This window comes from Cocleimonas sp. KMM 6892, assembly GCF_035798195.1.
In the GTDB taxonomy this organism is placed as follows: Bacteria; Pseudomonadota; Gammaproteobacteria; order Thiotrichales; family Thiotrichaceae; genus Cocleimonas; species Cocleimonas flava.
Map to the genome: position 1 here is coordinate 1,095,323 of NZ_JAPFBV010000001.1, position 115,343 is coordinate 1,210,665.

Consider the following 115,343-nt stretch of genomic DNA (forward strand, 5'->3'; position numbering starts at 1 on the left):
GTTATACCATGTTCAGCATGATCAATAAGAGCGTGCAGTAGGTCAGGCCTTATTGGGGTTTGTTCCGGTCTTGAATCGTTTCCGTTCGTATTATCGTCATTGCTCATACGATTGCTTCCATATCTCTTCATTTCTTAATGTAAACACCATATCAGTCTATAACAAAATTGATAGTTAAATGCTGTGTTTTTAGGGTTTTTCACGGTTTTTTTATTCCTTTTTGCCATGCCTATTTTCACTCATAAATTTTCACATCCATTTCGCATTTATTTCACAGAGTTAGCAATAAAATGGCTCGAAGTAAAAAATAGTTATACAAATAGACTCAAATGCTATACATTATGTATAACTATTGTATAGTAAATTAATTTGGTGTGATCACATGAGTAAAGAAAAACAGTCAATTTCAATTATCGGTTCAGGGGTAACAGGATTATCTGCGGCTTGGCTTTTGAGAGATAAATATGATGTCACACTGTTTGAAAAAAATGATTACCTCGGTGGTCACACTCATACTCACGATGTAGTCGAAAATAATAAAGAGCTGGCTATAGATTCTGGCTTTATCGTCTACAACGAAAAAAATTACCCTAATCTGGTTGGTCTTTTTGAAGAGCTTGAGGTTGAGACGCAGGCTACCGATATGTCTTTTGCGTTCTCTATGAATCAGGGAGAGCTTGAATACGCAGGTTCTGGGTTGAAAGGGATGTTTGCTCAGCGCGGCAATCTAATAAGCATCAAGCACTGGCGTTTAATCCAGGAGATAGTTCGGTTCAATAAAACGGCTCATGCAGAGTTACCTGTGTTAGAAAAAGATAAATCCAGCGAACACTCGCTTGGTCACTTTCTCAAGCAGCACAATTTTTCCAAAGACTTGCAACAAAATTACCTGCTACCGATGGGTGCTGCGATTTGGTCTTGTCCTGTCGAGATAATGAATAGCTTCCCGGCTTACAGCTTTTTGAGGTTTTTTGCGAATCACGGCCTGATTGATTTGCAAAATAGACCACAATGGAGAAGTGTGGTGGGTGGGAGTCGAGAATATATACGAAAAATGATGCCTACTTTAAATGATCAGATTTCGATTAAAGGCGGCGTTCAATCTGTCAGACGCGACAGCAATAATGAAAAGGGTGCTGTTGAAGTCATTAGTGGTGATGAACGTTTTTATTTTGATCAAGTGATCTTTGCCTGCCATGCAGACGAAACGCTTAAACTGATTGATCAGCCAAGTGACACTGAACAGGAAATTCTGGGTTGCTTTAATTATCAGGAAAATATCACCTACTTACACACTGACGAAAACCTGATGCCTAAGCGCAAAAATGCCTGGTGTTCGTGGAATTATTTAGCTCAATCTGGCGCTAAATTAGCGGATGGCTCAGATGAAAGTAAGGTCACAGCAACTTACTGGATGAATAATTTACAGAAGGTTGAAGCAGAAAAAAATTATCTGGTAACACTCAATCCATACCAGCAATTAGATGAAAGCAAAGTCATTAAGAAAATGACCTATCACCATCCTGTTTTTGACCGTGATGCTATTTATGCTCAGTCTCGTTTGAATGAATTGCAAGGCGAAAATAATAGTTGGTTCTGTGGCAGTTACACCGGATATGGATTCCATGAAGATGCATTATCTTCATCTGTAAACGTCTGTGAACAGCTAGGTGTTATTGCACCGTGGAATAAGGTAATAACAGGATCAAACGCTGAGCAAAAAGTTGAACCACAAACAAGTTTGGGGAGTGCTCAATGAGCTCAGCCTTATCATTATATGAATGCGATGTAATGCACCGCAGGCATTTTCCTCAAAACTATCGTTTTAATTATAAAGTATTTAGTTTTCTGATCGATATTGATGAAGTTAAGCAAAGTAAGGTAAATCCACTGTTTTCATTTAATCGCTTTAATTTATATAGCGTTTATACCAAAGATCATGGCGCTAGAGATGGTTCAGGATGGAGAGCATGGATTGATACGGTTCTGGATGAGCGCAATTTGAGCAAGGCAAAACATCAGGTGAAATTACTGTGTTTCCCTAGAATTTTAGGTTATGCATTTAATCCATTAAGTTTGTGGTACTGCTTCGGTGAAGATGGTCAGCTATATGCAGTTGTTTGCGAAGTCAGCAATACTTTCGGAGAGCATCATCACTACGTTCTACATAACGATAATCAACCCTATAAAGGCAGAGTTAAAGCCCACAAGAAAAAGCATTTTCACGTGTCGCCATTTATCAGTATGGATGCTGAATATAGATTCACCATTGGTACGCCTAAAGACGAATTAATGATAGTGATAAACGAGTATCAGGATAACGAATTGATGTTAACCGCTACTCAAATGGGCGAACAGCAAGAGATAACCACCCCCCACCTTTTAGGCCAATTTTTTCGCTTGCCTCTGATGACATTCAAAATCATGTGGCTGATCCATTGGCAGGCTCTAAAAATATGGATGAGAGGCGGTGTTTATCATAAAAAGCCAGAAGCACCCAAAGAAGACTTTAGTTAGTTTGTTGAATGATTATTAAACGTAATAGTTGTTACATCCTGAGATATTCGAGGAATAAATATGAATAATGAAATGACGTTAACTCGTGTTTTACCGCCAAGTTTTGATCATTTGCCGGCATTTAAGCGCTGGTTAATGAAATCTTTAGCAAAAATACATCATGGAACATTGTTCGTGCACATTGATGGGCATTGCTATGCCTGTGGAAATGATGATTCCATAACGGCTACCTTACGAATCCATCAGCCTTTAAAAATGGCATGGCGATGCCTGGCAAAAGGAGACTTGGGTTTTGCAGAAAGTTTCCTCGAGGGAGACTGGAGCAGCGATGACGTCACGCAATTACTTAAACTGTTTCTAAAAAATAGAAACAAGTTAGGCAATGCTTATGGTGGAAAAAGCATGCTTCGTGCTACCGCTAATATTTATCACAAGTTGCGTAAAAATAGCATAAAGGGGAGCCGAAAGAATATTCAGTATCATTATGATCTGGGTAATGATTTCTACAAGTTGTGGCTCGATGAAGGCATGACTTATTCATCGGCGCTATTTGAATCAGAAGAGACTTACAACGTTGCGCGTGAAGACCAGTCCTTGCTGGAAGCCCAAAATAATAAATACGACAGAATTCTAAATGAAATAGATGCAAAAAAAGGCCAATCGATATTAGAAGTCGGTTGTGGCTGGGGCGGGTTTGCAGAAAAAGCGTTGGAAAAAGGCTGTCATTTACACGGTGTAACACTCTCTGAAGAGCAGTTGGAATTTGCAAAGCAACGTTTGTCTCATTTTGGTGATAACGCCCAATTAGAAATTAAAGACTATCGCGAGATAGATCAGCAATATGATCATATTGTCTCAATAGAGATGTTTGAAGCAGTGGGTGAGCAATACTGGCAAACTTACTTTGAGATGTTGAAGCGTAGCTTGAAGCCGGGTGGTAAAGCGGTATTACAGATCATCACCATCAAAGATCAGTATTACGATTTGTACCAGCGACGTGCGGATTTTATTCAGCGTTATATTTTCCCGGGTGGCATGTTGCCATCTGAAAGTATTTTGTCTGATTTAGTCTCTAAAAATGATTTAAAAGTGGATAACCGTATCAGTTTTGGTCACGACTATGGTGAAACACTGGCTCGCTGGGAGCAGAGCTTCCTGAACGTGATTCCAGAAATGGAAGCCTTAGGTTATGACAAGCGCTTTCAACGTATGTGGTTGTATTACTTAGGTTACTGTCAGGCAGGCTTCGAAGAAGAACGTATCGATGTAATTCAGTTGACGTTGACACATTCGGGATAACATTGTGAGCGGTAAACTCAAATCATATTTGGTTTTTTTATATGGATTACCGGGATTGCCTTTGGCGATGCTAGGGCTTCCCTTATTCGTATACTTGCCAAGTTATTATAGTCAGAACTTGGGTTTATCTTTAACTGCCGTAGGCTTGGCGTTACTGTTAGCGCGTTCTTTGGATGTGATTACTGATCCAATAATTGGGTTGCTGAATGATCGTTATCCTGAGTTTCGATCCGTTTCATGGCGAAGAAAGAGTTTTATCATTGCTGGCATCCCATTGTTGCTGGTTGGGTTGAATTATTTACTTCGACCAGAAGAAACAGCTACGGCCTTTTATTTATTCTTTTGGTCATTCGTCACCTATTTAGGCTGGACTTTAATAAACATTCCCTGGTTAGCCGTAGGTGCTGAAATTAGCGATGATTATCATGAGAAAAGTGCGCTGGCATCCAGTCGGGAGATTTTTGCAGTAATAGGCACTGTTGCGGTCATTAGTTTACCCGTGTTGATGTCGATCGAAACAGATATAAAGTCTGTGTTGTCGATGCTTGCAAATTACCTGACCTTTTTAGTACCGCTGACATTGCTGCCTCTGTTATGGGTGTTATCGCCAAAATTACTGTCTGGCTCAAAACCTGATAAGCAAAGACCAAACAACAAGAAGCTTTTCAGTAAAGAGACGTTTGAACTTTTAAAACATCCTGCAATTAAAAGGTTATTACCTGCTTATTTCATCAATAGCATCGCTAACGCTTTACCTGCAACCTTATTTATTCTTTTTGTCAGCTATGTTCTACAAACGCCAGAGATGATCGGAATACTGTTAGTCAGTTATTTTATATCGGCAATAGTAGGGATTCCTTTCTGGTTATATTTAGCACGCAAAACAGACAAGCATATTAGTTGGTGTACAGCGCTCTACGGTTCTATAGCGAGTTTTATCTGGGTACCTTTCCTGAATACTGGTGACTTTCTGAGTTTTCTGTTTATCTGTGTGGCGAGTGGTTTTTGTTTGGGCGCTGATGTTGTTATGCCAGCATCTATTCAGGCGGATATCTCTCAGGATATTTCTGCTAACAAAGCTAACAAAGCTACTCAGCAGTCAGATGACATTTCTAACGTTAAAGAAGGTCAAAATTCAACCGCATTGTTGTTTGGTATCTGGGGCTTGTTGACAAAGCTATCACTCGCGTTAGCCATTGGAATAGCTTTCCCCTTATTAGACATGGTCGGTCTTAAACTGGATGGTTCAACTACTGAAGGTTCTAGTCAGATAGCGGTTGTGACTTTAGTGGTTTTGTATGCGCTGATTCCTATTCTTTTTAAGATATGGGTCCTCTTTCAAATGTGGCATTTCCCATTTAACCGAAGTTATTTCACAACGTCACGATTGGAAAAGCTGTCATTAGAAATGTCTCCACGACAGCCAGCAACACTATTTTCAACACCATTAATAGAAGCAACAACAAAATCACAATCACATACAGAAGAACCGATCAAGGCAGTAAAGAATGTATCAACTCAAGAAGCACATGAAAAAGTAGGTAATCACGATGATAAATATAACTCAAAGATTAATTCTCACACTATTTCTTTTGTTACCAATAATGAGCGGATGCAGTAGCGCGATGAAAATTGAAGACTATAAACAGAACAAACCCAGCTTTACTTTGTTTGAGTACTTTCAGGGTAAAACACGTGGCTGGGGAATGTTTCAGGATCGAAGCGGCAATCTTAAACGACAGTTTGTTGTTGATATCAATGGTTATACAAATGACCAGGGTCAGTTGGTTTTAGAAGAAGACTTTGTCTGGAATGATGGTGAAAAATCCAGACGCGTCTGGACAATCAGTAAAGGTAGCGACAATCAATATATCGGTAAAGCTGACGATGTTATTGGCGAGGCCAAGGGAGTTAGTGCAGGTAATGCCCTACATTGGAAGTATGACTTGAGCCTGCCAGTCGATGGTAAAACATATAAAGTGAGTTTTGATGATTGGATGTTCTTACAACCAGACGGCGTTCTGCTCAATAGGGCAAAAATGAGTAAATTTGGTTTCAGGCTGGGTGAAGTTTTTATCAGCTTCAAAAAGTAGACAACACTGAATCTAGGAATTAATTATGCGCTTATTTAAAACGATATTTCCCTTTATTGTGATGATCATGGTAATGGTATTAAGCACGATTTTTTCCTCAGCATTTGCTTATACCAAACAGTGGCCACTGCACAGCAAGGGTGAAGTGCGTTATTTAAAAATGATAAAGGTTTATGATATTAGTCTTTACAGCCCTAATGCAGTAAAAGCGGAAACGATACTTAACACGAATGTATCAAAATGTTTAAAACTGGATTACGCCGTAGATTTATCGGTGGACAAATTTAGGTTGGCAACATTTAAAGTATTAAGTCGCCAGCACAACGCCGAATACCTTGAGAAAATTAAAGCCCCTTTAGATGCTTTTCAACAAGCTTATAAACCCGTAAAGAAAGGTGATAGTTATAGTCTTTGCTATAACGGTAGAAATCAGCTGATGCGGCTGGATTTAAATGATAAGAACCTAATCGAGATTAAATCTGCAGAATTGGCGAAAGCATATCTGGGTATCTGGTTGTCAAAAAACAAACCAATATCCAATCCTCTGTATCGATCTTTTTTCCCTGTTAGTGGCTAAGGCTGGTTATGAAAAACATCCTGATATTACTATTTATGATTATGTCATCCACAAGTGTTTCAGCCGCTGAAAAAGCAACTGACAAGGTAAGATTGGCCTTGAACAAATACGCGTGGGAAAAACGTCAGCTAATCGTTTTTGCTCCGAGCTATGAGCATCGTCAATATCAACTTTTTAGAAAGCTAGAAGCAGAATTTAGAGATGAGTTTGAAGAACGTAAATTGCACAGTTGGCATGTGATTGGGAACGATCCTGTAAAGTTAGACAACACAGTGCATGCTGGCATAACAAATGGTATATCAAGCCAAGATTTCAGAAAGACTTACAACGTCAGTAAAAATGAATTTCGCGTACTGTTGATTGGTTATGATCAAGGTGAAAAGCTTAGGCAGGAAAAAGTAAACATCGATTATCTATTTTCTGAGATTGACCAGATGCCGATGCGCATTCAAGAAATGCAGTAGTGGTCTTGTATATTAAGAAAAAATAACAATTATGAAAAAGTGCCCCAAAGTAGGGGGGTGTATTCTAGAAAATTCGCAATAAGGCTATATTAAAGCCTAATCAACAAGGATGAAAATGAGTAAATTAAGTCCATTTATGCAAAGCTTTGATCAGCTTCCCAGCACACTTCCCGTGTTTCCACTGGCAAATGCAGTTGTTATGCCGGGTGGCCATTTGCCCTTGAATATTTTTGAGCCGCGTTACATAAACATGCTGCAAGATGCGATGGAGAATCACCGATTGATTGGCATGATTCAGCCGCGTGATGAAAGCGCCAAACCTGAACTCTATAATATCGGGTGTGCGGCGAGGATTGCCCGTTATGAAGAAACCAACGATGGTCGGTTAGAAATTTCTCTGACGGGACTGTGCCGTTTTGAAATAAAAGATGAAATAGTAACAACCCGTGGTTATCGTCTGATCGTTCCAGACTGGTCTAAATTTGCAATGGATTATGACGATCAATCTGAGCCTGATGCTACTACGCAAAAATCATTTATTAGTGCGTTAAAATCTTATTTCAATCAAACCGATATGAAATTAGATTGGGAAGTTATGGAGAAATTAGATTCTGAAAATTTACTGAATGCTCTTTTCTATTTTCTTAATTTATCGGATGAAGACAAGCAGATGTTGATTGAAATCGATACCATCGAACAAAGAATAAAAGCGTTAACTGCGATACTGGAGAGTACTAGCAAGATATCTGAAGTTCGTCATTAATCGTCTAATCTGCTCAGTCGTTACTTCCAGCCCATCAACCATTCTTCATTGTTTTTTAAACGTTGCCACTGGATTTCGTAGAGGTTCTTGTTAATGACGGCTTCTAATTTACAGCCAATGATTTTCTCTTCTTCATCTTTTATTAATTCAGAAACAATGAAGTGACGCTCTTTGTTTACAGGCGCTGTTGCAGTCCATTTTGATAGTAGCAGCTTTTTTGGGTTTATCTGATTCATGATTAAACCCCTTTGTTTGTTGTTTTGTTGATAACGTCATTAGTAGTTTCGTGAGTGGTTTCGTTAGTAGTTTTACAGGCAACTTCAGAAGCAGGTGTAAGCGGCTTTTTACCTGTTAGTGGTAAGCGATACCTGGCAAACACGGTGTAAATGCTTTCCAGAATTGGTAACAGTAAAGGTGTATGCTCGATGACAGGAACGATTCTGCGATAATAAGGCAGTTGTTTCCACACAGTCATAAAGCCTCGGACACCGGATAACATATTCTGGTTTTCGTCTTGCACATGGATTCTTGCCATGGCTTGTTGGTAACTGATGCCGGAGTCTTCTAGCGCTTTTTTATCTTTTGTGATGTCCACCCAGCGTATTGCTTTAGCGGTGTCTAGTTTTTGCATAGTCTTGACTTCAAACTTGCATAAAGGGCAGTCACCATCGTGATACATGGTGACTTTAGATTTCATTGCTTGAGCATCACTTGTGTTTTCAGCGACTGGATTACTGTTTTCCATAAAACCTCATCGAAGCAACACATAAATCTGCATCAAAATTCTTACCTATGGCTACTAATCCAAGGCGCTTAATTTTGCTGGCCTGAAATTTTTTGCTCGTTTTATACTGAGTCATCATGCTGAATGGTATTTTTACAATGCCCCAATCAGGCGAGACTTTGAAGCTTGCCCGATACGATTGCCAAGGCATCCAAAGTCCACTGGTACGATAATGCAGGTTATAGACTTCATTATTTCCTGCGACTACGAGTTCCAAGCCCCGGAAATTACTGGCGTCAAACTCTTTGCCATCATTCAAATCCAGCGCCATTTGCACGAAACCGCCATTATTTTCGGTGGATACTTCACCCTGCATTCGTAGACATTTTTTATCCTGATATGACTCTGGAGATAAGCTGCCTTTTGAAATACCTCCCATCACTCTGTCTGTTACTAGTCGCCAGTCTGCACCTATATTAGAGCGGGTGTTTCCGGTGCTACGGTCGTCAATGATCAGCTCTTGGGCGGATGCATTCATAAAGCAAAAAAGGTAAGTTAAAGTAGTGGCTAGAAGTAGTTTCATCTTGTGGCAAGACTGTGGTCAACATAAATGAGTTTATCTACTGGAAAGTCTAGATTTTTAGCTTTCGCGATAAGCTTTTTTTGTATATTAGGCGCAAGTTTCGGTGTTCGAGATAGAATCCAGAAATAACTCCGATCATTTCCTGCAATCATCACGTATTGATAGTTTTGCTTGTCTAGCTCGATAATATTGTAACCACCATAAAATGGTCCAAAGAAGGAAACCTTCAAACTTCCGGTATCACTTGACCCTGTGAATTTGGCTTTGCCTTCAGCGTCTTGCCATTTCTTCTTTTTGATATTGTAACCACGATTAAGTACACGCAAATTGCCATCTTCACGAAGACTATATTCAGCGCTTATATTGTTTAGACCACGTTCGAATGAATGATCCAGGCGTGCAATTTCGTACCATTTTCCTAAATAGCGATTTACTTCAAAGCCAGAGACTGGTTCGATTCCATCCGGAATGCTTGCTGAGCAGCCACTCAAGAATAAAGTGATAATCATAAAGTATAGTTTTTTCATGTGTTGTCCTGAGTCTCTTTTTCTATTTTCGTTAGTGTCGCCAGAATGCCCTGATCTACATTGTTTTGAATGGAAATATCCCAATCAAATTGATCACACAGCCTTTTTACGATGGCAAGCCCTATGCCTTCACCCGCTTGATGTAGACCTCTGCCTCTTACATGGCGTTCAAATAATTTAGGCAATAATTCATCTGGTATCCCGATTCCGGTATCAGAAACCATGACCTGATTACCTGCCACGGTAACTTCAATGGCACCTTTTTCTGTGTATTTGATGGCATTGCCAAGAATATTACCGATGATTATTTCTAGTGCTTTTCTATGTGTATTGACGCTGAGTTCGTTTTGAATGTTGATTGATAGATCGATTTTGGAAGAATCAATCAGTGAGCTCAGTTTGATTACTTCATTTTCGATGATTTCAGTGACATTGGTTTTGCTGCCGTCAAGCTCTGGCTTTTGTTCTCTAGCCATAAGGAAAAAGGCCGAAGTTAGGTCATTCACATCGCTACAAGCACGACGAATCATTTTGACACGAGCGATGCCTTTGCTGCTGATTCCGGACTCGGTTTCAAGAAATTGTGCTGCACCATCAATAATAGTCATTGGTGTGCGTAACTCATGGCTGACATCTGCGGTAAACTGGCGTTCTCTCTCGACAAATACGTCAATTCGTTTAGCGTATTCATCTAGCGCTTCGGCCAGCTCTTTTGTTTCACCGCTTAAATTTTTTGTTGAGACTTTTAATGCAAAGCTATCGGTGCCTGATGTTCCGGAATTTCTGAGGTTACGGGCGATGTTCAGTACGGGGGAGGCTGCTCGCCACGTTAGCTTGTAGGCTATCCAGCTGCTGGAATAAATAAGAATGAGTAAAATACTCATCGGGATTAAGCCAAAAACACCCACCAGACGATCTATGTTAGCGCCTTCAAAAATCAAATATAGTCGGTTGTTATCAAAATCTCGTATATATACAGGTACGGGTTTATCACGACCAGATATGATCACTTTAGGATAAAGGCCTGCTGCAAGACCGCTGATTTCATCAGGGGTTTCTGCTGTAGATTCAGGGGTTGTGAGATAGCCAATAAGGTTTCTGGTTCTTGGTAAAGGAAAGCTTTTATCTTTCTGGTAATGGCTGATAAAAGCATCAGCTTCTAATTCCATTGCTTGCTTCACCAGACTTTTCTCTAATATCCAGGTAATGGTAATGATGCTCACCAGTACAGCGAAAATGATAAAAAGCGTTTGTAGTATCCACCGTTTGGAAAAAATTCTATTTAGGTCAAAGCGGTTAGCTAAATTAAGCTGCCTGGTCATCATAAAGACGATACCCCACGCTATGAATGGTATGTAATAACTTGTTCTCGAAGGGTTTGTCTATCGCCTGTCTGATGGCTGATAAATGAGTTCTCAATGCATCGCTTTCTGTTGGGTCATCTCCCCAGATATGTGTTTCCATTTCCCTGCGCGAAACAACGCGGTGGGTATTTTCCATTAACAAACGTAGAATTTTGAGCCTAATGGAGTTTAGCTTAATGGCTTGACCTTCTCTAACAACTTCCAGAGTTTCGTAATTGAACGCAAGGTTAGAAACGTTGATGACTGTTTGATTGTCATTATTAGAACGTCTCCACAGCGCTTGTACTCTTGCATATACTTCTAATAGATCGAACGGTTTTACTAAGTAGTCATCTGCACCTACATCAAAACCGATTAGTTTTTCATCCAGAGAGTCCCGAGCGGTTAACATTAAAATAGGCGTAGTGGAATGAAGATCTTTGCGTAGCTTCTGACATAAGTTGATCCCATCGATGCCGGGAAGCGCTAAATCAAGCAAAATGACATCGTATTCATTTACGGTAACGAGGTGTAAACCGGTTAAACCATCACTTGCGTAATCGGCAATATGACCTTTGTCGGTAAAGAAATCGACGAGCAAAGAGGCAATGTCAGTATTATCTTCGACTACCAGAATGCGCCCATGAAAATCATTTAAGCTACTCATAAATCCTCGTTAAACTAAAAAACTAAAAAACTAAAAAACTAAAAAACTAAAAAACTAAAAAGATCAGATAGATATGATCTTTTCAGTTTTTTATAAATTAACCTCGCAATAATTAATTGAGGTCAGCAAGTAAAATAACACCGAAGTCCGCAGATCCCGGAACAGGGTCTACGGCAAAAGCAGTCCTTATTTGCCCGTCAGCCAAGCTTAGTGTGCCAGTATCAATCGCTACTGTTTTGGTGGTCGCCAATGTGATTCTCACTTGGTAATCACCAGCTACAACTTCGAGATAATCTGAGTTATCTTTGAAGTCAAAATTACTGATTGTGGGTGATATCGAATTGATGTCAGCGTCTGGCGCGGTTATGTAGATATCCACTAAACCAGCACTTGGTGCTGCATGTATTAGACGAACTTTCACATTTCCAGCATCGGGAGGCTGGTTGTCATCTAATAAAACGATGGGTTCGATATTGTTCAAAGAGTTTACTGCTGCAATGGTGTAATCCATTTGTGAATCAAATGTAAGATCAGCATTAATCACGCTTGCAGAATTAGCAGCGGCAGCCACATCTATATTGTAAGAGTCACCGAGTATTTCAAGGTAATCAGAGCCTACCCCAAAAGGAACATCACTCAGCACCTCAGAACCATCTACTGAAATATCGACTGGTGGCGCATCTGCCGAAGCATGTACCACGCGTAATCTTGCTCTCGCATCATCCACATTTACAAAAGGTGTAGAGTCTTGATCAGTCAGGATAGTGAGTCCGATTGGCGACAAGCCACCACTAGATTCTGCGGCAATCGCTATGTATTCAATGCCTGATGCTAATGAGATAGTTCCTGAGTCATATATAACAGTACTGTCATCTGCTAATGTAATTCGTACTCTATAATCACCGGCTGGAACTTCTAGCTCACCTGAATTCGCTTTAAAAGCTACACCCTGAAGCGTCGGTGAGAGGCTCGAGAAATCATCGGTGGGTGCAGACAAGTAAACGTCGACTGGGGGAGCTGATGGTGCGCCATGAACAGCAGTTATCGCGGCATAACCGTTTGTTGGGCTTTCAATATCATCTGCAATAACAATAGGCTCAATATTGGCTGCAGTATTCACTGCAAGTACCGTATATTTCATATCTGTTTGTAGCTCGAGTGTTTCATCTATTACTGCTGTAGTCGTGTCTGCTACAAGTATCTTTACGTTATTGCTTCCGGCATCTAAGGATAAGAATCCGCTGGTTTGTCGATACGTAACATTTTCCAACGCGGTATCACCTTCAATGCTTACATCAACTGCTGGCGCATCTGGTGATAAATGTACTGCTCTTAATTGTGGATCGTGTGTATTACTACTCGATCCGCCGCAACCTATGAGTAATAACGAACTGACTAAAATAAATAATAATGTTGTTATACGTTTCATTTGTGTTCTCCCGAAATTAAGTGTGAATAAGATGATTCACGATCGGTAGCTTCACATCGGGGATGTGAAATGAGTGCGAATTAAATGTGAAATTTGTGCAAAACTATTAATATTGTATCATTATTGTATAAGATTATATAAAGTAACTCTACTTTTTAACCCGATTTCTTATCATCTATGTATAGGTTTTTTGTTGTTAATTAAGGAAACAGTGAAAATGTATCGAGTTCGTTTACAAGAAAAACTTCGTATTTGTAGTCAGGTTGACCCTGTTACAAATTGTTGGGAATGGTTAGGACAAGTTTCCAACAGTGGGCATGGACGCATTACCGTCAGGGATAATCCGCAGTCTATAAACAAAAAACTAACGGCAGAAACCGCCAGTTATACTGCTTTTATCGGTGATATCCCTGACGGGATGTTTGTCGGTCAAAATTGTGGCAATAGACTTTGCATCAATCCAGATCATCTATGTATTAAAAAAATACCTACCAGGTGAATCGTTTCATCAATAATTAGAAAATTGTCTATGAAGCGTGTACCCGTTTTCGTTAGAATGATTGGGATGCGCCTGTAGCTCACTTGGATAGAGTGCAACCCTCCGAAGGTTGAGGCAGCTGGTTCGAATCCAGCCAGGCGCGCCATTTTTTACTCTTTTTTCATTCGAATCAAAGAGCTACTGTTTCCGTAACAAGTGCGATAGCAGTAATTATTACTACCATCACCTACTAAAATGGTACAAATTAATCTGAATATATCTGTGTATAAATAATTAAAGGACTAGACGATTATGAGTAATTGGCAACAACGCTACGACGATAAATTGCTTTCTGCAAAAGATGCGGCAGCCACTATCAAATCGGGCGACCACATTTGGCTGCCGGTTGGTGCGGGAGAGCCTGATGTGTTTTTAAAAGCCTTAATAGATCGTAAGCTCAGTCTTAAGGATGTTGTTACTCACCAGATATTACCTGCAAAGCCCGGTTATTTTGATAAAGAGTCCTCAGCACATATTCGTCATGATTCTCTTTTTGTTAGCGGCGCATCTCGAGAAGCGGTACATCAAGGGTGGGCTGATTTTACTCCTAGTCATTTTCATGAAATTCCTCGACTCATCCGTGATTACTGGCCTGTAGATGTGGTTAGTGTGGTTGTCTCCCCTATGGATGAGCATGGTTATTTTAGTCTAGGTTTAGGTGTCGATTACACGTGGGAAGCGATTAAGAAAGCCAAGTCTGTGATCGTCGAAGTCAACCAGGGAGCACCGCGTTGTTATGGTAACTGCCAGCTTCATATCTCTCAGGTGACTCATGTGGTTGAATGTTCAAATCCTATTCCAGAACTGGCTTGCGCGCCGTTATCTGAACTGGATATCACCATTGGCGGCTACGTGGCAGAGATGATTGACGATGGATCTACCTTGCAAATTGGATTTGGCGGTGTACCGAATGCGGTTTGTGAGGCGCTCAAAGGCAAGAAAGATCTGGGTATTCATACAGAGATGGTTACAGAAGGAATACTCGAACTTGCTGAATGTGGCGCGGTAAACAATTCTAAAAAAACGTGGAATCCAGGCAAACTCATTGGCACCTTCGCCTGGGGTTCAAAACGTCTTTATGAATTTATGAATAACAATCCGATGATAGAAATGCACCCCGTTGATTATACCAATAACCCCTACAACATTGGTCGGCACGACAATATGGTCGCTATAAATTCCACGATTGAAATTGATTTGTTCGGTCAGTGTTGTTCGGAATCCATGGGCCCTAAACAATGGAGTGGCACAGGTGGCCAAGTAGATTTCTTTAGAGGGGCCAATATCTCAAAGGGCGGTAAAGGTTTTGTTACGATGCCGTCTACCGCAAAAAATGGCACCATCTCTCGTATAGTGCCTATGTTAAAAGAGGGCGCGGTAGTGACCACCAGTAAGAACGATGTGGATCATGTGGTTACTGAATATGGCGTCGCAAAATTACGCGGCAAGTGTCTGCGTGAACGTGCCTTGTCATTAATTTCGATCGCACATCCTGATTTTCGTGATGAACTTCGTGAATATGCGCAACAGATGCATATCATTTAATTGAGTGAGGTTTTTGCCAGTAGAACCAATAACAGAGTGATATTGGTTCTATTTTCGAGAACTAAGAGAATTTTTTCTTACTTTTAGCAGTTGGGGATCATTTGTTTCATGATCCACATCAACTATTGCTATGATTAAAAAATCAATCGCACAAAAAAGTAGAGTATATTAGTGCAGTTGAATATAATCCTGCACCTATTGAATACTGGATGGAAGTTGGAGAGAGTATGGCAAGTCAAGCACCTAAGGTGGATAATGTATCTAAGATAATGTTTTTACTTAGTGCACTAGCGATTTTGGCGGTAGTTTACGTTTTAATTTCAAGCTTAATAAATACCTATCAAAGAAATTCACTGAAAGGTGAAGTTGATAATACCCAGTTAGTTCTCAACGCTGAAAATAACATCAAGCCGGTTGGTTTCGCTGCAGAAGCGGGTGCTGTTGTTGCAAACGCTGCAGGACGTCCACCTAAAGAAATTTATGATGCTGTATGTACCGCGTGTCATGCGACAGGTGTTTTAGATGCGCCTAAGTTAGGTGATAAGGCAGCTTGGGAAGCACGTGCGGTTAATGGTCTTGCAGGTTTACTGAAATCAGCGACTGAAGGTAAAGGTTCAATGCCAGCTAAAGGTGGTGATCCATCGATTACAGATTCTGAGCTAGAAGCGGTTATTCTTTATATCACTAAAGAATCAGGCTTAGACCTTGGCGGAGCAGAAGAAGCACCTAAAGCGGCAGCAACAGAAGAAACACCAAAAGCAGAAGAAACATCCAACAAAGAGCCTGAAGCAAATAAAGAAGTAGAAGCGGCAACTACAGAAGCACCTAAAGTAGAAGAAGCTCCTGTTGCAGCAGCAACTACAGAGGCACCTAAAGCGGAAGAGACTGCAGCAGTTGCAGAAGTTGCGCCAGCTAAAGAAGAAGCGCCAGCTAAAGAAGAAGCGCCAGCTAAAGAAGTAGCACCAGCAAAAGTTGAAGTTCCTGCTGTTCCAGTTACACCTGTTGCAGCAGCTGTACCAGCTCAACAAGCTGTAGCTGCTAAGGACAATGAAGTGGGTAAGAAAATTTACGATACAGCTTGTTTTGCTTGTCACGCTTCAGGCGTTGCAGGTTCTCCGATTATGGGTGATAAAGCATTATGGGCACCAAGAATCGCTCAGGGCATGGACGTTTTATACCAAACCGCAATAGCAGGTAAAGGCGCAATGCCACCTAAGGGCGGTAATATGTCTCTTGAAGATTCAGCAGTAAAAGCTGCGGTTGATTACATGGTTAGTCAGTCACAGTAATTTATCGTCACGGTAAATAATGAAAAAGGCGCCTATACGGTGCCTTTTTTGTGCCTGCTATAATCACGTAGATAAATTAAAAACTATCTGTTGAAATTAGTTTATTTAACCCAATTATTTCTTGAATAGATCAAAATAAAGGTTACCCAGAAAAAAGCCCTCAAAGTAGGGGGTGACCTTAAACTTAACACTAATAAATCTGGACTGAAAATGGAACAATATCGAGGAACAACCATACTATCCGTGCGCCGCAACGGAAAAGTAGTGATTGGTGGAGATGGCCAAGTCTCTTTAGGTAATACCATTATGAAAGGTAATGCACGTAAAGTGCGCCGTATTTATAACGACAAAGTCATCGCAGGCTTCGCAGGCGGAACAGCAGACGCATTTACTCTATTCGAAAAGTTCGAAGCTAAACTGCACGAGCACAATGGCAACCTAACGCGTGCCGCAATCGAGCTCGCAAAAGACTGGCGTACCGATAGAGGTATGCGTCAATTAGAAGCATTACTCGCAGTGGCAGACAAAGAAACATCACTGATTATTACCGGTAATGGCGATGTCATCGATCCAGAAGATAACTTAATTGCGATAGGTTCAGGCGGACCATTCGCGCAATCAGCAGCGCGTGCGTTACTAGATAATACAGAATTATCAGCGCGTGAGATTGTGGAGAAAGGGTTAGGTATTGCAGGTGATATTTGTATCTACACCAACCAGAACCGCACAATCGAAGAATTATAATTTAGAGCATTCATCTTTCGCCCTAGCTCGGCGTTAACATCGTGCTCGAATGGTCACGTATTTAACATACGCTCACATTCTCCGCCCGATGTTGCCTTGATCTAGAACGAAATCTAAACACTCTAAAATATAATTACAGTATTTTATAAAAAACCTCCTAAAAGTAGGGGGGTGTGTTTTAAATAGGCACATAATCAAAAATAGAAAATAGCAGCAAAAAACGAGAATTATTATGTCAATGACACCTAGAGAAATTGTTCAAGAATTAGATAAGCACGTTGTAGGGCAGCATGATGCCAAGCGTGCCGTTGCGATAGCTTTGCGTAATCGCTGGCGTAGACAACAGCTTGATGCGGATTTACGCCAAGAAGTAACGCCGAAAAATATTCTTATGATCGGCCCAACGGGTGTGGGTAAAACAGAGATTGCCCGTCGTTTGGCGAAATTGGCGAATGCACCTTTTATCAAGGTTGAAGCGACTAAGTTCACCGAAGTGGGTTATGTCGGTAAAGAAGTTGATTCGATCATTCGTGACCTTGCTGATGTAGCGATTAAAGTGACGCGCGAGCAGGAAGTGGAGAAGGTTAAGAACCGCGCGGAAGATGCAGCAGAAGATCGCGTGTTAGACATTCTAATACCAAGACCTAAAGCAGAAGAAGATGCTAACTGGTTCGGTATGGACAGCGATGGCAACGAGACCGATAAGAAGCCTGTAGAAGATAGTTCGACACGCCAGAAATTCCGTAAGAAATTACGCGAAGGCGATCTAGACGATAAAGAAATTGAAATTGAAGTTTCTGCCAGCCCATTAGGTGTGGAAATCATGACGCCTCCCGGAATGGAAGACATGGCGAGTCAGTTGCAAGGCATGTTCCAGAACATGGGCAGTACCAAGACTAAGAAACGTAAGCTTAAAATTAAAGATGCGCTGAAAGAGTTGGCAGAAGAAGAAGCGCATAAGCTGGTTAATACCGAAGATCTAAAGCTTAAAGCACTCGAGAATGTGGAGCAAAACGGCATCGTATTCCTCGATGAAATCGATAAAGTGATTCAAAAAGGTGAGCAGGGTGGTGCGGGTGTTTCTCGCGAAGGTGTGCAACGAGATCTTCTACCTCTTATTGAAGGTAGCACGGTAACAACTAAGCACGGTATCATCAAAACAGATCACATTTTGTTTATTGCTTCAGGCGCTTTCCACATGGCTAAGCCTTCTGATTTGATTCCTGAGCTTCAAGGTCGTTTACCGATTCGTGTAGAGCTTGGTGCATTAACAGCGGATGACTTTAAGCGTATTTTGACTGAACCAAACGCATCACTGACTGAGCAATACCAGGGCCTTCTTCAAACAGAAGGTGTAAAAGTAGAGTTTACTGATGATGGTATTCAACGAATAGCGGAAACTGCGTTTCAGGTCAATGCACAAACAGAAAACATTGGTGCGAGACGTTTACATACGATTGTAGAAAGATTGCTTGAAGAAGTATTATTCTGCGCACCGGATTGCACGGAAACCGTGATAGTTGATGCGAAAATGGTTGATGATGTACTGGGCGAACTAATAGAAGATGAAGATCTAAGCAGATACATTCTTTAATTTCTTTATTTATTAGTAACATTAGTAATAAGAAAATTCGTGACGTAAAGAAATAGATGCTTTTATCTAATCGATACTGATTAGGATAAACTAGCAATGATTAGAATTTAGATCATTAACATATTGAAACAGGATTTAGAATGACACCAACAAATATAGCACTACACCAGAAGTCTCGAGTTCTGGAACTTACATGGCCTGATGGCGTGGTTCAAAATCTACCTTGTGAATACTTGCGCGTTTACTCTCCATCGGCGGAAGTTCGTGGTCATGGTCCCGGTCAGGAAGTTTTACAGCTGGGCAAAGAAAACGTCAATATCAAAGAGATCGAACCCATTGGTCACTATGCTGTAAAACTGGGTTTCGACGACAATCACGACAGTGGCCTCTATGACTGGGGACTATTGCGCGAACTTGGCGACAATTACGAAGAATATTGGGCAGATTATCTTGCCCGATGTGAAGAAGCGAAATATGTACGCAAAGAACCCGGCCAGATAATCTAATAACCTAACGCTATTATGAAATTTATCGACGATTTAAAGTATAACGAAGACGGATTAATCCCTGCAGTTGCCCAGCAATTTGATACTCATGAAGTATTGATGATGGCCTGGATGAATAAAGCGTCGATTGAAGAAACTCTGGAAACGGGACGCGTCTGCTATTGGTCTCGTTCCCGTCAGGCATTTTGGCGTAAGGGCGAAAGCTCTGGGCAAGTGCAAATGCTCAAAGAGTTCAGGGTCGATTGTGATGCAGATACACTGTTAATGCTGGTCGACCAAACGGGACCTGCTTGTCATACGGGCAGGCGTTCGTGTTTTTATCAAGTCGTTAAAGATGGCGAATTGATAACCGATTCCGAACCACTCATTGATCCCGAAGAACTCTACAAAAAATAAAATATGATGAGATGGTTTCTTCTTAAAATCATCCGTGGCTATCAGATATTTCTAAGCCCTGTATTGGGCAGCAGTTGTCGTTTCGAACCCACCTGTTCCAGTTATACTCATCAAGCCATCGATAAGCATGGTGCCATCAAAGGCACCTGGTTGGGACTCAAACGTATTGGTAAATGCCATCCGTGGAATGAAGGTGGCTATGATCCGGTTCCCGATAAGAAACAATCAATACCAAAGCCACCCCCCCACTTATAGGGCGTTTTTTAGGAAAGTGTTATTGTGACTAAAATGGTCACGCATTCTAATTCTCGCGTTTCTCAAATATCTCTTCGGCGAATTGCGCAAATTTACCACGAACCGATCTTTCTAGTTCAATCGCATACATAGACACTTCTTCGTGTTTGTTGGTGGTTTGTTTGAGTAGTGTCGTTAAACCATTGTTGTAGCGATTCAGGTAGATATTATCTATCTGGCGGTTTGAGCCAATAATGATCGCTTTACAGCTTTGATCGAGTCGCGATAAAACCAGTTGAGTCGTATTGTTCGAGCTATTCTGCCATTCATCCAGTATCACAATGGCATTGCTTAATGTACGTCCACGCGCTTCGCCGGGCCAGAGCTTTTCTATGTTGTATTTGTTCACCAAATACTCGACCTTCATTTCAAGTGCTTCTTGTTGAAGAACACTTTCGCGGCGCTTCAACTGGGTCTTCGCAATAAATTCCAGCGTGTCATACAAGGCCATATTGTAAACGCGAAACTTTTCATCGTTGCCAGATAGGAAGCCAACCTCTGCGCCTTTGTCGACACTTTCGATGGAGTTTCGAACATAAACGATTTTTTCATAATGCCCCAGATCGATTAATCGCATGGCAGCAGCAAATGCCAGCAAGGTTTTACCACTTCCTGCCTTGGCATCCACGACGGTGATGTCGAAATAGTCACTGAGCATCGCCTTCAACAGAAACATTTGCTTCATGTTCATCGGCTTAATGCTCAGCCCATTGAAGTCTTCTTTTTCATTGACGATGTCTATTTTTCCGCCTTTACTGACGATGCCGTATTGGCGATTGCCGTCTTTAGAAGCGAATTCGTAATTAAAATTATCGTTCTGGTAATTATCATCGTAATCGGTGATGTCGCTATTCTGCATGCCATTGAATAAGCTTGAATCGACTTCGATGGATTTGAAAAAATGGAAGGGAGGAAGGTCAGATCTGTCTTCGTACAAGGTCTGAACTTTTATACCGCTGAATAAGCCGAACATGCGGGCATAAATATCCAGAGAGAGAAACACAATCTTGTGTCCTCTGTAATAGCTTTGCGCGGCTTCTGCGACTTCGACGATACGTTTATCGTTAGATTCTGCGATGTGTGCAGCATCCAGATCTGATTCGTATTTGTTTTTTGAGAAAAGGTGGATGGAGGCAGAATGATTAAACCGGAGTTTTACCACTCTACATTCTTTTTTCTGATCTATTTTATCGACTTTGCAAGCGGCCAACATGCGTGCGAAGCTTCTTGCCTGATAGCTCAGTTCTCCTGAGCCTTTTTTAAATTCTTCTAATTCAACTAAGACTGTTTCTGGTATTACAACGATATTATTGTTGTCTTGTGATAGTTGTTTGATGCCCTGAGGATTATGCAAAATGATGTTGGTATCGATTACATAGATCTTATCTGCCATATATTAACGCTCCTAAGTAATTGTTTTTAGTAAAGTTTGTAACTGCTAAATAGTAAGGAATAAACGTTCTACTAATGAGTATAGTAAGAACCCAGCAAAGTGTGGGGATGTTATTTAAATTTTTAATTAATAAATAAATCATTGTTGCTTTGATTGTTGCAAAGCAAGGGCTGGCTTACAACGAAGCTGTGTGAAGTCATCAAACTTTAATATTGCATTCATCTTTTCTTAACACGCCAGGTTTATTCTTTGTTGCGATGTTTATTAAAAGAATTCTAAAGGCATAACAAAGTGATTGATTTAGAGAAGAAGTTATTAGAAGTGAACCCATCTCTGGCAGATAAGCCGGGCTCAAATTTGTTTTTTAAAACAATCAGGCATTTGTTTCGAGAAAAGGAGATTAATCGATTTATTGCCGAAAACCAGCATTTAGTGGGCTTTGCTTTTTTGGATAAAGTGCTGCAACACTTTAATTTTACCTATCAGGCTACTGCTAAATCTTACGACAATATTCCTGCAGAAGGCAGAGTCATTATCGTTGCCAACCATCCCATTGGTTCGCTAGATGGACTGGCATTGCTGAAAATGGTTCGATCTGTACGACACGATGTAAAAGTGGTCGCCAATGAATTGCTATCGCAGATCAAGCCCCTAGAATCCTTATTACTTCCTGTTGAAGTCATGTCTGGCAAGGCTGCTTTTAGAGTGCAATTAAAAAGCATGATTCAAGTGCTGGAAAATGAACAGGCATTGATTATTTTTCCTGCCGGTGAAGTATCCCGAGTGAAGCCAAATGGCGTAAGAGATGGCAAGTGGAAAACGGGATTTTTGAAGCTGGCTCGGCGTACTGGCTCGCCGGTATTGCCGGTGTTTGTTAACGCAAAAAATTCGGCTTTATTTTACAGTATGTCTACGATTTATAAGCCTTTGGGCACAGCCATGCTAGTCCATGAAATGTTCAATAAGGAAAACAAACAATTAAACATTCATGTGGGCAAGCCGATTCCTGTTTCAGAATTTATCAGTTCTGATCTGCCCGACAAGCGTATTGCCAAGTTAGTTAAAAAGCAGTTATATCGATTGTCTGGTAAAAACAAACTGCCGCTGTTTAACACGATACAGACTATTGTTCATCCTGCCAGAAGAAAGGCGCTAAAGACTGCGCTTTATCAAGCACCATTATTGGGAGAAACGGATGATGGTAAGAAAATATTTCTTTACGATTACGCCGCAGATTCGCCTGTTATTCACGAAATTGGCAGACTTCGCGAATTGAGTTTTCGTTCTGTCGAAGAAGGTACGGGGAATTCAATAGACATCGATAAGTACGACAGTTATTACCGCCATCTGGTGCTATGGGATGACAACGACTTAGAAATCGTCGGTGCATACCGTATTGGTGAATGCGCAAAAATCATCAAAGATAAAGGCGTTGCGGGGCTCTACTCGAGCGCCTTGTTTAGATTTGAAGAAGCATTTACGGATCATCTGCCAGAAGCAATCGAATTAGGCCGTAGTTTTGTGCAGCCGCGTTACTGGGGTAAGAGAAGCCTTGATTACTTATGGTTCGGAATAGGTGCTTATTTACGCCATAACCCGAACATCAAATACCTGTTCGGTCCTCTTAGCTTGTCTCAAGCTTATTCACGACAGCCTACGGAACTAATCTTGTCTTTTTATAATCTACAGTTCTCCGCTAAACAAAAAATGGCGTCTGCAATGAAACCGTTTGAATTGACGCCTCAGGTTTTAGCAATTGCGGATGAGGATTTTGCTGGTGAATACAAAACCAGTTTCAAACGTTTGAATAAAAAACTCAAACACTATGGAGTCAAAGTCCCAACCTTATACAAACAATACTCAGAAATATGCAAGCCAGGAGGGTGCCAGTTCATTGCTTTTAACATTGATGCAGAGTTCAACTACTGCATAGATAGCTTGATTCTGGTAGATCTTGAGCAAATGAAAGAAAAAAGAAAGAAACGCTATTTAGGAGATATATCCAATGAAAACAAAAATATTGAAGAAAAGAAAACCGCTTAAACGCATCAAAAAAATTAAATACCGTTTTTGGAATGAGTTGCGCGAAGCTCAATCAAAATAGTTCGTGAAGTCTAACAATGAAGAAAGGTGTGATAGACGCCTACTGTGATTATTTCTATCGATATTGATAACACTTATTGATTCAGAATGATTCAGGCGTTATCTTCATGATATGACAAAATCTAGTGATATTGAGCAAAGGAAATACCCCGAAATGATTGCCGCGGTAGACCTTGGCTCAAACAGTTTTCACCTAATTGTAGCGCGCGTTGATGAACATGGTAATTTTTCCATGGTTGATCAAATGAAAGAAATGGTGCGCTTACGCGGTGGTCTCGACGAATACAATAATATGGACAGAGCAGTCGCGCAAAACGCACTGGAATGTCTGCAACGTTTTGGTGATCGTGTTCGGCATTTAAAATCATCAGCGGTCAAAGCAGCGGGTACCAATACACTGCGCACCATGAATAACTCCACAGAGTTTCTGCGCAAGGCAAACAAAGCGCTCGGCCATCGTATTGATATTATTCCGGGGCGTGAAGAAGCTCGTCTGGTTTATCTGGGCGTATCGCATACCTTATCCGATGATGAAGGCAAGCAGCTGGTCGTTGATATTGGTGGTGGTAGTACCGAGTTTATTGTCGGCAAAAAATTTGAGCCTAAACGTCTAGAGAGCCTTAATTTCGGTTCGGTTAGTGTCACTAAACGATTTTTCCCCAATGGTGATTTGAGTCCAGCTAATTGGCAGACGGCAAATACCGTTTTACGCCTTGAGATAATGCCGATTCAACGCGAGTATTCTCAACAAAACTGGAAGCGTGCAATAGGTTCTTCGGGAACAATCAAGGCTACGCTGGCTATTATTCAGGAACTTGAATTGGGCCGGTTTGTGATAACGCTAGATGGTTTATACGAAATTCGGGATAGATTAATCGCTATTGGCAATACCGACGATATAAATTTACCGGGGTTAAATCAAAACCGCGCGCCTGTTTATGCGGGTGGACTTGCTGTGATCATCGCAGTGTTTGAGGCATTGAGCATAGAAGAAATGACCGTGTCTGAAGGGGCCCTGCGTGAAGGTTTGCTCTACGATATGCTGGGGCGAATAAATCACGAAGATGTCCGTGATCGTTCTGTAAAAGACCTGATGAGTCGTTTTAATATCGATATAGAGCACGCAGAACAAGTAAAGAAAACAGCATTGCATTGCTTTTCTCAGGTTAGAAAAGACTGGAATTTGAATAAAAAGCGTAGCAATACACTGGCCTGGGCGGCAGATTTGCACGAATTGGGCATGAGCATTACCCACGATAAACATCAATTACAAGGTGCGCACATTCTGGATCATGCTGATATACCCGGTTTTAACCAGAGACGTCAGCATTGGTTGGCGGTCATGGTGCAAACGCATCGTAAAAAAATAGAAAGCGAAATATTCGACACCTTGCTAGAAGATGACCGTCAAACGATCATCTATCTCTGTGTGCTATTACGTATTTCAGTATTATTGCACCGTTCCAGACAGGATAAAGAAATCCTGCCAACTGTTACTGCGGCAAAAAACAGTATGCATATCACCTGCTCTAAGTCGCTTAAAGATCAGGCATTGTTAGAAGCAGACTTGACTCAAGAAAAAGTGTGGTTAGAAAAAATAGGCTTTAATTTAACCTTTTAGCGGTTATTATTCTGCCTAAAAGACGCTTTGGTCATTAAGATCATCATTTCGTCTACTAAAATTACCATTTCATGGTTTTTTACTGAATACTTATGCACTGATTGTCTACACAGTAATACAGACAACATAACCGGGGCAATTCATGAAAAAGATCGCAATCATTATCGCGGACCTAGATTTAGGTGGCGGACAACGTGTGGCAATTAATCTTGCTAATGCTTTAGCGAAAGAAAATGAGGTTAGTATCGTTATTTTTCAGGATGACGATATACACTACGATGCGCCCGGAAAGTTGATTCATCTGGATTGCCCACAAAAAGACAACATTATTGGTAAAGCATTCAATGTTTTGAAACGTGCCTATCGTTTAAGAAAGCTGATTAAAAAAGAAAAGTTTGATCATGTTTATGGCTTTATGGAAACCGCTAATTTCCCGACAGCCTTAGTCTTTAATGACGCTGCACTGTCCGTGCATTGTAACCCTCGTGAACTCAGCTTTTTCGAATCTACACTAGTGAAGCTTACTTATCCTCGGGTTAAGAATATTATCGCGGTCTCTGAAGATGTTGCCTCAATACTCAAAACAGATTATTCATTGAGTAATGTTTCTCGTATTTATAATCCGGTTGATGTGGAAGACATTGTTGCGCAGGTCGAAAAACCTTATGAGCATCCTAAGCCTTATATCGTTGCACTAGGCAGATTCCACGAAGTAAAACGTTACGACTTGCTAATCAATTCATACGCTAACAGCAAGATGAAGGAGGACTGTGACCTGATTATTGTGGGTGATGGCGATCTTCGAGAGGATCTGGAGCGTCAGGTAAATTCATTACAAATCCATCATAAAGTGCATTTTGTAGGAACCCAAAGCAATCCTTTTCCCTATCTCGCTGGTGCTAAATTCCTGACATTAACCAGTCGTACCGAAGCATTTCCGATGGTTCTTATTGAAGCTTTGGCACTTAAAACGCCTGTGGTTGCGACTGATTGCCCGACAGGTCCGAGAGAGATCGTTCGTCATGGTGAGAATGGGCTACTGGTCGAAAATGAAAATACCGAGGCTTTTACCCTAGCCATAGACGACTTGTTTTATAACGAGCTTATGCTGCAAAAGTTTAGAAATAATGCAATAGATTCGATTCAACACCTTTCTGGTGGCGTTATCGCGAAAGAGTGGTTATCACTTTAAGCAAGTCTCTAATACTAGGGCTGAAATATTAGGACTAAAATATTCGACTGGGAATAAGATATTCAATCTTCTTCTGTTCTATCGGTTGTGCTACATTCATTTTAAAAATGGAGCATTTCATGAAAAATAAAAGACACCTCCCCACTTACAGGGCTTTTTTTGCATTGGCTTTAACATGCCTGTTTTCAGTGACCTCTGTGTTTGCCAGTGATCTTGAGAAAGAAAAGCGCTGGGCAGAACAAATCAGTGATTCTTTGTTTGATGGCGAAGCGATAGAGTTGAACGATGGTAGTAATGACTTCTTAGCTATCGATACGCGTGCAGACGAACCAAGTGATGTGGCTGTAATCGTGATCCATGGTATTGGTATTCATCCAGATTGGGAAACCGTCGTAAAGCCACTGCGTGTTGAGTTAGCAGAAAAGGGTTGGAATACGCTCTCACTGCAGATGCCAGTTCTTGCAAATGATGCAGACAGTGAAGACTACGAACCCTTGATGAAAGAAGTACCCGCCAGAATTGATGCAGGGATTCGGTATCTGGCTAAGGAAGGCGCAAAGAAAGTAGTGATCGTTGCGCATAGTCTGGGCGCACGCATGGCTAACTACTACTTATCGCATAAAAAAGTCTATAAAGAAGCGCATACAGAAACGCCGATAATTGCCTACATCGGTATTGGAATGAATACAGATAATGAGCAGTTTCTAAAAAACATTAAAATTCCGGTTTTAGATTTATACGGGGAAAAAGATCTGGAAGGTGTGTTGAGTTCAACAGAGACTAGAAAACAGGCAGCCTCACAAAACAAAGGATACAAACAGCAGAAAATTGCAGGCGCAAATCACTTCTTTGAGGGTCACGATGATGATTTGGTGAATGCCGTGGTTACAGAGTTACAAAAATATTAGTGTCAGAGTTCTGTTTGAACAATAAAACGATACAAAAAAGCCGACGATAACGTCGGCTTTTTAATGTTCGATTGCGATTACTGTAGCTAGTTAGATGTATAAACAGATATCTGACTCGCCAGCAAAATCAAAGAAAGTTGCTGCACCTACATAGTCCAGACCATCCATAAAATCTTTTTCTGCATCAAAGCCGAAGAGATCAACCGTCATCTGACACGCGAGAAATCTAACTTCTGCTTCCTGACATAACTCACGCAATTCCGAGATTGAAGCCACACCATTATTGGAAATCGTCTTCTTCATTAAGGTCGTCGCAATGGCTTCGTAGCCAGGTAGGTTCGACTGAATAATATTAGGAATATTCCAGTTAATATCCTTGAACCATTTTGGTCCTACTGGCATTTTCATCGGCATACCAGGATTTCCAAGTGGGCTAACTTGTAGATCACTGATGTCTTTCTTTAAAAGTTGTAGGCCATAAAATGTACAAAAAACTTCTACTTCATAACCTAAAGCAGCCGCTGTTGATGCCAGAATAAAAGGAGGGTAAGCCCAGTCCAGTGTGCCTTTAGTGGCGATAATAGCTAGTTTTTTCTGCTCCATTTTTCTACCTCTGAAATTATATGTTTATATCGTAATTTGCCCGAGTATAACAGAAAACAATAATATTCTGAAATACTATAATACATTGTGTGTATAGAATGTATTAATTGCAATATAGCGTCGATTACATAAATATAACGGACAATTTTTATTGCTAGATGCATAATCAATCGGCAAGTAATTTTAACAGGCATATAGACAAATGAGAGTTTCGCGTTTTTATCAGGAAGGTGACATAAAAGTGGGTGAAGAATTGGCGTTAACTCAGGCCAATCATCGTCATGCCGTGCAAGTGTTACGCTTAAAAGAAGGAGATGATCTGATTCTCTTTAATGGACAATCCGGAGAATATGCGGCAAAAGTTAGTGCGACAGATAAACGAAATTCACAAGTGATTGTGGAAGAATACGATCCTGTAAATCGCGAATCATCACTTTCTATTACCTTAATATTGGCGAATATCAAGCCTGATAAAATGGATTTTGCGATTCAAAAAGCCGTTGAACTGGGTGTTTCTACGATTCAACCGATGTATACAAAACGCAGTGTCATAAAACTCAAAAGCAATCGTCTCGAAAAAAAGATGCAACATTGGCAAGGCGTTATCATTGCCGCTTGCGAGCAATCAGGGCGAACTGCTATCCCTGCAATAAAAGAACCCTGTGATTTTGAAGAAATTTTCTCCGCTTATGATGGGACTACTCAAATTTCTATGTTGCCTGGTTCGGAAAATAAAATACAACAAATGAAACTCGATGAAAGTCATAACGGAGTGTCGTTAATTATCGGGCCAGAAGGTGGCTTTAGCGATGAAGAAGAGCAATTGATGCAGTCAAAAAAAGTTCAATCTGTGAATTTTGGCAAACGAATATTACGTGCGGAAACTGCCGCAGTAGCTGGTATAACTGCATGTCAGATGGCCTGGGGTGATTTGTAATTAATATTGCCGGTCGCTGTGCTTATGTCTGTTTGTAGTGTTTTTCGTCAACAAATCAACAATTGTAGAAGCGTGTTGTGCTTAATTATGCTTTTATCAACACTTGGGAGAGTGTGCGTTCGAGAGAGTTACTTTATTTTTATAGATATGAAGTGCTTTCAAGTTGAAGTATGGAAATGATTTAATCAATAAACCTATGGAGACGACTATGATTACGCGACTAATTGCAGGTACTGTATCGACTTTCATCGCTTTGTGTTTGATAGCTACAACGAATGTGGCTATTGCAGCAGACAAAACAAGTGCTGATATTGGTAAAAAGGAATTCTTGAATAACTGTGCTGTATGTCATGGTATAACGGGTAAAGGCGATGGTTCTTTTGTTGAATTATTAAAAAAGGCGCCATCTGATCTAACCCTAATCAGCAAACGCAATGGCGGCGTTTATCCCTTAATTAAAGTGTATAACCTAATATCAGGAGTCGACAGAATTGCTTCCCATGGAACGCTGGAAATGCCGATTTGGGGTGAACGATATAATCAAGAGATCGTTAAGGAAGTTGGGCCAATGAATACTGGACCAAGTCCATCAGTTCGTGAGCGAATTCTTGAATTGGTTTTCTATATCGGAACTCTTCAGCAAAACCCTTGAAGTTTGACATCCGAAACGACAGGAACACCATTGATAAATGATATGTGTGTTAGCGGTGTCACTGGAACTTTATCTCCGGGCAGTAGAATACCGACCAAATTTAACGGGTCCGCCGAAGAAATCGTAATCGATTGATCTACTTTGTTATTTTTGCGGGATTTTCGCAGTACATTGAGTGCTTCTGGTAAAGCAAACTGCTCACCGCTGACACCGTTTACAAAACGTCCTCCGCGTATTTCACCGCGCGCTTCCATGCGCCAGTAAACGCGCAATAAATCGCGCCATTGCGGTAGGTTATTTTCGCGTTCTAATACCTTGCGGAAGATAACGCCGTAACGATGCAGTAGCGTCCATGCGATGAATTCTATTTCATCCTGATTCAGTGAGGTTTGAGTTGTTTCTGTGTTGTTGATTTGTCTGATTAAACTCCAGCGACCGGCATTATCGAAAGGTGAAACTTTGGCGGTGCTTCTTCCGCGTCGTGCGTGAAATTTGGGACGTTTGGCTGAAGGCGTAATCAATGCACGTAAGCCTACGTAGGCATCTGATGTAACTAATCCCCAATTCACTAACTCGCCCAATGCATCTTCGACTTGAGTGCGCAAAATACCTGTGTGCTGAACAATGTCGAAGAAGAATAACGCACCATGATTGCGTAACGCTTCAGCTACTTTTTCTGCATAGGGGCTGAGTTTGTATTTGTCGGGTTTTCCTGCGAGTTGCTTCCATTGGGGAAGATGGCTTCGTTGCAATAATGCAATGGGAGTATTCCTCACAGGCGATTTTTTCTTGGTAAGTTTTTTACTTGAAGAGGCGACATTCAAGCGTAGCCAGTTAATTCTTCCAGAAATACAGAGACTATCTAGCATATCGATACTGAAATTTTTGATGCGCGCTGGCAATACGCCTTCTTGCCACGCAACCGCAGAAAGCGAAATACCTTCCAGTTGTTCGAGTACGTGGGCAAGGGATTCAGTGCCTTCGCCTTTATCCACCAAACCCTGCCAGTCAAATAAGAAGGACATATAGTTGGCGAGTGAAACGGGCTCAATTTCACGGCGTAGTCGAGAAATAGTATAGCGATGGATGCGTGCGAGCAGTCTACGCTCACACCATTCAACTTCGCTATTTTGTCGGGTGAAATGACCTTGAATAACAAAGCCTTCCTGTTCAAGCGCCAGTAAAACCTGATTGGTTTTATTTACATCGATTCCTAATGGTTGACCTAATTGCTCGGCAGTGACAGGACCGAGCCCTTCCAGCCTACTGCGTAAAATTTCTAGTAAAGGGTTCTCTGTAGAATAAGTGCCTGTAAGTGGGGGGGTGACATTTTGTTTGTTATTAGTAGATTCGAGGCTAGTTATTTCACGGTTTGATTCATGAATAACCGCCAGAAAGTCGTGTAACCGTTCAGCAGCAACCCATAAAATATCTGCATTACTATCGGAGTAATTTATCTTAATTTTATGCGCACGATGATCGTTGGCTAGCTCATCAAACATGTGTTGCCAGCCACAATTGCTAATCACATCGACAGCGCTATTCGATAATACCTTGCCTTGCTCAGTTTCGAGAATAAAACCCAATACCATCAGCGCATCGTGTAATTCATCGGCGGTGCGAACAATCGGCCAGGCTTCTTCACGAACTTTATCTATCGCTGCATTATCTAATTTGCGTAATGAGGCGGCATCCTCCGTGCTCATAAATGGCTGAGATTTAATCGCCATGGTGCGGCGTTCTTCAGCCTCACCATCGTCGAGGAATGCGTAGGGCTTAGCGGTAATCACTTCTTGTGAAAGCGGCGATGGAGAGGTTAAATCACAGCAGGTGATATTGATTTTGCCCGTTTCGATTTTCTGCAAGACTTCGATCAAACCATCTATATCCATGGTTTCGTTTAGGCAGTCTTTAATTGTTTGTTCTACCAAAGGATGATCAGGAATTTCGCGTTCACCAGCGATATTTTCCAGACAGGCAATCTGATCGGGAAACACCACGGCCATTAAATCTTCGGCATCAGAGCGCTGAAAGTAAGGGGGTGACCTTCGGCCAAAACGATTGCGTAAAACGGCTAATGAAATCGTCGCATTCCAGCGCCAGCGAGTCGGGAATACAGGCGCATCTAACATCGCCTGGATTAACACTTCACGCACCGTTTTTGAATTTAAATATCGTGCAACTTCCTCCATGGGGAAGCTATGGGTGGATGACAATGACAGCACAATACTGTCTTCCAGCGCGGCTGCTTGTAATTCGAAATTAAATTTACGGCAGAAGCGTTTTCGTAAAGCCAGACCCCATGCTTTATTGATGCGTGATCCAAAGGTGGAGTGAATCACGAAATGCATATCCCCCACTTCATCAAAGAAGCGTTCGAAAAGCACATTGCTTTGTGTAGGCAGTAATCCCAACGCCGCTTTGGCAGCTGCCAGATAAGCAACCAATTGTTCGGCAGCACTTCGTGATAAGTGATATTCAGCCCGCAAAAAAGCGATTGCGCATTCTTCGCTTTCGTCGAGTAATTCATCGACCGTTTCACGCAAGGCGGATACGGTTCCTGATAATTCATCGGTACGACCCAATGCATCACCCACCCAGAAAGGAATGTTAGGTGGTTGGCCATCTGCATCTTCGACAAACACTTTGCCAATTTCTGATTTTAAAATTCGATAAGAGCGATTACCCAATTGGAAAATATCTCCGGGCAGGCTTTCAAAGGCAAAATCTTCACCTACGCTTCCGATGCGATAACCTTCGGGTTGCAATACCACATCGCAATCGAATTGATCGGGAATTGCGCCGCCATTGGTCAGCGAAATAATACGCGCACTTTTACGCGGTCGAGCACGACGGTTGATGCCATCATAATGTATGTAGGCACCGCGTCTTCCGCGTCGCGTAGAAAAACCATCCGCTAGCATCTTTATAATGTCATCGAAGGTTTTTTGCGTAAGCTCGGCGTAGGGTAGTGCTTTTTTAAATGTCTGATAGAGTTCATCGACGTTCCATTCGCGCGCACTAACTTCAGCAACGATTTGTTGTGATAGAACATCCAGCGGTTGTTTGGGAATAATAACACGATCCAAATCATCCTGATTTGCGGCATGTAATAATGCGGTGGTTTCAACCAGCTCATCACGACTTAATGGAAATATACGACCCTTAGGCGTTGCGCCAATGGCATGACCTGAACGTCCAACGCGTTGTAAAAATGCGGCAATCGACCGAGGTGAGCCGAGTTGCACAACCAGATCAATATCACCAATATCGATACCTAATTCTAACGAGGCTGTGGCGACTAAGCATTTAAGATTACCTGCTTTCAGCCGTTGCTCAGCTTCGAGTCGTTTTTCTTTTGCCATACTGCCATGGTGCGCCATGACGTTTTCTTCGCCTATTCGATCAGCCATGCTTTTGGCAACGCGTTCGGCTAAGCGTCGGGTATTTACAAAGATCAGCACCGATTTATGCGTATTGGAAAAGTATTCAAGGCGCGCGTAAATCTCTTCCCAGACTTCATTCGACATCACCGCACTCAAGGGTGAGGCGGGCATTTCAATCGCAAGGTCGCGCTCGCGAGAATGACCTGTGTCGATAATCGCGCATTCCTCATCGCGATCACCGACTAGAAACTTAGCCATGGTTTCGATGGGTTTTTGTGTGGCGGATAAACCGATGCGTTGCAGATGAGATTCTGGATTGTGTTCCTTGGTGAGCGCTTCCAGTCTTTCTAATGAGAGCGTTAGGTGGGAACCACGTTTACTCCCTGCGATGGCGTGAATTTCGTCGATGATGACGGTTTGCACGGTGCTTAACATTTTTCTGCCAGACTCAGAAGTCAGCAGAATGTAGATCGATTCAGGCGTGGTGACGAGGATATGCGGCGGTGTGCGAATCGCTTTGGCGCGCTCTGCTTGAGGTGTGTCACCGGTTCTCACCCAGGCGCGGGCATCGACATCGTGTAAACCTAATTCTAATAGTGAATCACGGACGCCTTGCAACGGTTGTTGTAAGTTGATTTGAATATCATTGGAAAGGGCTTTTAATGGTGAGATATAAAGTACGCGGGTTTCATCTTCCAGCCCGCGTTCGAGCCCTTCTTTTATTAACTGGTCAATCGCTGATAAAAATGCGGCGAGCGTTTTACCCGAACCTGTTGGCGCTGCGAGTAATGTGTGTTTTCCCTGATTTATTGCAGACCACGATTGCTCCTGAACATCCGTTGCTGCTTTAAAGTTAGAATTAAACCAGCGGGTGATGGCCGGATGGAAACTAGGAGAACTCATTATATGATAATACGCTTTTTGTTCGCTTTTCTCCAGTCTGTAATTATTTTGCCCTTTTAACAGCTATTTAGCTGATCTATGTTCTGAAAAAACTCGCTAAAAGTGGGGGGGTGTATTGTAGAATAAAGAAATGAGCGAAACGCGACGTAAATGGCTGTATCAAGTATTAGAAAAAAGTCATAACAGTACTTTTGGGTATGTCATCAATATCAGTTTGATGGTGTTGATTTTTTTGAATGTGGTCAGCATTGTTGCGGCTTCTGAGCAGAGTATTCATGATAAGTACGCCGTGTTTTTTCGCTGGATGGATTTGTTTGCATTGGTGGTTTTCACCATTGAATATTTTATGCGTATCTGGGTATCTATCGAAAGAGAATCGAAAGATGAACGTCGCCCGATAATGACTCGTCTACGCTATATGATTACCCCAATGGCATTGGTGGATTTATTGGCGATATTACCGTCTTATTTACTTTTCCTCGGTCACGATTTTCTTATTTTAAGGGCATTGCGATTAATCAGAGTGTTTAAGTTGACGCGTTATTCGCGGTCGATGGAATTGCTCACCACTGTTTTTAAACAAGAAGCCGAGACGATTCTTTCGGCAATATTCGTGTTGATGATTCTTATTGTGATTTCAGCATCGGGTATCCATATTGTTGAAGGAAAAATTCAACCAGAAGAATTCGGAAGTATTCCAAGGGCTTTGTGGTGGGCAACGGTTACATTGACGACGGTAGGTTATGGTGATGTCGTTCCGGTAACCGGAATAGGGCGTGCGCTTGGTATATTAATAGTGATTACGGGTGTTGGTATGGCTGCGTTACCTGCAGGTATATTGGCTGCTGGTTTTACATCGGAAGTGACGCGCAGGCGAGAGCATTTTAAAACCGCGCTGATGGTTTGGGTAGAAGATGGCACTTTTAGTAAACATGAAAATTCCGAATTTATTGAGTTGAGATTGAATCTCGGCATATCTAGAACAGATGCAGCCATCATGCTACGCGAAGCCAGAGCAATAAATAAACGGAATAAAGTTAAAAAAAATAACACCAGTGTCAACGTCTGCCCCAATTGCGGATTTGATCACAATGAACATGCTGCTGAAGCAGCTAAAGAAAATGCGATTAGCAAAGATAGAGAATAATTAAATGAAAAGAGCGGAACAATTACAAGACTTGTCGAGAGAGCATCATGGATCATTGGTGATGGCTAAACGCATTGCTGAGGTTGCTGAGTCTGGAGATGAAGCAGCCATTGCGGAGGCGATCGAAAAGGTTAAAGATTACTACGAAAATGAGCTAGAAGTGCATTTTCAGCACGAAGAGCGAACCATTTTCGCCCCGATCTTTAAAGAGTATAGAGAGCATATTGGCATCGCTACACAGCTATTAAAAGAGCATGGTGCAATGCGAATGTTAATGCCAAAACTTCATGTGGCCAGTGCAAGAGAAGATCTGGCGGAGTTTGCAAGTATGCTAAAAAATCACACACGTATTGAAGAAAGAGAGTTGTTCCCGATTGTGGAATCAATCTTTAGTGATGAGCAGCTGGATGCGATCCTGAATTTTGTGCCTTTAGATTAATCATAAAAAAACCTCCCCAAAGTGGGGAGGTGGCTATCTGTTTTTTTATACTGTTTACACGAATGGAATCGTTTAGTGAATTAAGCCTTTTTCATGTAAGAGGCGCGAAGTACGATACGAGTACCATTAATGCGCCCTTCGATTTGTGAGGTGTCATCAGTAAGCGATATGCCTTTTACCAAGGTGCCGCGTTTTGCGGTGAAGTTTGCGCCTTGAATCACTAAATCTTTAACCAATGTGACAGAGTCACCATTATTTAATGCTGTTCCGTTAACATCCAAGGTTGGTTCATCATTATCTGCGCCTGGACCAACACCTGCCATTGCCCACTTTTTTGTCTCGTCTTCTAAATACATCATATCTAAAAGGTCTTGCGGCCAACCTTCACTTTTCAGGCTATTAAGCAGTCTCCATGCCATCACTTGAACGGCTGGTATCTGACTCCACATGCTGTCATTCAAACAACGCCAGTGGTTTGCATCCATGCTGGATGGGTCTTCAATTTGGGATTTACAGGTTTCGCAAATTAAGATGCTGGTATCAACTGTCGGGTTGGTTTCCGGTGGTACTACAAAAACACTCAGATCATTTTCTGCCGAGCATAGTTCGCATTTGCTTTCACTTCGGTCTTTTAGGGATTGTTCTAGGCTCATCTCTCTCTTCTCGCAATAGTAATCTGTTTTTGGGTGATGCTAAAAAAAACGGGATTATGCCACAGATGAAGAATCAGATGTTTAGGATTTTGGGCGCCAGATAATGGATTCGAGAGACCAGCCTTGTAAAACATCTGCAGGTGGAATTTTGCCTGTAACCGGGTTATCCCACTTGCCATTAAAGACATAGAGAATATTTGGTGTATTCGGAGCGTAGCACAGTACTTTTCCAGACATATCAGAATAGCCTGCCTGGCATTGCTCATTTTGACCGTAGGTATACACTTTATTGTAGAGTGTCCCAAGATGATGACCTAGGCTGTTCTGGATAATGTTGTCTTCAATAATCACTGAGTAAATGTTTTTGTGTGCCGCATCAGGGATGATATTCAATATGGTTTTTACGCCTTCTGAAATGCGTATTGCCGGAAATGGATTACCATCCTGAAAATTGACCTCTTCAACAACACTGTAATCGCTAAATGCCAAGGTCATCTGGTGCATATTGAATGATGTAGTGGCATTGATGGGACCAATACCATCTGCAGATAAGATTATGGTTTTATCTTCCACAGCTGCTGTGGTGTCTTGTTTGGCATCATCATTATCACAAGCTGTTAAGCCTAAAGATAAAATAAGGGTGAATAAGAACACTGATAACGTATTTTTAGATACGTTTAGTACTGCATTTTCCATAATAAATTTTTATCCATATATAGTTGCCTAACTATTGAGCATTCTCTCATAAAGCAATTACGAGAACAATCAGGCGAGAGTGTATATGGGGGACTTGATTGAGGATAAGTTCGATAATTTTGAACTTTCTTCGATGTCTGCTAACTAAAGGGTTTGATGTTATTTACACAATTGTTATTTTTTATATATTTCTATTGTTAGAAATGCATAAAAAATAAGCGAAAGAAAGTTTAAATTAAGCTTTATTAGCAAATCATCTTTTGCTAATATGCGCCGAAATTGGCACTTATCCCCCCTTTTGGAGTGTCAGAACGAGGAAGAAATTAAGATGTTTACTAATAAACCCCTTAGCGTTTATGGATTAACGCTAGCTGTGCTATTGAGTTTTGTATTCTCAATGTCAGCAAATGCAAGCCCACGGAATAAGAACAGCGTTATCACTAAAACGAAAACTGCTGAAGAAACCAGGCAGTTACAACTAGCATATAAAGCGTTGATTGCAGAGTTTGATAAAAAAGCAGCTTCTGTCAAAGCGAAATATTCATCAGAAAAGAACAGTGGTAAAGCCAAGTTAGTTAAAGCGTCTTTAACGGCGGCTAACTACTCTGATTATGATAAAAGCCTACATGTGACTGCTACTGCATACACTTCTCATGCTGATCAAACAGATAGCACCCCTAATATTGCTGCATGGGGAGATAGATTGAAGCCCGGTATGAAAGCAATTGCGGTATCTCGTGATCTTTTAAAAGTACACGGATTAAAGCATAAGCAAAAAGTGAGAATCAAAGGCCTGGAAGGCGAATACGTTGTGCTAGATAAAATGAACAAGCGCTGGCGCAAGAAAATCGATATTTATATGGGTATGAACAAACGTAAGGCATTTAAATGGGGTCGTCGAAAAGTAGAAATACTTTGGAACCAAATCTAATTTATACCCTCTAACGTTTAAAGAACATCCCCTTTGGCCTGCAACTTAGCAGGCTTTTTTTATGCCTGTTTTTAAGACAATGATTATTATCGTTTTTAGATTACTGGTATTTGCCCATAATTCTCAAGTTAATGGAATAGATTGTTGGCAATTATGAGTAAAATATTTAGCCCAAGAATCGCAACTAACGGTGATAAATCCATCATGCCTACAAGTGGAACAACTTTACGAATAGGTCTTAAAATAGGGTTAGTCAGGCTATTAATTAATGGTACCAATGGGTTGCCTTGAGCGTTTCCTACCCAGCTCAATACCGCCTGGATAATAAGAGCAATGATGTAAATCCATATTATGGTTTTTACCAATTCTCCCAAGGCAAACAGTAAGGTTTCAGGGAACATAATTGCACCCTTACTAATCAGAAACAGTAAACTTAGCTTTATCCAGGTTAACGCGTAAGCCAAAACAACCGCAGATGTGTCGACACTTCCGAATGACGGAATGAAACGTCTGAGTGGCACTAACACAGGGTTTGTTATTTTTACCAAAAACTGTGAGAAAGGGTTATGAAAGCTCGCGCGCGCAAAGCCCAGCAGTAGACGAATCACCACCGCACCGATATATAAAGAAAAAACGGTTTCTATTAAAAAGATAACGATTTGAGAGACGACTGAAAGTCCTAATATTGATAAACCTAACACTGATAACTTCTCCAGTTATTATTGGGTGATAATGTAAAAAAGGGAAAAAAGGCCCCAAAGTAGGGGGGTGGCTTTTTATATTTTACTTAATTCTTTCGAGCGAATTGCAGCTGCAACCAATGCTTCTTCAAAGATGCTAGGTAAGCCGCCATCTACAAGCTTTTTTAACGCTGCCTCGGTGGTTCCACCTTTTGATGTGACTCTTTGACGTAACACAGATGCATCATCGCTACTTTCTAAAGCTAGTTTAGCCGCCCCAAACGCAGTTTGTAAGACCAGTAAGCGGGCGTCTTCAGCGCTTAATCCCATTTTTTGCGCGGCTTCCTGCATTGATTCCATAACCAGGAAAAAATATGCCGGACCGCTACCAGATACAGCAGTAACCGTATCCATTAAACCTTCATTACCTAACCAAAGTGTACTTCCGACTGAGCGCATAATGCTTTCAGCCAGATTCTTTTGCTCTTCTGAAACTTGTTCATTTGCAAAAAGCCCTGTCATTCCAGACTGCACCAGCGAAGGTGTATTTGGCATACAGCGAACAACCGCGGGAGAATAACCTCCTAACCACTTTTCAAGATTTTCTAAATTAATGCCTGCCGCGATAGAAATAACCAAGGGATTTTGAGCCTCAAAGACTTCTGCGAGTGGTTCGCACACCATCTGCATAATCTGAGGTTTAACCGCAAGAACAACAACATCCGCACCATCAATAGCTTCGGCGTTATTTACATAAGAGTTTATAGCTGCCCAGTTTGCAGTAATCCCCGTCAATTGTTCTTCATTAGGGTCTGAAATACGAATGTTATGCTTACTGCCGTCTTGAACTAAACCTGCTATTAGATTGCGAGACATGTTTCCCGCACCAATAAAAGTAATCGTTTTTCCCATGCTATTAAGTAATCCCTGTGTGAATGTATTTTAGTATTCGCGTTGACCAAAAATGGCTGTGCCTATTCTAACCATGGTCGAGCCACCTGCAATAGCGGCTTCTATATCATTACTCATACCCATTGAAAGTGTATCAAGCTCTATCCCTAGTTCAAGGCTTAGTGCCTCTTTTATGGCACTGACTTTAGCAAATACGTCGAGTTGTTTGTCGAAGTCATCTTCAGGAGCGGGAATAACCATCAAGCCTCTAAGAGTCAAATGAGGCAGTTTGATAATTTCTTTCGCTACATTTGTTACTTCATCTATTGAAAGACCAGATTTACTCTCTTCTCCGCTGATATTCAATTGAATGCAAACAGAGAGTGGGTCTAGGTTTTCTGGGCGTTGATCATTCAGTCTTTGCGCTATCTTCAGGCGATCAATAGTGTGAACCCAGTCTGCAATTTCAGCGATTTTTTTGGTCTTATTGGATTGTAACGGACCTATAAAGTGCCATTCGATATCTAAGTCAGATAACTCCTGATATTTATCCCAGAGTTCTTGTACGTAATTCTCGCCGAATGCTCTTTGGCCGCATTCATAAGCTTCTCGTATTTTGGTGCTGTCGTGCTTTTTACTTACGGCGAGTAGTTTGACTGAATTTTCTGCACGATTATATTGCAGTGAATACTTTTTCAGTTTTGCACCGATTGTCTGGAGATTGTCACTTATTTGAGTCATATATGATAAATTTATGGCGTAAATGTCAGTAGTAATAGTTTTTGGCACTGGGGATAGTGCCCTAACTAGCATCTAAATAACAATGGAAACGATGTTATTAGAATAAAAGAATTTAAATACTGACTCCAATAATTAATAACAATAAATAAAAGTAGTCATTTATGGATATTACACAGTTACTCGCTTTCTCGGTAAAAAACAAAGCATCAGATTTACATATTTCAGCAGGGGAGCCACCGATTATTCGTGTCGATGGCGATATGCGTCGAGTCAACATGCCTGAGCTAGAGCACAAAGAAGTGCATAGTATGGTGTACGACATCATGAATGATAAACAGCGTAAAGCTTACGAGGAAAATTGGGAAACTGACTTCTCGTTTGAAATTCCCGGTGTGGCTCGTTTTCGTGTAAACGCATTTAATCAGAATCGTGGTGCAGCAGCGGTATTTCGTACCATCCCTAGTAAAGTACTTTCGCTAGAAGACCTAGATGCTCCGGCAATCTTCAAGAAGATTTCTGATAAGCCTCGTGGATTGGTATTGGTTACAGGACCAACAGGTTCTGGTAAATCGACTACGCTGGCAGCAATGATTGACTACAAGAATGAAACCGATCACGGTCACATTCTAACGATCGAAGACCCAATAGAATTTGTTCACAACAGTAAAAAGAGTTTGGTAAACCAGCGTGAAGTTCACCGTGATACACAAAGTTTTGATGCATCACTTAGATCTGCACTTCGTGAAGATCCAGATACTATTCTGGTTGGTGAGATGCGTGACCTTGAAACGATTCGTTTGGCGCTAACAGCGGCAGAAACAGGTCACTTGGTATTCGGAACACTACATACAACCAGTGCGCCTAAAACCATTGACCGTATTGTTGATGTTTTCCCAGCTGCAGAAAAAGACATGGTGAGATCAATGATTTCTTCATCGTTACAGGCAATCATCTCACAAACACTACTAAAACGTGTTCAGGGTGGTCGAGTAGCGGCACATGAAATATTGATTGGTACTAACGCAATTCGCAGCATGATTAAAGAAAACAAGCTGGCACAGATGCGTTCTGCCCTTCAAACAGGTGCGGCAGACGGTATGCAGACACTGGATCAAAGTCTACAGAAGTTAATGACCTTGGGTCATATCTCTCGTGATGTTGCTATGAAGAAGGCAGATAATCCACAAGCGATTATGGAACGAAGCTAATTTATTAGCCAAGCGGATAAAAGTCTGCATAAGAATGGCTTGTTGATACAAAAGCAATCACATTAAGAATAATAACGATTATAAAAGTGAAGAATAAAAATGGATAAAGAAAGCGCGATAAGTTACGTCCACCAGTTGTTAGATTCGACTCTGGATAAGAATGCATCTGACTTGTTTATTACTTCGATGGCTGCCCCATCAATTAAAGTTGATGGTCAAATGAAGCCTCTGTCGAACCAGAAGCTGAATGCAGAGCAGGCAGGTTTTATTGTTCGTTCGATTTTAAATGATAAGCAATTGAAAGAATTCGAAGAGCACATGGAGTGTAACTTCGCGATTAGCTTGCCAGGTAAAGCCCGTTTTCGTGTGAATACATTTACACAACGTGGTGCGCCAGGCATGGTTTTACGACATATCCCTGATTATATTCCTTCGTTTAAAGAGTTAGTGCTACCCCCTGTTTTGAAAGACATTGCGATGACAAAACGTGGTTTGGTTATCATGGTGGGTGCGACAGGTTCTGGTAAATCTACCAGCCTGGCTTCGATGATCGACTATAGAAATAAAAACTCAATGGGTCACATTGTTACGATTGAAGACCCGATTGAATTCACTCACGAGCATCATCAGTGCTTAGTGACTCAACGTGAAGTGGGTGTTGATACAGATAGCTATGAAATAGCGATGAAAAACACCTTAAGACAAGCGCCAGACGTTATTCTGCTAGGTGAGGTAAGAGATAGAGAAACCATGGAGTATGCGATCGCTTACGCAGAAACGGGACATCTATGTTTGACCACATTGCATGCAAACAGTACCAACCAGGCACTTGATAGAATTATCAACTTCTTCCCGGAAGAACGTCGTGATCAATTGCTTATGGATTTGTCATTAAACCTCAAAGGTGTGGTATCACAACGTTTGGTAAGAAAAATTAAAGACAATGGTCGTTTACCTGCTGTAGAAGTGATGTTGAATACACCGATGATGGCCGACTTGATTTATAAAGGTGATATTCCAGCGATTAAAGAATTAATTGCTAAGTCTAACCAGTTGGGTATGTGTACTTTCGATCAGGCGCTATTCCGCTTAATTGATGCCGGTATGATTACGGTTAAAGAAGGGTTACGCAATGCCGATTCGGTGAATGATTTACGTCTTCAGTTGAAGTTGAATAGCCGTCAGGCGAAGAAAGGTGATTTCTTTAAAGGTACTGAGTCACTTGCGATGGAAACATTGGACGAGTACACACCTAAGCTGTAATAAACCTTAGGGCTTAAGACAGTAGCGTTACTAGAATCGTTAATAAAAAAATAACTAATAAAAAATTACATTGATTGATCTTTCAAGGCTGAAAACATTATGAAACTAATCCCCTATCTAGAGCTCATGGTCAAAAGAGAGGCTTCTGACTTGTACTTAACTACAGGTGCCTTTGCTTCTATCAAAGTCATGGGAAGCCTTGAGAGCATCTCAAAAAATAAATTGATGCCTGGCGTTATCGCCGCATTTGCCAAAGAGTTGTTATCCGATAAAGAATGGGCCGTTTTTCATCGAACCAAAGAGATGAATAAAGGTGTTTCGGTCAGAGACCTAGGTCGCTTCCGAGTCAATGTCTACTTTCAGCGTGGCGAAGTATCGATGGTTATTCGTTATGTAAGATCAGATATTCTGGCTCCTGAAGCCTTGGGATTACCGGAAGTTTTAAAAGATTTGGTGATGAAAAAAGAAGGTTTATTCTTATTCGTAGGTTCTACGGGTGCGGGTAAATCAACATCGATGTCATCACTGATTCAATACAGAAATCAACGTGCTTCGGGGCATATTCTAACCATTGAAGATCCTATCGAATTTACTTACCGTCACGATAAATCCATTATCGGACAGCGCGAAGTAGGGTTTGATACGCACTCTTACGAGAACGCCATGCGAGAAGCCATGCGTGAAGCACCTGATGTCATTATGGTAGGTGAGATTAGAAGTACTGCAACCGTAGAAGCAGCGATGGGTTTTGCCGATACTGGTCACCTCGTTATCAGTACACTGCATGCAACAAACTCGATTCAGGCACTGGAACGTTTGATTTACTTGCTGCCTGCTGATCAAAAAGACCGTGTGTTAATGGATCTATCTTTGAACCTGAATGCGATCATTGCGCAGCGTCTTATTCCAAGTCTGGATGGTCGATATGCGCTTGCTACTGAAGTGTTGGTGAATTCACCGTTTTCAGCAGAAGTTATTCGAAAAGGACGTATGCAAGAGCTTAAAGATATCATCGAGAAAGGTGGCGCGGATGGTATGCACACCTTCGACCAGTCACTTGCTGAGTTATTTAAAGCGGGTAAAATATCTCGTGAAAATGCACTTGAACATGCGAGTTCTAAAAACAACCTTGAATGGATGCTTAGCTTTGACGGTAAAGCCGAAGAGCAGAATGAGCGTTCCATCAATAGTAAACCTGTATTATCTGGGGCCTTACCAGAGATTTCTTAAACCATTCTTTACTGAGCCTTCTTTGGATTCACTCTCAAGAAGGCTCTTTTCTCTTTGCTCTTAAAAAATACCACTTACTCAACAAACACCACTTACTCAACAAACACCATTAAAGAAACTTTTATTGAGAAATAAAGGTTTACTATCTATAGTAATAGCTCGCTTAATTTCTTTTATACAAAGTACGAGGAGCCTTACTTGAATATCAATGACTTGCTTTTTGATAAAAATAATACAGATGCCATTTCGGAATTTGCCAATAATTTTGGTGTCAATGAATCTGAAGCCAAAGACGCAATCTCATCTTTAGCAGACTCTCTTTCCCGCGGTCTCGGAGCAAATACACAAGAGGTTAAAGGCCTTGATAGCTTGATGGAGGCTTTAGAGAAAGGAAACCATTCCCGTTACCTGGATGACCCTTCTTTATTGGGTAAGAAAGAAACGACTCAAGAAGGAAACGACATCCTCGGTCATATTTTTGGCGATAAAGATGTTAGCCGTCATGTGGCGAAACGTTCATCGAAAGAAACAGGACTAGGAAGTAGTTTATTGAAGAAGATGTTGCCTGTTGTAGCAACAATGGTAATGGCTTCTTTAGGCAAGAAGATGCTTGGTGGTAGTAAAACTGCGCCATCTAGACAGGAATCTTCAGGCTTTCTGACTAATTTACTCGATGCCGATAAAGACGGTTCTATGATAGATGATGTTTTAGGTATGGCGTTTAAAGCATTTATGGCACGTTAAAAAGTACCTGATTCTGCATAAATTCTATATACATTTTCGAATAACAAAAACGTAATAACATTCAGAAGTGTGGAGGTGGCTATTTTCTAGCTGATAATTGCTTTGAAAATAACGAAAGCCACCCCCCCTACTTTGGGGCGGTTTTTTTAGTAATGCCTTGTGTAACGACAAATGGCTGGACGATTTAATCGTTAAATAAAGCTATTGACGATGTCATTAACGAAATGCCAACCTTTATCTGTTGGTTTATATTTTTCATTGTCGTATTCGATCAATTCTTTTTGTATTAATGTATTTAATTTCTCTTCAACATTAGAAAAAGAAAGCAGTGTTCTGGTCTCAAACAGCTCTTTAGTGAAGCCTTCTTTTAATCGCGCAGCATTCAACATAAATTCAAAATCAAGATCTTCTATGGCCAGTTTTTTCTCGCTGGAACGAGCTTTGCCATTAATACCTTCATCCATATATTTTTCTGGATGACGATATTTTGTGTGACGTTTAATCTCACCATCAGGCATGCTGATTTTTCCATGAGCACCAGCGCCAATCCCCAAGTAATCCCCAAACTGCCAATAATTTAGATTGTGTCGACACTGTTTGCCTTCTTTGGCATAAGCGGATACTTCATACTGATAATAACCAGCATCCGCTAGAAGTTTTTGACCTCGTTGTTGCATCTCCCAGAGTATTTCATCGTTTGGAGTAACCGGTGGAGAGTGATGAAATAGGGTGTTTTCTTCGATGGTTAATTGGTACCACGAGATATGAGTGGGGTTGGCATCTATTGATTGTTGAAGGTCGGCAATGGCTTGATCTATTGTTTGTTCAGGTAAGCCATACATAATATCCAGATTAAAATTATCGAAGCCTGCCTGTTTCGCAATGTGAGTCGATTTTTGTGCTTCATTTGCACCGTGAATTCTTCCTAACGCTTTCAGGTGCTTGTTATTAAAACTCTGGATGCCAATGGAAAGACGGTTGATTCCTGCTTGTCGATAAGCACTAAAACGCTCTTGTTCAAAAGTACCAGGATTAGCTTCCATGGTAATTTCTGTATTCGGGCGAATAGTCAGTCTTTCTCTTAAGCTGGATAAGAGTTGATCCATAGCCTTAGCTGAATACAGGCTAGGGGTTCCGCCGCCGATAAAAATCGATTCAATTGATCTGCCCCATATTTGAGGTAGTTCTGATTCCAAGTCGTTGATCAGTGCATCCGAGTATTGTGCTTCAGGGATTTCTCCCTTGGCTTGATGTGAGTTGAAATCACAATATGGACATTTTTTTACACACCAGGGGATGTGAACATAGAGGCTTAACGGAATAGGTGTCATTTAGGTTTTGATGCTATTTTATTTTTTACTGTCATTCTTGCTCTCAATATTGCTCTCAATATTACTAAGAGTAACAAAGTCTTTCACACTCAAGCTTTCAGCCCTTAAAGAAGGGTCTATGCCAGCAGCTTCAATTTGCTCGGTAGTCAGCATTTTCTTCAAATTATTGCGTAGAGTTTTGCGTCGCATTGAAAAGGCTTGTGCTACTAATCGGGACAAATGTTCCTCGTCATTAGCATGATGAGGAGGCCTGTCCCACGGTGTTAATTTTAAAATAGCAGAGTCAACTTTAGGCGGCGGTGAAAATGATTCCGGCCCGACAAAAAACAAGTATTCACAATTGCAAAAATATTGGACCATTACAGAAAGTCGACCGAAGGTTTTTGAGCCAGGATCCGCTGTTATCCGATTAACCACTTCATTTTGTAACATAAAGTGCATATCAGATATTTGATGTCTGTATTCAAGCAAATGAAAGATGAGTGGCGTGGAAATATTGTAAGGGAGATTACCTACTACTCTTAACTTCGTGTCACTGCTTTCATCTTGAAGTAAGGTTCTAAAATCGAACTTCAAAGCATCGACACCATGAATATTGAGTTTAGGATTATTCTTTTGCTGGAGTCGAGCAATAACATCTCTGTCTATTTCCACAACGTTAAGCGAATCTATTTTATCTAGAAGTGGAAATGTTAATGCGCCAAGACCTGGGCCGATTTCAACAATTTTTTCATTGGGTTTAGGGTTAATTTCATAGATCAACTTTTCAATCACAGAGTGATCGTTCAGAAAATGTTGTCCGAAGCGTTTTTTTGTTTTGTAGTCCTGCATGTATTTACTCCGGAAAAAATTAAGCCCCCAAAAAGGGGGCTAATTATAACCTGTTCTATCGCTTTGTTACTGTTTCTTTGCAAGAGATTAGTTAATGATTTTTAATTCAACGCGACGATTATTTGCACGTCCACTTTCAGTTTTATTGTCAGCAACAGGCTCTTTTTCACCATAGCCGCTTGCGGTTAGTTTGTTTGCATCAACGCCTTGTTTGATTAATTCAATCATCACTGAATTTGCTCTGCGTTTTGATAAGCGTTTGTTCACTAAAGCAAGTCCTTGATTGTCAGTGTAGCCAGCAACCTCAATATTTAAATTAGGGTTTTGTTTAATCGTGGCAGCTGCAGCTTTGATTATTGGGAGCGAGTTTGGTGTTAAATTTGCCGAACCAGTGGCAAAGTTAACACCTTTTAGTGTGATATTTTCGGTCGGAGTACAGCCAAATCCATTAACTTCTGAGCCAGCATCTGATGCTGGACAAAGGTCATTTGCATCGGCTATACCATCTTTGTCAGTGTCGACAATATTTGGACAGCCCTCTATATTTACTTCCTGTCCCGAAGGTGTTGCTGGGCACTTATCTTTGCTATCAATGACACTATCATTGTCAGAATCAGCCGTTGCAGCTTTTAGCTTTGCACTTAAATCGTCCTCTTTAGAGCTTAGGTTTTTATAAGCACTTTTCAGTGCATCTAATTCGCTGGTGGTTGCCATTAAAGTGGCTATTTTTTGGCTTTGCTCAGATGAGTTATTTTCCAAAGTCGAGATTTTTTCTAATAAAGACGTTTTTGCGTCTTCAGATTCTTTTAGCTTAGCTTGTAATTTATCTAATTCGAGTTTACGAGAATTCGCCGTTTGTTGAGCTGCAGAGAGTTCATCAAGTTTCTGCTTGAGTGCGGTATTTTCATCGTTCTTGGTTTTATAAGCACTTTTTAGCGCGTCAAGTTCAACTGCTGATTTTCCAAAAGCGGTTAGTTTTCTGGTTTGAGAACTAATGCTAGCAGTCGCTGTTGAGAGTTGAGATTTCAGTGTCTTATGGGAATTATCAAGCGCTGATAAGCGTTTTTTAAGTAATGCATTTTCCTCGTTGAGTTTTGAGTAGGTGCTTTTTAGTGCTTCTAGTTCTGCCGTAGATTTTCCTAAAGCAGTTAATTTACTCGTTTGTGTGCTGATATTAGCTGTGGCTGTTTCTAGTTTTGCTTGTAGTGATTTATGTGAGTTATCAAGTTCAGATAATTGTTTCTTAAGCGCAACGTTTTCGTCATTACGTTCTTTGTATGCGCTTTGTAATGCGGTCAGCTCATTGGATGCTTGAGTCAGCGCAGTAATTTTCCTTGTTTGCTCGCTTGCGTTTTTGTTGGCTAAATCAAGCTGGCTTTTAAAGCTAATACTGGCATCTTTTGCTGCACTCAGCTCTTTTTGTAACTTATCAATAGTTTCTTTGGCTTGAGTTGATTTTAATGTGATGGCTGTTTTTTCAGTATCGAAAAGTGTTTGAATGTTGGATTTTTCTTTATCAAGTTCGGCTAACTGTTGCTTAAGTAGCGTGTTTTCGTCGTTTCGCTCTTTGTATGTGTTTTTTAAAGCAGTTAGCTCGGCTGCTGATTGACTTAAAATATTGAGTTTCTGTAAGGTGCTGGCAGCTTCACTTTGTGTTTGCACTAACTGAGAACTCAATGACTTGTTAAAGCCATCAAGTTTCGAAAGGCTATCTTTGAGCTGCATGTTTTCTTCATTGCGTTCTTTAAAAGTGCTTTTTAATGCTGTGAGTTCGACATCTGTTTGACCTAATGCGGTTAATTTTCTCGCCTGATTACTTGCCTCGCTTTCTAATGACGCAAACTTAGACTGTAATGTTTTATATTCATCGTCTAATTCTGCCAGTTTCATTTTTAGTGTGGCTACCTCTTCGCTCCTATCTTTGTAAGCACTTTTAAGAGCCGTTAATTCCACATCGGATTGTCCAAGTGCGGTTAATTTTCTTGCCTGATTGCTAGATTCGGTTTCTAAAGAGGCAAACTGCGACTGTAGAGATTTGTAATCATTATCTAGTTTTTCTAACTCAGTTTTTAACGTGGTTGTTTCATCATCCTTTACTTTAAAATCACTTTTTAAAGTATTCAGTTCTGCATCACTTTGTTTTAAAGAAGTGATCATGAGAGCTTGAGACCCTGCCTGTTCTTCAGCAGTTGATAAGCGAGCTTGTAAATCTTTATTAGCAACTTCAAGGTTGCTTATTGTCTTGTTTAACTCTTCTAGTGCTTGTTTTTCTTTGTTTGCTTCAGTATCTGATTTGGCTTGTATGGCCTTGAAATCAGATATCTGTTTTTCTAGCTCGTTTACCTTTTCTTTTAGTGCGATGTTTTCATTACTACCGGCACTAATTATTTTTTGACTATCAGAGAATTGGTTTTGTGTATCTGCAATAACTTGATTCAATTCTGCAATTTTCTGTTTCGATGCCGATGATGCTGCATCATATTTTTGTTGTAAGTTTTGGAGTTTTTCGTCACTTGCGCATTTGTGCTGCGACTCTGGGGCTGATGTTTGAGTTTTGGCTTGAATAGGCGGAGCAGTATTGAAAAAAGGGCTTGGAGGTGGCAGTAAGCCAAGGGGTTCATTCTGAGTAGGGTATGGTATTACTTCTGGTATCGGCACAGGTTGTGGAAAACCGATATTGCTTCCTAAGTTTTCCATTGGGTAGATTGCATGAGGCATGTTTATTGGTGCAACAGGAACTGGTACGCAGTCTCCCCAGGCTATAAGGCCATGATTGTTTCCCCAGATGGGAGAGGGCATTTCAAAATTTTGTGGATAACCTTCTGCGTTACTTTGTTGAATTGTTAAGCCTAAAAAGCTGCTTATTAACAATGTTTTGATAGTTACGTGCATTAAATGCCTCCAAAATTATATAAATTATTCTCTGCCGCCTAGAGCAAAATCGCGACGTGCCGCGGCTATTGTGATTGTGAAACCAGCTATAACATCTATAAATGACATTATGGTTAAAAATAGAAATGTAGAGTCCCCTTTGTCGCCAATAGACCAGGGAAATACCATCCAGGATACAAGAAATCCTACAAATACAATGGTAGATAAAGTGTGATCTACGATTGAGATACTGGATGTCCGAGTTGATTTAAATATCTCGATATACAGTGTGATAAGACCAGTCAACGTTACTACATCACTCCAGGTAGGCTTCCAAACTGACCCTGATGGCAAACCAACATGGAATAACACATGATTTAATCTGTCAGGGAAGTAGCCTATTTGATGTAGCCCCCAGAATGCTATTAGTAAAAAAGCAAAAAGTGGAAAAATTTTAAAAATAAACATGCTAGTACCCTTCCTATAAAGGATTGTAATTTCAAGCGTGAAATTGTTCACAATCAAATATATACGAGATCTAAAGTTGATTCTCTTATTTCTCAAAAACTAGTCTACATTCAAGCCATATAACTACGTGTCATCAGTATACCTAAAGTTCAGATTGCATTCTCAAATTGGATTAATAAATAAGCTTGTTTGATCTTGCTTGTAAAAATACTGGCATCAATTCACTGATGAAAGGTACTAATCGCCTATTTGCTCTGACAGGTGGAATTCTTTCACATTACAACTCATTAGATAATTCTCACATGCTAAATGCGTATTGGACGTAAGCGGTAGATAGCCATCGACCCAATGTATGAAGCGATGATTATTTACACCTATTAACTTTGTATAGAGAGAAAAGTAATGAGAAATAAAACTACAACATACAAATGGGCATATTTACCGTTTGTTTTTAGTTCAGCAGCTATATTAGCAACTCAAGCTACAGCAGGACCTGTAGCAGGAAGTCAGCAATATCAAGATGCTAAACAAGTAAATAGAGCCAACCACGAATATGTTGGTGGTAACACACAGATTGGATTTGGTATTACAGATGAAGGTGATACTGACGTTGAATTCAATCAGGTACTTTCTGAAAGCGATAATCACAGCACAAGCGCTGGTTTATGGGCTGGATACGACTTGCAAGGCGACGAAAAAGGCCTGCTAGGTCGTGGTGCACAAATTAATCACAACTGGGTATCACGTGATGCATCAGGTCGTGCTACACGAGTTAATAAAGTATTCGCTGCTTATGATCGTAATGAAGATGATCATGAAAAAGCAACAGTTGGTTACGGCCAGGAAAATGAGCATTTATTCTGGGAAGGTCACGTAAGTAAAGGGCTTTCAGGCAGACAAAATACTCGAAGCAATGGCGTTTCTGATCGTGCATACGCATGGGGCGCTGGTGGTAGTGTTGGTAAATTCATTCCAGAAGCTAACTTGCGTGTTCGTGCTGGTTTAGATCATGAATGGAGCGACAAAGTTGGTGTTGGTGAGAAAGATGCAAGAAATACAACGCTTTCTGCTGGTATAGAAAAATTCTTCCAGGGAACAGGACATAGCGTATCTTTAGATGTAGCTGGTTCTAAGCAATCTGGTGGTTACCTAGATGGTGGAACAGATGATACTGATGTAACGGGTAGACTTGGTTATAAGTATGACTTTGGTGGTGCAAGTATTTATCAGCCTGATAGACGTTACCGTCGTGTTCGTGTAGAAGTTCCTGGAAAAGCGACTCCTCCACGTTATGTACAGAAGCAACAATTTAAGCGTGTTCCTACGTATAAGACTGTTCCTGTATATGGTAAGAAAACAGTTAAGAAGCCTTACAAGCAATTAGTAAAGAGCACTATGGAGCTTGAAGGTCAGACTTTCTTTAAATTGAATAGCTCTAAGCTTATTCCTTCTGCTCAAACTCGTTTGAAGCAAATTGCAGCTCAAATTCGTAAGTCAGGATATAAAGGTTCTATCAGAATTACAGGTAATACATGTGGTCTAGGTGATCCAGTATATGACCAAATCCTATCTGAGAAGCGTGCGAAAGCGGTTAAAAACTTCTTAATCAAGAACGGATTTAACCCTGATCATTTAGTTGCACGTGGTTTAGGTAAAGGACATCCAAAGTACCCACGTACTCCTGATCAAGACTTCAAAAACCGTCGTGTTGATATCGAGTATGTTTCTGAGAAGCAAATTTACAAAACAGGTTACAGAACAGAGACACAAAATGTTCAAACAGGTACACGTCAAGTAGCTACAGGCTTCAAGAATGTTCCTGCTGGTTCTAAGAATGTAATGATTGATAATGGTAAAGCGGGAAGTCCTCGTGTAGTTTGGAGAACAGAAGCAATACCTACATCTCCTGCATGGATCAAGCGTGCACTGCATAACAACATTAAGCATGATAGAAATATCAATACTTATGAGACAACTGAAGGCAGCACGCTAGGTAATAGTAACAATGGTCCAGTAGCTGTAGATGACTCAACTAAAGTATCTTGTAATGGCGGTCCGGTAACTATTAATGCACTAGGTAACGACAGTGATGCTGATAATGATGCATTGTCTGTAATTGGATTTACCCAGCCTGCAAATGGTACAGTTACTCAAGTGTCTAATGGTGTATTTGAATACACACCAAATGCTGGCACATGTGGAATAGATGATGAGTTTACTTACACGATTTCTGATGGAAATGGTGGTACGGATACTGCAACTGTAACGGTTTCTGTAGATGCAGAAGTAGATGATACTGTTAAAGCAGTAAATGATTCGGCTACCACTGACCAAGGTCAAGCGGTAACAATTGATGTGCTTGATAATGATGATGCGGATGCTTCAATTACACGTATCGTTACTGGTCCTTCTAACGGAACTGCAACTATCGTTAATGACCAAATCGTTTACACGCCTAATGCAGACTTCACAGGAACTGATACATTAACGTATGAAGTTGAAGATCCAAACGGCAACCTAGCGACAGCAACAGTAACTATTACTGTTAATGGTCCAGTTGACGATTCTGTTAATGCTGCAAATGACACCAAAAATACGGGTAAAGATGTACCTGTTACGATTGATGTGTTGTCGAACGATGATGCAGATGCAACTATCGTACCCGGCTCATTAAGCACACCTACAAATGGCGGCACAGTAAGTATTGTTGATGGTAAAGTTTTATATACACCAGCAGCGGGTTATGTCGGTACCGATACCTTTACTTACCAGGTGACAGATGCAGCCGGAAATGTTGATACTGCAACAGTAACGGTAACAATCACTGAAACGGATACTTCTGTTAATGCTGTAAACGATGCAAGAACAACTGATAAAGATACACCTATCAAGATTAATGTTCTCTCTAATGATGATGCTGATGCTGTTTTATTACCAGGTTCACTAAGCACGCCTGAAAATGGTGGCACTGTAAGTATCGTTGGTGGTCAGGTTCTATACACACCAGCAGCAGGTTATGTAGGTACAGATACCTTTACTTATCAGGTAAGAGATGCAGCCGGAAATGTTGATACAGCAACAGTAACGGTAACAATTACTGAAACAGATACTTCTGTAAATGCTGAAGATGACTCTGAAACGACTAATAAAGACGAGCCTGTCAAAATCAATGTTCTATCTAATGATGACTCAGATGCAACTATCGTACCTGGATCATTAAGCACACCAGAAAATGGTGGCACTGTAAGTATCGTTGGTGGTCAGGTTCTATACACACCAGCAGCAGGATATGTAGGTACAGATACCTTTACTTATCAGGTAAGAGATGCGGCAGGTAATGTTGCTACAGCAACGGTAACAGTTACAATCAAAGAGACTGATACTTCTGTAAAAGCAGATGATGACTCAGATGTGACTAACAAAAATACACCTGTAACTATCGATGTATTAAATAATGATGATACAGATGCAACTATTAAGCGTATCGTGAGCGGTCCTTCAAATGGAACAGCTGAAATTGTAGGTGGTCAAATTAAGTATACACCAGAGACTGGTTTCGTTGGAACAGATTCATTTACTTATGAAGTTAAAGATGCAGCTGGTAACACTGCTATTGCTACAGTAACTGTGACTGTTTTAGAGACTGATAAATCAGTTGATGCTAAGAATGATGTTAGAACAACAGATTTAAATACTCCTCTGACTATTGATGTTCTAAGTAACGATGATGATGATGCTGAATTAGTTCCTGGGTCGCTTAGTACGCCAACTAAAGGTGGAACCGTTAGTATCGTAGGTGATGAAATTAAGTACACCCCAGCAACAGGATTCATTGGTGTTGAAACGTTTACTTACCAAGTGAAAGATGCGGCTGGAAATACAGATATCGCGACAGTAACAGTCACAGTAGAGGGACCAGCGAATACGGCTCCGATTGCGAAAGATGATTCAGCTACAGCAGCTTGTAGTGCCATTAATATAGATGTGCTAAATAATGACACAGACGCTGACGCAGATGATGTTTTGAGTATTATTGGAGTAGATGGTGTAAGTATTGGAGCTATGGCTTCAATCGTAGGTGGAATGATCGTTTATACGCCTAACCCAGATACTTGTGGCAAAGGTGGTTCAGATAGCTTTACTTACACAATTTCTGATGGTGCAGGTCATACTGCTTCTGCTACGGTTGACATTAGTCTTAAAGGTGTGACAGGTGGAACTATTAATGCTGAGCCTGATGATGTTATGACGAATCAAGATACCTCTGTAGATATACATCCTCTACGTAATGATACTGGTTCGGGTATTAAAATCATCGCAGTTGATGCTCCTAAGAACGGAACAGTTACTTTTACTGGTAGTAAGGTAACTTACACTCCAAACCCAGGATACACAGGTTCGGATAGCTTCTGGTACGACATCGTTAATACGACAGGTCCTAATAAAGGTGAAGGCACTGCTGCATTGATCTATGTAGATGTTGTCGAAGGATGTGCTACTGGTTACAAGTGTAATTAAACCGAGTTAGTAGGATGTAAATTGATCAAGGATGATCGGAAAAGCCACAGTTTTTACTGTGGCTTTTTTTTGTTTATAGACTTCATAAAAAACTTAGTTTGAAATCTTCAAGGATATTAACGTTGGAATTCTTAGCTATGTTAAGCTTCTTAAAATTTATAAATCCCCTTTAATCATGTCCAAGAATAAAACGAGTAATACGCCAGTAAAAGCATCCAGAAAGCGACGATGGTTTCGTTTTCTAATTGAAATACTTTTAATCGTAGGGATAGTTGTCGGAATTCGAGCCTGGCAACAAAAAGACTTGGTGGGCGGAATTGCCCCAAGCTTTCAAAGTGTCATGATTGATGGCAAAACAGTGAATCTTGAAGACTATACGGGAAAGCCTTTATTGCTTCATTTCTGGGCGAGCTGGTGCCCTTTTTGTGAGTTTGAAGAAAGCAGTATTACCGATATTCAACAAGATTGGTCGGTATTGAGTGTTGCTTACCAATCCGGTGATAAAGACGAAGTCGTTAAGCACATGCAAGAAAAAGGCATAGAAAGCTGGCCAACAATCATCGATGCTGACAGTAGGTTGGCAGATCTATTTGGCGTTAAAGGTGTACCAACAAGTTACATTATCGATGGAAATGGAAATATACGATTTACAGAAGTTGGTTTAACGAGTGGATGGGGTTTAAGAGCAAGAATGTGGTGGGCTGATAAATTTAAAATTAAGAACGCTGATTAATAAAAAATGTGCCCATAAGTAGGGGGGTGTATAAACCCTTAATCTGCGTCTAATTTGCTAGAGATTTTCTTACTTCTTAGCTGGTTGTGGCCTTGAAAACACCCAGTTGCTATCTGTTGATTCTTTAGCATCAAATTTATAGCCATCCGAACCAAAGTCCTTGATATCTTCAGGATGCTCAATGCGATTTCTTAAAATGAAATCTGCCATCATTCCACGAGCCTTTTTAGCAAAAATAGCGATTACTCGCGTTTTTCCATCTTTAGTTTCTTTAAAATTAACAGATAGAATTTTGCCATCTAAAATCTTAGGCTTTACTGATTTAAAGTATTCGTTAGAAGCCAGATTGATAAGGACTTTTTCGGTTTGTCCTTCCAGGCTTTCATTTAACTGCTGAGTTATTTTATCGCCCCAGAATTGGTACAGATTATCACCACGTGGGTTTTTTAGCCTGGTCTTCATTTCTAGGCGGTAAGGTTGAATAAGGTCCATAGGACGAAGTGCGCCATATAGACCTGATAAAATTCTAAGATGATTTTGTGCGTAGGCTAAATCATCGTCGTTATAGCTCTCTTTTTGAATACCCGAATACACGTCGCCTTTGAAAGCAAATAGAGCTGCTTTGGCATTTTGTGTATTAAAGTCACGATTCCAGTCTTGAAATCGTTGAACATTCAAATTTGATATATTCTCGCTCACATCCATAAGCTCACTGACATCTTCAGAACTGAGCTTTTTAGCTTCATTGATCAGTAGTTGTGAATCAGCGAGTTGGTCAGGAAGAGTGTGAATATCCGAGGGTGTCGGGGTTTCAAAATCTTGTCCTTTGGATGGAGAGAGAGTAATTATCATAAAATTTATTCAGCCATTAATCTCTCATACTTGAGCATTAACTGGTCTTCGGTTTCTTCGTTGTTTGGATCTTTTGGAATACAATCAACTGGACAAACTTCAACACATTGTGGTTCATCGTAATGTCCCACGCACTCTGTACATTTGTCCTTATCTATTTCGTATATTTCTTCACCCATATAAATCGCTTCATTAGGGCATTCTGGTTCGCATACATCGCAGTTGATGCATTCATCAGTAATTAATAATGACATCTGAAATCCTTATTTCTTAGCTAGTCGTATATTTGGTGTGATTTTAACAGTACACCATTAAAAAAACAGTAACCTTTATCAATATATGCTTATATAAGGATGATAATGGGAAAAGCAAATAGAGAGTCTACACTATTTGTTTTTTAAGGCTTCATTCACTAGCGGGTGAACAAAGTTAGAAACATCACCACCAAGTGACGCAACCTCTTTTACAAGAGAAGAAGAGATAAATGAATATTCATCTGCGGGCATCATAAATATTGATTCAATATCAGGTGCCAGATTTCTATTCATGCTGGCAAGCTGGAATTCGTATTCGAAATCTGAGATCGCGCGTAAGCCTCGGATTAATACCATGGCATTTTCTTTTTTTGCAAAATCAACGAGTAACTCTTTGAATCCTTTTACTCTGACATTTGGGCAATCTGCTAATGCTTTCTCTGCCATATCTATGCGTTCTTCTAGAGAGAACTTAGGATTCTTTTTGGAGTTGGTTGCTATCGCCACAATAACATCGTCAAACATTTTTCCAGCACGTTGAACGAGATCAATATGACCATTAGTAATAGGGTCAAAAGTCCCAGGATAAATTGCTGTTTTATTGTCTCTATTAGTCATATCAATCTCTAACTTCAAATGTTTGTTTAACTCTATCTATTAGAGCGCCATTACTGCATCAGCTTCAATTTCAACACCTTTAGGCAGCGCTGATATTTGTAAAGCGGCACGCGCAGGATAAGGTTGTGACATAAACTCAGCCATGACTTCATTCACAGTTGCAAAGTTACTCAGGTCCGTTAAGAAAATATTAATTTTCACAATATCGTTAATTGTTCCACCTGCAGCTTCTGTTATAGCAGCCAGGTTTCTGAAGACTTGGCGTGCGTTTTCAGCGAAATCGCCTTCAACAACTTCCATTGTTTCAGGTACTAAAGGAATCTGCCCTGAAATATAAACCGTATTGTCAACTTTAACAGCTTGAGAATAAGTGCCTATAGCTTGAGGTGCATTTGTCGTTGAAATTATTTCCTTGCTCATTTTAAATCCTAATAATGTATTAACTGGTTTTTTCGAAAACTCTGGCAACATCAAGTACATGATGTAGGTTATTTATAGCTTCTGCAATTTTTCTAAGGTGAGTTGCATCGCTAACTTGTATTAAAAAATACATGTCTTTTATATCACGATCACCGCTGATATTTATATCTTCTATATTAACCTGCATTTTCTCTAACAGGTCAGTAATGTGTGAAAGTACGCCAACCCGATTTCTTACCTGCACATTTAATGCAGCAAGAAAATGGCTTTCCTGGCTAGTATCATCAACCCAGGCGATACTGAAAATATCTTTTTGATTGAGGCGTGAGTTACGTGATAAAGCGGGACAATTTGCACGGTGTACTTCTAAGCCACTTTGCTCATCAAGCCTTGCGACGATCATATCATTCGGGATAGGGTAGCAGCAGGGCTGTAAGTGTACAGCAAGCCCTTCGGTTCCTTTGATGAGTAATAGCTGGTCTTTGTTTTCTTCTTCGCTGAGTGGAATCAATCGATCATCATTAAGTAAACGTCTAGCCACTAACTTCGCCGATTGGCTTCCTTTTGCTACGCTGATATATAAGGCGTCAGTGTTTTTAAGGTCGAGAGCCTTGAGTGTTAAATCAAAGTTTTCTTTAGGTATGGACTTTAATGTGTGGTTATAAGGTTGTAATGCTTTATCAAGGATCTGTTTGCCTAAAGATAAGAACTCATGTGTTTTACGTTTATTTATCCAGCCGCGAATAGACGAGCGGGCTTTTGCCGTAATCACATAATTTAACCAGGACGAATGAGGCGTAGCTTCTTCATCGGTAAGAATTAAAACCGTAGCGCCATTGGGTAATGCCGTATTGAGTCTCGCAGGTTCACCATCGATAACTGCAGAAACACATTTGTCACCAACTTCAGTATGAATTGAGTAAGCAAAATCAATGGGGGTTGCACCTTTGGGTAAAACTTTTACTTCCCCTCTGGGAGTTGATACATATATCTCGCTCAAGAATAAATCAGCTTTCATGTCCTCCAGAAATTCTGCGGCATTCCCAGTAACTTTCTGTATTTCTTCGACTTGCTGTAACCATCGATTGAGATACATTTGTGACTTATCGGAAGACTTTAGTAATTCTGGATAGCGTTTAGGTGCCACGATACCGTATTGTGCAATCTGGTACATTTCATGGCTTTGTATTTGTACAAAAATCAGCTGTCTTTGAGGCGTTAACAGAGCAGTTTGCAACGCTTGGAAACCATAGCCTTTAGGGGTTGCAATGAAATCTTTAAAAGAGCCCAGTTTAGGGTGAAATAGCTGATGTAGAATGCCTAATGTCAGATAGCATTCGTTGGTTGTATCAACTAAAACTCTAACTTCAAGCGCTTCTTTGCTATTGATGATGCGCTTTCTACCATTACTTCTTTCGATGCGTTTGTAAACTTTGTAGATGTTTTTATTCCAGCGGAATACTTGAGCTTTAAGGTTGTTTTCAGATAAGGCTTGGGAAATGTTAGAAACAATTTCCTGATGTTTTTCTTCGTTATCCGCATTAAATTTTTCTAATGCTTGTGCCAATAGTTTGGCGCGCCAGGGGTGTAAGTGTTTGAAGGCATTGATTTGTAGATCTTTGCGCATGGTGTTCATTCCCATGCGTCGGGCTAGTGGTACATGAATGTCTAAGGTTTCTTTGGCGATTCGTCGGCGCGATGCGGGGCTTCTTACGCCCAGTGTTTTAACATTGTGTAATCGGTCGGCAAGTTTAATCAAAACGACTCGATAATCTTGAGTCATAGCAGCCATCATCTTCTGAAAGCTAGCAGCTGCGGCTTCTTGTTTGGTGTTAAATTCACCACCTGCAAGTTTTGTAACGCCGTCAACCAGGTCGGCAACTACTTTGCCAAATTGCTTCGTTATATCTTCTTTGGAAAAATCGGTGTCTTCAATAACATCATGTAGCAACGCGGCACAGACAGTGTCGGCGTCCATGTGAAATTCTGCCAGTGTGTGAGCAACTTCGAGGGGGTGGAAAATATAAAATTCGCCGGACTTTCTAACAACGCCTTCATGTGCTTCTGCGGCTAAAAGAAAAGCGCTGTAGACTCTACTGATGTCTTCAGCGCTCATGTAGCGCGAAACTACCTCCGTAAGATCGGATGCCTTAATGAGAGGTGGTTTGGCTTCCTCGGACATAATCTAGTGCTCTTTACTCAGCTTTTAAAAACTAAGGTGCAAGGAAGCTGAATAAAAAACTTATTAACCAATACTAATTTCAACAGGTTCTTGAGACTGGTCTTGATCTAATGTCATTTCATGAGGAGCTTCTAATTCAGCAGCGCTTTCTACGCTCACGTTTTCTGCGATCTCACGTAATGCAATAACTACAGGCTTGTCGTTATCTTCTTCAACAAGTGGTTGAGCGCCATCGGCAATATCTCTTGCGCGCTTAGAGGCTTTTAATACTAATTCGTAGTTTGTGTCTACAAACTCTAAACAATCTTCTACTGTTACACGGGCCATGATTACACCTTTAAAAAATTCATTAAAATATAACCTCCAGTATAAACGCCAAACTATAAAAAGATAAGAGTTAGTTAGCGATTATCCGACTAATAGAGCGCTAATAATGGATTAATTTTATGTTATTCTGCTTTTTTTCTATCCTGAGACCTAAAAGTGGCAAAAGTGAAGAGTGACAAGACTTTTTTTCATGGGAAATCTGAGAGTACAGGTGTCCTTTTAATTAATCTTGGGACACCGCAAGAACCGACAAAATCCTCCGTCAGAAGTTTTTTGAAACAGTTTTTGTCCGATGGTCGTGTGATCGAAATACCAAAGTTAGTGTGGCTTCCTATTCTGTACGGATTTATTTTGCCGCGACGCCCGGAAGCCAGCGCAAGAAATTATAAAAAAGTCTGGATGGATGAAGGTTCTCCTCTGATGCATTACAGCTTACGTCAACAAAAGCTATTGCAAAAAGAAATGGAATCCCGATTTAGTGGTCCGGTGCATATCGAATTAGCCATGCGCTATGGCGATCCAGATATACAGGCAGGCATTGATAAACTCCAGGAAAAAGGCGTAAGACGAGTACTTATTTTGCCTTTATATCCACAGTATTCAGCCACCACAACCGCCACCAGTTTTGATGAGATTTTCAAAGTCTTCAGTGCTAGACGATGGATACCAGAACTACGTTTTGTAGCGCAATATCATGATCATCCCTCGTATATCAACGCTTTGGCAGAAAGCGTGAAGGATTTTTGGAAAACGAATAAGCGAAGCGAAGTATTGCTCATGTCTTTCCATGGTTTACCGAAGAGAAATTTAGAATTGGGAGACCCTTACTTTTGCCATTGTCACAAGACGGGGCGGTTACTGGCAGAAAAACTGGGCTTGAAAGAAAGTGATTGGAAACTTACCTTTCAGTCTCGATTTGGCAAGGCAGAGTGGCTAAAACCTTATACTGATAAAACCCTTAGTGAAATGCCTGCCGAAGGGATTAAATCAGTTGATGTTGTTTGCCCGGGTTTTCCTTCTGACTGCATCGAAACACTGGAAGAAATTAACATGGAAAACCGCGGATATTTCATGGAGGCCGGAGGTCAGGATTATCAATATATTCCTGCATTAAATGATAACCCGGAGCATGTAAAAGCGTTGGCAGATATCGTTCAGCAGCATACTCAAGGCTGGGCTGAAACAGAAAGTGACTGGCAGGCTTCAAGCGCGGAAAAACAAAGTGAAATTTCCAAGAAGCAGGCGCAAAAACATGGGGCGAAACTATGAGTAACGCGGTCTCCACAGATCAAAAAATCGGTTTGATTTTGATTGGGGATGAACTGCTTAACGGTTCTCGTCAAGACAAGCACATGGCCCATGTAATAGAGATATTAAAAGCCAGAGGAATGTCTTTAAGCTGGGTCAGAATGATTGGGGATACTCGCGAAGAAATCGTGGCTAATTTGAACCAGACCAAAGCCCTCAATGATGTGGTTTTCAGTTTTGGCGGCATTGGTGCCACACCAGATGACCAAACCCGAGCGGCAGCCTCTGAAGCGTTTAATCAAAAGTTTATTCGTCACCCTGAGGCAAAAGCACTTATTGAAGATAAATTCGGCGAAAGTGCGTATCCGAGTCGGATATTAATGGCAGATTTGCCCGAACACGCCACAATGATTCCTAATCCGGTTAATCAAGTGCCAGGTTTTAAAATTGAGCATCACCATTTTGTGCCCGGTTTTCCTGATATGGCTTGGCCAATGGTTGAATGGGTGCTTGATACTTATTACGCCCACTTAAAAAATGATACGCCTAATGTCGAATGGCGCTGGGATATTCTGGGTACGCCTGAGAGTGTTTTGTTACCGATGATGAATGAATTATTAAAGGAGTTCGAAGCGGTTAATTTATCAAGCTTGCCGAGCACAGTGAGAAGAGGTGATTTAATTGATTTTGGATTGAAAGGCCCAGAAGAAGATGTCACCAAAGCGGCCAAATGGCTGGAAGAAAAATTACAAGCAATGGATGTTGCTTATAAATTTAGAGAGGCCAAGTAGTTTGTTTTTTGTTGTAGTGATTAGTGTTGAATGTCGAATAAATTTATTGAAGACTATGCTGAACCCCTCTTATGCGGCCTTTATCAATAAAGCGATTAATAAGTTAGTCCTTAACCAAATAGCGCCAAACAAGAAAGAAAAAAAGGCCTGTAAGTGGGGGGGTGTCATTGCCTTAAATAAAAGCACTGATTTTTCAGGTGCATACTCATGAGTCAGCAATGCGGGATTAAATTTACCGCTTCACTGATGCACCCTAAATACTGGCTTACATGGATGGGTCTCGGTGTTTTTTACTTGATCTCATATATGCCTGCGTCTGTGCGGCACATGGTCGGTCGCAGAATTGGAAGCTTCATGTATAGAAGTCCACGTCGAAGAAATACGGTGATTTCAAATCTTGAGATTGCCTTCCCTGAATTAAGCTCAGAAGCATTAGAGGATTTAGCCCAGAAAAATATGGAATGGTATGGCTGTGGTTTAATTGATTACAGCTTAATTATCTTCACCAGTCGCAAGCGCTTAAGCAAGTTTATCGAGATTGAAGGGAAGGAACACATTGAGCAAGCCGTTCAAAATCAACAAAATGTCATCATCTTACTTGCCCACAGTGTGATGCTGGAGTTTGCGCCAACGGCCATCGGCGCAGAATATGACATCTTCGGCTCCTACAAAACTTCTAAAAATCCGGTGATGGATTGGATCATCGCGAAAAGTCGTTGCCGCCATGCCAGCTTGGTCGTATCCAGAGATGAGGGTTTGCGAAAACTGGTGAAATCAATGTCGCCCGGAAGGTTGATGGTGTTTCTGCCAGATGAAGATTTGGGTCTGGATAATTCAGTGTTTGTGCCTTTTTTCAGCAGACAGAAATCAACACTAACAACAACCGCGCGTTTGGCAAAAATGGGAAAGGCTGTAGCACTAACTACATTTGCTTACTATGATAAAGATAAAAGAAAATATATTGCCAAAATTTCTAAGCCATTAGAGAATTACCCCTCTAAAGATGCCGCTGCTGATGCACAAAACATGAATCAAGCACTTGAAGCTATCATTAGACAACACCCAGAGCAGTATATGTGGTCCATGAAATGGTATAAAACACGCCCAGAGGGCGAGGCAAAAGTGTATTAAATGGCAATTTTATTTCCCGTTCTATTCCCTATATTCGTATTAATTCTTGTTGGTTACCTGTATGCCAAATTTCGTCATGTCGACATGGAATTTGCCAACCGTACCAATATGGAAATCTTCATACCTGCGCTCTTGATCGAGGCCCTATCCCGTAAAAGTTTTAACTTGATAGATTATCAATTGCTTGCCATTGCAGGGTTGCTAGTGGTGTTGCTTTCAGGCGTATTGGCTTACGCCTTTGCCAAAGCGTTTAAACTATCGGTTCCTATGTTTGTCCCTTCCATGATGTTTAATAACTGTGGAAATATGGGATTGCCATTGGCTATCTTAGCATTTGGAGAAGAGGCTTTAAGTGCTGCGGTGGTGTTGTTTCTAGTGTCTAATCTACTGCATTTTACTTTAGGTACTTATATCGTTGGCGGTAAAATATCCTGGTGGAACCTACTCAAAATGCCGGTAAACATCGCCACTATTATCGGTTTGGTGATTAGTTTCACGCATTGGGAGATGCCCGAGGTTATCCATATTCCAATTCAAATGTTGTCGCAAGTTGCGATTCCATTGATGCTGGTGTCATTAGGCGTGCGCATGACGACGGTCGATTTAAGTGCATGGCGCTTAGGAATGATAGGGGCAATTTTGTGCCCACTATTTAGTATTGTAGTTGCCTTTGGTTTATTGCTCTTTATGCCGATAGAACCTGCACAGCGTGTACAACTGTTGATATTCGCGACTCTGCCTCCTGCTGTTTTGAATTATATGTTTGCCGAAAAATACAATCAGCAACCAACTGAAGTGGCATCTATGGTCGTTGTTGGCAATGCTCTGTCGCTGTTCACATTGGCATTGATGCTACTGTATCTCGAGTAAAGTTTATCCGTTTAGCTTGTTGCCAATCCTTGGTTTAGGATTGATAATCAACTCATTAAAAATTAGTCAGTGAAATTGTCATGAGTAAGTTCTGGAGTAAACGCACACACGAGCTCAGCCCTTATACGGCCGGAGAACAGCCGCAAGATCAGCAGTATACAAAACTCAATACTAATGAGAATCCCTACCCACCATCTCCATTAGCGATTGAAGCAATGCGGGCGGCCTCTGGTGAGGCGATGCGTTTGTATCCCGATCCGAATTCATTCGAGCTAAAGAAAGCTATTTCTGAATACTATTCTGTCTGGACAGATCAGGTCTTTGTAGGGAATAGTTCAGATGAAGTGTTGGCGCATGCCTTTGTTGCCTTACTCAAGCACTCTAAACCGCTACTGTTTCCTGATATCAGCTATAGCTTTTATCCTTCTTACTGCAAATTATTTGATATCAATTATAAGCAGGTTCCACTTGCAGATGATTTTACGATTGATCTGAATGATTACAGTGAGGCCACGGCAGATGAAGTGGGATCAATCATCTTTCCGAACCCCAATGCACCCACAGGTATAGCATTAACGCTGGTTGAAATTGAAAAAATTCTTAAAGCCAACCCGGAATCGCCGGTTGTGATTGATGAAGCCTATGTTGATTTTGGCGCGCGTACCGCCATTTCCTTAGTCAACGATTACCCTAATCTATTAGTGACTCAAACATTTTCCAAGTCTCGTTCATTGGCGGGTTTACGTGTTGGTTTTGCGATTGGCTCGGTCGAAATGATCGAAGCGCTGGAAAGGGTGAAAAATTCATTTAACGCTTACCCATTAGATAGAGCAGCGATTGCCGGTGCAGCAGCTTCAATAAGAGACAGAGCATATTTTCAAGAGAGCTGTTCCAGAATTATAAAGACGCGTGAAAGAGTATCTGATGAATTATCAGACTTAGGTTTTACCGTGCTGCCGTCTAAAGCGAATTTTGTGTTTGCCAAGCCAGAAAAAAACGCAGAACAACTGTATCTGGATTTGAAAGAAAACGGTGTACTCGTGCGTTATTTTAATGCGCCCCGAATCAATGGGTTCTTGCGAATAACAATTGGCACAGATGAAGATATGGATGTGTTTATGGGTAAACTTAAACAGCTTCTTTAGTTTAAGTATAAATAGTTGAAGTATAAATCTTCCTATAAGACACTAAAAATACCGAGCACTGTAAAAAAAAGTGCCTCAAAGTAGGGGGGTGGCTTATAAATATCGCCCTGCTTTAATTGGTTTATTTAACGGCTCAGTTGCCGAGTATTCCTGAGTATTCGTCCGTTGGATCAGAGAAAAGGTCTTCAATTTTCCGATACAAAATAAATTGGCGGAGTTCATATTCAATTTCTTCAATCACGTAAGTACTTTGACTTTCCATCAAAAAATCAAGATCTTCGCCAGTCGAATAAAAAGAATCTGAGAGTGCATACGTTGCTGGTGCAGATACACATAGGCATAGCACAAGACTAAGTTTTATTAAGTAATTCATTTCAAGCCCGAAATTTTTATTTGCTAATTGTTAGTATTGGTTCACATTATATTAATTCATATTGTTTCTTTTGTGAAGCGTTGAATCACGCTATAACAGGCTTTTAGCGAGCTTTCTCTGGTTTAATAAATCGATTTATCTTTCAAGTAATTTACCAACTGACGCCCTTAGCAGTTTGATTGCATCTTTCTTCCCACTGATGTTTCCCGCCATTCTCTGAGTCAGCTCTTTCCAGTTATTTTTTTGTAAAACTTTGATGATTAGGATGTGCTTTTCATTTGCCGTTAACTCATTGTTTTTTGGTAATTTACGTAGCGTGAGTTCCCATATTAGTGCGAGTGTATTTTCATAGCCTCTGAAGTCGTTGGCAAAACCATGTAACTGAGATATAGAAAAAGCCTCCAAAGTGGGGGGGTGACTAAGCTTATTAGATAAGTCAGATACTATTGCGAAGACCAAGTCGGGATCTAAGTCTCGGAAAGGGTCGCTTAAAAGATGAGGAAAGTTTTGTGCGAAATTATTCTGGGCTTTGTTTAATAGCTCTATTCCATCTGTTGATTTTGGTTTTAACATCACAATAGAGTGTGAACCGCTACTGGCGTCACGCTTCATTCCTAAATAAGCCGAATGAAATCCTGAAGACTGCCAAAAGTGTAATAGCTGCGTGGTAGCGCCAAAACTGGTGCTGACGTAATCTGCAGTCGATGATTCCACCAGTTTATCTAAGAGGAAACTACCGATACCTCGGCCTTGCAATTCTGGGTGGACTGCAATACGACTGATTCTGTCGCCAGAGAGTTGAGTGGCAGATTCTACGCCCGCATTGACTGACAGCGATTGCGCAACAAGGTGGCCTTGTATACGTCGTTTTCCTGCAAAAATATCCGCGCTTAAGGTCTTATCAATTTCTCCTTCACGAATGATCAACGCAACCGCAATAATGAGATTATTTTGCGTTACGGAATAAAGCGTTGCTTCATCATCATCGAGTAGATGCATTAAGTCTGAAGGTTTGGTTTGGTAATGTGCGCCGACTAACAGGCCAAAGATCGCCTTGAGTTTGTCATCATCTGTTATCAATTCAGCTTTATTGATATTCGAAAACTCACAGTCTGCTAAATTTAGTTTTTTATCAAAGTTCTTGGGTAAATCACAAGGTTCTGCATCGAGTAATAAGGCATCAAAGGTAAACTGTTCGAGTGAGTCATTCTCGTTCCAGCGTATCGGTGTGTTCAGATGAAAGCTGTTCCAGTCTGGCGTTTGTGTGTCTAAGACCTTCTTGAAATTAATGGAAAAACCACGGCCACTGCCTTCGTATCCATGTTGCGTACTGGCAAAAACAATTCTGGAATAGTGAACGAGTAGTGCAGTCAAAATGCTGACAGGAATCGCTGCGGCTTCATCCACTAAGACTAAATCTGCTTTGGATTTATCTCGTTGTAAATCATCAGGTGAGTAAAAGCTGATAGCATTATTCTCGACAGCATCAGGGTTTATTCTGGTTGCATGTTGAAAAACCATGGCGGAGATTTTTTTGCTGGGGGCGCAGACAATGATTTTCTCATAACCTTGATTGATTAATTCTGCTGCGGCAATTCCCAATGCAGAAGACTTTCCTCTACCACGATCAGAGCTTAAGACTAAAGGCCTGCGTCTATGGCCTTTAACGACTTGTATGATTGTTTCTACGGCTTGTTTTTGTTCTTGTGTGGCATAAGTTGTAGAGTTGGTTTCTTGATATCTAGCTATCTTGGCGATTGGCTTTGGTAGTTCTGAAAGCGATGTGTCCTTGGCATTGATGAATAGAGTGCTTTTAGAAGCTTCGAGCAAACGATCAAAACGTGTCAAAAATAAACTGTTTTGAGCGGTATCTTGTGATTTTAATAACAGTAAATATCCACCGCAACGAATGGTGCCGGCAATCGCGCCAAATGCATTGGGATCAAACATGCGATGTGAATGAAAAATAACGGCATCACATTCTTGTCCGAGATAACTGTTTGCCTTTTTCGGGTCTTCAAGCTCAATAGCGTTTATATTTGCCACGATTCTTTTGGCAATCGCAACACATTCGTCTAACTCGCCAGAAATGACCAACAGATGTCGGTCTTCTGAAATGAATGTGAATGATTTAGTCATGGGTTTAATCGAACGTGTTAAGTCATATTCCAGCGATAGTGGGAAGTAATCGGGTAACGTCGATCTTTACCAAACGCGCGTTTGGTGATGCGGATACCTGGCGCTGATTGGCGACGTTTATACTCGTTGAGTAATACCATATTCGCGACGCGCTCAACCATTTCGGCATCGTAACCCTGGGCAACGATATCGTCGACGCTTTGGAATTCTTCGATAAACTTTCGCAGTACTGCATCAAGAATATCGTAGGGTGGCAATGAATCTTCATCAACCTGATCGGGCGCTAATTCGGCAGAAGGAGGGCGAGTGATGACTCTGTCAGGGATGATTTCCTTATAGACTGGATTCTCTACCGTGCCATCACCAATCTCATTTCTATAACGGGCCAAATCATACACCGCTGTCTTAAATACATCTTTAAGTGGAGCGTAGCCACCAGCCATGTCGCCATAAAGGGTGGCATAGCCAACAGCCATTTCACTTTTATTACCGGTGGCGAGAAGCATTTTTCCCAGTTTATTGGACATCGCCATCAGCAATACGCCGCGTGAGCGAGCCTGGATATTTTCTTCGGTTACATCGCGTTCCAAACCTTCGAATTCAGCAGATAAGGCAGACATAAAGCTTTCGAAGATATTCTCAATCGGTATTTCACGATATTTAACGCCTTGAGTTTTCGCCTGTTGCGCCGCATCGTGCTTGCTAATGTCAGCGGTATAACGAAACGGCATCATAATCGCTTCAACATTTTCTGCGCCCAATGCATCGACGGCAATTGCCAAGGTTAGTGCTGAGTCTATGCCTCCCGAAAGCCCAAGCATCACGCCGGGAAAGCCATTCTTGTTAACGTAATCTTTCACACCAAGCACAAGTGCATCGTAGATGTTTTTAAGGGCGTGTTGCTCTGCTGGCTGTATGGGTTTTTGGGCTTCCTGCTTAAGTAGTGTGTGAGTAAATAGTCCTGACTCAAAGCTTGGGGCTTGTAATAAAAGCTCACCTTTTTGACTGAAAATCAGTGACTCTCCATCAAAAATCAATTCATCCTGCCCACCTACCAGATTGGCATAGACGATATCGATTTGATTTTTGCTGGAGCGTTTCTTAAGTAATTCGATACGCTCTTTGGTCTTATTGCTACGAAAGGGTGATGCATTCAACACTAAAAGTACTTCCGCGCCTTCTGCTTTAGCTACTTTCGCAGGTCCTTTGCGCCAGATGTCCTCACAAATGAGCAGGCCTACTTTATGTCCGTTAATTTCTACAATACTACTGTTTGGTCGATGACTATCAGTGGCTGAACCTCCACGTCTGAAATAACGTTTCTCATCAAATACGCGGTAATTTGGTAAATGTCGCTTGGCATATTCGTGGATTATTTTGCCATCTTTTAAAACACAGGCCATATTGTAAAGGCGTTTTGCACGAGTAACGGTCGCGCCAATCACAACGGCAATATCAGGTGCGACCTGCGTTAGGTCTTGCAGCATGGTTTCGACTTTGCGTAAGAAGTTTTGTCTAAAAAGAAGATCTTCAGGCGGATAGCCTGTTATCACTAGCTCAGGGAATAAAACAACATCCGCATTCTGTTTTTGTGCTTCCAGAATGGCATCTGAAATCATTTTGAAATTTTGCTTAAAACTACCAACGATAGGATTAATTTGAGCGATAGAAACAGTTAGAGACATTGCGTAAAGCCTTCAATTAAGAAGGCTTTAATTTTATTAGTCTTTTAATAACATAGCTACTGAAAGTATTGCCTGAAAACAGAGCTTATAAAAAGTGCCTATAAGTAGGGGGGTGACTATGAGTAAATTGGTTAACTCATAAACCCAAGATCATTGGTGTCGAAATTACTTAGATTAGGGAATATCTCATTCATATCGCTGTCTGACATTCCCATCCATTTGGCTAATGTTGATCCATATTGGTCGACACCATATTTGGGGATGAAGCGTCCGGTATCCTGAGCATCATCGGGTCCGTCAATAGTTAGATTAATCGGATCGCCGTGTACTTGGCCGCCTTTAACTGCATCACCCATGATTATATTGTGACCTGCCCATGCGTGGTCTGTTCCATCACCGTTAATGCTCATGGTGCGACCAAATTCGCTGGCGGTGAAGGTTGTAACGCTGTCTGCAATTCCAAGTTCTACGGTTGTGTCATAGAAGCTTTTTAGGGCGTCGTTGAGCTTGCCTAATCGCTCTGCATGGTCGGCTAATTGATTGCCGTGTGTATCCCACCCTCCTAGTGCGACAAAGAATATCTGGCGTTTTTGCCCAAGGTTCTCGCGAATAGAAATCATTTTTGCTGCCATCTTTAATTCAACAGCTAACTCATTGTCACTTGGGTATTCGGTTGTGATTTCTTGCGCCTGAGCAATTTGTTCTATTAATGAATTGATGCGTTCTTCCGTACTGTTGTAGGTGCTTGTCATGTGTTGCTGTAACAGTGATGAGCTGCTACTGGCTTTGATTCTATTCCACGCTGCAATCCTACTTTCTTTGTGTGAACCATTGGGCCAGACATCGGGTGTGAAAGAACGAATTTGGGTGACGCCCTCATAAGGGTTTAATACAAAATCCAGTGATTTTATGCCTTTTTGCCAGACACTATTGCCTGCAAGGCTGAACATTGACGGCTCGGTAGGGTTGCTATTAGCTGAAGCAAGCATGTCTATCATTCTTCCGCCCCAGCCTGGTGGATGTACGCTGTTTTTAGCCGTGGTTCCAGTTTCCCAGAATTCTTGTTGGTGGCTGTGCGAGAATAAATCTGGTGGTAATTGGACAGATTTATTCTTGAAGGTCTGTCTTGTGGTTGGCTCAATGATTGCGCCTATATTTGTTGCGACCGCTAATTTGTCATCATTATATAGCTGTTGTAAATCAGGCAGAGAAGAGTGAAATGCTTGTTCTCCACCTTTTAATGCGTGTAACGAATTTCGTGATAATGCCATGCCTGTTCTGGCTGCCTGATACTTTTGATAAGCACTTTGCTCGTAGGGAATCATGGTATTAAAAGCATCATTTCCTCCTAACAGGAAAACACATACGAGTGATTTATGGTCGTCGAAATGACTGTAATCGCTATCTGCGGCAATCGCTGCATTCATCAGCTGGAGTTTACCTTGTGTGGCTAGCAAGGATGAGGAGCCAACGCCTATGGACAGTTTCTTTAAGAAGCTACGACGTGATTGTGAATGTTTTTTAATCATAATTTTGTCCTTTATTCCTTCTGGTTCGAAGGTTACTTCTTTGCGTTTATTTTTGGATTAAGTATTCAGGTGAACTGATGATGAGCAATATTGCCTCTCTGGCTTTTTGTAGCTGTCCCTCTCTTCCCTCCTGATAGATGTCCGGGGCATTTAGGTGATCAGTGAGGATATCTCGCAGCGATGTGGTCATGTCTTTATCGAGTAATACCAGGTTGAGATAATCCAGTAAATTTTCAGTATCTGCGGCTAAGTCAGTGACATCCGATAGGTTTAATTTTGAATACCCTTCCAGTTCAGGAGTGATCGGTTTACTGTCGCTGAATTCTTCTATTATCTGGTGAAAAAGATTGGTACCGGCAACCATGGTGTTCTCGTTGATAATCTGGAATTCAGGCGCACTCAAGCCATTATCGTTTAGCAATCCGCTTGGTGAGTAGTTAGGTTTGTAAAAATTAAAAACGGATCTGGCTTGCAACGGACCTTGCCCTGTCTTTTGAGCAAACCAGTCTAGCGAGCTATAAAAATTGTAATTTCTGTAGCTACCTTGCCCACAGCGCTTGTCTGGTTCCCAGTAATGTCCCACTTTAAGCGATGTTTGCATATTGAAAACACGCCAGAGATGACTCATACGTAACATGGGCTCACGAAGCTTGCCGAAGCTATCTGGCTTATTTGTTGCCAGTGCTTCGTCATCCAGTAATATGGCGCTTACTACCGCTTTAAGATCGCCTTTAACGCCATTGCCGTTATCATTGAATTTTTCCGCCACCCGCTCGACATACTGTGGGCTAGGGTTGCTGGTAACTAAACGTTTAATCAGTTGTTTACTAATGAAGGGGGCGATGTTCTGGTGTTGAAAAATATTATCGAGCGCAAAGTCTAAATCTTGTCTCGCCGATTGATTGGCGCTACTTTGTGCTCCATTTAATAGCGTTTTTGCAGAGGTGTCGTGGTATTCCTCAACGGCTACCAATGGCACTGTGTGATCTCCATGCCCAAAGTATTCATGCCATTCCAGATTTGAATAATTCCATCCAGTAAATACCTTTGCGAATTCTTCGATGGTTTTCTGATCATAAGTTGGGATTGTTGCGCCATTTGCATCTAACTTTTCGCTACCATCCAGATTTAATTCGTGAACTCCAATGGTAAATAACTGCAAAAGTTCTCTCGCATAATTCTCATCTGGACGAATCGTACCTTCTGCGTTTGCTTTCTGATTGCGGGACATACTTAAAAAATCACCCATGGCTGGATGCAAGGTGACATCAGTAAGTAAATTGCGATAATTGCCAAAGGCGTGCTTTACCAGAACGTCATAATAACTGGTTACTGCATATTGAAAATCACTGAGACCTAAACCCTGTGAGTCTGAAATAACCAAAATTTCGCTTAATGCGAGTGCTACGCGTTGGCGTAATTGGTCTTCAGCGCCTGTAGCGGTTTCCCACCAAACTTGATGGCGTGCGTAAACTGCTTCCCATGTGTCGACTAATAGTTTTCCATCATCATCCTTATCAGCACACATTTGTTTAGCGAGTTGCTTAACGTAGGGGAAGTGGTAGGTTGGTGATGTTAAAAATTGCTGGTTTAACCATGCGTCATAGGTTTCTTTAGCAAGTAATTGATTGATGCTTTCCTTCGTTGGCCCGTAGGTTGAGCGCGCGAGAAATTTTGATGCATCACGTTGATTTTTAACTTGAATAGAACTCGTGGCGGTTGTTGTTGAGTCTGTAGATGGTGGTGTGGTTGTTATATCAGGAGTGTTTGACGTCGTTCCTGAGCCACCTCCACCTCCGCAGGCAGATAGTACAACGGTAGTTACAAATAGGGTGACTATTTTGCAATTAATGGACATGATACTATCCTTTTTGTTTTATTTTCTAGCGGTGTTAAGACGTAGCTTCTTAGGTGATTTTTTATATTTACTTAAGGCGATTACGTTAATCAAAGCACATCGTTAAATGGCTAATATGACAACTGACCGCTTAATTTATGCTTAACGTAATTTTTAAAATCTTTACCTTATGACAAATATTCTTAAAGAAGTTTCAAATAAATTGCATGCTAATCATCTTGTAATGGCTACTGCAGAGTCATGCACAGGTGGTTGGGTTGCCAAGCAAATAACTGATTTAGAGGGTAGTTCTGCTATTTTTGATCGTGGTTTTGTGACTTATAGCAATGAAGCAAAACAGGATATGTTGGGCGTTTCAGCGGAGACCATCAATGAATTCGGCGCCGTTAGTGAAGAAGTTGCATTAGAAATGGTTGCTGGAGCTATCGAACATTCGAATGCAGTTATTGCTGTATCAATAAGCGGTGTTGCAGGCCCTGCGGGTGGAACAAAGTTAAAGCCTGTCGGCACGGTTTGCTTTGGCTGGAAGAAAAAAGGAGGGGAAGCTCGTGCTGAAACAGTACTTTTTAAAGGTGATAGGGACAGTGTGAGAAGTCAGGCTGTGGATTATGCTTTGAGTGGGATAATCAAGTTAATAGATAATTAAATGCAATTGTTTGCTTTATGTTCGCTTTTATGTTTAAAATAGAACAAACAACGAAATTGTATGATTAAAAAGTACATGTAAATAAGTACAAATGATCAACGAACAATATAACTAAGTATTCATAGAACTTAGATATAACAAAATAAATAGATACCGGGAAACGATTAAAATGGATGAGCAAAGAAAACAAGCACTAGCAGCCGCATTAGGACAAATCGAGAGACAGTTTGGTAAAGGGACTGTCATGCGTATGGGGGATTCTGCAGCAGCACGAAATATAGAAGTGATATCAACTGGTTCTCTAACACTGGATATTGCTTTGGGTATAGGTGGTTTGCCTAAAGGACGTGTTATAGAAATTTACGGTCCAGAATCATCTGGTAAAACAACAATGACATTACATGCTATTGCAGAATGTCAGAAGAACGGCGGTACAGCAGCATTTATTGATGCGGAGCACGCTCTTGATCCTGGTTATGCAGAAAAACTAGGTGTGAATATTGATGATATGTTGGTATCTCAACCAGACACGGGTGAACAAGCGCTTGAAGTAACAGATATGTTAGTTCGTTCTGGTGGTGTAGATCTAGTGGTTATTGACTCAGTAGCCGCACTAACACCTAAAGCAGAAATTGAAGGTGACATGGGTGATTCACACATGGGTCTTCAGGCGCGTTTAATGTCACAAGCGTTACGTAAGTTAACGGCCAATATCAAACGCTCAAACACTATGGTTATCTTTATCAACCAGATTCGTATGAAGATTGGCGTGATGTTTGGAAGCCCAGAAACGACAACGGGTGGTAACGCACTTAAGTTTTATGCTTCTGTAAGATTAGATATCAGACGTATTGGTGCTGTTAAAAAAGGTGATGAAATCATCGGTAACAGTACGCGTGTAAAAGTGGTTAAAAATAAAATGGCACCTCCATTTAAACAGGCTGAATTTGAAATTAAATACGGCGAAGGTGTGTCACATGTTGGAGAGCTTTTGGACTTAGGTGTTCAAGAAGGGATCGTAAATAAAGCAGGTGCCTGGTATAGCTACAACAGTGAAAAAATCGGACAAGGTAAAGAAAATTCAGGGGTATATTTGAAAGAGCACCCTGAGATTGCTGAAGAAATAGAAAAACTACTTCGTGAGAAGCTATTGCCATCTAAAACAGCTGTAGCTGATGCAGAAGAAATTGATGATGCAAAAGAAGTAGATTAAGAGAGTAGATCTCAAAAGAGATTAAATCTCTATATATAAAACCAGTTCCCCTTGGTCAAAAAAGGGTGGGGTATCATCCCCCCATAATTTGTGTCAAACACACCCCCACCCTTTTGACCCCTTTTTTTGAAGAATGGGAACTTAGTTACTAATAGATATTTATTAGTTTTTAAAACAAAGCACGACAGATTAAATATAAGAAATTAAAGATACAAAAATATAAAACAAGTTAGTTGGGGTCTACAGTGAGTAAGTTAGCGTTTAGTAAAAAAGATAATTATACGCGTTGCATGAATTCGGCGATCTATTCACTCGCTATGCGTGAACATTCAAGATTAGAATTATTTAATAAATTAAAAGTTAAAGACTTTGCAGAAGGCGTTGACCTTAATAAACTTCTTGATGAGTTGATTGAAAATAATTATTTAAATGAAGAGCGTTTTGCAGAATGCTTCGTTAGATCAAGAGTAAATCGCGGGCAAGGCCGACTTAAAATAACGAATGAATTACAACGAAAAGGTATTAGCCAATCTCTAATTCAGCAAGCAATCGATAAAAATGAAATTGATTGGTATGAGGTAGCTACAGAGCAAATCGAAAAAAAATACGGAGAGACACCGCCAGTTGATTACAAGGAAAAAACAAAACGTATGCGTTTTTTGTCTAGTCGAGGTTTTGATACCTACATAATTAGAGATTTAGTTGGCGCATAACAATAAAAAGTACGATTTATCTTAAAATTAAGGCTAAAAAGTATCCACTTTTATCAAGCTATATAAGAAAAAACTAACTCTATCTTGAATATGCCTCAACATACATAGACAATAGCCACTTTATGCACTAGCAGAGTTAAGCATGTCGGTAGATTCAAATAAAAAAATGAGTACAGCTGAAATCAGAAGCAGCTTTCTGGATTTCTTCGCTGGAAAAGGTCATACGATTGTTCCATCAAGTTCTCTCATTCCCGGGAATGATAAGACATTATTATTTACCAATGCTGGTATGGTGCAATTTAAAGATATCTTTTTAGGTGACGAGAAAAGCAATTTTTCAAGAGCAACCACTTCACAAAGATGTGTACGCGCAGGTGGTAAACATAACGATTTAGAGAACGTAGGTTATACCGCGAGACATCATACTTTTTTCGAGATGATGGGTAATTTTAGTTTTGGTGATTACTTTAAAGAAGATGCGATTTTATTCGCATGGGAATATCTAACTGAAGTTCTGAAGCTGCCTAAAGAGAAACTCTGGGTAACGGTATACGCCGATGATGATGAAGCAGCGAGTATCTGGATTGATAAACTAGGTTTTCCTGCAGATCGTTTGAGTCGAATTGGTGATAAGCCAGGCAAAAAGTACGAAAGTGATAATTTCTGGGCAATGGGAGATACCGGTCCCTGTGGTCCATGTAGTGAAATATTCTATGATCATGGCGAACATATCTGGGGTGGTCCTCCAGGCACACCTGAAGAAGATGGTGATCGATACATAGAAATCTGGAATCTGGTATTCATGCAATACAATCGCGCGAAAGATGGTGCGATGAGCAATCTTCCAAAGCCTTCAATAGATACGGGTATGGGTCTTGAAAGACTAGCTGCCATCCTTCAGGGTGGCCATAGCAATTATGATATAGACCTGTTTCAAAACCTTATTAAATTTATCGCAGATCTATCCAACACAAAAGATTTAAACAATGCTTCGTTAAAAGTCATTGCAGATCACATTCGATCCTGTGCATTTTTGATTGTAGATGGAGTGATTCCATCGAATGAAGGCAGAGGTTATGTTTTAAGACGCATCATCAGAAGAGCTGCGCGTCATGGGCATAAACTGGGTTTAGAAAAAGAATTCTTTTATAAGATTGTCGCTCCTCTTGTTAAAGAGATGGGTGAAGCCTATCCAGAACTAGTTAAAGCACAGCAAACAGTTGAAGAGATTCTGTTAAAAGAAGAGAAACGTTTTGCCGAAACTTTAGATCGTGGCATGAAGATACTAAGCACTACAATTCAGGAATTAGAAGGCGATACGCTTCCTGGTAAAGTGGTATTCAAACTTTATGATACGTATGGATTCCCACTAGATTTAACGGCGGATATTGCACGCGAACATAATCTTGCGATTGATGAAGCAGGGTTTGATGCTGAAATGAAAATTCAGAAAGAAACAGCGTCTTCAGCAGGAAAATTTGGCAGTGATTACACCAATAAACTGGATGTTTCTGGTGAAACCAGTTTCAGTGGTTATGAAAAAACCAATGACTCTAGTAATGTCGAATCTATCTTTTCTGATGGCAAGAAAGTTACTTCTTTGAAAGAAGGCGAGACTGGCCAAATCATTCTAGGCAATACCCCATTTTATGCAGAATCAGGTGGTCCTGTAGGTGATACCGGAAAGTTGATTTCTGGCAGTAATGTTTTTGATGTAAAAGACACGCAAAAGCAGGGCGATGTTTATATTCATTACGGCATTGTATCTTCTGGTTCTTTTGGAACGGGTGATGACGTCATGGCTGAAGTGGATAATGAGCGTCGACAGGCAATCGTCCTCAACCATTCTGGCACACATTTAATGCATAAGGCTTTAAGACAAGTCTTGGGCGAACATGTTGAACAAAAAGGTTCGTTGGTAACGCCAGAAAGATTGCGATTCGATTTCTCTCATGGCGAGCCCATGACTAAAGCAGAAATTGCTGAAGTAGAAAGAATAGTTAATCACGAAATCCGTTTGAATGCAGAAGCGAAAGCGGATGTGATGAGCATGGATGATGCTATTGAAAAAGGTGCTATGGCTTTATTCGGTGAAAAATACGGCGATGAAGTACGTGTCGTGAATATTGGTTACTCCACAGAACTTTGTGGTGGTGTACATGTAAAACGTGCCGGAGATATCGGTTTATTTAAAATCGTTAGTGAAGGTGGCGTTGCTGCAGGAGTTCGTCGTATTGAAGCGGTTACAGGTGAAGGTGCAATTAACTGGATTGAAGAGCGTTCTGATCAATTGGAGAACATTGCTTCATTAGTTAAAACATCTGCAGGTAATGCTAGCGATAAAGTCACTCAAATCCTTGAAAGATCTCGTGCGCTGGAAAAAGAGCTGGAGCAGTTAAAGACCAAGCTCGCGACTCAAGCAGGTTCTGACTTGGCATCTCAAGCAGTGGAAGTCGCTGGTATCAAGGTATTGGCTGCCAATCTGGATGGAGCTGATCCTAAATCACTACGTGATACGGTTGATCAACTTAAGAATAAATTGGGAAAAGCAGCAGTAATTGTTGCGGCCGTTGATGGTGATAAAGTCAGCTTGGTTGCAGGTGTTACTAAAGGTGAGACAGACAAAATAAAAGCAGGCGACTTGTTGAAACATGTTGCTAGTCAAATTGATGGCAAAGGTGGCGGAAGACCAGATATGGCGCAGGGTGGCGGTAACAACCCAAGTGCTTTACCAAAAGCCTTAGAGTCAGTTGTGAGTTGGGTAGAAGGACAAATTTAATGGAAGCTAAAAAGAATAGGTTAGTTGTACAAAAGTACGGCGGAACCTCTGTAGGTACGGTAGAGCGTATTCAAGAAGTAGCGAATCGTGTGATTCGTTATCGTAATCGCGGTGACTCAGTTGTGGTAGTTTTATCTGCGATGTCAGGCGAAACGAATAAACTCGTTGGTTTGATCAACGAGATTAACCCGAATGGTTCTGCGCGTGAAAAAGACGTTGTGCTATCCACAGGTGAGCAAGTCACCATCGGTTTACTCAGCCTTGCGCTAGAAGCAAAAGGGTGTGAAGCGCGTTCTTATACTGGTACACAAGCACGAGTTATTACTGATAACGCCTATAGTAAGGCTCGTATTAGTGAAATAGATGGCTCTAAAATCAAAGAAGATTTAAACCTTGGAAAAGTAGTCGTTGTGGCTGGTTTTCAGGGAGTGGATGCAGAAGGAAATATCACAACCTTAGGTCGTGGTGGATCTGATACTACGGCTGTTGCATTAGCAGTAGCTCTAGATGCCGACGAATGCCAAATTTACACAGACGTGGATGGTGTATATACAACGGATCCGCGCATGGTTCCTGAGGCTACGCACATTCCAAAACTTGCACTGGAAGAAATGCTGGAAATGGCAAGTCAGGGCTCTAAAGTACTACAGATTAGAGCGGTAGAATTTGCTTATAAATACAATATGCCAATCAGAGTATTATCAAGCTTTGATGATGGTGATGATGGAAAGAGTACGCTGGTAACGCGTGAGGAAGATATAATGGAAGAAGTATTAGTTCGCGGTGTCGCGTTTAACAGAGATGAAGCTCAGCTGACAATTACAGGCGTACCAGATCAGCCAGGTGTGGCGCATAAAATTCTAGGCCCAATATCGGATGCGAATATCGAAGTTGATATGATCGTGCAAAATATTGGAACAGATGGCGCAACCGATTTTACCTTTACCGTGCATCGGAATGAGTTGGAGCAAGCGAAGAATATTTTGGCTGAAACGGGTAAATCACTCGGTGCGAAGAACTGGTCTAGCGATGATAAAATAGCGAAAATTTCGATTATTGGTGGTGGCATGAGATCACATGCGGGTGTTGCTACACAAATGTTTGAAGCCTTGGCTAAAGAAAATATTAATATTCAATTGATTTCAACATCTGAAATTAAAGTGTCAGTAGTTATTGATGAGAAGTATTTAGAATTAGCCGTTAGAAGTCTGCATGAGGCATTTGATCTACACGAAGCATAATAAGCCGTAGGAAGAACGCTAAGTCTATAAAAAATACACCCCCCTACTTATAGGCACTTTTTCTAAAAAAGTGCCTATAAGTAGGGGGGTGTATTTGGTTTTAAACCAATGAAATACGTGATGTTTTATTTAACTATTCTTAAAAAGTTAAGTCTGTGTTCAGGAGCATCATGCCATTATTGCACCGTATATCGGAAAAAGTGGTCAAAAATAATAATAAAAACTACAAGTTAACTAACAAATAAAAACAATCTTGTATAAAAGACTTATTTTGACTTTATTGTGTAAACTAAAAGAATGTTGAACACATTAGATAAAGAAAAAGTTTGCTAAAGATCCACACGAAAAAGAAATCGAATACAAATATAGCCTCGGGAAAGTGGCTAATAATTATAATAACGGAGAGTCATTAAATGTTAATTTTAACCAGACGCATCGGTGAAACACTGATGATCGGTGATGATGTAAGCATCACGGTGATAGGTGTGAAAGGCAATCAGGTACGCATAGGTATAGATGCACCGAAAGAAGTAGCAGTGCATCGTGAAGAAATTTTCAAGCGTATTAAAAGTGATGAATTAAGATTAGTAGAGCCAGAAAAAAGCGCCAGTTAATTTTCTGCACTCACTCTGCATTAATCCTTAACCATTTCCTTTCAAAAAGTAGTTATTAAACGTGATAGTTAATCTATAACTTTCACGCCATCTGTTGCGCCCAAAATAAGTACATCTGCCGGACGTCTGGCAAAAAGCCCAACCGTGACAACACCTGGTAGTCTATTAAACTCGTCCTCCATTTTTACCGGCTCAAATATTTCCAGACCATGCACATCAAGAATGATGTTGCCATTATCAGTAGTAAAACCCTCACGTAGCTGAGGTTGCCCACCCATTTTCACAATTTCACGAGCAATATAGCTCCTCGCCATTGGAATCACTTCTACAGGTAACGGAAATTTACCCATAACATCGACCAGCTTGCTGTCATCTGCAATACAGATAAACTTTTCGCTAGCGCCTGCTACGATTTTTTCACGTGTTAATGCGCCGCCACCGCCTTTGATTAAGTTTAGATGTTTATCAGACTCATCTGCGCCATCGACATACAGAGATAACTGTCCTGCATCATTAAGATCCATTACAGGAATACCATGGCTTTTCAGCCTTTCTTCACTGGCGATAGAACTTGCGACGGTTCCATCTATTTTGCCTTTCATAGTCGCTAGTAAATCGATGAAATGATTTGCGGTCGATCCTGTTCCTATACCTACAACCATTCCTGATTCAACATATTCGAGTGCAGCTTGGGCTGCAGCTTTTTTCATTTCATCTTGTGTCATAAGTTAGTCTCGTAAAAATCGTTACTTAAAGGATCTGTAGATAATACCTAAAGTAAGGATGCCAAGAAACACTTATACCGCTTTATCACTTGCACCTTTTAACTTCAGCTCGTAAAGTCCGCACCATGGATAAGAAATCAGAAACAACTAATCAAATAATAGAAAAGATCCTCACTGCAAGAGTCTATGATGTAGCGATTGAGACCCCACTTGATGCTGCAAAGTCTTTATCAAAACGTATTGATAATAAAGTCTTTCTAAAACGAGAAGATCTACAGCCAGTATTTTCTTTTAAGTTACGTGGCGCGTTTAATCGCATGTTTCACCTATCTGATGAAGAGAAGCAACGAGGTGTTGTTGCAGCATCTGCGGGTAATCACGCACAAGGTGTGGCTATATCCGGCGCTAAATTAGGGATTAAATCTACCATCGTAATGCCTAAAATTACGCCGGATATCAAAATAAAAGGCGTTGAGTCACACGGTGGCATCGCTGTTTTACACGGTAATACTTTTGATGATGCCTATGCGCATGCCATGGAACTTTGCGAAAAAGAAGGCATGACCTTTATTCATCCTTTTGATGATTTAGATGTTATCGCAGGTCAAGGCACCATTGGTATGGAGCTGTTACGCCAACACCCTGATCCTATCGATGCCATTTTCGTCTGTGTCGGTGGCGGTGGTCTAATTTCAGGGATTGCGAGTTACATAAAGTACCTTAGCCCTTCTACGAAAATCATCGGCGTAGAGCACGAAGAGGCGCCAAGTATGACGCGCGCTATAGAAAAAGGTGAGCGAGTGCTTCTCGATAGTATTGGCACATTTGCTGATGGTGCCGCAGTTCGACAGGCTGGTGAGAAAACGTTTGAGATCGCGCGTGACCTGGTTGATGAAATGATTCTGGTGAGCACCGACGAGACGTGTGCCGCGATTAAGGATGTTTTTGAAGATACCCGTACCTTATTAGAACCTGCTGGCGCATTAGGCGTTGCAGGGCTTAAGAAATATGTTGCTCAAAGCAACATTAAAGACAAACAACTAATAGCCATTAGCAGTGGCGCAAATATCAATTTTGATCGTCTGCGCCATGTCGCCGAACGCGCTGAGCTGGGTGAGAAAAGAGAAGCCATATTTGCCGTGACTATTCCAGAACGTCCAAATAGTTTTAGGGATTTCTGTAGCGCTTTAGGTGATAGAAGTATTACCGAGTTTAATTACCGCTATTCCGATACCGCAGATGCTCAGGTCTTTACAGGTGTAAAGATTTCAGAAGGGGATAAAGAGAAGTCTCTGATCATGGAGACCCTGGAACAGAAAGGTTATAAAGTTCTCGATCTAAGTGATAATGAAGTCGCTAAAGTCCATCTACGTTTTATGGTAGGTGGTCATGCCCAAGGTATTAAAGACGAAGTATTGTATCGCTTTAGTTTTCCAGAACGTCCAGGGGCTTTATTACACTTTTTAACCAGTATGGGTGGAATCTGGAATATCAGTTTATTCCATTATCGAAATCACGGTTCTGACTTCGGTCGTGTGCTTACAGGTATTCAAGTTCCAGTGGATGAAAGAGAAAAATTCTGTGAATTCCTCAAAGACCTGGGGTATGAGCATTGGGAAGAGACAAATAACCCTGCATATCAAAGCTTTTTGCGTTAATTTTGATGTGATTTTAGTTAAATATGCAAATAATGCTGAATTAGATCAGATTAAGCTTGATGCAGTCAGCATGTTTCGCTAAAATCACCCGCCTTTCGACTCTCCAGTACTTTAGTTTCTTGTTTTAAAGTATCTATTAAGAGAGTCTTTGTAATTATAAGAATTTTGGAGATTTATCATGGCTAAAGTTTGCCAGGTAACAGGAAAGCGTCCGGTTTCGGGAAATAATGTTTCTCATGCGCACAATAAAACCAAGCGTCGTTTTTTACCTAACTTACACTCTCACCGTTTTTGGGTTGAATCTGAAAACCGTTTCGTTAAGTTGCGTTTAACGGCAAAAGGAATGCGTATCATTGATAAGAATGGTATTGATTCTGTTTTAGCTGATATCCGTGCTCGCGGCGAAAAAGTTTAATCCAAGACTGAATATAGTCTTAAACTGTATATAGTCTTAAAGGAGAATAATCATGCGTGATAAAATCAAATTAGTTTCAACTGCTGGTACTGGTTACTTCTATACCACTACTAAGAACAAACGTACTATGACTGAGAAATTAGTTATGAAGAAGTACGATCCTAAGGTTCGTAAGCACGTTGAATTTAAAGAAGCTAAGATCAAGTAATTAGATCGTTAAGCTCTTTATAAAGAACAGAAAAAGCCCGGTTAGCCGGGCTTTTTTGTGCTTGTTAATCTATTAATAACTGATCTTGAATGATTGCTACTCTGTTTCCTAATCTTTTAAAAGAGGTAATAAATAAACGGATAAAGTGGCCAATAGAGTAATTTACAAAGCCACCCCCCGGCTTTGAGGGCTTTTTTTATAAAGTCTTATGATTGTTCATCATTTACACATTCATTACTCACAAAAAAGTAGCCCGAGAGCTACTTGTTTGATTGCCTAATTGGTTCTTGGCTAAAGAAACTAATGAGAAATTTTTACGATTGATTTGTACAGAGTAGAATTTGGGATAGAAACGGTCTCATTGTCCGAAAGCTCGATAATCGTATTCAAGGTACTCACTTCCTGAATGTTGCCTTTAACATCGTCAATTTCTACGTGCTCACCCGGTTTGAAATGTTCTCGTGCATAAATGCCCGACAGTAAATTATGGGCGACTTCTCTTGCCCCGAATCCCACTGAAAAGGCTAGTGCGAGCATAATGCCGCTAACAACGATCATGATAATGCTATGCAGTAGCTTTGTTTCTATTTCTAACTGCTCAAGCGCGACTAAAACAATCACAGTCACCATGATGCCGTAGATTAAATTGCCCAAAGACTTGGCAGAATCGGAACCTATGGTAGAGGGTTTATCAATAATTGAGCGGCGCAGGAATTGTGCGAACATAATTCCGAAGATGACAATAACCAGCGCAGTAATGATTTTAGGTAAAAAGCTGATAACACCTTTGAAAAGGTTAACCAATTCGGTCAAGCCCAGTGTGTTCGCCGCGGGAACCAGGAATATAAACAATACCAGCCAAAATATAATTTTGCCGGCGAGTAGAGAAGGTCGTCTCGCGAGCCCTGCATCTTGCATGACATCGGAAACCCCTGCATTTCTACTCACCCGATCTATGCCAATTTTCCGGAATAATGAGCTACCAATCTTTTTAAGAATGAAGGCAATGATTAAACCAACAAGCAAAATTACAACTGCGCCTAAAAGGTTAGGTAAAAAAGCAATCAGATCAGCCCACTGACTATTTAGATTTTCTACGACAGTGGTTTTGAGTTTGCTTATATCAAGCAGTGCATCTGTATCCATTGAGAATAGTTCCGTTTTATTTAATAGGATAAGGTAAGAGTGTTTGCTCTTAAGTTTTACTGGTTAAAAGTTTTAAAAATAATGACAGCATCGAAATCATGGCGAATATGGTATTGCTCGTTAAGATCAGTACATCGCGTAAAGCAACTTCATGCAGGCTTCGTTGCAGAATAGATCTTATTCGTGACTTTGCAGGTACTTTTGATTTTCTTTTACTCTGCAAGAACAGGTCTTTTATTAATAATTCCAGTTCTTTGTTTTCTTCTTGCGTCATTGTCGTTGCTTCATTTAAATTGAATAAGTTATATAGCGCTTCACACTGCTACAAACAGAATTTTTCGTAGAGGCCTTTGAATTTTTCCAAAGCCCGATAAAACCCCATTTTCGTTGCGCTAAGTTTTTTCCCGATGATTTCAGCAATATCGTCAATCGGTAATTCACTGGTGAAACGTAACAGGATCATATCTCGTTCTTCCGCTTTCATTTTGTGAATGACTTCCTGGATACATTTCTTCTCATCAAGTGTTTCTGCATCTTTGCTGTTGTCTTCATTCTCATCTTGATATTCATCTTCCGCATGTTCGTTGCCATACTCGTAACGCTGATTGTGTAGCTGTTTTTTAGCTAACAAGGTTTTGCAATGGTTGATGGCAATACTAAATATCCATGTTGTAAACGTTGAGCGGTTATCAAAAGATTGAAGCGCATGGAAAACCTTCATAAATACTTCCTGAGTAGCGTCTTCAGCATCACTTTCAGCAGATAAATAACGCTTACACAGATAAAACACTTTTTTCTGGTAGCGTTTAACAAGTTCCTCAAAACCCGAAGGAATATAGGGTAGTTGTTCTTTGCAGAGAGCGATCAGTTCATCTTCGCCTAGTAAATTCAGTTCTGTTTTCATGGTTTAACAGTATTGAGACTTAGTCAGTGGATGAAAAGTCACAAAAATATCTTCTCTTATACGGTGATTCTGGCTTTTTCTCTTTTTAGCAAAAACAGAAAAGTCTAATTATTGTGTTAAAGGGATTAATTATTGTTGGGTTTCTCGTGGGTTCAGTAAGTAATTGGCTTGCTTAAATAACGTTGCAACAACCACGTAAATAGGCGTTTAACAGAACACTTATGACTGATTGTATCGATTTGTTTGCTTATTTGTTATTTTTTTAATTATTTTTGTGACTTTCTGAAATGTGCCTGAGTCTAAATATTGAATCCGATAATTTATCGGTAATTTTAAAAGCTCTTTTAGGAAAGAGTTAAGTGACTTTAATAACAAAGGTATTACTCCATGAAAAAACAAAATGTACTAACTGCTGCTGTAATGATAGCTTTCTCAGGAACGGCATTTGCTGAGCCTTTAATTACTGACTACAAAGAAGCAACTTCTGCGTATGAAGATGCTTATGTGTCTGGTAACTTTAACTCAAACGATGGTAATCAGGATCAGGCTAGCTATAACCTGGACCTAACATTGGACTACGAGAAAGTATTCAGCTCTCCAAACCGTAACACTAAAATCGACTTTTTGGGCACAGGCTCTTCTGCTAAAGGCGGAAATGATGGCGATAAGAGCTCAAGCACTTATCAGGCATTAGGTTCGGCAACAGTAGATAACTACTTCACACCGAATAGCAATGCAGGTTTTTGGTACGGTAAAGGCGAAGTTGGCGTTCAGAAAGATCAGGAAGACCCGTTCACAAAAGCAACAGCAGGTATCGGTTATGGCCGTGTTGTTAACGTAACGCCAATGGCTTATGCAATCAGAATTATGCAAAAACTTCGTGAAGATGGGTTTTTGAAAGCTGACCCTAGCAATGATATTTACCAGCAAGTTGCAGTAATTGTAGATAAAGAAGCAGAGTACAAGTCTAAGTACGGTCTTAAAGATTATAAGCAATACTGGTTACAGGATATTCAGAAAGTTATTGAGACTTCTGGAATGGTTAAAGGCGACTTTAATGCAAGAGCCGTTGTTCAGACTTACGACGTATTAGAAAACGAGCGTGTTTCTACACGTAAAAACGGTTGGTTAGTGCGTGCAGGTGTTGGTGCGGTATTAAGTAACTACGACGGTTCAGATGGAAAACCAGCGTTAGAAGTAGGCGCTGAATACCACAGACCAATTAACAACAAGACACAGTTCTCAAATGAAGCGATTGCAACGGCTACATTAGATGATGATGACAATGGTTATAACTTCAATAACGCGATGAGCTTAACCTACGAATTGTCTGACTTGATCGATTGGGAAAACAAATGGACGTTAGCGTATGCAACATCTGACGATACAGATGATGTTACAACGAACACATTAAGTTCTGCGTTTTACTACAGCCTAACTAACCAACTTGATTTTGGTGTAGAGGGCAAGTTAACCAAGCTTGATGACAGCATTTCTAATAATGGCAATGACGACGTTGATAAGAGTTTAACAATGGGTGTTAAGTACCGTTTGAAGTAATAGTTGGCAGTAGTACCGTCAGGTGAATCTTCCTAAATGCCTGACGTTTTGGGGGTTATTAGTTTAGCCCCCACTTTATTTTGGTTGGTTGAAATCCCGAAAGTTTCAATCACTAAAAGTGATTTAAAATCACAAAAAAGCCCGGTTTATCCGGGCTTTTTTTATGTATAAAGTTTGTAGTAACTTTTCAGAAATAATAAAAAAACGCCAAGTTCTGCGTGAATTCTATTTTCGTTTTCAAATAATAAAAACGAAATATCGGCCATAAGTAGGGGGGTGCCAAAATTGCTATGGATTAATTAATCAATAATCAACTAGACTCATCTTTAGTTTCATTTTGCATGTGCACCACTCGTTGAGGGAATGGTATTTCAATGCCTTCTTTTCTAAATGCTCTATCAATACTCAGATTAATATCACTGTGAATCAGTAGGCGCTCATCGACGTTTCTTACATAACAACGAAGCTCGAAGTTTAATGAACTGTCACCAAATTCTAAAAACAAAGCACGCACACGATAGTCAGGTTGATCGGCAATGACGTCAGGGTGCTCGGCAGCGATATTTTTTAAAATCTCGATGACCTTATCAACATCCGATCCGTAAGCGACACCCACAGGTGCTACCAGACGTCCCACGTTATTGGTCAGCATCCAGTTTGTTACTTGATTAGAGATCAGTTCTGAATTGGGTACAATCACATCTGCACGGTTGAAGGTTTGTATGGTTGTGGAGCGAATGCTGATATCTCTGACATAGCCTTCGGTGCTACCTACTACAACCCAATCACCACGACGAATAGGGCGCTCAAATAGAAGTATTAAACCAGACACAAAGTTGTTAACGATATTTTGTAAGCCGAAACCAATACCAACAGATAATGCACCAGCGATTATCGCTATATTCTGGAAGTTGACGCCTAGTATGAATAATGCCCAGATGATTGCCACTGCAACACCCACATAACCGACTAAAGTCTGGGTTGCTTCTTTAGCGCCTCGACTTAAGTTACTGTGCTTTAACCAGCTAGTAACCAGATTGTTTTTGATAAAAGGCAAAATACCCAGAGCGATTATCAGAACGACTAAAGCGTAAACGATATTGAGTAAGTCAAAGTTCATTGACCCGATTGAAATGCCAGACTTCAAAGTGGTTAATAACGATGATATACGTTGCTGGGAACTACCCCAGATATACATTAAGGCAGAGACACTGGCGAACAGAACAGCGAAGAAAAATAAGATTCGTAACCAGATCACACCCGGAAACGCTTTGTCTTCTTCAATGCTCATTACCGTGCGTAGTTTCTTCTGCCAGGGAAGTTTTCCTTGATCCAGGCTATCAAATAACTCACTACTGATACGCAGCAAAGTAAAGGCGAAGACAAACACAACCGCTGATAACAATGTTCCTAAATACAGTAGACTGGCAAAATTACGATAGCCTAATAAAGCAGCAAATACCGCAATGAACATCGTTCCGATGGGGATAAGCAGTGCAGGCGTGTAAGAGCGTTTAATCGATATATTGCGAATCGCTAACCAGATTAAACAAATAATACTGAACGCACCCAAGGTTAAGGCAGAGAGCCAGATTAAATAAAGCGTAATTGAATTGGAAAAACGACCGACCGCTGGGTCGTTGAGCAATATCAGCATTCCACTAAATATGATCGTTCCCCATACAAATAATAAAATGGTGCTTCTTGAGAGTATGGGAGTAGAGGAGAATGGTTTTTCAGGAAATAACAGGCCGCGTATGACGGCAAAAGTTAAAATCAGTACAAATAACATCCTGATAAATTGAATCAAAGCAGATTGCGATGTGGATTGCGAATACAGATAAATGAGGATGAAAAGTGTGGTTATCAGTGCAGGTGAGGTGCGCCTGATTCCCCGTATTACCGCCAACATGGTTGGGCTAGAAAAATGTGCTGTAGTGGCCTTCTTGGGTTTTGCATTACGACGCCATAACAGGCCGAGTAAAATCCCTACAATCAGAAGCAGTAGTAATGGCCAGCTAAGAGCCTGGTAAGTTTTTTCAGTTAACGGTTTAATGACGGCGAGTTCTTTTTCTCCCGTTAATTCATTTAAGGTGCCTATTTTTTTAACCGCAGCCCAAATCGAAATTTCCTTGCTGAGGAGTTGTTTTTTAAGCAGGTTTAGCCTGAGTTCTGAAGAGGCGTCACTGATTTCTTTGAGTTGTATTTTTAACAGACTACAGCGTTTTAATTCGTTATCGGCTGCCTGGGATTGTTTTTCCAGTTCTTGACGCTTAACTTTGATATCAAATTCATCAGTGGTTTGACCATCGCCCAGTAGCTTTAAATTATCTTTAAGGCTTGTTGTTAGGGTCGTATTAGTAGTGATGCATTCATCGAGCTTCAGTTCCAGTTCGGTGAATGCTTTTTGTTGCTCATCAATATCTTGAACGCTTAGCTTATTTAACTCATCCGCTGCCTTTAACGCATTAAATTGAGTGTTGATCTTGTCGAACATTTTTTGCAGGTCGACTTCATTTTTGGATTCTGCAAATAAGGTAAATGAAGTAACAAATAACAAAGAAACTATTATGGAAAGAAATAAGCGTTGAAAGTTGCGCAATGCAGTAACCCTAATATTTATTAAAAAGTAATTATTGAAACGTATTAAAAATGATCATAGTGCCAGATCATTATGGCTAAAGTATGAAAACAGTATGAAAAATCAGCATCATAACCATTTTTTTCGTCTGAAATAGATAAGCAAACCAACACCTACCACGATGAAAATAACCCATAGTATAGGATATGCCAGTCGCCATTGAAGTTCTGGCATGTATTCGAAGTTCATTCCATACACGCCTGCTATGAAAGTAAGGGGTATGAATATCGATGCGAATACGGTTAATACCTTCATTACTTCATTCATTTTGTTGCTGATGCTGGTTTGATACATATCCATCAAGCCATAAACCATGTCCCTTTGTAGCTCTATGGTTTCTGAAATCCGTAATACATGGTCATACACATCTCTGAAATAGATTTGCGTTTTTTCTTCAATCAGCGGGCTTTCTACTCTAAGTATAGAATTTAATAATTCTCGTAACGGTGAAACGGATCTACGAATATAAATCAGCTCGCGCTTTATATTCTGAATACGTTTTAGTGTGTCCGCCCCTGGGTTTAGCAATAATTCTTCTTCTATTGAATCGATAATCTCATCTAACGATTCAAGCAACGCAAAATTCTGGTCAATAATACTGTCCAGTATTGCATATGTTAGATAGTCAGGTCCCAGTCCTCTAATTCTATTTTTACTGTTTTGAATGCGTTTTTCTATTGGCTCAAATAAATTGTCCTTTTTTTCCTTAAAGGTAAACACAAAATTATTGAGTAGCAGAATACTAATTTGCTCATAGATGACGGTTGAATCTTTGTTTTCTAGAAAAAGTCCCTTCAGAACGATGTATTGATAGTCATCATAGTCTTCAAATTTTGCTCGTTGGTGTGTATTTAGAATATCTTCCAGCACCAATGGGTGAATGTTAAATGCTTGGCCAATAGATTCGATGATTTCTATATTTTTTAAACCTTCTACATTTACCCAGGTAACGGAATTCTTATCTTTGAATTTTAAGATGTCATCGATCGATTCAACGTCCATAACTTCCCCCGAATTTTTGGTGTAATCGATGATAGTAATATGCTGGTCCTGATCATGAATATCGCCAATATGGATCAAAGACCCTGGTGACATGCCGACTTTCTCAGATATGTTGGTTGAATTTTCTATCATTTTTTTCACTCACGATTGATGCATCGATGTTTATAAAAAGACCATTGTTTCTAGACGTGTACATATAACTTTGCGCACCTTGCTCAAGAAAGTATAAAGCCTAAACTTTCTTGAGGTTTTTCTTTTCTTTCACTTTATAACGTATCCAGATCAGAATACTCACGCTAATCATTCCAATAATAATGAAAATTTCGTATTTTTTGATTTTGCCCATTAAAAGTTCAAGTGTAAAACCAAAATAATAACCGGCAATACCAAAGATAATGGCCCAAAGAAGTGCGCCACAGGTATTTAAAAACAAATATTTAAGCGGAGAAATTTTACTCATACCGAGAATAAAGGGCGTAACGGTTCGCACCCCATAGATAAAACGAAAGCCTAATATGAGTAAGGTCTGGTGTTTATCCATCAGTGTATGCACTCGACCTACTTTGTGTTGCCATTTGGGTCTTTTTTCTAAAAATGCTTTACCCTTGAAACGACCGATGTAAAAGTAAAGCTGATCGCCGATTAGCGTTCCAATAAAGGCCGCAAGTATCACCAATGGTAAATCGAGATATCCTCGATGTGCCATGAAACCAGCAATAATCAGGATAGTTTCACCTTCTAGAAAAGTGCCGATAAGTACGCTGATGTATCCATAATCAGTGACTAATTGCTGCAAATCCATTTTAGTGTAAAAAACTCAATTGATAAGCTCGCCGATAATGGTGTGTTTTAATTTGAGTTGTTTGATGATTAAATCATTGTGATGCATACGCTTTAACGATCGAATAATCAGATAAGCGCCTAATACAATCAGGGCTATATTTAACACGAGCAGGGGTATCATAAAGTGCAGCGTCTTGAAGAAATCATAGTACTTCTCCGTGGCTATCAAGAAACTCATAACAGATAACGGTAGAATCAGCACAGTGATGCCTGTTCGAAGTACAGATAATGACGTACGTTTCTCCGCCAGCAATAATTGCACTTCAGCAATGACGACAGAATCTTTTACAATCTTTTCCTCAGTCAATGTTTACCTTCCCTTTAGACCCTATTTGGACAAAATATAATAGCTTTGACTACTTGCAAATACTATTTAACTTTCATGTTTCTGCCGTAGGTAGGGGCAGTGTTGTATGCATAAATTTATTATAAAAAAACGGCTGTAAGTAGGGGGGTGTGTTTATCAATAAAATAGTTGTTTATCCGCATCTTTTACAGCTATGTAGACGCCCTAATGAGGGTAAAATTACAATAAAGGGCTGGCGAGTCTCAGGATGTTCTGCATAAACTTTCTCAAAAATGATCGTTGATTCCATTCTGTAAGCTCAATCTGGTTGGCGCCATCTATATATGTTTGCTGTAAGGTTCTCAGTTGGCGAGTAAACGATTGGTCGTAAATAAAAAGCGAGACTTCATAATTCACCCACATACTGCGCATATCGATATTTGCCGTACCAAACATGGATAAAGCGTTATCCACTGAAATAGACTTGGTGTGAAGTAATCCATGATGGTAACGGGCGATCTGAATATTTGCGCCCAATAATTCTTCAAAATAAGATTCGCTCGCGTGTCGAGTTAAAAACGAGTCTACTTTTTCTGGCACCACTAATGTGACATCCACGCCTCGCGCGGCAGCACCGCGAAGTGCAACTAATAAGGAATCATCTGGAATAAGGTAAGGTGTTGTTAAAACGATTTCTTCTCGTGCAGCGTAAATTAACGCAAGTATCATTTGCAACAGAGCATCGTTGGTTTGACCAGGTCCCGATGCGATGACTTGCATATTTGAATCGCCACATTGTTTGGCAGCGCTAAAATCAACCGAAGCAATCAGGCTTTGTGCCGATTTATTACGCTCAACCACCCAGTCACCCATGACAGTTTCTGCCAATGGGATGACAATAGGTCCCTGCAGACGCACCATCGCATCAACCCATTGACCCACGCCCGAATCTTGTTTGAAAAACTCAGGGTCAACCATATTCATGCTGCCCGTCCAGGCCGTGATTTCATCAATAATGATGATCTTACGATGCAGTCGTAAGTCCGTCCTACCGACTAAAGTACGGAATATGCCAACTGGCAGAGCCTTGAGCAGTTTAATTCCGGCATGGTCTAACGCTTTTGCCTGTTCGCTATTCCACCATTTACCCCCGCCAATGTCATCGACAAGAATGTGGCACTTTACACCACGCTCTGCGGCTTTGATTAACGCTAACGCGACCTTGTCTGCATATCCGCCTTCACTCCAGACATAGAATTCCATAAAAATATTGCGTTTTGCTTTGTCGATATCATCGAGTATGTGTGTGAATACTGAGTGGGCTTCGGGGAATAACTCAAAAGCATTACCAGTCACGGCATAGGTTGCAGCCATCGAATGCCCAAGTTTGCTCATAGACTGAGCGGCTTCTGGTTGTTTACTCCAGTCAATGAATGTTTCTGGCGAGGTCTTACTTAGACTTGAAAACTTTTTTTGATAAGAACGAACTTGCTGAATGTTATTGCTACGATTAGGCCCAATGCGGCGTTCGCCAATTAAGAAGTAAAGCCCAACACCGACCACAGGAAAGGTCATGATAAAAGTTATCCATGCCAGTGCAATGCTGGATTTTGGGCGTAACATGAGAATATGCACCACTGAGCCGGTGGTAACACCTACGTGTAAAATTAGAAGAATATATGACCACATGATTATAAAGTGTAAGTTTCTCTAAGTTTAATCCAAGCAATGTGCTCCTTTGATTACAATCATAGGGTGTTCTTTTAGTATTAGCTAGGTGATTACCGGGTGATTGATTGGGCGAAAACAGAGATTAAATATTAAACTGGTGCATAGAAACAGCAGTACAATATATGAAAACACAGGTTGTTCTTGTATGTAGTTCTCTTATTCTGGTTGACAGTTCGTGTACTATTAGGACATATCTTCAGGGAAATTATCTCTCGTTTCTGTTTGATGATTTGTCTACTTACATTCAAGAATAAAATGGGTTTTTCATGAATAATCTTATTAGTTTCATTACTCCGTTTATTCCTCTAGTTGCAATGACTGTCTTTGTTGTTGCAGTGCTTTGGGGATCGCACAAAGTGTTTATCTCGCGTCACCCTGAACTTGGAAATGAGAAGTTATTCCCACGACAGCTATTTATGCTGGGTTTAACCTTTGCAGGGATTTTGGCAATCGCACTGACACTGCCAGTAAAAGAGAGCTCACTAAACCAGATCCTCGCGTTGTTGGGTTTGGTAATCTCGGGAATTATTGCTTTCTCATCCAGTACTATCTTCGCCAACCTCATGTCAGGCTTCATGCTGAGAGTCACAAAGCCCTTTAAAACTGGGGATTTTATAGATGTTGGAGATCATTTTGGGCGTGTTGTTGAGCGTGGCTTGTTAGATACAGAGATACAAACAGAAAGCCGAGAGTTGGTGGCGATTCCCAATACTTTTATGATTACCCATCCTATTTCTGTTACTCACAGTTCGGGAGCCATCGTTTCTACCACACTTTCACTAGGGTATGACATTCATCATTCAAAAGTCGATGTGATGTTGCTGGATGCTGCTGAAAAATGTGGTCTTGAGGATCCGTTTGTGCAAGTGCTTGAGCTCGGCAACTATTCAATTACCTATCGAGTGAGTGGTATCTTGTCTGATGTTAAGAGCTTGTTGACGGCGCGCTCTAATCTTTGTCGTTATGTATTGGATAGTGTGCATGGAAGCGGCTTTGAGATTATGTCTCCAAGCTTTATGAATCAGCGAAAAGTGCCCGATGATTTAAAGGTGATTCCTGCTAACGTTATTCAAACGCCTAAAGAAGTTAGTCAGACAGCCGAAGAAGTGGTCTTTGACCTAGCTGAGAAAGCAGAACAAATTGAAAAAAATAAGCAGCAAATGTTAGAGACAATTGAAGAGTATAAAGAAAAACTCGAAAACTCATCCGACGATGATAAGAAAATCATTCAACAGAGTATTGATGATATTCGCGAGCAACTTAAGGCTTTTAAGTCGCTCGAAAATGATTCTGAAGACGAAGAGTCTTCAGATAATAAGGGTTAACGATTTATAAGCGCTGAGCTTTAGCTGCACTTACAACTACAGTAAAAAGATAGTTGCTAGCCCAAGGAAGCTCACAAAACCCACAACATCTGTTGCGGTAGTCAGTGCTACACCGCCTGCAAGAGCTGGATCTATCCCCGCTTTTTTCATAAGCAGCGGGATCGAAAAGCCAGCTACAGCAGCAACTGCAAGATTGATAACCATCGCAGAGCCTAAAACCAGGCTGATTTTAATGTCTTGAAACCATAGATAAGAAATACAGCCAACCACAATCGCCCATACAACACCGCTAATAATTGAGATGGTGATTTCTTTATAGGCTAGCCATCGTTGATTCGACGAGCTTATTTTACCCATTGCTAAACCACGAATCATTAACGTCAGTGTTTGTGAGCCAGCGATACCGCCCATGCTGGCAACAATCGGCATAAGAACTGCAAGCGCGACTACTTTTTCCAGCGTGCCTTCAAATAGACCAATCACCCAGGACGCCAAGAAAGCAGTGGCAAGGTTGATACCCAACCAGAATAAACGTCTTTTTGCGCTCGGTAATACTGGGGAGAACAAATCCTCCTCCTCGTCTAGACCTACCGCACCAAGAATCTGGCGATCCGCTTCTTCATCCAGAATCTCAATCATGTCGTCGAGTGTAATGCGACCAATTAGCTTATTGCCTTCATCGACAACTGGCATTGAGGTCAGATCGTGCTCACGAAAAAGAACGGCTAATTCGTTTTGTGGCATTTCTGGGGGGACTGATAAAGCCTCGGTGTCCATGACATCAGATACATGCTTGTCTGGAGAGCTAGTGATTAATTTTGAAAGCGGTAATTCGCCGAGAAACAAGCCTTCACGATCAATCACCATTAATCCCATGGTGTGTTCTGGAATAGTCTCCTTTTTTCTCAGGTAGCGTAAGATCGCTTCTAGCGTTACATCAGAACGAATCGCGATGGCATCCGTTTCCATGAGACGCCCAGCAGTGTCTTCGTCAAATGCCAGACAGGCTTCCAGATTTTGTAATCCATGAAAATCCAGTGATTGTCTAATCGCATCACCAAATTCATCAGGCAGGGTATCAACGACATCCGCCAAGTCATTGGTATCCAGATCACTAACCGCGTCTACAACTTGTCCGTGATCCAGGTATTTTGCCAACGATACTCTGGCAACATCACCTAGCTCTACAAGTACTTCACCGTTGAATTCTTCCGGTATGTATTCCCATAATGCACCACGTAATGAGTCAGGTATCGACTCCAGTAAATGCACAATTTCAGACGCTTCCAGATTCAGGAAGGTACTGTGTAGTACGTCCTGATTGTTATCCTCTAACGCCTCTAAGACTGTATCTGTAAGGCTTTGGGTGTTGCTGATTAGTGTATTTGCTTCTGTCATGAGGATTCCCAATTTGTCACTGTTCTAATTTAATAGGGTGGTTAATATGTTACGTACTTACTGATGATTTATCATCTATGTTTACAGCTTCTGGTGTAGCCTCATCGGTCTGATTATTCGGGGAAACCAAATCATTGAGCGGGTATATTTGTACTTTTCCAACGCGATTGCTGTGCACATCTAAAGCCAGAAAGCGCAAATCTGATTGTTCAATTTCATCACCAGGTCTTGGCATACGGCTAAGGTGAGTCATGAATAGACCTGTTATGGTATTTGCATCAACCTCATCGGGGAAATTGATATTCACCACACGCTCAAGATCCATCATCGAAACCAGCCCATCAGTTTCCCAGTGGTCGACAACCCAGCGTGCAGCAGCATCTGGCTCATCAATATCCATTTCATCTGCAATCTCGCCAACGATTTCTTCCAGCATATCTTCCATGGTAACCACACCTGAAAAACTGCCATATTCGTCCATAACCAATGCCATGTGGCTGCGTTTGCCACGCATTGATTCGAGCAAATTAGTAATTGGTTGAGTTTCAGGAACCAGTAATGCCTCTCTAACATTATCTTTGATAATGGTCATTGGGTCTGGATTGTCTTCATTGGCAATCAGAACATTGTAAAGGTCTTTGACTAATAGAATGCCCACAGGGGTGTCAGGGTCACCATCAAACACAGGAAAGCGTGAATGCTGTGTCTCTCGAATAATTTTCAGGTTTTCTTCCCAGCTTAGCTGCAAGTCCAAACCGTCAACTTCGTTTTGAGGCAACATGATTTGCTCAACAGTATGCGAATCAAACTCGAACATATTTTGTAGCATCGCAGCTTTATCAGTGGTCAGGTCGCCGTGTTTTTCGGAGGTATCAATAATACCTCTGATTTCATCATCAGAAAGCACGTCTGCGTGAGTTGCTTCTTCCACATTAAAAAGCGCGAGGATTGAACCAGAAGCTTTATTCAATAACCAGTTAAGCGGATAAGCCAAAAGGTAAAACCAGTGCAATGGGTAAGCTGTCCACATAGAAACAGGCTCGGCCTTGCGAATCGCAAAGGTTTTCGGAACTTGTTCTCCCACAACAATATGTAATGATGAGAAGATCAAAAAACCAAGAATGAAAGAGATTGGGTGCAGCAATTGCTCTGGAACGCCCAGAGTATGAAAAACCGGTTCAAGTAATGCCGCAACCACAGGCTCACCAACCCATCCAAGACCCAGAGACGCCATAGTAATGCCTAATTGGCAGGCCGCTAGATAGGATTCCAGATTGTTTTGAATTCGTTGCGTTAACAATGCAGATTTACTGCCCTGATCAGCAAGCAGATTAATGCGAAAGCTCTTGGCTTTTACCAAGGCAAACTCTGCCGCCACGAAAAATGCATTTATTGCTAACAATAAAACAATGGTAACGATGCCAAAAATACCATGATCCATAATAAAACCCTGTTTTTTATTCTTTAAAGTGATTTAGACGTAAGGTCTAACAGAAAAGTCACATCTATTATTGTTGTTACCAAACTAAATTGCTACACCGAAGCGTTAAATAGTCAATGTCGTTGATCATTTCATAATTGATTGAAAACTCTGTTAAATCTTTTTGTAAAAAAATTAAAAATAAATGTGACTAACGAATAAATCACTCCGTCTAAGTAATAAGAGATCGCAATTTGTGATTTCAAATTTTCAAGAAACAAATAACGTACTTAAGGAGTTCGATTATGAATACAAACATATTTTTATCTGTATTGACTTTAGCTGCAGTGTTGAACCTGGCTGTAACTCATGCTGATGAAACAACCGCACCTGCGACAGGTGAAGCTACTGATACTGAAGAAGTTATCTCATCTGATGGTAAAAGTTTAGTGGCTGAAGGCAAAGATTTGGTAACTGGTGTTGCTGGCGCAGTTAAAGGCGCAGTAAAGAAAACAGTGGGTACTGTTAAAGAGAAAGCCAAGCTTAGTGAATCAACGGCTCCAACACAGGGTCAGGGCGAAGGTGATGACGCTGTACAAGATGTGAAGGCTGTAGAAGTTGAGAAGAAAGTAGAGGCAATGAAGTCATCTGAAGATGATTCTAAAGATGCAGAAGTGAACCGCACAGTAAGTGACACTTCAATCTACATCTTTTCGCAGAACCCTTACATCCAGTCAATTATGGAAAACACTACGCACATTAAATCATCTCGTTTAAAAGAGCTGCTTGAGCGTGGGGATAAAGTAACAATGTTGGATATTCGTCCGAAAAGTGAGTTCGCAAAAACACCTGGTATTGAAGGCGTGACATTGAACATACCGCGTAACTTCCTTGAAGTTGAAGCTTATGAAAAGCTACCTAACAAAGATGCTTCTATCATAATTATCAGCACTAAAGGTATCCGTGGCGGACTTGCAGCACATACATTGCAGAACATGGGTTACACCAATGTGCGTAACTTAATGGATGGCTTGCAAGGCTGGAATAAAGCTAAGTAAGCAGTACAAAGTTAAACCAGAGTTCGTCCGCCATATGGCCGCAATAAATTCGTTTATTGCGGCTATTTTATTTATTTCTACAGAAGTCTACTTTCGTCAACTGAGACGAAAGTTTGAGTAGATGAGAAGACAGATAATAAAAGAGTCTTAACCATGAAAATTGCAATCTTGTCACGTAATAAAAAACTATATTCTACCCGTCGCTTAGTCGAAGCAGCCCAGAGCAGAGGACATGAAGTTCAAGTCATCGATGCTTTGCGTTGCTATATGAATATCGCAGAAAACAATCCTACTATTCATTTGGGTGGTGAAAACCTTGAAGGGTTTGATGCGGTCATTCCACGAATCGGCGCATCAGTCACATTCTACGGATCGGCTGTGTTACGACAATTCGAAATGATGGGCATTTACCCGCTCAATGAATCGGTTGCGGTAACGCGATCTCGTGACAAGCTTCGTTCTATGCAATTACTTTCACGAAAAGGCGTTGGTCTTCCTGTGACCGGGTTTGCTAACAAGCCTGATGATATTAAAGATTTGATTAAGCTTGTGGGTGGCGCACCTTTAGTTATTAAATTACTAGAGGGTACACAAGGTATTGGTGTGGTTCTGGCTGAAACCCAAAAAGCGGCAGAAAGTGTTATCGAAGGCTTTATGGGTGTAAAGGCAAACATACTCATTCAAGAATTTGTGAAAGAAGCGAAAGGCGCAGATATTCGCTGTTTTGTGATTGGCGATAAAGTAGTTGCTGCGATGAAACGTCAAGGTGCGCCGGGTGAATTTCGTTCAAACTTGCATCGAGGTGGATCGGCTGAGCTCATTAAAATTACCCCAAAAGAGCGAGCTACTGCAGTAAAAGCGGCAAAAACCATGGGCTTGAATGTGTGTGGTGTTGATTTATTACGTTCTAATAATGGTCCAGTCGTTATGGAAGTGAATTCTTCTCCTGGTCTGGAAGGAATTGAAGGCGCTAGCGGCAAAGATGTTGCAGGAATGATCATCGAGTTTATTGAAAAAAATGGTAAGCTTGGCAAAACCAAAACTCGGGGCAAGGGCTAACAATGGCAAAAAAGCCAACTAACAAATCCTTTAAATTAGGAAAGGTCACAGTCAAGCCGGGTGAAAGTCAATATATTGAATTGCCTTTACCCGGTCTTTATACCCATTCAAACATACACATGCCTGTACACATTATCTGTGGCAGAGAGGCGGGTCCTATTATGTTTGTTAGTGCAGCAGTTCATGGCGACGAAATTAATGGTGTAGAAATCATTCGTCGATTGAAAAAATCTAAAGCACTAAGGCGTCTTAAAGGCACCTTGATTACTGTACCTGTAGTAAATGTTTATGGCTTTATTAATAAATCACGCTATCTACCCGATCGTCGTGATTTAAATCGCTCTTTTCCTGGCTCTGAAAAAGGCTCAATGGCTTCCAAACTCGCACACGTATTTCTTAACAATATTTGTGATCGTTGCGATTTTGGAATCGACCTGCATACGGCCGCTATATCCAGAGATAATTTACCCCAGATAAGGGCGTTGCTGGATAACGAGAAAACCAAAGAGCTGGCACTCGCCTTTGGTGCGCCAGTGGTGCTTGATGCGCCACTACGCGAAGGCTCCATGCGAGAGGCAACCTCACAGACGGGCACTAAAGTGTTGCTTTATGAAGCAGGTGAAGCGCTGCGTTATGATGAGATATCAATACGAGCCGGTGTCAATGGCATTATCAATGTCATGCGTAATATCGGCATGCTTGCCGCATCACGAAAAAAAGTGAAAATGGAGCCTGCGATCGCGCACTCCAGTAAATGGGTGCGTGCGCCTCAAAGCGGTATTTTGCGTTCAACCAACCCTATGGGCCACAGCATCAATAAAGGTGATGTGCTGGGTTATGTGTCTGACCCTTTTGGCGAGGTTGAACAAGAAGTTATATCCCCAGTGAGTGGTATGGTGATCGGTAGAACAACATTACCTTTAGTGCATGAAGGTGAAGCAATTTTCCATATTGCACGATTTGATGAACTTGAAGAAGCGGAAACGGTCTATGAAACGTTCCACAGTAATGTGGACCCAGAAGATGACGACGTAGTGCCGCACGGGGATGAACCAGTTATTTACTAACATTCTTAAAAAAAAAGCCCCCAAAGTAGGGGGGTGTGTTTTAAACAGTGGCTTGCTATAATCAGTTAGATAATAAAAAAATTCTCTAGGCTAGAGATACGGGGAAACAATGAGCACTGAAGCTCTGATTAAAGCGACTGCTTTAAATCGCTATTACGGAAAATATCACGCAGTAAAAGATGTTCACCTGACTATCCAGAAAGGTGAGGTACTCGGCTTGCTCGGGCCAAATGGTGCTGGCAAATCCAGTACGATGCAAATGCTCACGGGAAATCTATCCCCAAGCTCGGGCGAAATCATCATCAACGGTGTTAGTTTGATTGATGAGCCAGAGACGGCCAAGAGCTCCATTGGCTACTTGCCAGAGCAACCTCCTGTTTATCGCGATATGACGCCACGAGAATATCTGGCTTATTGCGCTGCTTTGCACGATGTTGCAAAAGCGCAAAGAAAAGCTGTGGTAGACGAAGCGATGGATCGATGTGGTCTGCATGCGGTGCCGGATAAACTCATTGGCAATCTATCCAAAGGTTATCAACAACGCGTTGGTATTGCACAAGCCATTTTGCATAAACCCGATGTGGTGATTCTGGATGAGCCAACGGTTGGTTTAGATCCGATTCAAATCAGACAAATCCGAGAGCTGATTCGAGAGCTCGGTAATGATCACAGTGTGATTCTTTCGACCCATATTTTGCCTGAAGTGCAGGCTGTCTGTGATCGTGTGCAGATTATTCATCAAGGGCAAACCGTTTTCGCCGACTCCTTTAGTGCGATGGCGCATTCAGAAAGAGCGTCCGAACTTATTGTCAGCTTTAGTCAGGCAATTGATAAAAGCAAGCTGGATAGTATCGATGGCGTCGCCAGTGTAGAAGCCTTGGAAAATAATCAGTTTTTACTGAAGGGGTCTAAGAATTATTCTAAGAATGAGTCACAGCAAATTAATCCTGCTGACATTTTCAAGCTCGCTGTTGCAAACAACTGGGAGCTCACTGAGTTAACCCCTAAAACCGAAACCTTAGAGCAGATATTTATGAATCTGGTGCATAGCGATTCTGATATGGCTACTGATGAAAAGCTCGAAGCCGATGAGGTAGATGCCGCATGAGTCTAGGTTTAAATAAAATCTCAACCATTGCCATTAGCGAATTTAAACGCATGTTTAACTCTCCATTGGCGTGGAGTGTTTTAGCAATATTGCAATTCATTCTGGCGATGATTTTTCTCTCTAGGGTGGATGAGTTTGTCGCGGTATTTCAACAGCAAATGGCGACAGCTGACAATGCGCCAGGTGCCACGTTTTTTATCATTTCGCCGGTATATTTATGGGCGGGTATTATCATGCTGGCCGTTATGCCGATCATGACAATGCGTTTGTTCGCCGAAGAACGCATGAACAAAACACTGACTTTATTGAAATCATCACCGGTTTCTTCCACGCAAATAGTGCTCGGAAAGTACGGGGGTGTGTTGTTATTTGTTGTGTTATTTATTCTAATGATTAGCCTTATGCCCATCGCGCTTTCTTTCGGTACAGAACTGGATTGGGGAATAATTCTATCGTCTACGCTTGGTTTGTTTTTACTGCTAGCATCATTTGCAGCAGCGGGATTGTTCCTTTCAAGCTTAACCAGTCAGCCGATTATTGCGGCGATTAGTAGCTTTGGTTTGCTGATGTTTCTAGTGGTGCTGTATCTGTCAGGAGGGTCGCAATCAAACAGTAGTGAGTTGTTTATTTACCTGTCGCACTTTAGTCATTTTGAGACATTTGTCAGAGGTATCATTGATAGCAGCGATATTGTTTATTACCTACTGTTCATTGTCGGATTTATCATATTATCGATTCGTAAACTCGATAATGACAGGCTTCTGGGTTAGTAATCATGTCTAATAAATCTCATATCGCCTTACGCATCCAGAACGTCATTTTCTCTGTGCTATTTGTGGTTATTATTGGCTTGCTGGCGTGGCTTGGAAAAACCTATCATAAAGGTTTTGATGCCACCCAAACTCAGCGAAATTCATTAAGCCAAACCACACAAGAGCTTCTTAAAAGAATCGATAAACCAATCTTGCTGACTGCTTATGTGCCTGACGATGCAGTGGTGCATACCAACTTGAGACAGTTGATCGATAAATACAAAAAGTACAACGACAATATCAAGTTAGAGATCATCAATCCTGATCTCGATCCTGCGCGAGCAAAGCAAGATGGTATTGATTACAGTGGCCAGTTATTAGTTAGGCTTGGAGAAAACAGCGAGAAAGTTAACTCGGTTGATGAGCAAACCATGCTGGATGTATTGCAGCGTCTTTCCCGAACAGAGCCGCGCTTAGTGGTTTTCGTTGAAGGGCATAACGAACGTTCGCCATACAGCGACAAATCAACGGGAATGTCTAATCTGGCAAAAGTGCTGGAACAGAAGGGCTTCTTATTGCAGCCGCATAATATTCTTCGTACCCAAAGCCTGCCGCAAAATGCGAGCTTCGTTGTATTGGCAGCACCGCAAAAAGAATTTTTAGAAGGCGAAGTTAAGATCATTGCTGAATACCTAAAGCAGGGCGGCAATCTTCTATGGCTACACGAACCAGGTAGTTTGCACGGTTTAGATAACATCGAACAGCAACTCGGTCTGGAAATGAACGAAGGTACTTTGTTGGATGCGAACACCGCTTTACAGGAAATGCTGGGTATTCAACATCCGGCGGCGATTGCAATTATTGATTATGGGCCATCAGCGTTAACGACTAAGTTAGCGGCGCACACCTTATTTCCTTTCGCTACGCCTATTGAACGAGATGAATCCATCAAAAGCAGAGATCCAGAAAATGGCCCCAAAGTGGGGGGGTGGCAATATCAACCGTTACTCACGACACTACCAACAAGCTGGATGGAATCTGGTGATATTCAAGGTAATGTAAAGTTCGACGATGATGCAGATAAACCCGGGCCATTAGATATTGCGATGGCATTAACGCGCGATGTTGATCTTAGCGATGAGGCTTCCCCGTCTGAAACAGATGATGACGAAAAGGAAGCTAAGCAAGCAATGCAAAACAAACAAATAAAAGAACAACGTGTTCTGGTGGTTGGTGATAGTGACTTTATGCTGAACAGCTATATCGGTCAGGGCAGTAACCTGGAGTTGGCGAGCAATATCTTTAATTGGTTGAGTGTTGATGATGACCTATTGTCAATAAAAGCCAAAGTTGCGCCAGGGACTAGCTTAAACCTATCAACTGCCGGAAGAATAGGTTTAGCAGTGTTGTGGCTGGGCTTGCCGCTACTGCTCTTATTAATAGGGACGCTACGTTGGCATAAACGAAGAAAACGCTAATCTTAAAATGCTAGTCTTAAAGTAAGGCTTATCGCATTGCTAAATGAAAGCTGGATAAACGTTAAATAAAAAAGGGGAAACAGAATGAAGAATACCGTGAAGAAAATGACAGTTCTCTTAGGTGCATTTGTGTTAACTGCGTGCGCAGGTTCAGGGGATACAACGAGTGGGGGAGCAGCAAGCATCCCAACAAACACCAATTTTTATGCACACTGGGTGCATTCTTTCGAAGAGCAGAATGGTCAGAAAACGCCTAATATTTTCAGGGTAAAAGGCAGTAGACAATTTCCACCAAGCCGTTTCCGTATGGAGTTTGGTTTTGACCCAAATGGTCAGTGTAATTATAAATACCTAAGCCCAGTTGATGCGCACGAGATGCGAGACTGCGTATATACCAAAATTGGTAACAAGGTGTATATCTATGATCAGGCTGGGGCTTTGCTAAAGCATATTTCATTCACACTGCAATCACCCGCAAGCAAAGATAGAATGGTGATGACATACGGTGTGGCAGAACCTGTAAAAGCAGTCACCAAAGAAGGCGAAAAGCCCGCAGTTAAAAAGCAGTAGTAGATAATAGAAATGCTAAGCCCAAACAGTAAACGCCTTGTTCAAAATTTCATCTTGTTGATTGTTGTCGCTGCGTTAGCCGCCTTTATCATACTGCGAGAAGATGAAAAAGAACTGTATACAACGCTTTACGATACGAGTATCGGTGATGAAGCAACAGATATCGTCATCCATGTTGAAGGGCAAGAAGACGTTGTCCTAAAAAATACAGAAGGGAAATGGAAGGTAACCAAGCCCGAACAGTTTGATGCGGATGAAGAAAAAGTCAGGCACCTGTTTACCTTGTTATCCGAAAATGCGGATACCCATTACGACATTGCTGATAAGAATCTAGCAGATTTCGGTTTGGATAAAGATACACTCAGCGTTAGCTTTAATGGAGTGAAGTTGGTTTTTGGTGACTATAATGACGTCGCACAAAAGCGTTATGTGCTTAAAGGAGATAAGATGTATCTCATCTCAGAAACTGTTTCAGGGTTACTTGAATCAGGTGCCTCTTCATTTAAACCGCTAGAAATGAAATAAAGGATTTATGCCAGAACTCCCCGAAGTTGAAACCACGCGTAAAGGCATCAAGCCTTACACGCATCAACAAACCGTCGCTAAAGTGGTAGTCCGTCAGCCAAAACTACGTTGGCCTGTGCCAACAGACATAGCGCAAATGGAAGGGCAACTGATCGAATCTGTGCGCCGTCGTGGCAAATATATTCTGTTAGAAACCAGTGCGGGTACGGCGATTATCCATTTAGGCATGTCTGGAAGTTTACGCATTGTCGATGATGGTCTAGCACCAGAAAAACATGATCATGTCGATTTTATTATGGATACGGGTAAAACCGTCAGGCTGCATGACCCCAGACGTTTTGGTGCAGTTTTATGGACGCAGCAAAACCCACTCAAACACAAGCTGATTCGCTCTTTAGGCCCTGAGCCCTTAAGCGATGATTTCAACGCTGACTATTTATACGAAGTATCTCGTGGTCGTAGCATGAGCATCAAACAATTCATTATGAATGGCCATGTAGTTGTCGGTGTAGGCAATATCTATGCCTGTGAATCGTTGTTTATGTCAGGTATATCACCCAAATGGCAAGCGGGTAAAGTCTCTAAAGCGCGATATCAAAAACTGGTAGAGCAAATCAAAATAGTGTTGACTAAAGCGATAGCGCAAGGCGGAACGACGTTGAAGGATTTTGTGCAGGTGGAAGGTAAGCCGGGGTATTTTAAGCAAGAATTAAATGCTTACGGAAGAGCGGGTGAACGGTGTAATAACTGTGAGTCAACGATTAAGCAGATAACACAAGGACAGCGTTCTACTTTTTACTGTGGGAAATGTCAGCGCTAAGTAATTCGCATCAGAATAAAAAAGTGCCTTAAAGTAGGGGGGTGGCTTTTCTAGGCTCACCAAGAGCCAGAAAAGTCCATCTTAGATTCCATAAGGAATCTAAGATGTGCGGAGTTTAAACTAGGTTTGAAGGTATTATAAATACTAAGCCAGCCCTAATTTAAGGTATTTTTTTGTATTAACTCTTTCTTCTAAAGCCCCAAAACAATCCCAAACTTGCCATTGCTGCAGAGGAAAGGTTTGCGGTAATAAAGCCTTTTAGTCCACCAAGATGTGGAGAAATCCATGCGATTAAGCCGTTATAAACGTTTTCAAACGCTTCCCACTTAACATGAATTAAATCAGCGTATTGCAACGCAAATAATAAAATAAGAACAGTGCCTGAAATGAAAAATACAAACTTCAAAAAGGTGCGAGTTGCATAGCCAATAACAAAGCCTGCAAAGAAACTAAAGCCCATATAAGTAAATAAGGCTATCCAGTTCCCTGTCTGGATTGATTCACCAACGTCCATAGTTGTAACCTGACATAGTTGTAACCTGAGATTTACAAAAGGTCAGAAGCATATCATAATTTCCTGATTTTTCTGGGTAAAAACTTTGTCTGTATCTTCTTCCATAGCTAAATTTTCTGATCGACGTTTTTGCGTTGCACCGATGTTGGATTGGACAGACAGGCATGAGCGTACCTTTCTTCGTTTGCTCTCTAAACGTGCAATGTTATATACCGAGATGGTCACGACAGGTGCGCTCATTCATGGTGATGCAAAACGTTATTTGCAATTCAATAAAGAAGAGCACCCCGTTTCATTGCAACTTGGTGGCAGTGAACCAAAAGCGATGGCACTTTGCGCCAAAATGGCAGAAGACGAAGGTTACAACGAAGTTAATATCAATGTCGGTTGTCCCAGCGATCGCGTACAAAACGGTGCATTTGGCGCATGCTTGATGGCTGAGCCAGAATTAGTTGCCGAAAATGTCCACGCTATGCAGGCTGCGGTAGATATTCCAGTTACTGTAAAAAACCGCATCGCCATAGATGAGATGGAAGAATATGAAAGCTTGCATCGTTTCTTATCTATCGTTTCAGAAGCAGGGTGTGAGACATTTCTCGTACATGCGCGCAAAGCCTGGTTAAAAGGTTTAAGCCCAAAACAGAATCGTGACGTGCCGCCGCTTAATTACGAACTTGTGTATCAAATGAAGCGAGAATTCCCACATCTTGAAATTATTATAAATGGCGGAATTAAAACACTCGATGAAACTGAGCAACATCTGGAGCATGTCGATGGTGTGATGATCGGTCGCGAGGCTTATCACAACCCTTATATGATGATTGATGTAGATCAGCGCATTTATGGAGAAAATGACACCCCCCCACTTACAAGGCATGAAGTGTTAGAAGCGTATATAGACTATATGCAAAAGCAAATGGCAGAAGGGGCTAATTTAAAACACATGAGCCGCCATATTTTGGGCTTATTCACCGGTGAAGCGGGCGCAAAAGCGTGGCGCAGACACATTAGTGAAAACGCATATAAGGCTGGTGCAGATATCAATGTGATCAAAAAAGCGGCGTCATTTATAACATCTTAAAAAAAGGTGCTACTTTTAGTCAATTAGTAGTTGACCACACTAAAATCAGACAGTAAAATTCGCGCCTCTGTTGATCAACTGATCATCAGAAATTACCAACAATTCCTCGATAGCTCAGTTGGTAGAGCAGTAGACTGTTAATCTATTGGTCCCTGGTTCGAGTCCAGGTCGAGGAGCCAAATACATAAAGGCCCGTAGTGTTTTACGCTACGGGCCTTTTTTGTGGGTGTTTCATCTTCATCTTAATTCAAGATAGATCTGTATTTTAAAATCAAAAGAGCCCCCCCTCCTTGCACCCCCCTTTCAGCGTTTTTTTTGTTATCGTTCTATAGAATTTTAAATCGTGCACAAAAAAAGCCAGATATAAATCTGGCTTTAAATAAAGAATGATAACTCTTATTTTTTGATTATTACCTTTTCCTGACCTGTTACCGTTATATCAACTCGACGGTTCTGAGCGCGTCCATCTTTAGAGCTGTTATTTGCAACCGGCTGTGACTCACCTCTACCAGAAACACTCATCATATTTCTGTTCATGCCGTTGCTTGATAAATAGTCTGCAACTGAATTTGCACGTCTTACGGATAAGTCTTTATTGTACTTTTCAGAGCCTATGCTATCAGTATGGCCAACTATAGTTATACGATCTGGTGATACTCTTGAGGCCTTGATATTACCCGTAAAATTATTGAGCTCCATCATTGCTTTGTCGCTGAGTTTATCGCTATCAAAACCAAAATTTGAACCACCTGTTTCATTAAGTGTAAGAATTTTAACGATAGGTTTTGGTGGTGCTCGTTTTATGACAGGTTTAGGGGCAACATAAACAGCCACGGGAGCTTTCACAGGTGGTTTTGCTTTTACCACAGGCGGTGGCTCTATTATCGGAGCTGCAGTAGGAATACAGTCTCTTAATGTATTACCTAGGGATGAGGTAACACATTTTCCTGATCCGTCTACCAAAGCTGTGCCGTTGGTAGATTGTGCAAAGCCACCTTCTACTGCATGTGCTGAAGTTGCCATTAGAGCGCTAGTCAAAATTACTGCGCTACCCATTGTCATGTTCTTTGTATTGTTTTTGATAGTCATTATTTCTCCATATAGTTCTTGTTAAGTTAAAGAATTATCCAGTTGTTAAATGCTCACTGCGCCTGGATGTCATATTGCTTTTTGAAAAATTGAGCTACAAAGCAACAATGTGATAACTATACGTAATGGAGGGGAGGCATGATCTCGGTAGAATCCTTAAAGAAAGTAAACTTTTAGCCTTTTGAAAGGTAGGAATTAGCTTACATAACACTATATTGTGAAATGGGATGTCCAAGGTAACTTATAAAGTTGAAAGAGAAAAACGGTCAATTATTAAAAGACTTTAAAAAGAAATATACGTTTTATTAAAAAATTGATAGGGTTATCATTTAAAATTATGCCGTAGAGATGTGGCATAATTGCTGGTGTAAAATAGGAAAAATAGTGATGTTATTTATGGTCAATATGGCTGTTAAGTTTAAGTTTTATTAATAGCTAGTGGAAAACCACTATATAAATAGCAATATCACCTAATACCAAAAGTCAGGTAATTGTTTATTGTATTTCCACCTGAAACCGTCTGCTGATTATCTATTCATAACTTCGTTTCAGAGACTATTAAAAATTTAACTAATTTTTTTAGAATGAGCTATTCTTTAGCTTAAATACAATAATGCTATAAAAAAAATTTAGAGAAAGTAAAGTAACTAGGAGGTCAAACATGCGAAAGACTTTTCGCGTACTGTCAATTGCCGTATCTGCATTGGCTCTAACAGGAGTACTGGGAATCGCACCTACAGCGATTGCTGATGACAAGAGTGCTCTGGAGAAAGGCAAGAAACTAGCTTTTGGTATTAAGAAAGGAAATTGCTTAGCGTGCCATATGATGTCAGATGGAGACCAGCCAGGAAATATTGGTCCTCCCTTGATAGCGATGAAAGCACGTTTCCCTGATAAAGCAGTGCTTAAAGCGCAAATCTCGGATGCGCGTGCTAAAAACCCAAACACAATCATGCCTCCTTTCGGCACTCATGGCATCCTAACGGAAAAAGAAATCGATTTAATTACCGACTTCGTACATAGCCTGTAATAGATAGGCATGTAGACAATCATTAGAGATCAGGTTTGTTTGGTAAAAACAAACTTTTAAACTTTAAACCTTATATGAGGAATTATAATGAAACGTAGAAGCTTTTTGAAAAGCACATTAGTAGCAAGCGCTGCTGGTGTTGCGGTTACTTCTGGCATTCTTGGCTCAAGCAATGTATTCGCTGCTTCAGTTGTGGGTGCGGATTTAGCTAAAGCAAAGTCAGTAGATGAGATACTGACGATGTTGGGTGCAGCTGATGCTGCAGAATCTGACAAGATTAAAATTAAAGCCCCTGAAATTGCAGAGAATGGTGCGGTAGTGCCTGTTGGAATAACATCTGAAATTGAAGGCACAACAGAAATTATTTCTTTAACTGCGGCCAATCCCACACCATTTGCCGCTCGTTATATGATTGGCGAAGGAGCAGAGGCTGCTGTTAAGTCACGCTTTAAAATGGGTATGACAACAGATGTTATCGCTATTGTTAAAGCTGGTGATAAATTCTATACAGCAAAAACCAACGTGAAAGTAACTAAAGGCGGCTGCGGAGGCTAATATCATGGCAAAATCTACAATCAAACTACGTACAAAAGAAAAAGGTGGCAAGGTTCAGGTAAAGGCTTTGATTACGCACCCTATGGAAACTGGTCTTCGTAAAGATAAGAAGACAGGAGATAAAATCCCTGCTCACTACATCACTGAAGTAAAAGTTGAAGCTAATGGCAAAACAGTTTTGACAGCAGATTGGAGTGGTTCGGTTTCTAAAAACCCTTTTATCTCATTCAATTACGCTGGTTCGAAAGGTGACAAGGTAAAACTTACCTGGACAGACAATATGGGTAAAAGCGACTCTATAGAAAAAGAAGTCGGTAAAAAATAGAAGAAAATAAATTGGATGTCTTGCTTTGCTTAACAAGAGTGAGACATTCTTATATTTAAGCTAGGAGGAAAAAATGAAAAAACTGATTTCATCAGTGGCTTTGTTAATAATTGCTTTGCCATTTGTTACAGTTCAGGCTTCAACGCCAGCTGAAGATACAGAAGCATTTAGAAGCTATTTTAAAAAAGCTGTACCGGATGTGAAATTTGAAGACTTTCAAAATGGTGTTTATGCATTAGATGCAGACTCTCGTGAGCAATGGATAGAAATAGAAGAATTTCCTCCGTATGAACTTGCTATAGACAAAGGTACAGAACTCTGGGAAAAGCCGTTTAAAAATGGCAAGTCTTTCGCAAGTTGTTTTGGTGAAGACATTAGTGGTACTCGCGCAAAGTATCCTTATCATGATGAAGCTCAAGACACTATTGTTACCTTGGAAGGCGATATCAATAAATGTCTAACTGATAATGGTGAAAAACCTTATAAATGGAAAAAAGGCAACATTGCTGCAGTTTCTGCTTATATTGCCTACGAAGGTCGTGGCAAAAAGGTTGATGTGCACCCAAAAACAGATAAAGCAAAAGCTTGGTATGACAAAGGTAAGAAGTTTTTCTACGCTAAACGTGGTCAATTAAATTTAGCCTGTGCTGACTGCCATGTATACAACTTCAACCGCAAGGTTCGTAGTGAATTATTGAGTCCGGCTCTAGGCCATCCAACACACTTCCCGGTATTTAGAACCAAGTGGGGAGAAATGGGTACTTTGCATCGTCGTTACGGTGGTTGTAATAAAAATATCAGAGCAAAGCCTTTCAAAGCTCAAAGTGATGAATACAAGGCTTTGGAATACTTCCAGGCAGTCATGTCAAATGGTCTTGAGCTAAACGGACCAGGCGCTAGAAAGTAAACCAGACTACTATTGGAGATATTTATGAAATTTAAATTTTTATTAGCATCATTAGTACTAGGTTTGAGTTCAACAGCAATGGCTGGTGGAGCTCAGGATGCAATTGATGCAGCTAAAAAAGCACAAAAGGAAGCAGCCGCAGTGGGTATGGAATGGCGTGATATGGGTAAGACCATAAAGAAAGCCGAAGAAGCTGCGAAAGATGGTAAGGAAAAGAAAGCTATAAAGCTGGCGAATATTGTTGTAATGCAAAGCAAAGAATCGCTAAAGCAAGCTGAGTTAGCTAAGACAGCTGGTCCTCGTTTCTAGGCTTTCGGCTTTAAAACACAAGAAAGCCGAGTTTAACTCGGTTTTTTTGTGTCTTCGTTTTAACCAAATTTCCATAATTCAAATTTAATCACTCCCTGATGATCTTATTTATTAGAAAACCCATCTGTTGTTTATTTGCATTGCTGTTGTTTTTATTGCCACTAACCACAGCTGCCGATGTGGTTAAACCTGCTCTGATAGAAATAGTGGTTAATGAGAAGGGGCAGGTGAATATAGAAATACGTGCCAGTATTGAAGCTTTGTTAACGGGTATAGATGGTCGTTACAAAAATACTCAAGATGCGCCAAATGCAGATGAATACGATGTTTTACGTAAAATGGAGTCTGGCGAATTACTCGCTGAATTTGAGGGTTTTAAAAGACCATTCTTAGAAAAGCTTTCGTTGTTAGATGACAAACAACGTAAAGTTAGTTTGAATATTAAAAATGTAAAGATTCCAGAGCCCGGTTATACCAAAGTGCCGCGTATTAGTCTTATTGAGCTATCAGGCCTTTTAAGCAGTTCTGCTAATTCTCTAACGTGGTATTACCCTGCATCGTTTGGCGATAATGCAGTTCGTTTAAAGCAGGTAAACGAAGCAAAACAAGAATATCACTGGTCACAATGGCAATGGCTAAAAAATGATAAGCCTAGTGAGGCCATGTCATTAACGGAGATAGTTGCAGAGAAACCGCTCTATCAAACGATATTCTCATATATTGTTATAGGGTTTGAGCATATTCTCCCTAAAGGTTTGGATCATATTCTTTTTATCCTGGGGTTGTTTCTTTTTGGAACAGCATTCAAACCACTTGTATTGCAAATCACAATGTTCACGTTGGCGCATACATTGACTTTAGGCTTGGCAATGAATGGCGTGATAAACCTACCCGCCAACATTGTTGAACCTCTAATTGCTTTATCCATTGCCTATGTTGGCATAGAGAATGTCTTTGCTAAACGTCTGAATAACAGTCGACTGGTGTTAGTCTTTTTATTTGGTTTATTGCATGGTCTTGGGTTTGCTAGTGTATTATCTGATTTTGGCATGCCAGAGAATGCTTTTGTAACAGCACTAATTAGTTTCAATATTGGTGTGGAAATTGGACAGCTAACCATTATCCTGGCGGCATTTTTGTTGATAGGCTTGTGGTTTAGTAAAAAACGTTGGTACAAGTCTTTAATTACGACACCTGCTTCGTTAGCCACTGCAGTTGTTGCTTTTTATTGGTTTATAGAAAGATTGGACTTGAATTATTTTATTTAGACCTGATAATCAGGTTTTACACTGTTAGTTAAGGCAATGTTGTAAACAGCATTGGCTAACTAAAGAATAACGCTGGAGAAGCAAAAGTGAGTATTGTAAGCCTGAGTGATGATTCATTCGAACAAGATGTTTTAAAAAGTAGCACCCCCGTTTTAGTTGATTACTGGGCTGAGTGGTGTGGTCCTTGTAAGTCTGTAGCGCCAATTCTTGAAGAGTTAGCAGCAGAATACGAAGGTAAAGTAACTATCGCTAAGTTAAATATTGATGATAACGGTGATACCCCACCTAAATACGGCATTCGTGGTATTCCAACACTAATGCTATTCAAAGATGGTGAAGTAGCAGCGACAAAAGTTGGTGCATTAAACAAATCACAACTAACAGCATTTTTAGATCAGAATATCTAAATAGTTTTTTTCATAGTCCAGCTTATCTCTTAAAGCTGGACTAATATTTTTTCACGTGATACCTTTGTATCAGTTGTTCGAAACTGTACTCCTTGTTTTGCCATTTCAGGCTAAAAATACAAGCATATTTTATAAATCAAACACTTAATAATAGACTTATTATTTTATTTTTCTAAAATTTCATATCGAAAAAAATTCTTTCATTCAATAAACTTGATATGGCAAAGCCATAGAATTTAATCAATCGATGTTGTGTACTTAAACGAAAAACTTCACTAAATCTAAAACAACTATTCTTTATCTAAACCTATTCTAAATTATCTTATATCTCACCTATGAACCTTACTGAATTAAAACAAAAAACACCTCCTGAAATCCTAGCAATTGCCAAAGAAAAAGGCGTTGATGGAATGTCTCGTGCTCGTAAACAAGATGTAATCTTTGCCATTTTGAAAGCTGTTGCTAAAGAAGGCGATGATATTTACGGAGATGGTGTCTTAGAAATATTACAGGATGGCTTTGGGTTTTTAAGGTCTAGCGACAGTAACTACGTTGCGGGAGCGGATGATATTTATGTGTCTCCAAGTCAGATACGCCGTTTTGGTTTAAGAACTGGTGATACCGTAGCGGGTAAGATACGTACACCTAAAGATAACGAGCGTTATTTCGCACTGCTTAAAGTAGATACAATCAATACTGAGCCACCAGAAAACGCACGTAACAAATTATTATTTGAAAACCTGACACCACTTCATCCAGACGAAAGAATGCGTATGGAACGTGGTAACGGAAGTACCGAAGATATTACTGCCCGAGTTATCGATATTGTTGCTCCGATTGGTAAAGGTCAACGTGGTTTAATCATTGCTCCGCCAAAAGCGGGTAAAACAATGATGCTACAAAATATTGCACAAAGCATTGCAACAAATCAGCCAGATGCCCACTTAATTGTTCTTCTTATTGATGAGCGTCCGGAAGAAGTTACGGAGATGTCTCGCATGGTTCAGGGTGAGGTTGTTTCATCAACATTCGATGAGCCAGCAACACGCCACGTACAAGTAGCGGAAATGGTTATTGAAAAGGCAAAGCGCCTTGTTGAGCATAAGAAAGACGTAATCATCTTATTAGATTCCATTACTCGTTTGGCTCGTGCTTACAACACCGTAGTGCCTTCATCAGGTAAAGTATTAACAGGTGGTGTGGATGCGAATGCATTACATCGTCCTAAGCGTTTCTTTGGTGCAGCACGTAATCTTGAAGAAGGTGGTAGCTTAACGATTCTTGCTACTGCACTGATAGATACTGGTTCAAAAATGGACGAAGTTATCTATGAAGAATTTAAAGGCACAGGTAACTCAGAATTACATCTTGATCGTAAGATTTCTGAGAAACGTGTTTATCCTGCAATCAATGTCAACCGTTCTGGTACTCGTCGTGAAGAGTTACTGGTTGGTGAAGACGAGCTTCAGAGTCTTTGGATTTTGCGTAAATTCCTTCATCCAATGGAAGAAGTGGAAGCAATGGAATTCTTGTTTGATAAGTTGCAAAAAACTAAAACAAATGAAGAATTTTTCAATAATATGAAAGGCTAATAGTAATACTAGCCTTTCTATGAGCCTCTAGGGACATTGTCGCTAGGGGCTTTTTTATTGCCGTTTGTATTTTCGATTATTTTCACTACAATGGCTATAACTTGTCCTTTTTGATGTGGGCATTATTCTGATGAATTAGTAATTGGAGAAATTACATGACGGCTGAATTAGAACTTCGTTGGTTAAAGACAGACAGTGTTAGAGGAGCCGCAAAACGCTTCGCTAAATTCTGTAAAGAAGATGTAAAAGAGCAGTCAGAAAAAGAAGATTTCGATATGGATAAGTATGAAGATGCCGTTAAGCTCGTGCTTCAAAAATTGGATGATTCTATTTCAGTAGAGGAATTATTCCATGCTGATTAAATCTCTTATTGCTACAAACTTTCGCAAATACCATAAACTCGAAGTCACCGATATTCCTGAATCCGGCGTAATTACCGTCGCTGGCTCTAACGAATCTGGAAAAACCAGCATAGGCGAAGCAATCTGTTTTGCCCTTTTTGGCAGAACCTTTTTTCTCGATGAAAAAAATCTGGGCAAGCTTGTTTCTTGGGGATCCGATGATTCTGATGTCACGATAAATTTTATCGCTGGTGATGACGATACTTACGAATTGAGCCGCAGTGTTGACCGTAAAGGTGTATCCAAGGCAACTTTACAGAAAATAAATGATAGAGAAGAAAATTATAAAATTGATGGTATAGAAGAGGTTGCAGAAGCGCTCCCTAAAATACTAGGCTTTGATTACGATGCGTTTGCTAATTCGTTTTACCTCGCTCAAAGAGAACTAACCTCTCCAGACCCGCAAAGCAGCACCATTAAGCAAATGGCAGGTATCGGTGCTTATGCTCAGATAACCGATGATTTTGAAAAATCCAATATTCAAAACGCAGAGGCAATCAATGAATTAATGCCTCAGGTAGAAACTACTCAGGCAGAGTTGGATGTTATTCAACTCGATGAAACCTGGTTGCC

111 protein-coding genes and 2 tRNA genes (2 of these 113 running past the window's edge) are annotated in these 115,343 nt (G+C 40.8%); 69 read left to right on the forward strand and 44 right to left on the reverse strand.

Going from position 1 to position 115,343, the window contains the following annotated elements; translation table 11 throughout:
• Window positions 1-107, reverse strand: the start of a protein-coding gene (locus OO007_RS04965; RefSeq protein ID WP_325807956.1) for a PAS domain S-box protein. The gene continues 361 nt to the left of window position 1, outside the view; the window shows 107 of its 468 coding nt (coding positions 1-107); the start codon lies at window positions 105-107; its stop codon lies off the left edge, out of view.
• A 275-nt stretch (window positions 108-382) separates the two neighbouring features.
• Between OO007_RS04965 and OO007_RS04970 the strand changes: the two genes are divergently transcribed.
• From OO007_RS04970 to OO007_RS05005, 8 genes are all read left to right on the forward strand, one after another.
• Entirely contained in the window at window positions 383-1,759 is a 1,377-nt protein-coding gene (locus tag OO007_RS04970; protein ID WP_325807957.1) for an NAD(P)/FAD-dependent oxidoreductase, read from the forward strand.
• Window positions 1,756-2,517: a DUF1365 domain-containing protein gene (locus tag OO007_RS04975; protein WP_325807958.1), complete on the forward strand. Its 762-nt coding sequence runs from the start codon at window positions 1,756-1,758 to the stop codon at window positions 2,515-2,517. Before OO007_RS04970 ends, OO007_RS04975 begins: the two co-directional genes overlap by 4 nt.
• A gap of 60 nt (window positions 2,518-2,577) precedes the next feature.
• Window positions 2,578-3,816, forward strand: a complete 1,239-nt coding sequence (locus OO007_RS04980) for an SAM-dependent methyltransferase (protein WP_131904893.1) — start codon at window positions 2,578-2,580, stop codon at window positions 3,814-3,816.
• Between the two features lie 4 nt (window positions 3,817-3,820).
• The gene (locus OO007_RS04985; RefSeq protein ID WP_325807959.1) at window positions 3,821-5,437 is read left to right on the forward strand and encodes an MFS transporter; all 1,617 of its coding nucleotides are present in this window, start codon (window positions 3,821-3,823) and stop codon (window positions 5,435-5,437) included.
• A 4-nt stretch (window positions 5,438-5,441) separates the two neighbouring features.
• Window positions 5,442-5,909, forward strand: a complete 468-nt coding sequence (locus OO007_RS04990) for a DUF3833 domain-containing protein (RefSeq protein WP_243651481.1) — start codon at window positions 5,442-5,444, stop codon at window positions 5,907-5,909.
• Between the two features lie 25 nt (window positions 5,910-5,934).
• Entirely contained in the window at window positions 5,935-6,486 is a 552-nt protein-coding gene (locus OO007_RS04995) for a chalcone isomerase family protein (protein WP_325807960.1), read from the forward strand.
• Window positions 6,487-6,494: 8 nt separating this feature from the next.
• Entirely contained in the window at window positions 6,495-6,950 is a 456-nt protein-coding gene (locus OO007_RS05000) for a DUF4174 domain-containing protein (RefSeq protein WP_325807961.1), read from the forward strand.
• 172 nt (window positions 6,951-7,122) lie between these two features.
• Entirely contained in the window at window positions 7,123-7,713 is a 591-nt protein-coding gene (locus OO007_RS05005) for an LON peptidase substrate-binding domain-containing protein (protein ID WP_325807962.1), read from the forward strand.
• 20 nt (window positions 7,714-7,733) lie between these two features.
• Here the strand turns inward: OO007_RS05005 and OO007_RS05010 are convergent, their stop codons facing one another.
• From OO007_RS05010 to OO007_RS05040, 7 genes are all read right to left on the reverse strand, one after another.
• On the reverse strand, window positions 7,734-7,949 hold the full coding sequence (locus OO007_RS05010; RefSeq protein WP_325807963.1) for a TIGR02450 family Trp-rich protein: 216 nt from the start codon (window positions 7,947-7,949) through the stop codon (window positions 7,734-7,736).
• 2 nt (window positions 7,950-7,951) lie between these two features.
• On the reverse strand, window positions 7,952-8,458 hold the full coding sequence (locus OO007_RS05015; RefSeq protein WP_325807964.1) for a thiol-disulfide oxidoreductase DCC family protein: 507 nt from the start codon (window positions 8,456-8,458) through the stop codon (window positions 7,952-7,954).
• The gene (locus OO007_RS05020; protein WP_325807965.1) at window positions 8,445-8,975 is read right to left on the reverse strand and encodes a CIA30 family protein; all 531 of its coding nucleotides are present in this window, start codon (window positions 8,973-8,975) and stop codon (window positions 8,445-8,447) included. Before OO007_RS05020 ends, OO007_RS05015 begins: the two co-directional genes overlap by 14 nt.
• A gap of 41 nt (window positions 8,976-9,016) precedes the next feature.
• Window positions 9,017-9,547, reverse strand: a complete 531-nt coding sequence (locus OO007_RS05025; RefSeq protein ID WP_325807966.1) for a lipocalin family protein — start codon at window positions 9,545-9,547, stop codon at window positions 9,017-9,019.
• Window positions 9,544-10,872 (reverse strand): sensor histidine kinase, encoded by a 1,329-nt coding sequence (locus tag OO007_RS05030; protein WP_325807967.1) that lies wholly within the window; start codon window positions 10,870-10,872, stop codon window positions 9,544-9,546. The genes OO007_RS05025 and OO007_RS05030 overlap by 4 nt, the downstream gene beginning before the upstream one ends.
• Window positions 10,853-11,557 carry a response regulator transcription factor gene (locus OO007_RS05035; protein WP_131904904.1) on the reverse strand — a complete coding sequence of 235 codons (705 nt, stop codon included), beginning with the start codon at window positions 11,555-11,557 and terminating at the stop codon, window positions 10,853-10,855. The genes OO007_RS05030 and OO007_RS05035 overlap by 20 nt, the downstream gene beginning before the upstream one ends.
• 112 nt (window positions 11,558-11,669) lie before the next feature.
• Window positions 11,670-12,986 (reverse strand): DUF4397 domain-containing protein, encoded by a 1,317-nt coding sequence (locus OO007_RS05040; RefSeq protein WP_325807968.1) that lies wholly within the window; start codon window positions 12,984-12,986, stop codon window positions 11,670-11,672.
• A gap of 217 nt (window positions 12,987-13,203) precedes the next feature.
• On the opposite strand from OO007_RS05040, the gene OO007_RS05045 reads away from it, so the two are divergent.
• The 9 genes from OO007_RS05045 (at window position 13,204) to yidD (ending at window position 19,853) form a co-directional block, all read left to right on the forward strand.
• A complete protein-coding gene (locus tag OO007_RS05045; protein WP_325807969.1) occupies window positions 13,204-13,485 on the forward strand; it encodes an HNH endonuclease in 282 nt (93 codons plus the stop codon).
• 68 nt (window positions 13,486-13,553) lie between these two features.
• A tRNA-Arg gene (locus OO007_RS05050) sits at window positions 13,554-13,630 on the forward strand.
• Between the two features lie 146 nt (window positions 13,631-13,776).
• Window positions 13,777-15,069 (forward strand): acetyl-CoA hydrolase/transferase family protein, encoded by a 1,293-nt coding sequence (locus OO007_RS05055; protein ID WP_325807970.1) that lies wholly within the window; start codon window positions 13,777-13,779, stop codon window positions 15,067-15,069.
• Between the two features lie 227 nt (window positions 15,070-15,296).
• Window positions 15,297-16,358 carry a c-type cytochrome gene (locus OO007_RS05060; protein ID WP_325807971.1) on the forward strand — a complete coding sequence of 354 codons (1,062 nt, stop codon included), beginning with the start codon at window positions 15,297-15,299 and terminating at the stop codon, window positions 16,356-16,358.
• 210 nt (window positions 16,359-16,568) lie between these two features.
• Complete coding sequence (gene hslV / locus OO007_RS05065; protein WP_131904909.1) at window positions 16,569-17,102, forward strand: ATP-dependent protease subunit HslV; 534 nt, start codon at window positions 16,569-16,571, stop codon at window positions 17,100-17,102.
• 238 nt (window positions 17,103-17,340) lie between these two features.
• Complete coding sequence (gene hslU / locus OO007_RS05070) at window positions 17,341-18,696, forward strand: ATP-dependent protease ATPase subunit HslU (protein ID WP_442784331.1); 1,356 nt, start codon at window positions 17,341-17,343, stop codon at window positions 18,694-18,696.
• A gap of 140 nt (window positions 18,697-18,836) precedes the next feature.
• On the forward strand, window positions 18,837-19,202 hold the full coding sequence (locus OO007_RS05075; protein ID WP_131904910.1) for a gamma-butyrobetaine hydroxylase-like domain-containing protein: 366 nt from the start codon (window positions 18,837-18,839) through the stop codon (window positions 19,200-19,202).
• Window positions 19,203-19,217: 15 nt separating this feature from the next.
• Entirely contained in the window at window positions 19,218-19,598 is a 381-nt protein-coding gene (gene hisI, locus OO007_RS05080; RefSeq protein ID WP_131904911.1) for a phosphoribosyl-AMP cyclohydrolase, read from the forward strand.
• A 3-nt stretch (window positions 19,599-19,601) separates the two neighbouring features.
• A complete protein-coding gene (yidD, locus tag OO007_RS05085) occupies window positions 19,602-19,853 on the forward strand; it encodes a membrane protein insertion efficiency factor YidD (protein WP_325807973.1) in 252 nt (83 codons plus the stop codon).
• A 46-nt stretch (window positions 19,854-19,899) separates the two neighbouring features.
• Here yidD and OO007_RS05090 read toward each other — a convergent pair whose 3' ends face one another.
• A complete protein-coding gene (locus tag OO007_RS05090; protein ID WP_131904913.1) occupies window positions 19,900-21,285 on the reverse strand; it encodes a PhoH family protein in 1,386 nt (461 codons plus the stop codon).
• Window positions 21,286-21,576: 291 nt separating this feature from the next.
• Between OO007_RS05090 and OO007_RS05095 the strand changes: the two genes are divergently transcribed.
• The 4 genes from OO007_RS05095 (at window position 21,577) to OO007_RS05110 (ending at window position 27,109) form a co-directional block, all read left to right on the forward strand.
• Window positions 21,577-23,328 carry a lysophospholipid acyltransferase family protein gene (locus OO007_RS05095; RefSeq protein WP_325807974.1) on the forward strand — a complete coding sequence of 584 codons (1,752 nt, stop codon included), beginning with the start codon at window positions 21,577-21,579 and terminating at the stop codon, window positions 23,326-23,328.
• Window positions 23,329-23,500: 172 nt separating this feature from the next.
• Window positions 23,501-25,009, forward strand: coding sequence for a Ppx/GppA phosphatase family protein (locus OO007_RS05100; protein WP_325807975.1), 1,509 nt, complete (start codon window positions 23,501-23,503; stop codon window positions 25,007-25,009).
• 142 nt (window positions 25,010-25,151) lie between these two features.
• Window positions 25,152-26,201, forward strand: coding sequence for a glycosyltransferase (locus OO007_RS05105; RefSeq protein ID WP_325807976.1), 1,050 nt, complete (start codon window positions 25,152-25,154; stop codon window positions 26,199-26,201).
• Between the two features lie 119 nt (window positions 26,202-26,320).
• Window positions 26,321-27,109 carry a DUF3530 family protein gene (locus OO007_RS05110; RefSeq protein ID WP_325807977.1) on the forward strand — a complete coding sequence of 263 codons (789 nt, stop codon included), beginning with the start codon at window positions 26,321-26,323 and terminating at the stop codon, window positions 27,107-27,109.
• A 90-nt stretch (window positions 27,110-27,199) separates the two neighbouring features.
• Here the strand turns inward: OO007_RS05110 and dsrE2 are convergent, their stop codons facing one another.
• A complete protein-coding gene (gene dsrE2, locus OO007_RS05115; RefSeq protein ID WP_131904918.1) occupies window positions 27,200-27,712 on the reverse strand; it encodes a sulfur carrier protein DsrE2 in 513 nt (170 codons plus the stop codon).
• Window positions 27,713-27,914: 202 nt separating this feature from the next.
• On the opposite strand from dsrE2, the gene OO007_RS05120 reads away from it, so the two are divergent.
• Both OO007_RS05120 and OO007_RS05125 read left to right on the forward strand, forming a co-directional pair.
• The gene (locus OO007_RS05120) at window positions 27,915-28,649 is read left to right on the forward strand and encodes a 16S rRNA (uracil(1498)-N(3))-methyltransferase (RefSeq protein ID WP_325807978.1); all 735 of its coding nucleotides are present in this window, start codon (window positions 27,915-27,917) and stop codon (window positions 28,647-28,649) included.
• Between the two features lie 208 nt (window positions 28,650-28,857).
• Window positions 28,858-29,301 carry a c-type cytochrome gene (locus OO007_RS05125; protein WP_325807979.1) on the forward strand — a complete coding sequence of 148 codons (444 nt, stop codon included), beginning with the start codon at window positions 28,858-28,860 and terminating at the stop codon, window positions 29,299-29,301.
• On the opposite strand, the gene OO007_RS05130 is transcribed toward OO007_RS05125, so the two are convergent.
• Window positions 29,286-33,590 carry a DEAD/DEAH box helicase gene (locus OO007_RS05130; RefSeq protein WP_325807980.1) on the reverse strand — a complete coding sequence of 1,435 codons (4,305 nt, stop codon included), beginning with the start codon at window positions 33,588-33,590 and terminating at the stop codon, window positions 29,286-29,288. The two genes, OO007_RS05125 and OO007_RS05130, sit on opposite strands and share 16 nt — an antisense overlap.
• Window positions 33,591-33,720: 130 nt before the next feature.
• On the opposite strand from OO007_RS05130, the gene OO007_RS05135 reads away from it, so the two are divergent.
• Together OO007_RS05135 and OO007_RS05140 are read left to right on the forward strand one after the other, a co-directional pair.
• Window positions 33,721-34,737 carry an ion transporter gene (locus tag OO007_RS05135; RefSeq protein WP_131904922.1) on the forward strand — a complete coding sequence of 339 codons (1,017 nt, stop codon included), beginning with the start codon at window positions 33,721-33,723 and terminating at the stop codon, window positions 34,735-34,737.
• Between the two features lie 4 nt (window positions 34,738-34,741).
• Complete coding sequence (locus OO007_RS05140) at window positions 34,742-35,176, forward strand: hemerythrin domain-containing protein (protein WP_325807981.1); 435 nt, start codon at window positions 34,742-34,744, stop codon at window positions 35,174-35,176.
• An 80-nt stretch (window positions 35,177-35,256) separates the two neighbouring features.
• On the opposite strand, the gene OO007_RS05145 is transcribed toward OO007_RS05140, so the two are convergent.
• On the reverse strand, window positions 35,257-35,829 hold the full coding sequence (locus OO007_RS05145; protein ID WP_325807982.1) for an alkylphosphonate utilization protein: 573 nt from the start codon (window positions 35,827-35,829) through the stop codon (window positions 35,257-35,259).
• Window positions 35,830-35,910: 81 nt separating this feature from the next.
• Window positions 35,911-36,525 (reverse strand): DUF1131 family protein, encoded by a 615-nt coding sequence (locus tag OO007_RS05150; RefSeq protein WP_131904925.1) that lies wholly within the window; start codon window positions 36,523-36,525, stop codon window positions 35,911-35,913.
• A gap of 328 nt (window positions 36,526-36,853) precedes the next feature.
• Here OO007_RS05150 and OO007_RS05155 point away from each other — a divergent pair, with 328 nt between their 5' ends.
• Complete coding sequence (locus tag OO007_RS05155; RefSeq protein ID WP_325807983.1) at window positions 36,854-37,456, forward strand: 3D domain-containing protein; 603 nt, start codon at window positions 36,854-36,856, stop codon at window positions 37,454-37,456.
• 128 nt (window positions 37,457-37,584) lie between these two features.
• On the opposite strand, the gene OO007_RS05160 is transcribed toward OO007_RS05155, so the two are convergent.
• From OO007_RS05160 to OO007_RS05170, 3 genes are all read right to left on the reverse strand, one after another.
• Entirely contained in the window at window positions 37,585-38,157 is a 573-nt protein-coding gene (locus OO007_RS05160; protein ID WP_243651483.1) for a YggT family protein, read from the reverse strand.
• 75 nt (window positions 38,158-38,232) lie between these two features.
• A complete protein-coding gene (gene proC / locus OO007_RS05165) occupies window positions 38,233-39,048 on the reverse strand; it encodes a pyrroline-5-carboxylate reductase (RefSeq protein WP_325807984.1) in 816 nt (271 codons plus the stop codon).
• Window positions 39,049-39,078: 30 nt separating this feature from the next.
• Complete coding sequence (locus OO007_RS05170; RefSeq protein ID WP_325807985.1) at window positions 39,079-39,768, reverse strand: YggS family pyridoxal phosphate-dependent enzyme; 690 nt, start codon at window positions 39,766-39,768, stop codon at window positions 39,079-39,081.
• Window positions 39,769-39,929: 161 nt separating this feature from the next.
• On the opposite strand from OO007_RS05170, the gene OO007_RS05175 reads away from it, so the two are divergent.
• The 4 genes from OO007_RS05175 (at window position 39,930) to OO007_RS05190 (ending at window position 44,213) form a co-directional block, all read left to right on the forward strand.
• A complete protein-coding gene (locus OO007_RS05175; protein WP_131904928.1) occupies window positions 39,930-40,976 on the forward strand; it encodes a type IV pilus twitching motility protein PilT in 1,047 nt (348 codons plus the stop codon).
• A gap of 99 nt (window positions 40,977-41,075) precedes the next feature.
• On the forward strand, window positions 41,076-42,239 hold the full coding sequence (locus tag OO007_RS05180; RefSeq protein WP_325807986.1) for a PilT/PilU family type 4a pilus ATPase: 1,164 nt from the start codon (window positions 41,076-41,078) through the stop codon (window positions 42,237-42,239).
• Between the two features lie 99 nt (window positions 42,240-42,338).
• A complete protein-coding gene (locus tag OO007_RS05185) occupies window positions 42,339-43,469 on the forward strand; it encodes a PilT/PilU family type 4a pilus ATPase (RefSeq protein ID WP_131904930.1) in 1,131 nt (376 codons plus the stop codon).
• A gap of 198 nt (window positions 43,470-43,667) precedes the next feature.
• Window positions 43,668-44,213, forward strand: coding sequence for a DUF937 domain-containing protein (locus tag OO007_RS05190; RefSeq protein ID WP_165874629.1), 546 nt, complete (start codon window positions 43,668-43,670; stop codon window positions 44,211-44,213).
• Between the two features lie 191 nt (window positions 44,214-44,404).
• On the opposite strand, the gene hemW is transcribed toward OO007_RS05190, so the two are convergent.
• The 4 genes from hemW to OO007_RS05210 form a co-directional block, all read right to left on the reverse strand.
• Window positions 44,405-45,544 (reverse strand): radical SAM family heme chaperone HemW, encoded by a 1,140-nt coding sequence (gene hemW, locus OO007_RS05195; RefSeq protein WP_325807987.1) that lies wholly within the window; start codon window positions 45,542-45,544, stop codon window positions 44,405-44,407.
• An 18-nt stretch (window positions 45,545-45,562) separates the two neighbouring features.
• On the reverse strand, window positions 45,563-46,375 hold the full coding sequence (gene rsmA / locus OO007_RS05200; RefSeq protein ID WP_325807988.1) for a 16S rRNA (adenine(1518)-N(6)/adenine(1519)-N(6))-dimethyltransferase RsmA: 813 nt from the start codon (window positions 46,373-46,375) through the stop codon (window positions 45,563-45,565).
• 87 nt (window positions 46,376-46,462) lie between these two features.
• Window positions 46,463-49,267 carry an OmpA family protein gene (locus OO007_RS05205; protein ID WP_325807989.1) on the reverse strand — a complete coding sequence of 935 codons (2,805 nt, stop codon included), beginning with the start codon at window positions 49,265-49,267 and terminating at the stop codon, window positions 46,463-46,465.
• 24 nt (window positions 49,268-49,291) lie between these two features.
• The gene (locus OO007_RS05210) at window positions 49,292-49,714 is read right to left on the reverse strand and encodes a hypothetical protein (protein WP_325807990.1); all 423 of its coding nucleotides are present in this window, start codon (window positions 49,712-49,714) and stop codon (window positions 49,292-49,294) included.
• 402 nt (window positions 49,715-50,116) lie between these two features.
• Here OO007_RS05210 and OO007_RS05215 point away from each other — a divergent pair, with 402 nt between their 5' ends.
• A complete protein-coding gene (locus tag OO007_RS05215) occupies window positions 50,117-54,232 on the forward strand; it encodes an Ig-like domain-containing protein (RefSeq protein WP_325807991.1) in 4,116 nt (1,371 codons plus the stop codon).
• A 175-nt stretch (window positions 54,233-54,407) separates the two neighbouring features.
• Window positions 54,408-54,965 (forward strand): protein disulfide oxidoreductase, encoded by a 558-nt coding sequence (locus tag OO007_RS05220; protein WP_325807992.1) that lies wholly within the window; start codon window positions 54,408-54,410, stop codon window positions 54,963-54,965.
• 69 nt (window positions 54,966-55,034) lie between these two features.
• Here the strand turns inward: OO007_RS05220 and yaaA are convergent, their stop codons facing one another.
• The 6 genes from yaaA to rpoZ all read right to left on the reverse strand — a co-directional run bounded on the left by yaaA (window position 55,035) and on the right by rpoZ (window position 59,618).
• The gene (yaaA, locus tag OO007_RS05225; protein ID WP_325807993.1) at window positions 55,035-55,817 is read right to left on the reverse strand and encodes a peroxide stress protein YaaA; all 783 of its coding nucleotides are present in this window, start codon (window positions 55,815-55,817) and stop codon (window positions 55,035-55,037) included.
• A 5-nt stretch (window positions 55,818-55,822) separates the two neighbouring features.
• Complete coding sequence (locus OO007_RS05230) at window positions 55,823-56,071, reverse strand: YfhL family 4Fe-4S dicluster ferredoxin (protein ID WP_131904939.1); 249 nt, start codon at window positions 56,069-56,071, stop codon at window positions 55,823-55,825.
• Window positions 56,072-56,203: 132 nt separating this feature from the next.
• Window positions 56,204-56,689, reverse strand: a complete 486-nt coding sequence (coaD, locus tag OO007_RS05235) for a pantetheine-phosphate adenylyltransferase (protein WP_131904940.1) — start codon at window positions 56,687-56,689, stop codon at window positions 56,204-56,206.
• 39 nt (window positions 56,690-56,728) lie between these two features.
• Window positions 56,729-57,109, reverse strand: a complete 381-nt coding sequence (locus OO007_RS05240) for a RidA family protein (RefSeq protein WP_131904941.1) — start codon at window positions 57,107-57,109, stop codon at window positions 56,729-56,731.
• Between the two features lie 19 nt (window positions 57,110-57,128).
• Window positions 57,129-59,291, reverse strand: coding sequence for a RelA/SpoT family protein (locus tag OO007_RS05245; RefSeq protein ID WP_325807994.1), 2,163 nt, complete (start codon window positions 59,289-59,291; stop codon window positions 57,129-57,131).
• Between the two features lie 63 nt (window positions 59,292-59,354).
• Window positions 59,355-59,618 carry a DNA-directed RNA polymerase subunit omega gene (gene rpoZ / locus OO007_RS05250; RefSeq protein WP_131904943.1) on the reverse strand — a complete coding sequence of 88 codons (264 nt, stop codon included), beginning with the start codon at window positions 59,616-59,618 and terminating at the stop codon, window positions 59,355-59,357.
• 165 nt (window positions 59,619-59,783) lie between these two features.
• Here rpoZ and hemH point away from each other — a divergent pair, with 165 nt between their 5' ends.
• The 5 genes from hemH to hisC all read left to right on the forward strand — a co-directional run bounded on the left by hemH (window position 59,784) and on the right by hisC (window position 64,803).
• Entirely contained in the window at window positions 59,784-60,887 is a 1,104-nt protein-coding gene (gene hemH / locus OO007_RS05255; RefSeq protein ID WP_325807995.1) for a ferrochelatase, read from the forward strand.
• A complete protein-coding gene (locus OO007_RS05260) occupies window positions 60,884-61,657 on the forward strand; it encodes a competence/damage-inducible protein A (RefSeq protein ID WP_325807996.1) in 774 nt (257 codons plus the stop codon). The genes hemH and OO007_RS05260 overlap by 4 nt, the downstream gene beginning before the upstream one ends.
• Window positions 61,658-61,864: 207 nt before the next feature.
• Window positions 61,865-62,788, forward strand: coding sequence for a lysophospholipid acyltransferase family protein (locus tag OO007_RS05265; protein ID WP_325807997.1), 924 nt, complete (start codon window positions 61,865-61,867; stop codon window positions 62,786-62,788).
• Window positions 62,789-63,658: an AEC family transporter gene (locus OO007_RS05270; protein ID WP_325807998.1), complete on the forward strand. Its 870-nt coding sequence runs from the start codon at window positions 62,789-62,791 to the stop codon at window positions 63,656-63,658.
• An 80-nt stretch (window positions 63,659-63,738) separates the two neighbouring features.
• Complete coding sequence (gene hisC, locus OO007_RS05275) at window positions 63,739-64,803, forward strand: histidinol-phosphate transaminase (RefSeq protein WP_325807999.1); 1,065 nt, start codon at window positions 63,739-63,741, stop codon at window positions 64,801-64,803.
• Between the two features lie 133 nt (window positions 64,804-64,936).
• Here the strand turns inward: hisC and OO007_RS05280 are convergent, their stop codons facing one another.
• The 5 genes from OO007_RS05280 to OO007_RS05300 all read right to left on the reverse strand — a co-directional run bounded on the left by OO007_RS05280 (window position 64,937) and on the right by OO007_RS05300 (window position 72,387).
• Complete coding sequence (locus OO007_RS05280) at window positions 64,937-65,176, reverse strand: hypothetical protein (protein WP_325808000.1); 240 nt, start codon at window positions 65,174-65,176, stop codon at window positions 64,937-64,939.
• 135 nt (window positions 65,177-65,311) lie between these two features.
• Entirely contained in the window at window positions 65,312-67,315 is a 2,004-nt protein-coding gene (locus tag OO007_RS05285; protein WP_325808001.1) for a tRNA(Met) cytidine acetyltransferase TmcA, read from the reverse strand.
• Between the two features lie 17 nt (window positions 67,316-67,332).
• Window positions 67,333-69,000 carry an NAD+ synthase gene (locus OO007_RS05290; protein ID WP_325808002.1) on the reverse strand — a complete coding sequence of 556 codons (1,668 nt, stop codon included), beginning with the start codon at window positions 68,998-69,000 and terminating at the stop codon, window positions 67,333-67,335.
• Between the two features lie 131 nt (window positions 69,001-69,131).
• Window positions 69,132-70,529 carry a DUF1501 domain-containing protein gene (locus tag OO007_RS05295; protein ID WP_325808003.1) on the reverse strand — a complete coding sequence of 466 codons (1,398 nt, stop codon included), beginning with the start codon at window positions 70,527-70,529 and terminating at the stop codon, window positions 69,132-69,134.
• 46 nt (window positions 70,530-70,575) lie between these two features.
• Window positions 70,576-72,387, reverse strand: a complete 1,812-nt coding sequence (locus tag OO007_RS05300; RefSeq protein WP_325808004.1) for a DUF1800 domain-containing protein — start codon at window positions 72,385-72,387, stop codon at window positions 70,576-70,578.
• A 169-nt stretch (window positions 72,388-72,556) separates the two neighbouring features.
• Between OO007_RS05300 and OO007_RS05305 the strand changes: the two genes are divergently transcribed.
• From OO007_RS05305 to csrA, 6 genes are all read left to right on the forward strand, one after another.
• Window positions 72,557-73,033, forward strand: a complete 477-nt coding sequence (locus tag OO007_RS05305; RefSeq protein ID WP_325808005.1) for a CinA family protein — start codon at window positions 72,557-72,559, stop codon at window positions 73,031-73,033.
• 169 nt (window positions 73,034-73,202) lie between these two features.
• Window positions 73,203-74,246, forward strand: coding sequence for a recombinase RecA (recA, locus tag OO007_RS05310; protein WP_131904955.1), 1,044 nt, complete (start codon window positions 73,203-73,205; stop codon window positions 74,244-74,246).
• A 245-nt stretch (window positions 74,247-74,491) separates the two neighbouring features.
• Window positions 74,492-74,959 carry a regulatory protein RecX gene (locus OO007_RS05315; protein WP_325808006.1) on the forward strand — a complete coding sequence of 156 codons (468 nt, stop codon included), beginning with the start codon at window positions 74,492-74,494 and terminating at the stop codon, window positions 74,957-74,959.
• A gap of 142 nt (window positions 74,960-75,101) precedes the next feature.
• The gene (gene alaS, locus OO007_RS05320) at window positions 75,102-77,738 is read left to right on the forward strand and encodes an alanine--tRNA ligase (RefSeq protein ID WP_325808007.1); all 2,637 of its coding nucleotides are present in this window, start codon (window positions 75,102-75,104) and stop codon (window positions 77,736-77,738) included.
• Window positions 77,738-78,979 (forward strand): aspartate kinase, encoded by a 1,242-nt coding sequence (locus OO007_RS05325; RefSeq protein ID WP_131904956.1) that lies wholly within the window; start codon window positions 77,738-77,740, stop codon window positions 78,977-78,979. The genes alaS and OO007_RS05325 overlap by 1 nt, the downstream gene beginning before the upstream one ends.
• A 413-nt stretch (window positions 78,980-79,392) precedes the next feature.
• On the forward strand, window positions 79,393-79,593 hold the full coding sequence (csrA, locus tag OO007_RS05330; protein WP_131904957.1) for a carbon storage regulator CsrA: 201 nt from the start codon (window positions 79,393-79,395) through the stop codon (window positions 79,591-79,593).
• Between the two features lie 68 nt (window positions 79,594-79,661).
• On the opposite strand, the gene rpiA is transcribed toward csrA, so the two are convergent.
• Entirely contained in the window at window positions 79,662-80,318 is a 657-nt protein-coding gene (rpiA, locus tag OO007_RS05335) for a ribose-5-phosphate isomerase RpiA (protein WP_325808008.1), read from the reverse strand.
• Window positions 80,319-80,407: 89 nt separating this feature from the next.
• On the opposite strand from rpiA, the gene ilvA reads away from it, so the two are divergent.
• The 3 genes from ilvA (at window position 80,408) to rpmG (ending at window position 82,599) form a co-directional block, all read left to right on the forward strand.
• Complete coding sequence (gene ilvA / locus OO007_RS05340; protein WP_325808009.1) at window positions 80,408-81,976, forward strand: threonine ammonia-lyase, biosynthetic; 1,569 nt, start codon at window positions 80,408-80,410, stop codon at window positions 81,974-81,976.
• A 178-nt stretch (window positions 81,977-82,154) separates the two neighbouring features.
• Window positions 82,155-82,391 carry a 50S ribosomal protein L28 gene (gene rpmB / locus OO007_RS05345; protein ID WP_131904960.1) on the forward strand — a complete coding sequence of 79 codons (237 nt, stop codon included), beginning with the start codon at window positions 82,155-82,157 and terminating at the stop codon, window positions 82,389-82,391.
• A 52-nt stretch (window positions 82,392-82,443) separates the two neighbouring features.
• Window positions 82,444-82,599 (forward strand): 50S ribosomal protein L33, encoded by a 156-nt coding sequence (gene rpmG / locus OO007_RS05350; protein WP_131904961.1) that lies wholly within the window; start codon window positions 82,444-82,446, stop codon window positions 82,597-82,599.
• Between the two features lie 300 nt (window positions 82,600-82,899).
• Here rpmG and OO007_RS05355 read toward each other — a convergent pair whose 3' ends face one another.
• Genes OO007_RS05355 through OO007_RS05365 form a run of 3 tightly spaced genes read right to left on the reverse strand, consistent with a single transcriptional unit; the run spans window position 82,900 to window position 84,649 of the window.
• Entirely contained in the window at window positions 82,900-83,745 is an 846-nt protein-coding gene (locus OO007_RS05355; RefSeq protein WP_325808010.1) for a mechanosensitive ion channel family protein, read from the reverse strand.
• Window positions 83,746-83,794: 49 nt separating this feature from the next.
• On the reverse strand, window positions 83,795-84,019 hold the full coding sequence (locus tag OO007_RS05360) for a hypothetical protein (protein ID WP_325808011.1): 225 nt from the start codon (window positions 84,017-84,019) through the stop codon (window positions 83,795-83,797).
• A gap of 48 nt (window positions 84,020-84,067) precedes the next feature.
• A complete protein-coding gene (locus OO007_RS05365) occupies window positions 84,068-84,649 on the reverse strand; it encodes an RNA polymerase sigma factor (protein ID WP_131904964.1) in 582 nt (193 codons plus the stop codon).
• A 387-nt stretch (window positions 84,650-85,036) separates the two neighbouring features.
• On the opposite strand from OO007_RS05365, the gene OO007_RS05370 reads away from it, so the two are divergent.
• Window positions 85,037-86,209, forward strand: coding sequence for a DUF481 domain-containing protein (locus tag OO007_RS05370; RefSeq protein ID WP_325808012.1), 1,173 nt, complete (start codon window positions 85,037-85,039; stop codon window positions 86,207-86,209).
• Window positions 86,210-86,519: 310 nt separating this feature from the next.
• On the opposite strand, the gene OO007_RS05375 is transcribed toward OO007_RS05370, so the two are convergent.
• From OO007_RS05375 to cls, 5 genes are all read right to left on the reverse strand, one after another.
• Window positions 86,520-88,811 carry a mechanosensitive ion channel domain-containing protein gene (locus OO007_RS05375; RefSeq protein ID WP_325808013.1) on the reverse strand — a complete coding sequence of 764 codons (2,292 nt, stop codon included), beginning with the start codon at window positions 88,809-88,811 and terminating at the stop codon, window positions 86,520-86,522.
• 108 nt (window positions 88,812-88,919) lie between these two features.
• A complete protein-coding gene (corA, locus tag OO007_RS05380; protein ID WP_325808014.1) occupies window positions 88,920-89,984 on the reverse strand; it encodes a magnesium/cobalt transporter CorA in 1,065 nt (354 codons plus the stop codon).
• A 100-nt stretch (window positions 89,985-90,084) separates the two neighbouring features.
• Window positions 90,085-90,654, reverse strand: a complete 570-nt coding sequence (locus OO007_RS05385) for a DedA family protein (RefSeq protein ID WP_325808015.1) — start codon at window positions 90,652-90,654, stop codon at window positions 90,085-90,087.
• Between the two features lie 15 nt (window positions 90,655-90,669).
• Window positions 90,670-91,002 (reverse strand): hypothetical protein, encoded by a 333-nt coding sequence (locus OO007_RS05390; protein ID WP_131904969.1) that lies wholly within the window; start codon window positions 91,000-91,002, stop codon window positions 90,670-90,672.
• A 219-nt stretch (window positions 91,003-91,221) separates the two neighbouring features.
• On the reverse strand, window positions 91,222-92,670 hold the full coding sequence (gene cls, locus OO007_RS05395) for a cardiolipin synthase (RefSeq protein ID WP_325808016.1): 1,449 nt from the start codon (window positions 92,668-92,670) through the stop codon (window positions 91,222-91,224).
• Between the two features lie 308 nt (window positions 92,671-92,978).
• On the opposite strand from cls, the gene OO007_RS05400 reads away from it, so the two are divergent.
• Window positions 92,979-94,037 carry a mechanosensitive ion channel domain-containing protein gene (locus tag OO007_RS05400; RefSeq protein WP_325808017.1) on the forward strand — a complete coding sequence of 353 codons (1,059 nt, stop codon included), beginning with the start codon at window positions 92,979-92,981 and terminating at the stop codon, window positions 94,035-94,037.
• Between the two features lie 36 nt (window positions 94,038-94,073).
• Here the strand turns inward: OO007_RS05400 and mgtE are convergent, their stop codons facing one another.
• Complete coding sequence (gene mgtE / locus OO007_RS05405; RefSeq protein WP_131904972.1) at window positions 94,074-95,435, reverse strand: magnesium transporter; 1,362 nt, start codon at window positions 95,433-95,435, stop codon at window positions 94,074-94,076.
• Between the two features lie 49 nt (window positions 95,436-95,484).
• Entirely contained in the window at window positions 95,485-96,876 is a 1,392-nt protein-coding gene (locus OO007_RS05410; protein ID WP_131904973.1) for a hemolysin family protein, read from the reverse strand.
• A gap of 284 nt (window positions 96,877-97,160) precedes the next feature.
• Here OO007_RS05410 and OO007_RS05415 point away from each other — a divergent pair, with 284 nt between their 5' ends.
• The 9 genes from OO007_RS05415 to mutM all read left to right on the forward strand — a co-directional run bounded on the left by OO007_RS05415 (window position 97,161) and on the right by mutM (window position 105,292).
• Window positions 97,161-97,913, forward strand: a complete 753-nt coding sequence (locus tag OO007_RS05415) for a rhodanese-like domain-containing protein (protein WP_325808018.1) — start codon at window positions 97,161-97,163, stop codon at window positions 97,911-97,913.
• Window positions 97,914-98,066: 153 nt separating this feature from the next.
• The gene (gene rimK, locus OO007_RS05420) at window positions 98,067-98,972 is read left to right on the forward strand and encodes a 30S ribosomal protein S6--L-glutamate ligase (protein WP_325808019.1); all 906 of its coding nucleotides are present in this window, start codon (window positions 98,067-98,069) and stop codon (window positions 98,970-98,972) included.
• Between the two features lie 2 nt (window positions 98,973-98,974).
• Window positions 98,975-100,039 carry a succinylglutamate desuccinylase/aspartoacylase family protein gene (locus tag OO007_RS05425; RefSeq protein WP_325808020.1) on the forward strand — a complete coding sequence of 355 codons (1,065 nt, stop codon included), beginning with the start codon at window positions 98,975-98,977 and terminating at the stop codon, window positions 100,037-100,039.
• Between the two features lie 109 nt (window positions 100,040-100,148).
• The gene (locus OO007_RS05430) at window positions 100,149-101,147 is read left to right on the forward strand and encodes an ABC transporter ATP-binding protein (protein ID WP_325808021.1); all 999 of its coding nucleotides are present in this window, start codon (window positions 100,149-100,151) and stop codon (window positions 101,145-101,147) included.
• Window positions 101,144-101,917, forward strand: coding sequence for an ABC transporter permease subunit (locus OO007_RS05435; protein WP_325808022.1), 774 nt, complete (start codon window positions 101,144-101,146; stop codon window positions 101,915-101,917). The genes OO007_RS05430 and OO007_RS05435 overlap by 4 nt, the downstream gene beginning before the upstream one ends.
• 5 nt (window positions 101,918-101,922) lie before the next feature.
• A complete protein-coding gene (locus OO007_RS05440) occupies window positions 101,923-103,377 on the forward strand; it encodes a GldG family protein (protein ID WP_325808023.1) in 1,455 nt (484 codons plus the stop codon).
• Between the two features lie 84 nt (window positions 103,378-103,461).
• Window positions 103,462-103,947 carry a hypothetical protein gene (locus OO007_RS05445; protein ID WP_131904980.1) on the forward strand — a complete coding sequence of 162 codons (486 nt, stop codon included), beginning with the start codon at window positions 103,462-103,464 and terminating at the stop codon, window positions 103,945-103,947.
• Between the two features lie 12 nt (window positions 103,948-103,959).
• Complete coding sequence (locus OO007_RS05450) at window positions 103,960-104,472, forward strand: DUF4340 domain-containing protein (RefSeq protein WP_325808024.1); 513 nt, start codon at window positions 103,960-103,962, stop codon at window positions 104,470-104,472.
• 7 nt (window positions 104,473-104,479) lie between these two features.
• Entirely contained in the window at window positions 104,480-105,292 is an 813-nt protein-coding gene (gene mutM / locus OO007_RS05455; protein ID WP_325808025.1) for a bifunctional DNA-formamidopyrimidine glycosylase/DNA-(apurinic or apyrimidinic site) lyase, read from the forward strand.
• A 178-nt stretch (window positions 105,293-105,470) separates the two neighbouring features.
• Here mutM and OO007_RS05460 read toward each other — a convergent pair whose 3' ends face one another.
• Window positions 105,471-105,806: an FUN14 domain-containing protein gene (locus OO007_RS05460; protein WP_131904983.1), complete on the reverse strand. Its 336-nt coding sequence runs from the start codon at window positions 105,804-105,806 to the stop codon at window positions 105,471-105,473.
• Between the two features lie 85 nt (window positions 105,807-105,891).
• Here OO007_RS05460 and dusA point away from each other — a divergent pair, with 85 nt between their 5' ends.
• Both dusA and OO007_RS05470 read left to right on the forward strand, forming a co-directional pair.
• Window positions 105,892-106,887 (forward strand): tRNA dihydrouridine(20/20a) synthase DusA, encoded by a 996-nt coding sequence (gene dusA, locus OO007_RS05465; protein WP_325808026.1) that lies wholly within the window; start codon window positions 105,892-105,894, stop codon window positions 106,885-106,887.
• A 103-nt stretch (window positions 106,888-106,990) separates the two neighbouring features.
• Window positions 106,991-107,066: transfer RNA gene (locus tag OO007_RS05470), tRNA-Asn, on the forward strand.
• Window positions 107,067-107,283: 217 nt separating this feature from the next.
• On the opposite strand, the gene OO007_RS05475 is transcribed toward OO007_RS05470, so the two are convergent.
• A complete protein-coding gene (locus OO007_RS05475) occupies window positions 107,284-107,976 on the reverse strand; it encodes an OmpA family protein (protein WP_325808027.1) in 693 nt (230 codons plus the stop codon).
• A 661-nt stretch (window positions 107,977-108,637) separates the two neighbouring features.
• Between OO007_RS05475 and soxX the strand changes: the two genes are divergently transcribed.
• From soxX to OO007_RS05525, 10 genes are all read left to right on the forward strand, one after another.
• The gene (gene soxX, locus OO007_RS05480; protein WP_131904991.1) at window positions 108,638-109,006 is read left to right on the forward strand and encodes a sulfur oxidation c-type cytochrome SoxX; all 369 of its coding nucleotides are present in this window, start codon (window positions 108,638-108,640) and stop codon (window positions 109,004-109,006) included.
• A gap of 87 nt (window positions 109,007-109,093) precedes the next feature.
• Window positions 109,094-109,561: a thiosulfate oxidation carrier protein SoxY gene (gene soxY / locus OO007_RS05485; protein WP_131904992.1), complete on the forward strand. Its 468-nt coding sequence runs from the start codon at window positions 109,094-109,096 to the stop codon at window positions 109,559-109,561.
• A 4-nt stretch (window positions 109,562-109,565) separates the two neighbouring features.
• On the forward strand, window positions 109,566-109,886 hold the full coding sequence (gene soxZ / locus OO007_RS05490) for a thiosulfate oxidation carrier complex protein SoxZ (protein WP_131904993.1): 321 nt from the start codon (window positions 109,566-109,568) through the stop codon (window positions 109,884-109,886).
• Window positions 109,887-109,959: 73 nt separating this feature from the next.
• Window positions 109,960-110,793 carry a sulfur oxidation c-type cytochrome SoxA gene (soxA, locus tag OO007_RS05495; protein WP_131904994.1) on the forward strand — a complete coding sequence of 278 codons (834 nt, stop codon included), beginning with the start codon at window positions 109,960-109,962 and terminating at the stop codon, window positions 110,791-110,793.
• A gap of 24 nt (window positions 110,794-110,817) precedes the next feature.
• Complete coding sequence (locus tag OO007_RS05500) at window positions 110,818-111,102, forward strand: hypothetical protein (protein WP_131904995.1); 285 nt, start codon at window positions 110,818-110,820, stop codon at window positions 111,100-111,102.
• A gap of 98 nt (window positions 111,103-111,200) precedes the next feature.
• Window positions 111,201-112,370, forward strand: a complete 1,170-nt coding sequence (locus OO007_RS05505) for a HupE/UreJ family protein (protein ID WP_325808028.1) — start codon at window positions 111,201-111,203, stop codon at window positions 112,368-112,370.
• Window positions 112,371-112,462: 92 nt separating this feature from the next.
• Window positions 112,463-112,777, forward strand: coding sequence for a thioredoxin TrxA (gene trxA, locus OO007_RS05510; protein ID WP_425545145.1), 315 nt, complete (start codon window positions 112,463-112,465; stop codon window positions 112,775-112,777).
• A gap of 335 nt (window positions 112,778-113,112) precedes the next feature.
• On the forward strand, window positions 113,113-114,369 hold the full coding sequence (rho, locus tag OO007_RS05515; RefSeq protein WP_131904998.1) for a transcription termination factor Rho: 1,257 nt from the start codon (window positions 113,113-113,115) through the stop codon (window positions 114,367-114,369).
• A gap of 155 nt (window positions 114,370-114,524) precedes the next feature.
• Window positions 114,525-114,731: a hypothetical protein gene (locus OO007_RS05520; protein WP_131904999.1), complete on the forward strand. Its 207-nt coding sequence runs from the start codon at window positions 114,525-114,527 to the stop codon at window positions 114,729-114,731.
• Window positions 114,721-115,343 carry the 5' end (the start) of an ATP-binding protein gene (locus OO007_RS05525; RefSeq protein ID WP_325808029.1) on the forward strand. It continues 1,258 nt past the right edge of the window, so the window shows 623 of its 1,881 coding nt (coding positions 1-623); its start codon is at window positions 114,721-114,723; its stop codon lies off the right edge, out of view. The genes OO007_RS05520 and OO007_RS05525 overlap by 11 nt, the downstream gene beginning before the upstream one ends.

Coding starts and splice junctions, on each gene's coding strand:
- OO007_RS04970 (WP_325807957.1), top strand. CDS start 383: ATGAGTAAAGAAAAACAGTCAATTTCAATTATCGGTTCAGGGGTAACA.
- OO007_RS04975 (WP_325807958.1), top strand. CDS start 1,756: ATGAGCTCAGCCTTATCATTATATGAATGCGATGTAATGCACCGCAGG.
- OO007_RS04980 (WP_131904893.1), top strand. CDS start 2,578: ATGAATAATGAAATGACGTTAACTCGTGTTTTACCGCCAAGTTTTGAT.
- OO007_RS04990 (WP_243651481.1), top strand. CDS start 5,442: ATGAAAATTGAAGACTATAAACAGAACAAACCCAGCTTTACTTTGTTT.
- OO007_RS04995 (WP_325807960.1), top strand. CDS start 5,935: ATGCGCTTATTTAAAACGATATTTCCCTTTATTGTGATGATCATGGTA.
- OO007_RS05000 (WP_325807961.1), top strand. CDS start 6,495: ATGAAAAACATCCTGATATTACTATTTATGATTATGTCATCCACAAGT.
- OO007_RS05010 (WP_325807963.1), bottom strand. CDS start 7,949: ATGAATCAGATAAACCCAAAAAAGCTGCTACTATCAAAATGGACTGCA.
- OO007_RS05015 (WP_325807964.1), bottom strand. CDS start 8,458: ATGGAAAACAGTAATCCAGTCGCTGAAAACACAAGTGATGCTCAAGCA.
- OO007_RS05020 (WP_325807965.1), bottom strand. CDS start 8,975: ATGAATGCATCCGCCCAAGAGCTGATCATTGACGACCGTAGCACCGGA.
- OO007_RS05025 (WP_325807966.1), bottom strand. CDS start 9,547: ATGAAAAAACTATACTTTATGATTATCACTTTATTCTTGAGTGGCTGC.
- OO007_RS05030 (WP_325807967.1), bottom strand. CDS start 10,872: ATGATGACCAGGCAGCTTAATTTAGCTAACCGCTTTGACCTAAATAGA.
- OO007_RS05035 (WP_131904904.1), bottom strand. CDS start 11,557: ATGAGTAGCTTAAATGATTTTCATGGGCGCATTCTGGTAGTCGAAGAT.
- OO007_RS05040 (WP_325807968.1), bottom strand. CDS start 12,986: ATGAAACGTATAACAACATTATTATTTATTTTAGTCAGTTCGTTATTA.
- OO007_RS05045 (WP_325807969.1), top strand. CDS start 13,204: ATGTATCGAGTTCGTTTACAAGAAAAACTTCGTATTTGTAGTCAGGTT.
- OO007_RS05055 (WP_325807970.1), top strand. CDS start 13,777: ATGAGTAATTGGCAACAACGCTACGACGATAAATTGCTTTCTGCAAAA.
- OO007_RS05060 (WP_325807971.1), top strand. CDS start 15,297: ATGGCAAGTCAAGCACCTAAGGTGGATAATGTATCTAAGATAATGTTT.
- hslV (WP_131904909.1), top strand. CDS start 16,569: ATGGAACAATATCGAGGAACAACCATACTATCCGTGCGCCGCAACGGA.
- hslU (WP_442784331.1), top strand. CDS start 17,341: ATGACACCTAGAGAAATTGTTCAAGAATTAGATAAGCACGTTGTAGGG.
- OO007_RS05075 (WP_131904910.1), top strand. CDS start 18,837: ATGACACCAACAAATATAGCACTACACCAGAAGTCTCGAGTTCTGGAA.
- hisI (WP_131904911.1), top strand. CDS start 19,218: ATGAAATTTATCGACGATTTAAAGTATAACGAAGACGGATTAATCCCT.
- yidD (WP_325807973.1), top strand. CDS start 19,602: ATGATGAGATGGTTTCTTCTTAAAATCATCCGTGGCTATCAGATATTT.
- OO007_RS05090 (WP_131904913.1), bottom strand. CDS start 21,285: ATGGCAGATAAGATCTATGTAATCGATACCAACATCATTTTGCATAAT.
- OO007_RS05100 (WP_325807975.1), top strand. CDS start 23,501: ATGACAAAATCTAGTGATATTGAGCAAAGGAAATACCCCGAAATGATT.
- OO007_RS05105 (WP_325807976.1), top strand. CDS start 25,152: ATGAAAAAGATCGCAATCATTATCGCGGACCTAGATTTAGGTGGCGGA.
- OO007_RS05110 (WP_325807977.1), top strand. CDS start 26,321: ATGAAAAATAAAAGACACCTCCCCACTTACAGGGCTTTTTTTGCATTG.
- dsrE2 (WP_131904918.1), bottom strand. CDS start 27,712: ATGGAGCAGAAAAAACTAGCTATTATCGCCACTAAAGGCACACTGGAC.
- OO007_RS05120 (WP_325807978.1), top strand. CDS start 27,915: ATGAGAGTTTCGCGTTTTTATCAGGAAGGTGACATAAAAGTGGGTGAA.
- OO007_RS05125 (WP_325807979.1), top strand. CDS start 28,858: ATGATTACGCGACTAATTGCAGGTACTGTATCGACTTTCATCGCTTTG.
- OO007_RS05130 (WP_325807980.1), bottom strand. CDS start 33,590: ATGAGTTCTCCTAGTTTCCATCCGGCCATCACCCGCTGGTTTAATTCT.
- OO007_RS05135 (WP_131904922.1), top strand. CDS start 33,721: ATGAGCGAAACGCGACGTAAATGGCTGTATCAAGTATTAGAAAAAAGT.
- OO007_RS05140 (WP_325807981.1), top strand. CDS start 34,742: ATGAAAAGAGCGGAACAATTACAAGACTTGTCGAGAGAGCATCATGGA.
- OO007_RS05145 (WP_325807982.1), bottom strand. CDS start 35,829: ATGAGCCTAGAACAATCCCTAAAAGACCGAAGTGAAAGCAAATGCGAA.
- OO007_RS05150 (WP_131904925.1), bottom strand. CDS start 36,525: ATGGAAAATGCAGTACTAAACGTATCTAAAAATACGTTATCAGTGTTC.
- OO007_RS05155 (WP_325807983.1), top strand. CDS start 36,854: ATGTTTACTAATAAACCCCTTAGCGTTTATGGATTAACGCTAGCTGTG.
- proC (WP_325807984.1), bottom strand. CDS start 39,048: ATGGGAAAAACGATTACTTTTATTGGTGCGGGAAACATGTCTCGCAAT.
- OO007_RS05170 (WP_325807985.1), bottom strand. CDS start 39,768: ATGACTCAAATAAGTGACAATCTCCAGACAATCGGTGCAAAACTGAAA.
- OO007_RS05175 (WP_131904928.1), top strand. CDS start 39,930: ATGGATATTACACAGTTACTCGCTTTCTCGGTAAAAAACAAAGCATCA.
- OO007_RS05180 (WP_325807986.1), top strand. CDS start 41,076: ATGGATAAAGAAAGCGCGATAAGTTACGTCCACCAGTTGTTAGATTCG.
- OO007_RS05185 (WP_131904930.1), top strand. CDS start 42,339: ATGAAACTAATCCCCTATCTAGAGCTCATGGTCAAAAGAGAGGCTTCT.
- hemW (WP_325807987.1), bottom strand. CDS start 45,544: ATGACACCTATTCCGTTAAGCCTCTATGTTCACATCCCCTGGTGTGTA.
- rsmA (WP_325807988.1), bottom strand. CDS start 46,375: ATGCAGGACTACAAAACAAAAAAACGCTTCGGACAACATTTTCTGAAC.
- OO007_RS05205 (WP_325807989.1), bottom strand. CDS start 49,267: ATGCACGTAACTATCAAAACATTGTTAATAAGCAGCTTTTTAGGCTTA.
- OO007_RS05210 (WP_325807990.1), bottom strand. CDS start 49,714: ATGTTTATTTTTAAAATTTTTCCACTTTTTGCTTTTTTACTAATAGCA.
- OO007_RS05215 (WP_325807991.1), top strand. CDS start 50,117: ATGAGAAATAAAACTACAACATACAAATGGGCATATTTACCGTTTGTT.
- OO007_RS05220 (WP_325807992.1), top strand. CDS start 54,408: ATGTCCAAGAATAAAACGAGTAATACGCCAGTAAAAGCATCCAGAAAG.
- yaaA (WP_325807993.1), bottom strand. CDS start 55,817: ATGATAATTACTCTCTCTCCATCCAAAGGACAAGATTTTGAAACCCCG.
- OO007_RS05230 (WP_131904939.1), bottom strand. CDS start 56,071: ATGTCATTATTAATTACTGATGAATGCATCAACTGCGATGTATGCGAA.
- coaD (WP_131904940.1), bottom strand. CDS start 56,689: ATGACTAATAGAGACAATAAAACAGCAATTTATCCTGGGACTTTTGAC.
- OO007_RS05240 (WP_131904941.1), bottom strand. CDS start 57,109: ATGAGCAAGGAAATAATTTCAACGACAAATGCACCTCAAGCTATAGGC.
- OO007_RS05245 (WP_325807994.1), bottom strand. CDS start 59,291: ATGTCCGAGGAAGCCAAACCACCTCTCATTAAGGCATCCGATCTTACG.
- rpoZ (WP_131904943.1), bottom strand. CDS start 59,618: ATGGCCCGTGTAACAGTAGAAGATTGTTTAGAGTTTGTAGACACAAAC.
- OO007_RS05260 (WP_325807996.1), top strand. CDS start 60,884: ATGAGTAACGCGGTCTCCACAGATCAAAAAATCGGTTTGATTTTGATT.
- OO007_RS05265 (WP_325807997.1), top strand. CDS start 61,865: ATGAGTCAGCAATGCGGGATTAAATTTACCGCTTCACTGATGCACCCT.
- OO007_RS05270 (WP_325807998.1), top strand. CDS start 62,789: ATGGCAATTTTATTTCCCGTTCTATTCCCTATATTCGTATTAATTCTT.
- hisC (WP_325807999.1), top strand. CDS start 63,739: ATGAGTAAGTTCTGGAGTAAACGCACACACGAGCTCAGCCCTTATACG.
- OO007_RS05280 (WP_325808000.1), bottom strand. CDS start 65,176: ATGAATTACTTAATAAAACTTAGTCTTGTGCTATGCCTATGTGTATCT.
- OO007_RS05285 (WP_325808001.1), bottom strand. CDS start 67,315: ATGACTAAATCATTCACATTCATTTCAGAAGACCGACATCTGTTGGTC.
- OO007_RS05290 (WP_325808002.1), bottom strand. CDS start 69,000: ATGTCTCTAACTGTTTCTATCGCTCAAATTAATCCTATCGTTGGTAGT.
- OO007_RS05295 (WP_325808003.1), bottom strand. CDS start 70,529: ATGATTAAAAAACATTCACAATCACGTCGTAGCTTCTTAAAGAAACTG.
- OO007_RS05300 (WP_325808004.1), bottom strand. CDS start 72,387: ATGTCCATTAATTGCAAAATAGTCACCCTATTTGTAACTACCGTTGTA.
- OO007_RS05305 (WP_325808005.1), top strand. CDS start 72,557: ATGACAAATATTCTTAAAGAAGTTTCAAATAAATTGCATGCTAATCAT.
- recA (WP_131904955.1), top strand. CDS start 73,203: ATGGATGAGCAAAGAAAACAAGCACTAGCAGCCGCATTAGGACAAATC.
- alaS (WP_325808007.1), top strand. CDS start 75,102: ATGTCGGTAGATTCAAATAAAAAAATGAGTACAGCTGAAATCAGAAGC.
- OO007_RS05325 (WP_131904956.1), top strand. CDS start 77,738: ATGGAAGCTAAAAAGAATAGGTTAGTTGTACAAAAGTACGGCGGAACC.
- csrA (WP_131904957.1), top strand. CDS start 79,393: ATGTTAATTTTAACCAGACGCATCGGTGAAACACTGATGATCGGTGAT.
- rpiA (WP_325808008.1), bottom strand. CDS start 80,318: ATGACACAAGATGAAATGAAAAAAGCTGCAGCCCAAGCTGCACTCGAA.
- rpmB (WP_131904960.1), top strand. CDS start 82,155: ATGGCTAAAGTTTGCCAGGTAACAGGAAAGCGTCCGGTTTCGGGAAAT.
- rpmG (WP_131904961.1), top strand. CDS start 82,444: ATGCGTGATAAAATCAAATTAGTTTCAACTGCTGGTACTGGTTACTTC.
- OO007_RS05355 (WP_325808010.1), bottom strand. CDS start 83,745: ATGGATACAGATGCACTGCTTGATATAAGCAAACTCAAAACCACTGTC.
- OO007_RS05360 (WP_325808011.1), bottom strand. CDS start 84,019: ATGACGCAAGAAGAAAACAAAGAACTGGAATTATTAATAAAAGACCTG.
- OO007_RS05365 (WP_131904964.1), bottom strand. CDS start 84,649: ATGAAAACAGAACTGAATTTACTAGGCGAAGATGAACTGATCGCTCTC.
- OO007_RS05370 (WP_325808012.1), top strand. CDS start 85,037: ATGAAAAAACAAAATGTACTAACTGCTGCTGTAATGATAGCTTTCTCA.
- corA (WP_325808014.1), bottom strand. CDS start 89,984: ATGATAGAAAATTCAACCAACATATCTGAGAAAGTCGGCATGTCACCA.
- OO007_RS05385 (WP_325808015.1), bottom strand. CDS start 90,654: ATGGATTTGCAGCAATTAGTCACTGATTATGGATACATCAGCGTACTT.
- cls (WP_325808016.1), bottom strand. CDS start 92,670: ATGTGGTCATATATTCTTCTAATTTTACACGTAGGTGTTACCACCGGC.
- OO007_RS05400 (WP_325808017.1), top strand. CDS start 92,979: ATGAATAATCTTATTAGTTTCATTACTCCGTTTATTCCTCTAGTTGCA.
- mgtE (WP_131904972.1), bottom strand. CDS start 95,435: ATGACAGAAGCAAATACACTAATCAGCAACACCCAAAGCCTTACAGAT.
- OO007_RS05410 (WP_131904973.1), bottom strand. CDS start 96,876: ATGGATCATGGTATTTTTGGCATCGTTACCATTGTTTTATTGTTAGCA.
- OO007_RS05415 (WP_325808018.1), top strand. CDS start 97,161: ATGAATACAAACATATTTTTATCTGTATTGACTTTAGCTGCAGTGTTG.
- rimK (WP_325808019.1), top strand. CDS start 98,067: ATGAAAATTGCAATCTTGTCACGTAATAAAAAACTATATTCTACCCGT.
- OO007_RS05425 (WP_325808020.1), top strand. CDS start 98,975: ATGGCAAAAAAGCCAACTAACAAATCCTTTAAATTAGGAAAGGTCACA.
- OO007_RS05430 (WP_325808021.1), top strand. CDS start 100,149: ATGAGCACTGAAGCTCTGATTAAAGCGACTGCTTTAAATCGCTATTAC.
- OO007_RS05435 (WP_325808022.1), top strand. CDS start 101,144: ATGAGTCTAGGTTTAAATAAAATCTCAACCATTGCCATTAGCGAATTT.
- OO007_RS05440 (WP_325808023.1), top strand. CDS start 101,923: ATGTCTAATAAATCTCATATCGCCTTACGCATCCAGAACGTCATTTTC.
- OO007_RS05445 (WP_131904980.1), top strand. CDS start 103,462: ATGAAGAATACCGTGAAGAAAATGACAGTTCTCTTAGGTGCATTTGTG.
- OO007_RS05450 (WP_325808024.1), top strand. CDS start 103,960: ATGCTAAGCCCAAACAGTAAACGCCTTGTTCAAAATTTCATCTTGTTG.
- mutM (WP_325808025.1), top strand. CDS start 104,480: ATGCCAGAACTCCCCGAAGTTGAAACCACGCGTAAAGGCATCAAGCCT.
- OO007_RS05460 (WP_131904983.1), bottom strand. CDS start 105,806: ATGGACGTTGGTGAATCAATCCAGACAGGGAACTGGATAGCCTTATTT.
- OO007_RS05475 (WP_325808027.1), bottom strand. CDS start 107,976: ATGACTATCAAAAACAATACAAAGAACATGACAATGGGTAGCGCAGTA.
- soxX (WP_131904991.1), top strand. CDS start 108,638: ATGCGAAAGACTTTTCGCGTACTGTCAATTGCCGTATCTGCATTGGCT.
- soxY (WP_131904992.1), top strand. CDS start 109,094: ATGAAACGTAGAAGCTTTTTGAAAAGCACATTAGTAGCAAGCGCTGCT.
- soxZ (WP_131904993.1), top strand. CDS start 109,566: ATGGCAAAATCTACAATCAAACTACGTACAAAAGAAAAAGGTGGCAAG.
- soxA (WP_131904994.1), top strand. CDS start 109,960: ATGAAAAAACTGATTTCATCAGTGGCTTTGTTAATAATTGCTTTGCCA.
- OO007_RS05500 (WP_131904995.1), top strand. CDS start 110,818: ATGAAATTTAAATTTTTATTAGCATCATTAGTACTAGGTTTGAGTTCA.
- OO007_RS05505 (WP_325808028.1), top strand. CDS start 111,201: ATGATCTTATTTATTAGAAAACCCATCTGTTGTTTATTTGCATTGCTG.
- rho (WP_131904998.1), top strand. CDS start 113,113: ATGAACCTTACTGAATTAAAACAAAAAACACCTCCTGAAATCCTAGCA.
- OO007_RS05520 (WP_131904999.1), top strand. CDS start 114,525: ATGACGGCTGAATTAGAACTTCGTTGGTTAAAGACAGACAGTGTTAGA.